This is a genomic window from Magnetovibrio sp. (assembly GCF_036568125.1).
Classification (GTDB): Bacteria; Pseudomonadota; Alphaproteobacteria; order Rhodospirillales; family Magnetovibrionaceae; genus Magnetovibrio.
Genome location: NZ_DATCTF010000007.1, coordinates 1 through 109,520 on the forward strand (window position 1 = coordinate 1; position 109,520 = coordinate 109,520).

Genomic DNA, 109,520 nt, shown 5'->3' on the forward strand with positions numbered 1-109,520 from the left:
AAATGGTGATGCCGGGCGACAACATCTCGATGGAAGTCGAGCTGATCGCACCGATCGCCATGGACGAAGGTCTGCGCTTCGCTATCCGTGAAGGCGGCCGCACCGTTGGTGCCGGCGTCGTCTCCAAGGTGATTGCTTAATTACGGATCAATCCCCGCCCGGTGAACGGGCGGGGACATCCAACTGGACAGGTTCGAAAAATGGAACACCAGAACATTCGCATCCGGCTCAAGGCCTTCGATCATCGCGTGCTGGATCAGTCCGCAGGCGAGATCGTGAACACCGCCAAGCGCACCGGCGCTGAAGTGCGTGGCCCGATTCCGCTGCCGACCCGGATCGAAAAATTCACCGTTCTGCGCGGCCCGCACATTGATAAAAAGTCGCGTGAGCAGTTTGAAATCCGTACCCACAAGCGGGTGCTGGACATCGTTGACCCCACCCCGCAGACCGTTGACGCGCTGATGAAGCTCGACCTCGCTGCTGGTGTGGACGTTGAAATTAAACTCTAACCGTAAGCCCCAGAGAAAAGGCTTAGGAAGGGACCAATGCGTACCGGATTAATTGCCCAAAAGGTTGGTATGTCCCGCGTCTTTAAAGACGATGGCACTCACGTTCCCGTGACCGTGCTGAAAGTGGACAATTGCCAAGTCGTGGCGCACAAGACCGAAGAAAAGGATGGCTACACGGCCCTCCAACTCGGTGTCGGCGCTGCCAAAGCCAAACGCCAGACGAAGGCCCAGCGTGGTCATTTCGCCAAAGCGAAGGTTGAACCGAAAAAGAAACTCGTCGAGTTTCGCGTTCCCGCGGATGCGATGGTTGAAGTTGGCGCCGAAATCGCCGCCAGCCACTTCATCGGCGGTCAGTTCGTCGACGTGACGGGCTCGTCCATCGGTAAAGGTTTTGCCGGTGCGATGAAGCGTCACAACTTCGGCGGCCTGCGCGCCTCGCACGGTGTGTCGATTTCGCACCGTTCGCACGGCTCCACCGGCCAATGTCAGGACCCCGGCAAGGTGTTCAAGGGCAAGAAAATGGCCGGCCACTTGGGTGCCGAACGCGTCACCACGTTGAACCTCGAAGTCGTCTCCACCGACGACGAACGCGGTCTGATCTTGGTCAAGGGCTCGGTGCCCGGTTCCAAGGGCGGCTGGGTTTTGGTTCGCGACGCTGTGAAGAAAAACATGCCCGAAGGTCTTCCGTTCCCCGCTCAAGTGAAGAGCGCCGGCAACGATGCGCCTGTCGCAGAGGAAGCTCCCGCCGAGGAAGCCGCCGCTGTTGAGGCGCCCGAGGCTGAGAAGGAATAACGATCATGAAACTCGATATGATTAGCCTCGAAAACAAGAAGGCCGGCAGCGTGGACCTCGATGAGTCGATTTTCGGCCTCGACGTTCGTTCCGACCTCCTGGCGCGTGTGGTCAATTGGCAGCTCGCCAAGCGCCGCGCCGGTACGCATGCAACCAAGGGCCGTTCCGACGTCTCTGGTGGTGGCAAGAAGCCCTTCAAGCAGAAGGGCACCGGTTCCGCACGTCAAGGTACTTCGCGTTCGCCGAAGCACCGTGGTGGTGGCATCGTCTTCGGTCCGCAGCCGCGCTCTTACGAGCACAAGCTGCCGAAGAAGGTTCGTAAATTGGCGCTGAAGACCGCGCTGTCCGCCAAACAGGCTGCTGGTAAGCTTGTCATCGTGGACAACGCCGAACTGAAAGCGCCGAAGACCGCCGATCTGAGCAAGAAGCTGGCGACCCTCGGTTGGGGTTCCGCTCTGGTCATCGACGGTGCTGAGGTCAACAAGAACTTTGCGCTCGCCGCTGGCAACATCATCGGTCTCGATGTGCTGCCGACCCAGGGCGCTAACGTCTACGACATCCTGCGTCACGACACGCTCGTGCTGACCCAGGACGCCGTGGCCAAGTTGCAGGAGCGTCTGAAATGAGCGTCAGCAAAGAACGGATGTTCGAAGTTGTCCGCCGTCCTCTCATCACCGAGAAGGCGACGCTGATGAGCGAACATAACCAAGTGGCGTTCGAAGTTTCGATGGACGCCTCCAAGCCGGAGATCCGCGCCGCGGTTGAAGAACTCTTCAAAGTCAAGGTGACGGGTGTCAACACCCTGATCCAGAAGGGTAAAGCAAAACGCTTCCGTGGACGCCTGGGCAAGCGCGACGATATGAAAAAAGCCATCGTTACGCTCGCTGACGGCGACTCCATTGATGTGACCACTGGCGTCTGAGGATTTAAGTCATGGCACTGAAACAATACAAACCGTCGACGCCGAGCCAGCGTAATCTGGTCACGGTCGATCGCTCCGAGCTTTACAAGGGCAAGCCCGAGAAGAGCTTGACCGAAGGTCTGCGCAAAAACGGCGGCCGCAACAACACCGGACGCATCACCGCGCGTCGTATCGGTGGCGGTCACAAGCGTCGTTATCGCGTTATCGACTTTAAGCGCAACAAGTTCGACGTTGTCGGCACGGTCGAGCGTTTGGAATACGATCCGAACCGCACCGCCTTCATCGCACTGGTTTCGTACGAAGACGGCGAAAAGGCGTACATCATTGCGCCCCAACGTCTCGCCGAAGGCGACAAGATCGTTTCCGGCAAGGGTGCGGACATTAAGCCGGGCAACGCCCTGCCGCTGGCCAACATCCCGGTCGGTACGATCATTCACAACGTCGAGATGAAGCCCGGCAAGGGTGCTCAGATCGCGCGCAGCGCCGGTACTTACGTCCAGTTGGTCGGTAAGGATCAGGGTTACGCTCAGTTGCGTTTGATGTCCGGCGAACTGCGTTTGGTTCGTGGTGAATGCCTGGCCGTTATCGGCGCGGTGTCGAACCCCGACCAAAAGAACATCAAGATCGGCAAAGCCGGTCGTAAGCGTTGGCTTGGCAAGCGTCCGAGCGTGCGTGGTGTTGCAATGAACCCGGTCGATCACCCTCATGGTGGTGGCGAAGGCCGCACTTCCGGTGGCCGTCATCCGGTCACCCCGTGGGGCAAGCCGACTAAGGGCAAGCGCACTCGTAAGAACAAAAAGACGGACGGCATGATCATGCGCCGCCGTCATGGCAAGTAAGTAGGAGAGGCACCGTGCCGCGTTCCGTTTGGAAAGGTCCGTTCGTCGACGGTTATCTGCTCAAGAAAGCAGAAGCCGCTCGTGAAGCCACCCGCAATCAGGTCGTCAAGACCTGGTCGCGTCGTTCCACCATTTTGCCGCAATTTGTCGGCCTCACCTTTGGTGTCTACAACGGCAAGAAGTTCGTGCCGGTTTTGGTCACCGAAGAAATGATCGGTCACAAATTCGGTGAGTTCTCGCCGACCCGCACCTATCTGGGTCATGCGGCGGACAAGAAGGGTAAGAGGGGCTAATCATGGGTAAGAAAAGCGCTGAGCGCCCTTTGAACGACAATGAAGCGATGGCTTTCGCGAAGATGATTCGCGTCAGCCCCCAGAAACTGAACCTGGTGTGTGGTTCGATCCGCGGCAAAAGCTGTGAATCGGCCCTCGGCCAGCTCACCTTCTCCAAGCGCCGCATCGCGGTCGACGTGAAGAAGCTTCTGGAATCGGCCATCGCCAATGCAGAAAACAACCACCAGCTCGACGTTGACCGTCTGTATGTCGCTGAAGCCACCGTTGGCCGCGCGATGGTCATGAAACGGTGGAAAGCGCGTGCACGTGGTCGTGTAGGCAAAATCCAAAAACCGTTCAGCAATCTTCGCTTGATTGTGCGTGAGCGCGAGGAGACCGCATAATGGGACATAAGATCAACCCGATCGGCTTCCGCCTTGGCATCAACCGTACGTGGGACTCCCGCTGGTATGCCGAAGACAACTATGCCGAAATGCTCCATGAGGACATCAAGATTCGCGAATTCCTGACTGAAAAGCTCAAGCAGGCCAGCGTTTCCAAGATCATCATCGAGCGTCCGGCTAAGAAAGCTCGCGTGACGATCTACTCCGCCCGTCCGGGTGTGGTGATCGGCAAGAAGGGCGCCGATATCGAAAAACTCCGCCAAGAGGTCGCCAAGATCACGAAAGCGGACGTCAGCCTCAACATCGTTGAAATCCGCAAGCCGGAAATCGACGCTCAGTTGGTCTCTGACAACATCGCGCAGCAGCTGGAACGTCGCGTTTCCACCCGCCGCGCCTTGAAACGCGCCGTTCAATCGGCTATGCGTCTGGGCGCCGAGGGTATCCGCATCAACTGTGCCGGCCGTTTGGGCGGCGCAGAAATCGCCCGCACCGTGTGGTATCGCGAAGGCCGCGTGCCTTTGCACACCCTGCGCGCCGAAGTGGATTACGCAACTTCTTCCGCTCACACCACTTATGGGGTTTGCGGAATCAAAGTTTGGATCTATAAGGGCGACATTCTTGCCCATGATCCGATGGCCACTGAAAAGAAAGCTCAAGCGCAGCAACCGCAGCGCTGAGCCAACATTAACGATTAAGGTAGGGAACCCAGCCCATGCTGAGCCCCAAACGTACTAAGTTCCGCAAAGCCCATAAGGGCCGCATCCATGGCAAAGCCAAGGGTGGATTTACGCTCAATTTCGGTAGCTACGGCCTCAAAGCCATGGCCCCGGATCGCGTGACCGCGCGTCAAATCGAAGCCGCGCGCCGCGCACTGACCCGTCACATGAAACGTGCCGGTCGCGTGTGGATCCGCATCTTCCCGGATGTGCCTGTTTCCCAGAAACCTGCCGAAGTTCGTCAGGGTAAGGGTAAGGGCTCGCCGGAATACTGGGCGTGCCGCGTCAAACCCGGCCGTATCCTGTTTGAAGTCGAAGGTGTTCCTCGTGACGTCGCCGAGCGCGCGTTCGAGCTGGCCGCTGCAAAGCTGCCGATCAGCACCAAGTTCGTGACCCGCTTCGGCGAGGAGGACTAATCCATGAAAGCAACCGACATCCGCACCAAGAGCGACGATGAGCTCAAAGCGCAGCTGCTGGACTTGCGTAAAGAGTCCTTCAACCTGCGTTTTCAGGCCGCCAGCGGGCAGATCGAAAACACCGCGCGTAAGAACTTGATCCGTAAGGACATCGCGCGTATCAAGACGATCCTCGGCGAGCGCACCAGCGCTGCCGCGTCGTAAGGAGAACGAGAATGCCTAAACGTGTTCTTCAGGGCGTCGTGGTGAGCGACAAGCAGGACAAAACCGTTACCGTCCTGGTCGAGCGCCGCGTTATGCACCCGATTTACAAAAAATACGTGCGCAAATCTAAAAAGTATGCCGCGCACGACGAAACCAACGTTGTGAAAGAAGGCGAAATCGTTCGCATCCGCGAATGCCGTCCGCTTTCAAAGCGTAAGTGTTGGGAAGTTGTCACTGAGTCTGCCTGAGCATACCGCTCATCAGCAGAGACCGTGACACAAAATAAAGGATAGACCCATGATTCAAGTCGAATCAAATCTGGAGGTTGCCGACAATTCGGGCGCTCGCCGGGTGCAATGCATCAAGGTGCTAGGCGGTTCGAAGCGTAAGTATGCTTCCGTTGGCGACGTGATCGTCGTTTCCGTTAAGGAAGCGATCCCGCGTGGCCGCGTCAAAAAGGGCGATGTGCACCGCGCTGTTGTGGTGCGCACGGCTAAGGACATTCAACGTCCCGATGGCCAGACCATTCGCTTTGACTCCAACGCCGCCGTACTTTTGAACAACGCAGGCGAGCCCATCGGCACCCGTATCTTCGGCCCGGTGACGCGCGAACTGCGTAGCAAGAAGTACATGAAGATCATTTCTTTGGCGCCCGAGGTGTTGTGATGGCGAGCAAAATCAAAAAAGGCGACAAGGTCGTCGTGCTCACCGGTCGTTCCAAAGGTAAAACCGGTGAAGTGCTGAGTGTCAGCCCCAGCGACAACCGTGCAATCGTGCAGGGCGTGAACGTTGTCAAACGTCACACCCGTCCCACCCAGATGTCCGAAGGCGGCATTGTTGAGAAAGAAGCGTCTATCGACCTTTCCAACATTGCGCATATCGATCCGAAGGACGGTAAGCCGACCCGCGTCGGTTTCAAGGACGTCGATGGCCGCAAGGTGCGTTATGCAAAGCGCTCCGGCGAAGCCCTGGACTAAGGAAGGGACGAAACAATGGCACGCTTGAAACAAGTGTACAACGAGCAGGTCGTTCCGAAGCTGAAGGAGGAGTTCAACTACTCGAACCCCATGCAAGTCCCGAAGCTGGAAAAGATCGTTCTCAACATGGGCGTTGGCGACGCATCCCAAGATAAGAAAAAAATCGATGGGCCCGTTTCCGACTTGACCTTGATCACCGGCCAAAAGCCCGTGACCACCAAAGCCAAAAAGTCGATCGCTGCGTTCAAGCTGCGCGACGGCATGGTCATCGGCACCAAGGTGACGTTGCGCAAAGAGCGGATGTATGAATTCTACGACCGCTTGGTAAACATCGCGCTGCCGCGCGTGCGTGACTTCCGTGGCGTGAAAGCCACGGGTTTCGACGGCAATGGCAACTTCGCCATGGGTCTGAAGGAACAGATCGTGTTCCCCGAAATCGACTACGACAAGGTCGACAAGGTGCGTGGTATGGACATCGTGATCTGCACCACCGCAAAGACCGATGAAGAAGCAAAAGCGCTGCTGCGCCACCTCAATATGCCGTTTGCCGGCGAGACTGGAGGCAACCAGTAATGGCTAAGAAAAGCTCTATCGAACGCAACCAGAAGCGCGAGCGCTTGGTGAAGAAATTCGCCGCAAAGCGCGCCCGTCTGAAAGCCATGACCAAGGACGAAAGCTTGTCCTTGGAAGAACGCTTCCAGGCACAGCTGAAGCTCGCCGAGCTTCCGCGCAACTCTGCTGAGAACCGTATTCGTCTGCGTTGTGGCCTGACCGGCCGTCCGCGCGGTAACTATCGTAAATTCAAGCTCTCGCGCATCGCACTGCGTGATCTGGCATCGACGGGTCAGATCCCCGGCGTTGTCAAATCGAGCTGGTAAGGGGAGACAGACACATGTCCATGTCAGATCCTTTGGGTGATATGCTGACCCGTATCCGCAACGGTCAGATGGCTAAGAAGTCGTCTGTTGTTGCGCCGGCGTCCAAGCTGCGCGCCAACGTTCTTGATGTTCTCAAGCGCGAAGGCTTTATCCGTCACTTCGAAGAGTACGAAAACCGTCCCGGTATTCGTGAGCTTAAGATCGAACTCAAATACCACGAAGGCGAACCCGCCATTCAGGAAATCGCTCGCGTTTCCAAGCCGGGCCGCCGCGTGTATTCGAAAATCAAAGACCTCAACAAGGTCTATAACGGTCTTGGTATTTCCATCATCTCCACCCCCCGTGGCGTCATGTCCGACGCCGAGGCCCGTCAGGCCAACGTGGGCGGTGAAGTTCTTTGCCAAGTCTTCTAAGGGGGGATACAGAACATGTCTCGTATCGGTAAACACCCCGTCCAGATTCCCGATGGCGTTAGCGTCGCGATGTCTGGTTTGACCGTGACCGCCAAAGGTAAGCTCGGTGAACTGAGCGCGAATTTGACCGACGACGTCGTTATCACGTTGAGCGATAGCGAAGTGAAGGTCGAACCGCGTGAAGGTGCACCGCGCGCACGCCAGATGTGGGGATTGTCGCGCAGCGTCATCAACAATCTGGTCGAAGGCGTGTCTCAGGGCTTCACCAAGAAGCTTCTCATCACCGGCGTCGGTTATCGCGCCGCGATGAAGGGCAACGATCTCGTGCTGCAGCTCGGCTTCAGCCACGAAGTTGTCTATTCGCTTCCGGAAGGCATCTCCATCAACTGCCCCGATCAGACGACCATCGAAATTTCCGGTGCCGACAAACAGAAAGTCGGCCAGGTGGCATCTGAAATTCGCGGATATCGTCCCCCCGAGCCTTACAAAGGCAAGGGCGTTAGGTATGCGGACGAGTTCATCCTGCGTAAGGAAGGCAAGAAGAAGTAAGGTTTGACCCATGGCTAACGCGAAACAACTCTTTGAGCGCCGCAAGCAACGTGCTCGCGCTCAAATCGCCAAGAAAGCCGCAGGGCGTCCGCGTCTTTCGGTTTTCCGCTCCGGTAAATACATCTACGCCCAGATCATCGATGATCTGAACGGCCACACTGTGGCTGCGGCGTCGAGCCTCGAGAAGGACCTCAAGTCCAAGCTCAAATCCGGCTCCGACAGCGCAGCTGCGGTCGAGGTGGGCAAGCTCGTCGCTGAGCGCGCCGTCAAAGCCGGTATCAAGGACGTGGTCTTCGACCGCGGTGGTTACAGGTATCATGGTCGAGTGAAAGCTCTGGCCGACGCAGCCCGCGAAGCCGGTCTGGCGTTCTAAGGAGAGTATGATGAATCAGCCCGCTCAAAAGCGTGATCGTCAGCGTGGTGGCCGCGACCGCCGCGAACGCGAAGAGGTAGCATCCGATCTGATCGACCGTCTGGTTGGCATTAATCGTGTCTCCAAGGTCGTCAAAGGTGGCCGTAACTTCTCGTTCGCAGCTCTGGTTGTGGTCGGTGACGGCAAAGGCCGCGTCGGTTTCGGTACCGGTAAAGCCCGCGAAGTCCCGGAAGCCATCCGCAAGGCGACCGACACCGCGAAAAAGAACATGGTTCGCATTGCGCTCCGCGAAGGCCGCACTCTGCACCACGACGTGAAAGGCCACTATGGCGCCGGTCACGTGGTTCTGCGCAGTGCGCCTGCAGGTACCGGCGTGATCGCCGGTGGCCCGATGCGCGCCGTTTTCGAAACCATGGGCGTTCAGGATGTCGTTTGTAAATCGACCGGCAGCCAGAACCCGCACAACATGATCAAGGCGACCTTCGCCGCGTTGAACAACTGCGCATCTCCGCGTAGCGTCGCTGCGCGCCGTGGTCTCAAGGTGAGCGATATCATCGCACGCCGTGGCGACACCGCCGAAGGTAAGGAGTAACTTAGATGGCCGCGACGAAAAAAACCGTCAAAGTGACCCAGACCGGCAGCCCCATCGGCCGCCCGAAGGATCAGCGCGCGACCCTCAAGGGGCTCGGCTTGAACAAAATGAACCGCACTCGTGAACTGGAAGATACACCGGCCGTCCGCGGCATGATCAACAAGGTGCATCACCTGGTACGGGTCGAGGAAGCCGGCTAACGCCGCTTTTCAGATAGGGATAAAGATTATGAACCTCAATCAGATCAGCGACAACGCGGGCGCGACCAAAAACCGCAAGCGCATTGGCCGTGGTATCGGCTCCGGCACCGGCAAAACCGGCGGCCGCGGCGTGAAGGGCCAGAAGTCTCGCTCTGGCGTTTCGCTGCTGGGCTTCGAAGGCGGTCAGATGCCCCTGTATCGGCGCTTGCCGAAACGTGGCTTCACCAACATCTTTGCCAAGACCTTTGCCGTGTTCAACATCGGCGACCTGCAAAAGGCCGTCGACAACAAAAAGTTGGACACCAAGAAGGTCGTCAACGAAGCGGCTCTGCGTGAAGCGGGCATGCTGAAAGGCAATTACGACGGCGTGCGCATCCTGGCGCGCGGCGAAATCTCCGCCAAACTCAACATCGAAGCTGCCGGCGCCTCCAAAGCCGCCGTTGCCGCCGTTGAAAAGGCCGGTGGTTCGCTTTCCATCGTCGTAGCAACGCCTGCACCGATTGGCAAAGCCGCCGCCAAAGCTAAAGCCGACGCATAATCGGTTTAAATAAACAGTGTAGCCCCGGAGACACTCGAACATGGCTTCTGCTGCCGAACAAATGGCTCGCAACATGAATTTCAGTGCTTTTCAAAAAAGCACGGATCTTCAAAAGCGTATCTGGTTCACCCTGGGTGCGTTGATCGTGTACCGGCTGGGGACATATATCCCCTTGCCGGGCATCGATCCGGTTGCGTTGGAAGACATCTTCCGCCAGAACGCAGGCGGCCTGTTGGGCATGTTCGATATGTTTACCGGTGGTGCGCTGTCGCGCATGACCATTTTTGCGCTGAACATTATGCCGTACATCTCTGCTTCGATCATCATGCAGCTGATGACGGCGATCTCCCCCTCGCTGGAACAGTTGAAGAAAGAAGGCGAGAGTGGGCGTAAGAAGATCAACCAATACACCCGTTACCTGACCGTGCTGATCACGATCATGCAGGCCTACGGCATCTCCGTCGGCTTGGAAAGCATGTCCAGCGGCGCGGCGGTGATGGAAGAGGGTTGGTTCTTCCGCTTCACCACGGTGGTGACGCTGACCGGCGGCACCATGTTCTTGATGTGGTTGGGCGAACAGATTACCCAACGCGGCGTCGGCAACGGCATCTCGTTGATCATTTTCGCAGGTATTGTCGCTAACCTCCCCAGCGCCATTGCCGGTACGTTGGAACTGGGCCGCACCGGCGCCCTTTCGACGATTTTCATCCTTGGCTTGATGATTATGGCCGTCGGCGTGATCTTCCTGATCGTTTTCATGGAGCGCGCGCAACGTCGGATCATCGTGCAATACCCCAAACGTCAGCAGGGCAACCGCATGACCGGCGGGGAAAGCAGCCATCTGCCGTTGAAATTGAACACCGCAGGCGTGATTCCGCCGATCTTCGCGGGTTCTATTCTCGGTCTTCCGGTTACCATTTTGGGCTTCAGCGCTGCAGGTGCTGGGCCGGAGTGGGTGACCACGTTGACGGCCCTGATGGGCCGCGGCCAGCCGGCGTATTTGATCATCTATGTGGCATTGATCGTGTTTTTCGCGTTCTTCTACACAGCCGTGGTCTTCAATCCGCATGACACAGCCGAGAACCTGAAAAAGTACGGCGGCTTCGTGCCCGGCATTCGTCCCGGCAAGAATACCGCGGAATACTTGGACAAAGTGCTGACGCGTCTGACCGTCCTTGGGGCGGCCTATCTGGCGGCGATTTGCTTGTTGCCGGAAATCCTGATGTCGCAGTACGCCGTCCCGTTTTATTTTGGTGGCACGTCGCTGCTGATCGTCGTGACCGTGACGTTGGATACGGTCGCTCAGGTGCAGTCCCACATGATGGCACATCAGTACGAGGGACTGATCAAGAAAGCAAAACTTCGGGGGAGGAGTTAGCATGAATTTGATTTTATTGGGCCCGCCGGGTGCGGGTAAGGGAACCCAGTCCAAGCGTTTGGAAGACAAGTTTGGCATCACGCAGTTGTCCACCGGTGACATGCTGCGCGCCGAAGTCGCTTCCGGCAGCGATCTGGGTAAGCAGGCGAAGGACATCATGCAGGCTGGCGGCCTCGTCTCCGACGAGATCATCATCGGTATGATTTCCAATCGCGTCGACCACGATGATTGCAAAAACGGATTCATCCTCGACGGCTTCCCGCGCACCGTGCCCCAGGCCGAGGCCCTGGACAAGATGTTGGCTGAGAAATCCCTGAAACTGGATCACGTGATCGAGTTGACGGTTGACGACGAAGCCATGGTGGAACGAATTTGCGGCCGCTATACGTGCTCCAAATGCGGTGCCGGATATCACGATTCGTTCCAGAAACCTGCCACGGAAGGCGTTTGCGACAAGTGCGGTTCTACTGATTTCACCCGCCGCGCTGACGACAATGCCGAAACCGTGCGCAACAGGCTTAATGCCTATCATGAACAAACCGCACCGATCGCCACATACTACGGCGAACGCGGTATTTTGAAACAAGTTGACGGGATGGCGGCGATCGACGACGTCACCTCAACTTTAGAGAACCTGATCGGTTAATAAGGTTAGTGTTCACAAATGTTGACAGATAGGCGCGATTTCTTATAATCGCGCCTCTTCACCTCATTTGAGAACACGAATCCTTTGAAATCCAAAGGTTAAGGAGTATCGGCTTTGGCTCGAATCGCTGGCGTTAACATTCCGACCGCTAAAAGGGTCGTGATTGCGCTTACCTACATCCATGGCATTGGCAACACCAAGGCCCAGCAAATCTGCGCAAAGGTCGGTATTCCGGCCGAGCGTCGCGTCAACGAACTCACGGATGACGAAGTTATCCAGATTCGTGAAACCATCGACAACGACTACAAGGTCGAAGGCGATCTGCGTCGTGAAGTCGCGATGAACATCAAACGTCTGATGGATCTGGGCTGCTATCGCGGTCTGCGCCATCGTCGTGGTCTTCCGGTCCGCGGTCAGCGCACCAGCACCAATGCACGTACGCGCAAGGGCCCCGCTAAGCCCATTGCCGGCAAAAAGAAATAAGAGGCTGAGTTATGGCTAAAGCAGCAACCGCGCGTCCCCGTCGCCGCGAACGCAAGAACATTGCTTCCGGCGTCGCGCACGTGAACTCGACGTTCAACAACACCATGATCACCATTACTGACGCCCAGGGCAACACCATTTCCTGGTCTTCCGCGGGTGCTCAGGGTTTCAAAGGGTCGCGCAAGTCGACCCCGTACGCCGCGCAGATGGCGGCCGAAGATGCCGGTAAAAAGGCTCAGGACCACGGCATGCAGACCCTTGAGGTCGAAGTCAAAGGTCCGGGTTCCGGTCGTGAGTCCGCTCTGCGTGCACTGCAGACCGTTGGGTTCACCATCACGTCCATCCGCGACGTGACGCCGATCCCGCACAATGGGTGCCGCCCGCGTAAACGCCGTCGCGTTTAATCGGGCAGGTCCGGTATCGGACCGATTTATTACCGGTCCCGAGTTCCACTCGGGACCGTGACATTGGGTTAGGGCTCATCCGGGCCCATTAATGCATTAACGTGCCAGGCGCGAGGTCACAGCCGTGATTCAAAAAAATTGGCAGGAATTGATCAAACCGACGAAGCTTGACGTGGTTCCGGGGCATGATGCCTCGCGCGCCGCTGTCATTATCGCCGAACCGCTGGAACGCGGCTTCGGCTTGACATTGGGCAATGCGCTTCGCCGTATTTTGCTTTCGTCTCTTCGTGGCGGCGCCGTTACGGCGATCCACGTTGACGGCGTTCTGCATGAGTTTTCGTCCATTCCGGGCGTACGCGAAGACGTCACCGACATCATTTTGAACATCAAATCCTTGGGGCTGCGCGTGCATTCCGAAGGTAAGCGCAAAATGACGCTGTCGGTGGAAAAGCCGGGCGAAATTACCGCCGGGATGATCGAAACCGGTTCTGAAATCGAAGTCATGGACCCCGATCTGGTTCTCTTCCACTTGGACGAGGGCAAGAAGGTCAACATGGAGTTCACGGTCGAAACCGGAAAAGGCTATGTCGCCGCTTCCGAAAATCGTCCCGAAGATCCGCCCATCGGTTTGATTCCCATCGATGCGGTGTTCTCGCCGGTTCGCCGTGTCAGCTACAAGATCGAAAACACCCGCGTCGGTCAGCAGACCGACTTGGACAAGCTGGCGCTTGAGGTTCACACCAACGGTTCCGTTACGCCGGAAGACGCCGTGGCCTTGGCCGCGCGCATCCTGCAAGACCAGCTGCGTTTGTTCGTCAACTTCGAAGAGCCGGAAGTGGCCAGCGCCGAAGAAGACATTCGCGACGAGCTGCCGTTCAACAAGAACCTGCTGCGCAAAGTCGACGAATTGGAGCTGTCGGTCCGTTCGGCCAACTGCCTCAAGAACGACAACATCATCTACATAGGCGATCTGGTTCAAAAGACCGAAGCCGACATGCTGCGCACCCCCAACTTCGGCCGCAAATCCTTGAACGAAATCAAGGAAGTGTTGGCGCAGATGGGTCTGCACCTGGGCATGGACATCCCCAACTGGCCGCCTGAGAACATCGAAGACCTGGCCAAGAAGTTGGAAGAGCCTTACTAAGCGTTCTTTGAACGTTCGGACCACAGTGGTCCACACCTGTCGTACCCGCCCCCTGAGGTCCATTTCGGATTTCAGAGGCGAGGCGGCGGGATTTGCAATCGGTCACACCTTTGACACCAAACGGGTGGGGCCAAGACTTTAGGAGAACCGTCATGCGTCACGGTAAACGTTTACGTAAACTCAATCGCACCGCCAGCCACCGTAAAGCGATGTTTTCGAACATGGCGGTTGCTATCCTCACCCACGAGCAGATCAAAACCACGCTGCCCAAAGCCAAGGAAATGCGTTCCATCGCCGATAAGATGATCACGCTGGCCAAGCGCGGCGATCTGCACGCCCGTCGTCAGGCGTTCGCATACCTGCGCGACGACGCAGCCGTGAAGAAACTGTTCGACGTGTTGGCCGAACGCTACAAAGAGCGTCCGGGCGGTTACACCCGCGTGCTCAAAGCCGGTTTCCGTTACGGCGACGCCGCCCCGATGGCGTATCTGGAACTGGTCGATCGCGACCCCGAAGCCAAGGGCGCGGACGACAAGTTGCGCGTTGCGGCCGAATTGGCGGCCAGCGAAGACTAAGCGCTACACGGATCGTGTTCGAAGAATTGAGAGGCAGCCTTATGGGCTGCCTCTTTTCTTTTCGCGGCCCAGCGCCATACAGGCTATGATGGCGCCCGATAAACGAGCACATATATGCAGGGTTGAAATGAGCGCATCTGCCGATACGGGACAGTTGAACGATACGCTGAACGCTCGACTTGCGACCATTCATGCTGAAATCAAAGCGTGGTTTCCCTTCATCAACCGCATTTCGGTGGCGTTGTACGATACCGATACGGATGTGTTGAAAACGTTCATCAATTCCTCCGATGACGGCAGCCCGCTGGATCATTACGAAGCCAAGCTCGGCGCTGTGCCGTCGCTTGAGGTCTTGGCGGCACAACGCGCGCCGCGCACCATCAACGACTTGGCGGTGCTGTCCGCAGGCGATAGCGTGCACACCAGCCGAATTCTTGAACAGGGCTATTTATCCAGCCACACGGTACCCATCGTTCACAATGAACAGTTTCACGGGTTCGTCTTTTTCAATGCGTCCGAGCGCGGTTATTTCACCGATACCGTGGTCTATAAGCTCGGCGTGTATGCACAATTGGTGGGGTTGCTGTGCATTACCGAATTCAACGCAATCCATACCTTGCAAGCGGCGGTCAAGACGGCGCGCGAAATCAGTCAATATCGTGATGAGGAAACCGGTTCCCATTTGATACGGATGTCCAATATTTCGCGGATCATTGCCTTGGAAATGGCTCAAAGTCATGATTTAACCGATGAGTTCATCGAGTTTCTGTTTCATTTCGCGCCGTTGCACGACATCGGCAAGATCGCCATTCCCGACAGCATCTTGCTCAAAGAAGGCGCGTTCAGCGACACCGAGCGCGCCATTATGGAAACTCACGTACCCAAGGGCGTGGAAATCGTCGAAAAATTGATCCACGGCTTTAAGATGGAAAGCATGCCCAAGATCGAAATGCTCAAAAACATTGTTCTCGCTCATCATGAGGCCTTGGACGGCAGCGGGTATCCGCAAGGCTTGAAGGGCGCCGAAATCCCGTTGGAAGCGCGCATCGTCGCCGTGGCGGACGTGTTCGACGCGCTGACCAGCGCGCGGCCCTACAAGAAAGCCTGGAGCAACGATGAAGCCTTCGCCTTTCTCAATGCCAAGACCTCCACTATATTCGACCCCGAGTGCGTCGCGGCCTTGGCCCGTAGGCGCGATCAGGTCGAAGCCATTCAAAAGAGATTCCAAGAAGATGTATTCGGTTAATGCCTTTCGCACGCTGGCCTTTTGCGCAGCGTTGATTTTCTCGACCCTGAGCGCCGTCCCCGGTTTTGCGCAAAATAAGGTGGTACCGCAAAACCAAGGCCAGCTGAAATACAGCTACGCGCCGGTGGTCAAGCAGACGGCGCCCGCCGTGGTCAACATCTTCACCGCCAAGACGGTACGCACCAGCCGCTACGTGCCGTTGTTCGACGATCCGTTCTTTCGCCAGTTCTTCGGCGACAACGTCCAACGCGCGGTGCCGGGGCCGGAGAAAAAGGTCCAGAATTCTTTGGGTTCAGGGGTGATCATCGATGCCGATGGCTTGGTGGTGACCAACAACCACGTGCTTGAAGGCGCCGACGAGATCAAAGTAGTGCTGCATGATCGGCGCGAATTCGGCGCCAAGGTCTTGGGCAAGGACGAACGCACCGACATCGCGGTTCTGAAACTGGACTTGAAGGGCGAAAAACTACCGTTTTTGCGCTTGAGCGATTCCGATCAGCTTGAGGTCGGCGATTTGGTGTTGGCCATTGGCAACCCGTTCGGCGTCGGCCAAACGGTGACCAGCGGCATCGTATCGGCGTTGGCGCGCACCGCGGCAGGGGTTTCGGACCTCAATTCCTTCATCCAAACCGACGCGGCCATCAATCCCGGCAATTCCGGCGGAGCGTTGGTCGATGTCAGCGGCCAATTGGTAGGGGTCAACACCGCGATCTTCACTAAAACCGGTGCGTCGCACGGCATTGGCTTTGCGATCCCGGCCAATATGGTCAACCGCGTCGTGACCTCGCTGGTCACCAGCGGCAATGTAGTGCGCCCGTGGTTGGGGGCGAAGGGCCAGGGCGTAACGGCGGAAATCGCCGACAGCCTGGGCATGCCGCGTCCCTACGGGGTGATGATCACCAGCGTCTACGACGGTGGACCGGCGGCGCGCGGCGGCCTCAAGGTCGGTGACGTGCTGCTGAGCATCGACGGCAAGGAAGTGCGTGACGCCCAGGATTTGCGCTTCCGCATCGCCACGCTGCCGGTCGGCGGCGCGACCCGGGTGGGGGTGATGCGTCAACGCGGCGAGGTGAGCCTGGATATCGCCCTGGAAGCCCCGCCCGAGATCCCCAAACGCAGCGAAACCTTGTTGCGCGGGCGTCATCCGTTCGAAGGTGCGGTGGTCGGCAACTTGTCGCCGAAACTCGCCGATGAACTGGGGCTGGAACATGAAAAGACCGGCGTCATCGTGTTGGCGTTGGACCGCAAGGGCAGTGCGGCGCGCCTCGGCTTCGAGCGCGGCGACATTGTGCTCAAGGTCAACGGCGTCGCGGTCAACAGCGTCCACGAGTTGTTGGTGATGTTGCGCGAAACCGCCTCGACCTGGATCATTCGCATCGAGCGCGGCGGGCGCGAAAGCAACATCGTGATCAGGTAAGAGTGTGAATTGACGTCTTTGTTTGAAGATCAAGCCCCGCGGCCGCTTGCGGACCGTTTGCGTCCCGCCACCTTGGACGAGGTGGTGGGCCAAGGGCATTTGTTGGCCGATGATGGGCCGCTGGGACGCATGGTGCGCGCCGAGCGGCTGTCGAGCTTGATTCTGTGGGGTCCGCCGGGCACCGGCAAGACCACCATTGCGCGGCTGTTGGCACAGCACACCCACTTGTATTTCGAGCCGCTGTCGGCGGTGTTTTCCGGCGTCGCGGATCTGAAAAAGATCTTCGCCCGGGCCAAGGAACGTCGTGAAGCAGGCCAAGGCACGCTGCTGTTTATCGACGAAATCCATCGCTTCAACCGCGCCCAGCAAGACGGGTTTTTGCCCTATGTCGAAAACGGCACGGTGATTTTGGTCGGCGCGACCACCGAAAACCCATCGTTCGAACTCAACGCGGCGCTTTTGTCGCGCTGTCAGGTGTTGGTGCTCAATCGTTTGGACGACCGCGCCTTGGAAGAACTGCTCACCCGCGCCGAGGACGATACCGGCAAGGCTTTGCCGGTGGACCTGGACGCCCGCGCCGCGTTGCGCGCCATGGCGGACGGTGACGGGCGCTATCTACTTAACCTCGCGGAAGAGCTGCTGGCGATGCCTGAGGGGCAAGAGCCGCTTAAAACCGAAGATTTGGCCCGTGTGGTGCAAAAGCGCCTGCCGCTCTACGACAAATCCCAAGAGGGCCACTACAACCTCATTTCGGCGCTGCACAAGTCGCTCAGGGGCTCGGATACCGACGCGGCGCTCTATTGGTTCGCGCGCATGCTCGACGGCGGCGAGGATCCGCACTTCATTGCCCGTCGCTTGACCCGTTTTGCGGTGGAAGACATCGGTCTGGCCGATCCGAACGCGCTGACCCAGGCCATCGCCGCGTGGCAGGCCTATGAACGCCTCGGCTCTCCGGAAGGAGAACTGGCGTTGGTGCAGTTGGTGATCTATCTGGGCACCGCGCCAAAGTCCAATGCGGCCTATAAGGCGGAAAAATCCGCCAAACGCGCGGCGCAGAGCACCGGCTCGTTGATGCCGCCGATGCACATCCTCAACGCGCCGACCAAGATGATGAAGGAACTGGGCTACGGCGCGGGCTACAATTACGATCACGACGCAGCGGACGGCTTTTCCGGGCAAAACTACTTTCCCGACGAGATGAACCGCCAGCGGTTCTATGCGCCCAAAGAGGTGGGCTTCGAGCGCGATATATCCAAACGGCTGGCCTATTGGGATAAACTGCGCGTCAAACGGGCACATGACGGGGAGGAGGGGGCATGAACCCGCAGATGGTGATGTACGTGGCGCTGGGTGGCGCGATCGGCGCGGTGGGGCGTTTTGCGGTGATGAGCGCGATCGGTCATGTCGCGCACGGCGAAGGGCTGTTCGGCGGTTTTCCGTGGAGCACCCTGACTGTCAATGTGCTGGGGGCCTTTGTTCTGGGTGCGGTGATCGAGATTTCCGCCTTGGCGTGGTCGCCGTCACCGGAAATCCGCGCCATGATCGTGGTCGGGATGCTGGGCGCGTTCACCACATTTTCGACCTTTTCGATGGATCTCTACTATTTGCTGGATCGCGGCGCGTTGATCAGCGCGGCGGTATACGCTGTCGGGTCCGTTTTGCTGTGCTTGGCGGCGTTCGCGCTCGGACTGTCCGTATTTCGCCTGATTTTATCCTAAAGTGGTAAATACCCCGTCCTAAGGCAATCCAAAATGCTTAGGTCGCAGATCAAAGCGATGCGCGTTGACCCCCCTGAGAGGCGAGCATAAGGTTTTGTGGCGTCAGACGTGATTCGGCCCCCCTAAGCGAAAACGTCACCATGAAAACCATCAAATGGAACCGTGATCTGGCCGTTGGTATCGAAAAAATCGACCAAGATCACCAAAAGCTCATCAAGCAACTGAACGACCTGCTGGCGGCGTGTTTCGCCGGTCAAGGCCCCGTGATGCTGGGCAAAACCTTGTGCGAGATGCAGAAATACACGCGTGAACACTTCGCCAACGAAGAAGACATCATGCGTAAAAATGGTTTTCCCGGGCTGGAAGAGCACCGCCAGCTTCACGCCGAACTGATCAGTGAACTCGATGATTTGATCGAAGAATTCGAAGTCAACGCCGATCACGACTTGAGCAACAAGACCATGCAATTCCTCGAAGATTGGCTGTTGCACCACATTCTCATCGAAGACAAGAAGATCGGCCGTCACACCGGCGCGATCGACTGAGCAGGACCATTGACGGGTTCAACTGGGGGCCATATGTTGGCGCCGTCTCAACCCTGTCGATAGGTAAAAATCATGAGCGGCGTCCAAACCGTAGAGGTCTCGCGCGAAGATGACGGTTTGCGCCTCGACAAGTGGTTCAAGAAGCACTATCCGGGGCTAACCTTCGGGCGGTTGCAAAAGCTGCTGCGCACCGGCCAAATCCGCGTTGACGGCAGTAAAGCCAAAGAGCCAAGCTTGCGCCTGGAAGCGGGGCAAAGTGTGCGCGTACCGCCGTTGGAACGCGAAAAAGACGCCAAACCGATCCAGACCGCCAATCAGCGCCTGACCCGCGACGAGGCCGAGGCGATCCGTTCGTGGGTGTTGCACCAAGACGATCACGTCATAATTTTGAACAAGCCCGCCGGGTTGGCCGTCCAAGGCGGCAGCGGCACCAAACAGCATGTCGACCGCTTGCTCGGGGCGTTGAAGGGCGATTATCCTGACAAGCCGCGCTTGGTCCATCGCCTCGACAAAGATACGTCGGGCATATTGGTGTTGGCGCGTACGCAGCGCGCCGCACAGGCGCTGACCGCTGCGTTTCGCACCAAAGATGTGCGCAAGGCCTATTGGGCGGTGGTGGTCGGCGTACCCGAGATGTCCCAGGGGCGCATCGACTTGGCGTTGAGCAAGCGCCACTCCAAAAGCGGTGAGCGGATGGTGGTGGACGAGTTCGAAGGCAAACGCGCGGTGACCGCGTTCAAAACCATCGATCAAGCCGGGCGGCGTGCTGTGTGGCTGGAAATGGAGCCCATTACCGGGCGCACCCATCAATTGCGCGTGCACATGCAGGCCATCGGCACGCCCATTCTCGGCGATGGAAAATACGGCGGTGGGGAAGCCTTCCTGCCCGGGGCAGAGGTGGCCAAGCAATTGCATCTGCATGCCCGCGCGATCCGTTTTCCCCATCCCGCAGGCGGCATGTTCGAGATCATCGCGCCGTTGCCCGCGCACATGAAAGAGACCTGGGCCTATCTGGGCTTTGACGAAGCCTCGGCGCCGCCGCCGTTCGAAGAAGATCTCCCCTAAGAGCTTGTGTGTGTTTTGTTCGCAAATTGCAAATGCTTCGCATTGCGCGTTAAGGCGTGGACGAAATAGCATCTCAGACCTTTCCTGAAGTGATGCTTTAGGTTAAGTTTTGGCAATAACTATCTGATTGTAATAATAACATATTTGTGATCGGTGTGCCTGAATCGGTGGCATACGGCTTGCTCCTGAAGGGGAAACCCCTCGAAGGAGAAAACATATGGACCGCACAGCCCTCCGAAATCAGCTCATTTTCACACGCCAACACCGCACGCCGTCATCGCGTGTTCGAGTCGCTGTCGACCATGGTGAAAATCGCAATCGACTGTTGGCGGTTGCGTTTTGGGCCTCGCTGGCGATTTTGATGTTCGGCGCGCTCGACGCTCATGCCAACAGCGGCGAGACGCCTGAACTGGCCGCTGTGCCCAAACCGGTTGCTCCGGTGGTTATGGCTGCGTCAATCAAACAGCCTTTTGAGATGCGGGGCGCTTGCCGCGACGGGATCGCCGTTTTTACGGTGAAGAACACCACTAAACCGTGGTCGGGACGGGGCCATTTGCGCATTTATGACGGACAGAGCGGTTACATGTTGCGTGAACGTTGGCTGCGCTTTGGCGAAGGTCAGAGCGCCTCTTTTCACATCGATCCGAAACTTGCGCCTTCCGCGCGCTATAAAATCAGTGTAACCCTTCCGGATCGGTCCATGACTTACAAGAAAAGCTTTCGTGGCCAGTGCGCGGTGCCCGTCGTCGAAGCACGCAATGCAAGACGTTGAAATTCCCACAAAACTGGTTCACAGTGGCGCTGCCAGACGTGAAAAATGCCGGAACCCGGCTGGGGTCACATGCGTATCCTGCTCGTCGAAGATAATCTACGCCTTTCCACATATGTGCGGCGCGGTCTTGAAAAAGAAGATTTCACCGTGGATGGAGTCGGTTCCATTGCGGACGCTGAAGCAGCGCTCGACACGGCGCCTTACGATTTGATGATCTTGGATCTCGGTCTGCCGGACGGGGATGGCTTGGACCTGCTCAAGCGGTTTCGTGCTAACGACCGCCATTTGCCGGTGCTTGTGCTGACCGCGCGCGATGGCGTGGACGATCGCGTCAAAGGCCTAAATGCCGGTGCCGATGACTATCTGCTCAAGCCGTTTGCCGTCGAAGAGTTGACGGCGCGCCTGCGCGCCTTGCTGCGCCGTCCCGATGGGGTGTTGGGGCTGAGCCTCAAGGCGGGCAACTTGACCTTCGACACCACCGCGCGCGAAGTGCGGGTGGAGAGCAGTTTGCTCAAAGTCTCCCGCAAGGAGATGAACGTCCTGGAACAGCTAATGCGTCGCGCGGGCAAGGTGGTGCCCAAAGACGTTCTGGAAAGCAAGCTGTACGGCTTTGACGAAGACGTGTCCGCAAATTCATTGGAAGCGCACATTTCGCGGCTGCGTAAGCGCTTGAACCAGGCGGGGGCTTCGGTGAGCATTCACACCTTGCGCGGAGTCGGGTACTTGCTGTCGGATGGTGGGGACAGCTAAGGCCGTGGTGACATCTTTCAATCGCGTTTTTAAACTGGCCTCCATCAGTCTTCTGGCGACTTTCGTGCTGGCGGTCATTTGGGAATTTGCGTTCGAATACCCGCTGTTCATCGGTTTCGGCTGGGTCGATGAGGCCGAGAGCATCGCTTCGCGTTGGGGGCATGTGGCCGTTATCATGATTTTCGCCACAATTGCGGTGGTGTTTCTGGCCTTGTTGTCGATCCGCTTGGTGCGGGAATTGAAGGCCAAGGACGAAACCATGCGTCTCAAGGACGAAGAGCGCATGAACTTTGCCGCCGATGTCGCCCATGAACTGCGTACCCCTTTGGCGGTTCTGCGCGCACATTTGGACAGCCTGGACGACGCCGACACCAATTTCCAATTGATTCAAGACGTCGACCGAATCACCCGCATCGTCGAGCAGGTTTTGACCAAATCGCGCATTGAAGCGATTGAGCTCGGCCCCAATGACAAGGCCGATTTGGCCGAGGTTGCGTCGTCCATGGCGGCGTATCTGGCGCCCTTGGTGATCAAGGAAGGCCGATCCATCGAGGTTGTCGGCGCGGAAAGCCCGATCATCATCAAAGGAAATACGTTCGCGTTGGAGCAGGCTTTGCGCAATTTGGTCGAAAACGCCATCAAGTACTCGGCTCGGGGCTCCACCATCACCATTGAAGTGAGCCAGACGCCGTCCATCCGCGTCATCGATCGCGGCCGTGGCGTTCCCTATGAACAACGCGAAATGATTTTCGAGCGATTCCACCGGGCTGACCGGCGCAGCGGTGGCTCGGGGCTGGGATTGTCCATCGTGCGCCGAGTCGCCGAAGCCCATGGCGGATCCGTCGCCATCGAAGACGCACCCGGAGGTGGTTCTGTGTTCGTTTTAAGTTTTCCTAGACTCTGAAGTAACATGCTTAACTGATTGAATTAAATTGAAACTCATAATTATTTTGGGGGTATTTTTTTTGCTGTCAGGTAATTGTCAGCTTGGCTGTGCATAGTCCTGTTTAAGAGCTGATGAGCTAACAATTGGGCCACCCCCCTCATTTAAAAATAACTCACGGCGAACAAAAACATTAAGTGCACTTCAGGGAAGGGAACGGGACGCCAGGGAGATCTCTACGCGGCTCTTTAAACTCTCGGAAGAATGAATAGGACTTTTCTCGATGATGCTCTCCAAAACATTAATGGGGTTTTGTGCAGCAGCAATGATGACCATGTCGAACGTGAGCGCCAGTTTGGCGCAGGAGGCTTCTCAGGCTGAAGTCGCGGTGACACCGCCGACATTTTTGCAGCTCGAAATTACAAGCGCATGCACCGAAGAAGGTGCGGTGTTCAAGATTGTCAATCGCGGCGCAAAGTGGCCGCGCACGGGTTACCTCAGGCTCTATCACGCCGACAGCAAATCTCTGCTTGGGGAACGTCGTTTGCGTTTGGCGCCCGGCCAGAAGGTTTCCTTCGTGGTGAAGAAAAAAGTGATGAACGGTCATCCGGTCGCCGTTTGGGTCGAGCCGGAATGGTACAAGCGAGAAATGGAATACGACGCGAGCATCAAGTGTAACTGAGTGCTCCACAGACAATTCAGTTTCCACGGCCTCTCTCATTGTCTGGCGCCCCATAGGGGTCGTGGATTCCGTCACCGGGCTTCTAGCGTGGGCCGCCAGGGGCCCGGTGACACCTCATCACGAAAAAGCCGAGGACGCGTGCCGTCCTCGGCTTTTTTATCGCCAGCCAAGAACCGACTTTAAGGCGCGAACAAGATCGGCGCCAACATCCACACCAACCCCGTGATCACGGCGATGGCCGCCAAATTGACCATAAAACCGGCGCGCGCCATGTCGGGAATGGTCAAGTGACCGCCACCGAAGACGATGGCGTTGGGTGGCGTCGCCACCGGCATCATGAAGGCCATCGACGCGCCCAAGGCGGCAGGCACCAACAACATCATCGGTTCCGTCCCCATGGCGGCGGCCAACGCCGCAATCACTGGCAGGAACGTCGCGGTGGTGGCGGTGTTCGACGTCAACTCGGTCAAAAACACGATCACGGTGGTGACCAGAACGATGGTGAGCAACAGCGGCAGCGCGGAAAACACCGTCATGGCCTCGCCGATCCAGGCCGCCAAGCCACTGCCTGCTACTTGCGACGCCAAGCTCAAGCCGCCGCCGAACAGGATCAAAACGCCCCACGGCAAACGCTTGGCCCAATCCCAATTGAGCAAGAATTCCCGGTCTTTGAGGCTGACGGGGATGGCGAACAGCACCACGCCGGCCGTAATGGCGATGCCGGCATCGGACAAGCCGCTCAGCCAAGGCATGGCTTTTTGCAGCAACGGGCGGGTCATCCACAGCGTTGCGGTCAATCCAAACACCACCGAGACCATTTTTTCTGCTCGTGAAAAGCTTGGCAGGGAGGCGGCTTCTTGGGCGATGGCTTGGGATGCGCCGGGAAGGTCTTCTGCACTCAGGCGAAACACCGCGCGGGTGACGATCAGCCAGCCCAACACCAACATCAAAACCATGGTCGGCACACCGATCACCATCCATTGGGCGAAACCGATCTGTACCCCCAGGTTTGCGGACACGAACCCCGCTAACAGGGCGTTCGGCGGGGTCCCCACCAAGGTCGCGACGCCGCCCATGCTGGCGCCGTAGGCGGTGGCGATCAGCAAGGCTTTGGCGAACGGCGAGCCGTCGAAGCCGTCTTTCGCGCCGTTTCCATTGGCGTAGGCGACGATGCCGATGACCGACAGCGCAATCGGCAGCATCATCACCGTCGAGGCGGTGTTGCTGATCCACATGCTCAACCCCGCCGCGGTGATCATGAACGCGCCGACCAGTTGGCGCGGCCGGGTACCTGCGCGCGACAGCACGAACAGCGCCATGCGTTTGTGCAACCCCCACCGTTCCACCGCCAACGCGATCAAAAAGCCGCCCAGAAACAGAAAGATCAATGGGTTGGCGTAGGGCGTGGCGACATCCTTGATCGATCCTTGACCCAGCAGCGGGAACAGCGCCAGCGGCACCAGCGCGGTGGCGGCCACGGGGATCGCCTCGGTCAGCCACCAAGTCGCCATCAAGATCGCCACCGCCGCGACCGCCCAGGCGTTGGCCGACATGTCGCCGGGTGGCGGCAGCAGCCGCATGGCGACGAACAGGGCGATGCCCAAGACGATCCCGAACCACGCCGGCAAACGCTGGCTGTGGGTGTGGTGGGCGTGACTGGCGGGGATGGTTTCCGGGGAAACGGGGGCATTGGCCGCGCGATTGGGGGGCGGAGGGTTGCGTTTGTCTGTCATGTAACCGATCTTATCAATGAGAGTTCAACACGCGTGCCTCACGTGTAAAGGTGACCGATATGAATGACAACCCCCAGTCCTTGCCTCACCCCTCGCCCTTGCGCCTTGCGGTGTTTGACTGCGACGGTACGCTGGTGGACAGTCAGTATTCCATTATCGCGTCGATGCACGCGGCGTTCGAACATCACGGTTTCGACATCCCCGAGCCCGAAGCCGTGCGCCGAGTGGTGGGCTTGCCGTTGGAGGTTGCGATCCGTCATCTGGCGCCGCACATCGACGAGGCCTTTTCCGTCGAGGTCAGCGAGACCTATAAATCGGCGTTTTTCCAATTGCGTCAGGCGGGCGGGGTGCAAGAGCCCATGTTCGCCGGAATATCCGGGGTTTTGGATCAATTGGACGCCGCGGGGTGGTTGATGGCGGTGGCGACGGGAAAATCTCACCGGGGGCTTATGGCGACGCTCAATCATCACAATATCTATGACAGGTTCGTTACCCATCAGACGGCGGACCGCGCCCACGGCAAACCGCATCCCGATATGATGCACAAAGCCATGAACGCGACCGGGGCCAACCGTGAGGATACGATCATGATCGGCGATACCACGTTCGACATCGAAATGGCGAAAAACGCCGGTGTACGTTCAATCGGCGTCTCCTGGGGCTATCACAAACCCCAAGAGTTGCATGATGCCGGGGCCGCGTGCGTGGTCAGTTCGGCCGATGAATTGGCCGCCGCGTTGTTCGCATTGGCGGAGCAAGATGGATGAAAACGACCCTCAAGATTGTCGGCGCCCTGATGGTCTTGATGATCGCCACGGTCGTGGCGTTGGTGTCGGTTTTGTTGTCGTTGGACTATGGGCGCTATAAGGCCGACCTGGACAAGATGGTGCAAGACGCCACGGGGCGGGAGTTCACCATCGCCGGCGATCTTGACCTGGCGCTGTCGTTGACGCCCAAACTGACCGTCACCGACGTGACCCTGGCCAACGCCGGGTGGGGGCGTGACGTGCCGATGATGACGTTCAAGCGCCTCGATGCCCAAGTGGCGCTGCGGCCGCTGCTGTCGGGACGCCTGGAAATCGACTTCATCGAATTGGATGGGGTGAATTTGGTGCTGCAGACCGATGGCGCGGGCAAGGCCAACTGGGAATTTCCCACCTTAAGCCAGCAACCCGCCGGCGCTGAGGTTCAAGGCGTGGGGCAAGAATTGAAGCTGACCCCCAGCGTGAGCGCGGTGCGTCTGCGCAACGTGCACGTCACCTACATCGACGGCGCAACCGGCGTGGAACTCGAAACAGATCTCAAACGTGCCGATTTCACCGCTGAAAGCGTCGACAGTCCGCTGAAGGGCGATATCGAAGCCGTGTTCAATGGCGTCGCGGTCGAAGGGCGGGCGGAGCTGGGCTCGCTCGGCTTGTTGATCGCCACCGAAGGCGCGGCTTTTCCGGTCAATTTGAAGCTATCAGCGGAAGATTTGAGTGCCGACATCGTCGGCACCGTCGATCAACCCAGCGCCGGAATGGCGATCAATGCGCGGGTCCATGCCCAGGCGCCGAACAGCGCCACCCTGTCCAAACTGGCCGGGGTGGAATTGCCCGATGTGGGGGCGATCGACGTCCGCGCCAATGTCAGCGGCGCGGGTACGGCCTTCACCTTTAAAGGGCTCGAGGCGACGCTGGGCAATTCCGATGTGAAGGGTGATGCGGAGGTGAAGTTGTCCGGTGCGCGCCCCAGCGTGACGGCGAAACTGTCGTCGGATTTTCTCGACGTCAATCAATTGGCGGGGCTGAGCGTCGAGCGTAAAGACGACGACGCGCCGCTGAGCCGGGTGTTTACCACCGAACCGTTGCCTTTCGAGGTGTTGAAAACCACGGATGCCGACGTGCGTTACAGCGCCAAGCGGTTACGGGTCGACGCGGTGAGCCTGACGTCTTTGAACGCGGTGGCGAAGCTCAACGGCGGCACGTTGCGTGTGGCCCCGTTGCAGTTCACCTTCGACGAGGGCCGCGTGAGCGCGCGCATGTCGGTGGATAGTGGCCGCGAGACGCCGGAGGTGACGGTGCGCGCTTCTTTACGCAGCCTGGATGCGGGTACGTTTCTGGCAATGGCGGGGCAAGGGCGCATCGTGAGCTTGAAGCTCGACGGCGAGGTGAATTTACAAAGCGCGGGCGCCACGACCCAAACACTCGCCGCGGCTTTGAACGGTTCGGTGAATTTGATCGGGCGCAACGGTCAGATCCATGACGATAAGTTCGCGGACTTGACCGAAGGCATCGGCAGCATCATGCCGTGGGCGTCGAACAAGGATGCCAATAAAATTTCCTGCTTTTTGGCCAAATGGCCCATCACCAACGGCGATGCGGTGGCGGAAACCGTGGTGCTCGACACCAGCGGCGTGTCGGCGCGGGTGACCGGCAATGTCGATCTGCCGGGCGAATTGCTGCATCTGACGGTCAACACCAGTGCCAAGAAAACCAGCCTCGCCAGTTTCGCTGTGCCGGTGCGCATCAAAGGATCGCTGTTGGAACCGCGCATCGACGTCGATCCGGGCGAAGCGGTGGTCGGCACGGTCGGCAACATCGTCAAGGCCCCGGCCAAGCTGATCGCCGGGCTGCTCAGCGACACCATCGGTTTGGTCGCCAGTGAAGAGGCGCTCAAAGAGGCTGCGGACAAGAATGATCCTTGCCTTCAAGCGCTCAGCGGGGGTAAGACCACCCAAACGCCAGCAAACCATACGCCGTCCGCCGAGAAGAAGCCGGACCCGAAACCGACCACGCCCGCCGACAACACCAAGTCCACGGGCGATCCGCTCAAGGATGTCGAAAAGGTCGGCGAGGCGCTGAAAAAACTCTTTTAGGATCACGCTTAGGACCACCATGACCAAACGGTTTTACAAAAACGCCGCCGTGCTTGGGGTGGACGGCGTTTTCGCCGTCACCTTGGACGATCGCCCCATCAAAACCCCGGCGGGCAATCCCATGCATATGCCGACCCGCGCGCTGGCCGAGGCCGTGGCCGGGGAATGGAATGCGCAAGGCGACGAGGTCGATCCCAAATCCATGCCTTTGATGCAATTGTGCGGCACCGCCATCGACCGCGTGCCCGACGTGCGCGATGGTTTGATCGAAGGCATTTTGCGCTACGCCGACACCGATTTGCTGTGCCATCGCGCCGCCAGCCCCGCCGATTTGGCTGCCCGCCAAGAGGAAGTCTGGCAGCCGTTGCTCGATTGGGCCAAGGACGCTTACGGGGCGAACCTCAAATCCGTCGAGGGAGTGATTCCGATCGCCCAGGACCCGCACGCGGGCGACGGTTTCGCCGCCGCGATGGCGGATATGGACAACTGGCAGCTGACCGCGGTGGCGGAAATGGTCGGCATCAGCGGCTCCATCGTCATCGGCTTCGCGCTCTATGCGGGCCGCTTGGATGCCGAGACGGCGTTCAACGCCTGCCAAGTGGACGAAGATCACCAGATCGCGCTGTGGGGCGAAGATTTTGAGGCCACCCAACGCCGCGCCAACGTGCGCGCCGAACTGCTCAACGCCGCGCGTTTCCTAGAGCTTTTGGGCGACTAAGCGCCGCGATACAGCAAGCGGCGGAACGGCGCGTCGGGCAGGGCGAGGATCATGCGGCTGAGCGCCACCATGACCACAACCGCGAATACGAACCGTCCGATCAGCACGCCGGTGACGTCGCCGCCCAACGCCATCATGAACAGCGGATCTTCGATGAGGCTGTGACATAGCGCCATGAAGCTCAGCGACAACACGATGTCGCGCGGCGACAAGTTGCCCGCGCGGGCTTCCTTGATGATCAACCCGCCGCCGAACGACAGCCCCAACAAGGTGCCGACCATGGTGATCGAGGTCGCTGCGGGGCTGATGCCCATCATGCCCAGCAACGGCGACAGCAATCTGGCCAGCAGGTCGGTGATCTTGAGGATCTCGAAGACTTTCAGCAGCGTGACCAGGGCGAGGATGATCCAAAACAACCAAAACAGGGACACCGCGCTGTTGAGCGCCCATGTGTCCCAAGTGGGGAGCTGTCCGCCGTCCTGCGGCAGCCACGCGATGGTCGCGGGATGTTGCAGCCATTCGCCCCACGTATAGATCGCGTTCAAGATCGCGCCGTAGACCAACGCGCCGCCGAAACGCAGCGTGCTGGAAAACACGAAACTGATCCCGGCTTTGCGCGATATGGCTTGTTCCAAGGGCAGGGCGTGGGCGATCAGGACCATCGACAGCAGCACGGTGAGTTGCGCGACGGTGAGTTCCGTGGTCGGTAAAATGCCCATCAGGGCTGCGGCGGCGCCGTAATTGTTGACCAAAATACCGGTGGCCCACACCAGCCCGGTGGAAGCAGGCAGGCCGACCAGGCTCATCAACGGTTCGAACACCTGCGCCAGCTGATCGATCAAGCCGAACGTGACGCCGATCTGCACCACGATCATCACCGGGACCATGGTCTTGAGCAGATCCCAATAGAGCGACAGCGCGCTTTTCGCCAAATCGGCGAGTGCGGATTTGAGCCGGACCCAGCGGAGCGTCATGATGGTCTAGGTTTCGATTTCGGCCGGCTTGTCTTCGATCTGATGGCGAAAGATCAGAGGCAACTGGGTGAGGCTGAACACGATGGTCAGCGGCATGATGGCGAAGACCTTGAAGTTGACCCACATGTCGGTGGTCTGGGTGCGCCACACCACTTCGTTGAGCACGGCGAGAGCCAAGAAAAACCACGCCCAACGCCAGGTCAGTTTGCGCCAGCCCTCGTCGTCGAGCGACAAGGCGGTGTCCAAAACCGATTTCAGGTAGCTCTTTTTGAACATCAAGCCACCGAACAGCACCAACCCGAACAGGGTGTTGACGATGGTCGGCTTGATCTTGATGAACATTTCATCTTCCAGATACAGCGTCAAACCGCCGAACACCAACACCACCACGCCGGTCACCAGGGGCAGGGTGGGGATGTGTTTGAGCTTGAGGTACGAGTAGCCCAAGCTGACCACGATCGCCACCATGAACACCGCCGTTGCGGCGAAAATGCCCATTTTTGCGTTGACCACGAAGAACAGAAGTAGAGGGCCGACTTCCAAAGCCATTTTGAGTGCTTGATTCATTTGGCGTTTATATCAAGCCCCAGATGGGGGGGGAAGCACACATTTTTTTGCCTTGCGTATTTGTCTTCGCAGGTGCAAAAAAACCGTAACCATGGTAACACTAAAACCTGACAAGGGGACGTTGCCGCAATTGATCAGAGACGTCGGGGAAAATCAGTGCACGATATCATTGAAGAACTTGAAAAGCGCCGTGAGCAAGCTCGTCTCGGAGGCGGCCAGCGCCGCATCGACACGCAGCATGCCAAGGGCAAACTGACCGCGCGCGAGCGTATCGAGTTGCTGCTTGATCCCGGCAGCTTCGAAGAATGGGATATGTTCGTCGAACACAACTGCACCGATTTTGGGATGGAGAAGCAATCCATCCCCGGCGACGGCGTGGTGATCGGTTACGGCACCATCAACGGCCGTTTGATCTTTGTGTTCAGCCAAGATTTCACGGTGTTCGGCGGATCGCTCAGCCAGACCCATGCGAACAAGATCTGCAAAGTCATGGATCAGGCCCTGAAAGTCGGCGCGCCGGTGATCGGGCTCAACGATTCCGGCGGTGCGCGCATTCAAGAAGGCATCGACAGCCTGGCCGGGTATGCCGATGTGTTTCAGCGCAATGTTACGGCATCGGGCGTGATCCCGCAGATTTCCGTAATCATGGGCCCGTGCGCGGGCGGTGCGGTGTATTCGCCCGCGATGACCGACTTCATCTTCATGGTCGAAGACACGTCCTACATGTTCGTCACCGGACCCGAGGTGGTCAAGACCGTGACCCACGAAGAAGTCACCCAGGAACAACTGGGCGGCGCATCGACGCACACGGCCAAATCCGGCGTGGCGCACAACGCGTTCCCCAACGACGCCGAAGCGCTGCTCTATCTGCGCCGTTTCATCGATTTCCTGCCCGCCAACAATCGTGAAAAACCGCCGGTACGCTCTACAGCGGACAGTGCGGACCGGGTTGAAATGTCGCTGGACACCTTGATCCCCGACAACCCCAACAAGCCCTACGATATGAAGGAGCTGATCGAAAAGGTCGTCGATGAAGGCGATTTCTTCGAACTGATGCCCAACTATGCGGGCAACATTCTGATCGGCTTTGCGCGTATGGAAGGTTCCACCGTGGGCATCGTCGCCAACCAGCCGATGGTTCTGGCGGGTTGTTTGGATATCGATAGCTCCATCAAGGCCGCGCGTTTCGTGCGCTATTGCGACGCCTTCAACATCCCCATCGTGACCTTCGTCGACGTGCCCGGGTTCTTGCCCGGCACCTCGCAAGAACACGGCGGCATCATCACCCACGGCGCCAAGCTGCTGTACGCATTCGCCGAAGCGACGGTGCCGAAAGTCACGGTCATCACCCGCAAGGCTTATGGCGGCGCGTATGACGTGATGAGCTCCAAGCACTTGGGCGGCGACGTCAATTTTGCATGGCCGTCGGCGGAAATCGCGGTGATGGGGCCCAAGGGCGCGGTGGAAATCATCTTCCGCGCGGACGCAGGCGACCAAGACAAGATCGCCGCGCGCACCGAAGAATACCGCAAAGCCTTCGCCAACCCGTTCGTCGCGGGCAAGCGCGGTTTCATCGACGATGTGATCATGCCGCACAACACCCGTGTGCGCATCACGCGTTCGTTGCGCATGCTGAAAGACAAAAAAGTCGATCGCCCGTGGAAAAAGCACGGTAACATTCCGCTCTAAGCGGAAGGCGAAAATCCGGGGAGGCGTGCATATGACGACCGACGATCAAAGACACAAAGAGAACCTCAAGGAACTGGGCCGTTTTGGTGGCATGGTGGCGCTGTTTTTCGTCGCCGTGTATTTGGCGATTTACGTCAACATCACCTACAATCCCGAAGTTCCCTGGTTTATCGCGGTGATCATCGTCGGTGGTTATTTCATCGTCCCCAAAGCGAAAAACGTGATGTCGATGTTCAACGACAAAACATGAAGATGAACGTTCGCGCCCCCCGTTGCGGCGCGGTCTGAAGAGATGAGAAGGGACCTCCCGCATGTCTGCCCCTAAAGCTGCAAAAAAGCCCGCCGCAAAAAAAGCCGCTGCCGCAAAAGCAACGACCGTGAGACCCGTGGCCAAAAAGCCCGCGCCCAAAAAGATCGTGGCGAAAAAAACTGTGGTCAAAAAAGCCGCGCCCAAACGCGCCAAGATGTTTAAGAAAATTCTCATCGCCAACCGTGGCGAGATCGCATGCCGGGTGATCAAGACCGCGAAGAAAATGGGCATCAAAACGGTGGCGGTCTATTCCGAAGCCGACCGCGACGCCTTGCACGTTCTGCAAGCGGACGAGGCCTATTGCATCGGACCGGCGGCATCGAGCGAGAGCTACCTGCGCGCCGACAAGATCATCGAGGTGATCAAGCAAAGCAAGGCCGAGGCGGTGCATCCGGGCTACGGCTTCTTGTCCGAAAACGCCGCCTTTTGCCGCCAATTGAAACGCGCCGGGATCGCCTTCATCGGCCCCAACGAGCTGGCGATCAAGGCCATGGGCGACAAGATCGAATCCAAAAAGCTGGCTGAAAAAGCGGGCGTCACAACGGTTCCCGGCTACACCGAAGCGCTGAAGGATTACAAGGAAGCCCACAAGGTCGCCAACGACATCGGCTATCCGGTGATGCTCAAGGCCTCTGCCGGTGGCGGCGGCAAGGGCATGCGGGTGTGCGAAAACGACGCGGATCTGAAAGAAGCATTCGTCTCGGCGGTGCGCGAAGCCAAGTCGAGCTTCGGCGACGACCGCGTGTTCATCGAAAAGTTCATCGTCAATCCGCGCCACATCGAAATTCAGGTGATGGCCGACAGCTTCGGCAACACCCTCTATCTGGGCGAGCGCGAATGCTCCATCCAGCGTCGCCATCAAAAGGTCATCGAGGAAGCGCCGAGCCCGTTCATCGACGCCGAGACCCGCAAAGCCATGGGTGAAGAAGCGGTGGCGTTGGCCAAGGCGGTCAAGTACGTGTCGGCCGGTACGGTCGAATTCATCGTCGATCAGGACAAGAACTTCTACTTCCTGGAGATGAACACCCGCTTGCAGGTCGAACACCCGGTCACCGAACTGGTCACCGGCCTGGATCTGGTCGAGTTGATGATTCGTGTCGCTGCGGGTGAAAAGCTGCCTCTCGGTCAAGACGACGTCAAGCTGGACGGTTGGGCGATCGAATCACGTGTCTATGCCGAAGATCCGTTCCGCAACTTTTTGCCGTCCATCGGCCGTTTGACCCGCTACCGCGCCCCCGTAGGCGAAGGTGTGCGCGTGGACACCGGCGTCTATGAAGGCGGCGAAATTTCCATGCACTACGATCCGATGATCGCCAAGTTGATCACCTATGGCGCGGACCGCGATCTCGCCATCAAGGCCATGCGTCAGGCCTTGGACGGGTATTACATTCGCGGCGTGCAGCACAACATCGCGTTCCTGTCGGCATTGATGAACCGCCCGCGTTTCGTCGAAGGACGCTTGTCGACGGGCTTCATCGCCGAAGAATATCCCGACGGCTTCCATGCCTCGGACGTGGTCCATGACGACCCGTCGATCCTAGTCGCGGTGGCTGCCGCGATGCATTACGCCTATCAGGTCCGCGCTGCGGGCATTTCCGGTCAGCACAGCGGTCATGAACGCGACGTGACCAACGAATGGTCGGTTATGCTGGGCAAGAAAATCGTGCCGGTGTCGGTGGTTCAGGTCGATGGCGGTCACGACGTCGATATTCGCGCGCGCGGCTTCACCAAAGCCACGGTCGAGGTGCGTTCGAGCTGGACGCTCGGCGAGACCGTGTTCGAAGGTACGGTCAACGGTCAGGATGTGATCATCCAGGCCGAGCGCATGGCGGTCGGCTATCGCTTGTTGCATGCCGGTTCGCAAGCGGACATCCGGGTGCTGTCGGCGCAAGGCGCTGAGCTCTATCTGCTGATGCCCGAAAAACAAGCGCCGGATACGTCGAAGCTGTTGATGTCGCCGATGCCAGGGCTGTTGCTGTCGGTCTCGGTCGAAGCCGGTCAGGAGGTCAAGGCTGGCGAAGAACTGGCGGTGGTCGAAGCGATGAAAATGGAAAACGTGCTTCGCGCGACGCAAGACGGTACAATCAAGGACATCGCGGCCAAACCGGGCGACAGCCTGGCCGTGGATCAGGTGATCCTCTCGTTTGACTAGACGCACGCACAAAAGGGATTAAATGGCGGACGATACCAAGAACGATAACGTTGTGCCTTTTCGCAAACCGCAGCCCCCGCGGCCGCGGCGCGGCCGGGTCCGCCACCACCAAGGCCCCAAAGTGCAATTCCAGCATCACGACAAAGTGGTGCGTTTGCATGTGCGCGGTCTGGTGCAAAACGACGCCTTCGTGCGCTGGCTGGTCGAACATGCGACGGCACTTCATCTCGACGGGTGGGCGCGTTCCGCACCCGACAATTCCATGGATATCTTGATCGCCGGCGAAGTGGGCGACGTGCGCCAAATGCTCGAATTGATCAACGAAGGTCCACGTCCGGTCGATATGCTGCTGGCCGAAGAGGTGGTGCTCAAGGGCGACGAGCCCATGTGGCAAGGCTTTCACCACTTGTCCCCGCACGGCACATGAACGCCACGACCGTCACCGTTCACGCCATCGTTTCGGGCCGCGTGCAAGGCGTGTGGTACCGAGCGTGGACGCAAAAGACCGCTCAAGGGCTGGGGCTGTCGGGCTGGGTGCGCAATTGTTCCGACGGCACGGTCGAAGCGTTGTTTAGCGGCCCCGGGGATCGGGTTGGCGAAATGCTGCGGTTGTGCCGCAAGGGACCGATGCTTGCGCGGGTCGACGATGTGCGTCAAACGCCAGCAGAAGCGCCCGAGGCGACGGGCTTTCTGGTGCTGGAAAACCGCTAAGATCGCGCCGCTCAACGTCCGGTGAAAATGAACGATTCACCGCTGCCCGAACTGCCGTCTTGGCGATAGCGGTTGACGGCGAGCCTCGGCGGAAAGATCAGCCGCGCGACGGTGCCTTGACCGGGTGTTGAGGTGATTTCCAAATCGCCGCCGTGCAATTCCATCATTGATTTCACCAACGGTAGGCCCAGTCCTGTGCCCGGTTCATGCTGCACGTCGGGGCCGTGGCGAATTTGTCCAAACGGCTGCATGGCGATCTTGAGATCGTCCGCGCTCATGCCTTTGCCCTGATCGTGAATGGCGATGGACAGTCCGCCGCCGGAAGTCGGTGCGGCAGTCAGCAAAACCTTGCTGCCGTCGGGCGAAAACTTGATGGCGTTGGACAGCAGGTTGACGACGCACTGAACCACGCGCCGCCGGTCGACGCGAATTTCGGGTAGATTGTCGGCGATGTCGGTGACGACGTGGACGCTGTAGGTTTCCAGCAGACCGGCGACCAGACGTTCGGACTGTTCGATGATGGCTGTGATGTCGTGAACGTCGGCGTCCAGTTCGATCTTGTTCGCTTCCGCCTTTGATAGATCGAGGATGTCGTTGATCAGGTCCAAAAGGTGCTTGCCGCTTTTTTCGATGTCGCCCGCGTATTCTTTGTATTTTGGCGGCAGCGGGCCCATGGTTTCTTGTTCCATCATGCCCGAAAAACCGATGATGCCGGTCAGCGGCGTGCGCAATTCGTGGCTCATGTTGGCAAGAAATGAGGATTTCGCCCGGCTGGCCTCTTCGGCGCGCTGTTCGGCGCTCCGCGCGTGGGCGAGCAATTTACGGATTTGCAAACTTTCGATCACCAGCAACCCGACCATCAATAGCGCGCCGAGTAAGATGACGACGACGGAAATTTCCAATTTACGCGTGCGCTCGTCAACGTCTTGGTTGTAAGCCTTCTCGAATTCGCTGGTGTTGGTGACGATCAGCGACGACAGCCTGTTCAAGCGCGACGAGAACGGCAGCAAAGCATCCTGAATGACGTTCATGGCTTCCCGATCGGTCCTATTGAGGTTTTCGACAATCGGGTCGAGACGCAGCAGGGTGTGCTTCAAATCGGTAACGGTGTCGTTGATTTCTGTGAAGGAGCGCAGATGCGCGGTGTCGCGGGCGGTCAGGATTGGGGGGACGCGGCTCCACAACAGGTCGTAACGCAGCATCATTTCCTTGTGTGGCAAAGTGCTGCCGGGTTGCGCGAACATATGCACGGCGTGCAGGGTGCGCTCCAGTTCCAGGGTCAGTTGCGACATCACCCAAACGTCGGATTGGGCGCGATTGACCTCGAAATTGTGGCGCTGGGTCAAAGAGGTGAAACTGGTGACCGTAAAGATGGCGATGCCGGAAAAAACCGCGAGAGCCAGGGCGGCGATGAGGAACAGCTTGCGGTCCATAAACGTTTTTCCAGTTCCTGACAGGGCGCTCTTTATTTCACGATGATCGTGCGCAGTTGCCAAACCATGCGATCACGATAGAGATCGGATTGCGCTGGTTTGATCGTATCCAAGGGGTAAATCACCCACAGCGGCCCTTTGTCGCGAACACTCATCGGTTTGCCGTTCATCCGGTAAGCGATGATCGCGTTCATCTGGGAAAAGTTCTCAAGCGGTATCCGCACGGTGTAATCGTTGAGGGCGACGAATTCGCCTTCATGGCCCGTCGGTGCGACGCGGTCGAGCACGTCCTTGACCGCAACGCCCTCGAATCGCACAACGCCCTCGGTCCAGGGGGTCGAGGTTTCGATGGTTAGAGGTGGCATCGCCATCAACATCGCCAGATCGAAATCTGCGCGTGGTTCGGTGTTGGCGTTGGTGTTGCTGATTTTACCCTCGATGCTCAAAACCACGTCGTGCGACGGTGCGCGAAGCGTCATGGATTCGTTGGCCACGCTTGCGTTAGCCCCAATGCCGAAAGCCATTATGGCTGCGGTCATGGCAATCGCAGCGCACTGTTTGGCCGTAGAAAGTAAAGGGAAGGTCATAAACATATTCCCGTGCCGCAAGTTGCGGCGAATCATACGCATGTTTGATGGCCCCGTCCACGCGCGATAACGCGATAAAGGGGGATCATTCGACATCCTGTGTCTGGCGTTGGAATACCGCTTCGAAAGTTTGTCGCAACACCCGGTCGACTTCATCCAGACTGGTTTCGACGCCTAAGTCTTGCAGCGATGTGACGCCGTGTTCGGCGATGCCGCACGGCACGATGCCGGAAAAATGGCTCAGGTCGGGCGCGACGTTCAGCGCCAGACCGTGAAAGCTGACCCATTTGCGCACGCGCACGCCGATGGCGCCGATTTTATCTTCTTTGCCGCCGCCGCGTTGGACCCAGATGCCGACCCGGCCCTCGCGCCGTTCGCCGGTGACGCCGAACGCGGCAAGGGCGCGGATCATCACCTCTTCGAGCATATGCACATAGGCGCGCACATCGCTGCCGTGACGTTTGAGGTCGAGCATCACGTAAGCCACCCGCTGACCGGGGCCGTGGTAGGTGTATTGCCCGCCGCGACCGGCCTCGAACACGGGAAACCGTTCGCCATCCAACAGGTCGCCGGGGTTGGCGCTGGTGCCCGCCGTGTACAACGGCGGGTGCTGCAAAAGCCACACGATTTCGCTTGCCGTTTCGGCGCGGATCTCGCCAACGCGCGTTTCCATGAAGGTCCGGGCGTCCTCATAAGCAACCAGGGCGTCGGAAACGCGCCATTCGACCGCCGGTAAGTCTTTGTTTTCGGGCATTTTAAATTTGTTCTCGCGCTTATGCGTGTCTTTGCTTGCTTGGGCTGACAGTATTTGCTATTCCCCCCTCAGGCAACGCCTTCGATGGATGGCGTTGTCGTCACGTAAATACCTTATGCGGTCGTGGCGGAATTGGTAGACGCGCAGCGTTGAGGTCGCTGTGGGAGATAATCCCGTGGAAGTTCGAGTCTTCTCGACCGCACCAAGTTTTAAAAAGCTCGCCCTTCGGGGCGGGCTTTTTTGTTTAAAACTGCGGTGGATCGCTTAATCGGAATCAGACGCGGCTTCAATGCGCGCGTTCACGGCTTTGCCGATCGCTCGCCACAGGTTGGCCGCGTCGATCTCTTTGGACTTGTCGTGATAGAGCACGCGATCCTCGCAGTAGTCCTGAGCGCCCTCTGCGCCGTGGTGCTCAATGAGGGCTTTGGCGGTCTTGTCGATTTTCTCGGAGGAGGTCATTGCAGTCCTTTAAGTCTCTTCGCTCAATTGCAGCCTTGGCGCCGATAGGCAGGCGTTCAGGCTTGGTTTGTTGTGTCATATCATACCTCACCCACGATCATCTTCAATCATCAGAGTAGGTTAGGGACATCCGCTTGAGCCCTGGATGTTGCAAACCCGGAAACATGCCGTCGTTGAACGAGGGGGCTTCCTGGTCGGTCGGGTTATCGGTATGATCCGCGGATCATTTCTAGGAGCACAAGATGCCGAGTATCGAAGTCAGAGACGCAGATGGTAAGGTCCTTCATACTTATCAGGTCTACGCTGATATGTTTGACAATATCATCACGGAAGAGGCCATGTTCGACATGGTCAGGCAGAACGCTATCGATGATGATCTCGTCAGCGAAGAAAAGGCCGACACGCTGACCTACAAGATCGTAACGTAGGGGACGTTCTGCGTTTCATTCCCCGTCCACCGGGCGGGATTGTGTCTGAAGCGTTATCGCTCCAAGGCTCACAAGTCTACGGCTTCTGCGGCTTAGAGGCTAATTGATTGGAAACCCTTCGGTTTCTTCTCGACCGCAGCACAATCAAAAACCACCCTGGGCGAGCGGGGCGGTTTTTTTCTTGGGCCAACTTGTTGCGGGCGGCTGTTGCGGTGGGGGTGGGAATTGTCTAGGTTGGTGCCAAATCGACGCGCGCTTCGAGCGTACACGCGTCGAGAGCACTTTTTTCACCCAGCCTTGCGGGGCCAAGTCGCTGGCGGAGGTCGTGATGAGCGATCAAAATCAAGAAAATCAACGCCCAGCCGAATCCGCCAAGCCAACCGAGCTTGAGGATATGCTGGCGCATGCGGCCCCGGACAGCGCCTCCGATCCCAGTGAAATCTACGACGGTCTGCATGTCGGCGACGTCGATGAAATCGTCGAGGCATTGGAAAACGGCGAGATCCACCGGGTGCGCGAACTGGTCGCGCATATGCACTTCGCCGATGCCGCCGATTTGGTCGAACGCCTCAGCCCCGATCTGCGCCGCGCCCTTATGCTTGCGGCCTACGATGTGCTGGACGCGGATTTCTACACCGAGTTGGACGAAACCGTCCGCGAAGAGGTGGTTGAAATCATCGGTCTCGATGCGATGGCCGAAGTCGTTGCCGACCTCGACACCGATGACGCGATCGGCATCATCGACGAACTGGACGCGCACGAGCAGCTCCAGGTGCTCGACGCCATTCCGGCCGCTGACCGCACCTTGATCGAAGAAGGCCTGGCCTACCGCGAATATTCCGCCGGTCGATTGATGCAGCGCGCGGTGATGACCGTGCCGCAGTTTTGGAATGTCGGTGAAACCATCGATTTTATGCGTCAAATCGCCGATGAGGACGAATGGGAAACGCCCAACGTGTTTTATGACATCGTTGTGGTCGACCCACGCCATAAGCCGGTCGGCACCATCCCGTTGAGCACCTTGCTGCAAAGCAAGCGCCCGGTGCCGGTGACCGAAATCATGCACGAACGCATGAAGCTGATACCGGTCGACATGGACCAGGAAGAAGTCGCGTTTCTGTTTCGTCAACGCGATCTGGTCTCGGCCCCGGTGGTCGGCGACGAAGGCCGCTTGGTCGGCATCATCACCATCGACGACGTCGTCGACGTTATCGATGAAGAAGCCGAGGACGATATCCTGGCTCTGGGTGGTGTGCGAGAGGACGACTTGTATTCCGCCACGTTGGATACCACCCGGCAGCGCTTTTCGTGGCTGTTCGTCAACTTGCTCACTGCCATTATGGCGTCGGTGGTGATCGGCTTTTTCCAAGGTTCCATCGAACAGGTGGTGGCGTTGGCGGTGCTGATGCCGATTGTCGCGTCGATGGGTGGCAACGCGGGCACCCAGACGCTGACCGTTGCTGTGCGTGCGCTGGCCACCAAAGAGCTGACCTCGACCAACGCCATGCGCCAAATCGGCAAGGAAATTCTGGTCGGCTGCATCAATGGCATCATTTTCGCGGTGTTGATGGGTGTCGTCGCGTGGGGCTGGTTCGGCACCCCGGGGTTGGGGGTGGTGATCGGTCTGGCGATGATCGTCAATATGATCGTGGCGGGCTTGTTCGGCGCAATCATTCCCATCGCCTTGGACCGTCACGGTATCGACCCGGCGGTGGCGTCGAGCGTCTTTCTCACCACGGTCACAGATGTGGTTGGCTTCATGGTGTTCTTAGGTCTTGGGGCATGGCTGCTGATGTAGCTTGGTTTGATGGCGGGGGACCGATTTGCCCCCTTGATTTCGCCCGGCGGATGCTGAACTCTAATAGAAATGAAAAAACAAGATCCGAGGAAGGGATAGGAGCCACGCACCATGCCCCCCAAAAGCATGAGCCTAGCTGAAAATCGCATCTCCGCGATGCGCGTGCTGGTCGCGGATCCGTATTCTCAATTGCGCGAGATCATCCGCGATATCTTGTTGCGCGGAATTGGCGTCGCCGAGGTTTTGGAAGCGCGCAACGGTCGGGAAGCGCTGGATACGTTGCACGATTTGCCCTGTGACGTGGTGATCGCCGACACCGCTATGGACCCCGTCGGGGCGTTGGAACTGACGCAAAAAATTCGCGGCGGTCACGACGGCATCGACCCCTTCACCCCGATCATCGTGATGTCGGGCAATGCCAATCTGGGCGAAATTATCGCCGTGCGCGACGCCGGGGCCAACGATTACGTGGCCAAACCGCTGTCGGCGAAAATTCTCGATTTGCGTCTGCACGCGGTGGTTTCGCAACCCCGGCCGTTCATTCGTTCCGACGATTTCTTCGGTCCCGACCGCCGTCGCCATATGAACGCGATTTTCCGTGGCGCGGATCGGCGCAATACGGAATCCGAAACCATCGACCCAGGCGCGCCGTTGTGACAGTCCACCTGATTAAATTGGCGGTCGGCGTTGAAGATTTCGAACATCTGGCACAACTGCAAAAGCAGCGCATGGCTCAGTTTCAGGCCCAAGGGCTGTCGGCGAACCCGCGTCATTTCACCCGCATGAAGCCTAAGCGCGAGGCGGAACTGCTCGACGGCGGTTCGATCTATTGGGTCATCAAAGGGGCCATCCGCGCCCGCCAGAAACTGGTGGCGTTCGACAGCTACGTCGACGATGAAGGGGGGCGGCGTTGCGCGATCGTTTTGGACCCGCAATTGGTGGCGACGCAAAATCGTCCCCATCGCGCCTTTCAAGGGTGGCGATATCTCGCCCCTGCCAAGGCACCTAAGGATTCCAGCGGCGATGAGGCCGCCGACTTGCCGCCTGAATTGGCCCGGGACCTCGAAGCCTTGGGGTTGTTGTAGGGATATGCACTACACTGTGTGCGGTTATTTTTCCTTTCGGCGCGTGGTGGAACTCGATATGCTGTAGCTCGCCGTTATAGGCGGGGGCGCCGATGTGGGGGGATATGGTTTCCGTAGATATCACGCAGTTCAATATTTTAATTGTTGAAGATAACGTGCATTTCCGCACACTGATCCGATCGATCCTTCAGGCTTTGGGCATTACGAAGCTGGAAGAAGCGCGCGATGGAATCGAGGCGCTTGAAATTCTTGACGCTCCCGATAAATCGAAGCGCGTCGATCTGGTCGTCCTTGATTGGAAGATGGAGGGGATGGACGGTGTCGAATGCGTGCGTCAAATTCGCCAACTCGAAAGCGAAAGCCGCTCGGTGCCGATCATCATGGTCACCGGGTATACGGAAACCAGCTTGCGTGAAGAAGCCCGCGACGCGGGGGTGAACGATTTTCTCGGCAAACCCATTTCCGCACAGTCATTGTTGGGGCGCATCGTCAGCGTCATGGAAAACCCCCGTCCCATGGTCGAGGGCGGCGGATACTTCGGTCCCGACCGGCGCATCAAGGCCGAACCGTTCAAAGGCTCCAATCAGCGTAAATCATGATGCACGCCAGCGCCCGCCGGTGCGGTGGAGCGTGGCACGGACGGCTAAAAATCCTGGCGATGGGGCTGGCTTTGCGTGTAGAGTCCGCTGCGACGATTCCAAGCGATTTCCAGAGCGATTTTCTAAGACAGTGGGGGCTTCATGGCAGGCAGTGTGAACAAAGTGATTTTGGTCGGCAATCTCGGGCGTGACCCGGAGGTGCGCCACACCCAAGACGGCAAGAAGATCGCGAACCTGTCCGTCGCGACGTCCGAGAGCTGGAAAGACCGCAACACCGGCGAGCGCAAAGAGCGCACCGAATGGCACCGCGTGGTGATCTTTTCCGAAGGCCTTGCCAACATTGCCGAGCAGTATCTGCGCAAGGGCTCCAAGGTTTATATCGAAGGCCAACTGCAAACCCGCAAATGGACCGATCAAAGCGGTGTTGAAAAATACACCACCGAAGTGGTGCTGCAGGGCTTCAACTGCACCCTGACGATGCTCGACGGTCGCGAAGGCGGCGGTGGCGGTGGCGGTTATGGCGGTGGCCAAGGTGGCGGCTTTGACAGCGGCTCCAGCGGCGGCGGCGACAGCTTCGGCGGCGGTGGCGGCGGTCCCGCTCCGGGTTCCGATCTGGACGATGAAATCCCGTTCTAGGGCTATGAATTTCGGGGGAGGGGACCTTCGTTTCGAAGGTCAACTCGAAAAAGCCGACAGGTCAATCCTGTCGGCTTTTTTCGTGTCGTTTGCAGGCCCGATCCGAAGGGGAATGAATGATCGTTACAAAGCCGTCATAAGGTTGTTTTCCCCCCCCCGAAATGCTAGATTTTCCGGGTCGGAAGGCGGTCTGAAGAGGCCGCTTTTGACTTATGTTAATGTATTGATTTTGCAAGGATAATTCTTTGACGTCCGAATCGCCCACGCCGCCGCCTTCGCCAGCCGAAGGATTCGAAACCATCGCCATCGAAGAGGAGATGAAAAGCTCCTACCTCGATTATGCGATGAGCGTGATCGTGAGCCGCGCTCTGCCCGACGTGCGCGACGGTTTGAAGCCGGTCCACCGGCGCATCGTGCATGCGATGAACGAGAACGGTTACGACGCCAACAAGCCGTACCGCAAGTCGGCGCGCATCGTTGGTGACGTCATGGGTAAATACCACCCCCACGGCGACAGCGCGATCTACGACGCGATGGTGCGTATGGCGCAGGATTTCTCGTTGCGGCTGCCGCTGATCGACGGTCAGGGTAATTTCGGCTCGATGGACGGCGACCGCGCTGCCGCGATGCGATACACCGAAGCGCGCATGGCCAAATCGGCTCACGCGCTGATTGACGACATCGACAAGGACACCGTCGACTTCCAACCCAACTACGACGACACCCAGCGCGAACCGAAGGTTCTGCCGGCACGGTTCCCCAACCTGTTGGTCAACGGCGCAGGCGGCATCGCGGTGGGTATGGCGACCAACATCCCGCCGCATAATCTGGGTGAGGTGTTGGATGGTTGCATGGCGGTGATCGACGACCCGTACATCACCATCGAAGGCCTAATGCAGTACGTCAAAGCCCCCGATTTCCCGACCGGCGGCCTGATCATGGGCAAGCAGGGCATTCATTCGGCGTTCCACACCGGACGCGGTTCCGTGATCATGCGCGGACGTACCGAGATTGAGGAACGCGCCAAGGGCCGCGAAGCGATCGTCATCACCGAAGTGCCCTATCAGGTTAACAAGGCGCGCATGGTCGCGACCATGGCCGAGTGCGTGCGCGACAAACGGATCGAAGGCATTTCCGACATTCGCGATGAATCCGATCGTCACGGCGTGCGGGTGGTGGTCGAAATCAAACGCGACGCGATGGCCGAGGTGGTGCTGAACCAACTGTTCAAGCATACCCCGTTGCAGACCTCGTTCGGCGTCAACATGCTGGCGCTCAATGGTGGCCGCCCGCAGTTGATGAACTTGAAAGAGATCCTTCAGGCGTTCGTCAATTTCCGCGAAGAGGTCATCCGCCGCCGCACCATTTTCTTGCTTGGCAAGGCGCGAGACAAGGCGCACGTGTTGGTCGGTCTGGCCATCGCAGTCGCCAACATCGACGAAGTGATCGCCTTGATCCGCAGGGCCCCCAATCCGCAAGTGGCGCGCGAAGAATTGATGGCGCGGGACTGGCCGGCGGGTGAAGTGGTGCCGTTGATCGAACTGATCGACGAGCCCGGCCGTTTGGTCGACGCCAATGGCAATTACAAACTGTCCGAAACGCAAGCGCGCGCCATCTTGGAACTGCGCCTGCACCGCTTGACCGGTCTGGAACGCGACAAGATCGCGGATGATCTGCGCGCCCTCGGCGATGAAATCAAGGAATTGCTGGCGATTTTGGGTTCGCGCGAACGGCTTTACGAAGTGCTGCGTGCTGAGCTTGAAGAAATGCGCGAGCAGTTCGCCACCCCGCGCCGCACGTCTTTGGAAGAGGCCGAATTCGAACACGACATCGAAGACCTGATCCAGCGCGAAGATATGGTCGTGACGGTGACCAACACCGGCTACATCAAACGCGTGCCGCTGTCGACTTATCGCGCTCAGCGCCGCGGCGGCAAGGGCCGTTCGGGCATGTCGATGCGCGACGAGGATTTCGTCAGCCAGGTGTTCGTGGTCAACACCCACACCCCGGTGTTGTTCTTCTCAAGCACCGGCATCGTCTACAAGATGAAGGTCTACAAACTGCCGTTGGGCGGGCCGACCGCGCGCGGTCAGGCGATGGTCAACATTTTACCGCTGGAACAAGGCGAAACCATTTCGACCATGATGCCGTTGCCCGAAGACGAAAGCACCTGGAACGAAATGTTCGTGATGTTCTCCACCGCCTCTGGCGGAGTGCGCCGCAACTCGCTGTCGGATTTCACCAACGTCATGGCCAACGGCAAGATCGCCATGAAGCTGGACGAGGGCGACCGTCTGGTCGGCGTGCAGGTGTGTACGGAAGACGACGACGTTCTGTTGGCGGCCAAGAACGGCAAGTGCATCCGCTTCCCGGTTTCCAAGAAAGACGAGGCCGGAAACGAAAAAGGCGTGCGCGTGTTCGCCAGCCGCGCCTCTACGGGCGTGCGCGGCATGCGCTTGGCCAAGGGCGACGAAGTCATTTCCATGTCGATCCTGCGCCATGTCGATTTTTCGACTGAGGAACGCGACGCGTACCTTAAGGTCCAATCTGCGCGGCGTCGCGCCGAAGGTGCCAGTGAAGGCGAGGTTGGCGAAGACCTGATCACCGACCCCACCCAACTGGGCTTGTCCGAGGAGCGCTTCGCCGAGATGGAGGCGATGGAGGACTTCATCCTCACCATCACCGAAAACGGCTATGGCAAACGTACCTCGGCCTACGAATACCGCATCGCCGGTCGCGGTGGGCAAGGCATCACCAACATCGAAACCAACAAGCGCAACGGTGGCGTGGTCGCTTCGTTCCCGGTGGAAAGCGAAGACCAGTTGGTGATGGTGTCCGACGGCGGTCAGTTGATCCGCACCACGGTGGTCGATATCCGTATCGCCGGGCGCAACACCCAGGGCGTGACGCTGTTTAAGACCGCCGAAGGTGAACATGTGGTGTCCGTCACCCGGTTGAGCGATGTCGAGGACGACGAGGACATGGATACTGCGGAGGGTAACGAGGGCGACAGCGGCGAAAACACGGCCGCAAGCGGACCTCATGACGCTTCTGAAACCCCCGCCGAGGATCGCGTTGAAGATCCCGGCGACGCACAAGACGAATAACGGAGCCTCCCCTCATGTCCTCAGCCAAGCAACGCACCGGCGTGTATCCAGGTACTTTCGATCCGCCGACCAACGGTCATATGGACATCATCACCCGTGCCACCCGGGTGGTCGACCACTTGATCGTCGCGGTGGCCGTCAATGCGGGCAAGGAGCCCCTGTTTACGTTGGATGAGCGCGTCGCCATGGTCGAGGCCGAATTGGCCAGTTCCAAGCTGCAAGCGGGCGTGACCGTCGAGGTTCGTCCGTTCGACAATTTGTTGGTCGAATTCGTCGCCGATGTCGGCGCCAGCGTCATCTTGCGCGGTTTGCGCGCGGTATCTGATTTCGAATACGAGTTCCAGATGGCGGGCATGAATTCGCGCTTAAGCCCCGAATTGGAGACCGTGTTCTTGATGGCGTCTGACAAAAACCAGTTTATTTCCAGTCGCTTCGTCAAGGAAATCGGGCGTCTGGGTGGGGATGTGCGCCATTTCGTTTCGGCCCAAGTGGCGGCGCGGTTGGACCAGCGTTTCGACGACGAATAAGGCCGCATAGAAGTTTATGCAAAATTAGTTTCTTTTTGTCGCGACAGGGGCTTGACCCGGACGCCCCCGGGCCTTAAGTTCCGCCCCGCACCCCGCCAGCGTGTCTGGATTCCGTGCCTTGGGGGCTCTTAGCTCAGCTGGTAGAGCATTCGACTTTTAATCGAACGGTCGTGAGTTCGAATCTCACAGAGCCCACCAATCAAAAACCCCGGTTCCAAATCTGGAGCCGGGGTTTTTTTATGGTCGACAAGGGGATTAGGACAGCAACTCGATGATTTGCTGGGCCTGTTGGCGCAAGCGGTTGGTGAACGATTGCATCAACAAACTGATCACGGGATCTGACTTGCTCAACCGCTTTTGAAATTCCTCCTTGGAAACCACCAAAACCTCGGTCGGTGCCAACACGATGGCGGATGCGGCGCGCGGCTTGTCGTCGATCAGCGCCATTTCGCCGATGATGTTGCCGGTTTTGACCGTGGCGATGGTGCGGGGCGTTTCATCCTTGGCGATTTTGGTGATTTTCACTTCGCCGGATTTGATCAGGTAGGCTTCCTCGCCTGCATCGCCTTCGGTGAAGATCATATCCCCAATGCGGTAAGTTCGACTTTCCATGGAACATTGCTTTCGGTCGAAAAAATGCCTACTCATTTTGAAATGATTTAGCGCTGTAATCAAAGCAAAATGACTGGATAGACATGGAACACATTTGGCAAACCATTCAGGTCGGCTTTCCCGTTCTGCTGGTGCATTTGGGGCTGACTCTCGGCTTGTTCATTTTCGGCGTGTTCGTTTACGTCAAGGTCACGCCCCACCACGAATTCAAGCTGGTGCGCGAAAACAACGCAGCCGCAGGGTTGTCGTTGGCAGGCGTGGTGATCGGCATGGCGATGCCGTTGGCGTTTTCGCTAGCGGCCAGCGTCAACGAATTGGACATTTTGCTGTGGGGCCTGATCGTCGTGGTTCTACAACTGGTGGCGTTTGCCGCCGCGCATGTGGTGTTGCGCGACCTTTCGACGCGCATCGAAAACGGTGAAATGGGCGCGGCCTGGGTGCTGCTCAGCTTCAACATGGCGCTGGCGATGTTCCTATCTGCGGCGATCTCTGGATAAGGTCTGAGCATGCGCAAGATCGACCGGATATTGCTGACGGTATTGTTTGTCGCGTTGTTCGCCCGGTTGGGCGAGCAGATGCTGTTCAATTCCGAAGGCGCGACGCTGCGCAATCCCTTGGTCGTACAGGCGGCCTTGGACGTGCAGCCGCAAGCGATTCCGATCAGCTTGAACGACAGCTTCATCGAACCGTCTCCGCCCAAAGCCAACAGCCGCTACACCGGCAGCGCATTCGCCTTGTCGCGCGACGGCCATTGGGCCACGGCGACCCACGTCACCGACGGATGCAAGCGGCTGGACCTCTTGCAAGAAACGTCCAATGGCAAATTCCGCCGCGTACCGGTCAGTGGCTGGCGGGCGTTGAAGGACAAGGACGTGTCGATCATGGACAGCGCCCAAGGCGAGCCGGGACTGGTTCTGGCATCTAACTTGGCGCAGGTGAACGACGTGGGCTATTTCTTCGGTTATCCCAAAGGCAAGGCCAGTGCGGGCTATGCGGTGAATTTGGGGCGTTCGCGGATGGTCCGTCAAAACGGCCGAGCCCGGATCAAGGAAATCAGCGACGAATGGGCCATCTATGAGATGCTGCCAGGCAAGAAGATCGCCCTGGGCGGCAACAGCGGCGGGCCGATGCTCAATGCCCAAGGCGAAGTGGTCGGCGTGGTCTCGGCAGGTTCTGATCGACGCGGACGGGTCAATACCTCGATCGTGCCCAGCCTCGAGCCGTTACGGCGTTTTTCCAAGCCTGAGCAACAACTTAACCAGCCCCTGACACGGAAAAATTACGTCGCCTACGGCCAAGCCTTGCGCCGTGCAGGCTTGGTCAGCAAGGTCGATTGTCGTACCTAAGTTCAGCCAACGGACAACGGATTTGCCCGTTGGCAAGCATGTTAATTTTTAGCCGTAATCAGGTTGGCGCAGAATTCCTTGCTCATGCCGCGTTTCTGAATTTCGGAAACGTATGGCGCAGCCGTGGTGTCGAGATACCAATCGCGATGCTTGGGGTCGTAGCCTGTTTTGCACAATGCCAATGCGCCCAAGGTCGCGACATCCATATTGATACGGTCCTGAGGAAGGTGGGCTTTCAACTCATCCAATGTATAGGCTTCGCCATTGTCTTTCTGCCACACGATGCGGCGGCTGATGGCCAGAAGTCGGCACGGCGCATTGCTGCGTTTTTCACAGTTGTCGAGTACGTTTTGATAGGTCGAGACCGTGTCGCGACATTTGCTGCTTTGACAGTAAAAATAAGAATACCCACGGCCATTGGTCGAAGCGGCGAAAATCGTCGGATACATTTTGTCCATGTAGCTCTGCAGGCCTTGCTTGGTGCTGGCACTGAGGGTCAGGTCGCCCTTGCCAGCCCGCGAATTGGTTTGGCAAGCGCTGAGCACGGTCATGGTCAACAGACCAAGCACGGCGGTCTTGAAAAAATATGATAATTTCGATTGAGCAGTCATGACGGGTTCTCTTTATGGTAGCCTGTGTTGATCCACCATAAAGAGAAATGGGGGTAAGAAAAGTATATTTATTCGTTGTGCTGCATTTATGAGGCCACCACGTATTTTTGATAGTTTTCGACCCATTCATCGGCCGTGCCGGCACCGCCGGCGGTGTTGTAATGTTGTTTCCAGTACTGCCCCAATGCGTTGAGATTGTTCGGATCCGTTGGCATCGGCGCGGATTGACGCCAAAAAACCAGCCGTGCGATGGCGATGGAATAGCCCATGTTCCAGGGCAGTTGGTCGGCGGACCGGCTGTTGCCCGCCGACAGCTCTAGGACAATCTGCGCGAGATCGTTGCGGTAGGCGAGGTAGTTGGTCCACACATCGTCGTGGGTGGCCGGTTCGATTTGCATGACGCCCAAGGCCGGCCCACCGCTCAATTGCGCCAGATAGGTGAGGTGGCTTTCCTGTACGGCGGTTCCCACCAGCAGATTTTCCGCCGCTGGTGAATTCATCGCCGCATTCCACCCCGCCAAGGTTTCGAGCACCGGCTGCACGGCTTTGTTGCGAAATTGGTTCACGTCGATCACGGTCTGCGTTTCCCTAAATTTGGTTGTCGGCTATAGGGATTGACGTTCGGTATCCGGTGCTGTGAAAGGGCGGTGCGGAAAGTGTTTCCAAAGAGCAACACTTCGAATACTTAATGATCAGCAAGTTGGCGAAACGCTTTGACTTGTTGAAAAGCTTTGTTAACGATTTATGACCACAATTGTGGTGCGTGTTTTTCCGGTGTGAGCGGAAACCACGGAAATGCGGTTAGCCATGCGGGCTAACACTACGGGCAACGTTTCGTGATGTCGCTGAGCAGAGCGCATCTAGGGCGGTTAGAGCGTGAAGAAGGGGACAGGGGATGTTGAATCCCAGTTTGAGCCAGGTTTTTCTGGTGAAGTTCTATAACAAGGCCGTACGCGCCCTGGTCAAAGAAAACCGGAGCCATTCCTTTTTCGAAGATCATTGGGCAGATGTTCACACTCAAGACGTGGTCGCTTCCACCGAAGCCGAGGCCCGTTCTAAAATCGCCAAACGGTTTCCGCCGGAAGACGGATTCGTGATCGAAACGGTGCTGACCGTCACCCATTGATCCGCCGTTTCAAGCCCGAGGGCCTGGCGCATGACGCGTGAAGACTTCGACGCCTATTGCGCGTCACTCAAGTCCGTGACCCATGTGGTGCAATGGGGCGATGCGTCTGTCTGGAAAGTCGGCGGTAAAATTTTCGCCATTTGTTCGGACTGGGGGCCAAGCACGTCGGACGACGACGAACACCCCAAAATCAGCTTCAAATGCAGCGATCTCAGCTATGACATCTTGCGCCGTCAAGACGGCATCGTACCCGCGCCGTATCTGGCGCGCGCCAAATGGGTTCAGGTGCAAAACCCGGACGCGATGAGCGACGATGACCTGCGCGGTTACATCGATGACGCCCACGCCCTGATTTCAGCCAAATTGACCAAAGCGAAACGAGCCGAATTGGAGCTTTGATAGGGGTTTATTGCTCTTCGCCGCCGCTTTCGTAGTAGCGCCAGCCGTCGACCCCTTTGAGCACCACGCCGTCGAATCCAAGGTCGAAAATCCCATATAAATACGACGCCGTGCCGCCGACCAGCACGCTTTGCCATGCGGGGTCCCAATAGTGGGTGCGGTGACGGTCGGGGTCTTCACGAACCGCCAAGTCGATAAAGGCGGGCGAGCCCTTGGTCCAGTCCGGTTGCCAGAAATAGTCGTAGGTGGCCGCGGTCGAGATATCGAGTTCCGCCAACACCAACCGGCGCGCGCCGAGTTTTTTGTACTTCAGGCGCTCCACATCCAATTTGCTCAGCGGCGCGCGGCCGTGAAACACACCGGTGATGACGATGTCGTGGTTGGTGCCGCTCAGCGCCTGGACGAAATCGCGGGTGACGCCGAAGCCCTGGGAATGGGCGATGTAGAGGAAATTCTTCGCCTGGGTCGGGTCGCTCAACGATGTCGGGTTGGCGTTGTAGGCCGCGCGCGGATGGGCGGGAATGCGCCCCAGCACCGGGCTGGCGGCGACAAACGGGGTGAAGCCTTGTTGGGCGCTGGCGGCGTAGAGCTTGTCGATTTCGTCAGGTTTCGTGGAGAATTCGAGGTTGAGGATATCGACGCCCATGGCTTTCGCGGTCGCGGCGTTGGCGATCAGCCGGTTGCGCGCTGTGGTGACGGCGGGGTCTTCCTTAGGGTCGGCACTCTGCAAGGTCCTGGTCAGATTGGGTTGCAGCACGCCGTCGATGGCGCGGATGTACGCTTGGGCCGGGAACAGCAGGGTGTCGTCTTGGGGATCTGGCTTGCTGACCAGATCGAGGCCATTTTCGGCAATGACGATGAAATTGGGGTTGAGGCTGCGGCCATAGGCGCTGATGGCCTGCACCCATTGGCGCATGCTTTCGCGAAAATCAATCGTCACATCGCCGGGGCCGAGCGGCCCCTGCGCCAGACTTTGAACCGGCATCACCAGGGCGGACAGGGCAAACGCCGCGGCCGCCAATCCCGCCTTTATTTTCGTGTTCAAGCCTTAAGCCCCTTTATCCTTTTATCCCTTTTATCCGATTCTCACGTTTGATGGTACGGCTTCCTTTGCACAGGGTTGGGCGATGAGGGGGAAAGCGCAGGTATTCCAACGCCAATTCGGAAGCTCTTCCCAACGTCGAGGCCCGGCCCTAAAGTGCGCCGCATGAAGACACATGTGATCGTGATCGGAAATGAAAAAGGCGGCAGTGGCAAGTCCACCACCGTGATGCATTTGGCCGTCGGTTTGCTGCGGTTGGGCAAACGCGTCACGGTCATCGACTTGGATGCGCGCCAGGGCACCATCAGCCGCTATTTCGAAAATCGCCAGCACCATATCGACAAGACCGGGCTCAATCTGCCGATGCCGGAACTGTTGACCTTGCGTCCCCAAGACGGTGGTGGTGATGAAGAAGGCATCGAGGCGCTATTGGCGGGCGTGTTCGAAGATGCCGGCGACACCGCCGACGTGGTCATCGTCGACACCCCGGGGTCCGATACCGCCATGTCGCGCCTGGCCCATTCGTTCGCCGACACCTTGATCACGCCGATCAACGACAGTTTCATCGATTTGGACGTGTTGGCGAAAATCGATCCCGCCACCATGACCATCAAAAGCCCCAGCCACTATGCCGAGCTGGTGTGGCAGCAGCGGCTGGTGCGCGCCAAGCGTGGGCAAAAAGCCGCCGATTGGATCGTCATGCGCAACCGCATGGGCCACACCGACAGCAAAAACAAACGCGAAATCGAGCGTCTGGTGACGGAATTGGCCAAACGCGTCAGTTTTCGCACCGTGCCGGGCTTTTCCGAACGGGTGATCTTTCGCGAACTGTTCCACCAGGGCCTGACGCTGATGGACGTGGCCGAGGTGCAGGGCGAAAGCGCGCTGAGCATGTCCCACGTTGCAGCGCGCCAGGAAGTGCGCGCCTTGGTCGAGGCGATCAAGCTTTCCTAACGCCAAAACCGAGACTATCTTTAGCTTGTTGTTTTAAACCCGAACGAGCTGAGGAGTTTATCATGTCCATCGAAAGCGCCCTTGCGCTGGTCGTCGCGATTTTCGTGCTGGGCATCACCCCGGGACCGGGTGTGTTTGCCATCGTCGCGCGCGCCTTGGCGCTGGGCTTTCGCCCCACGTTGGTGTTTATCGTCGGCGTGATCGTTGGCGATCTGGTGTATTTGGTGTTGGCGGCGTTGGGCCTCAGCGTGATCGCCACACAATACAGCGCGGCGTTCGGGTTGCTGAAAATCGCCGGTGGGCTGTATCTGATTTATTTGGGCATTCAGACGTGGCGTTCGGCCAAGCACGTCGACACCGGTTTGACGCCGACCCCGGAACGCGGCGGCGGACGCAGCTTTTTATCCGGCCTCAGCCTAACCCTGGGCAATCCCAAAGTGGTGGTGTTCTACGTCGCCTTTTTGCCCGCGTTCATGGATCTCGGCGCGCTCAGCACCGGCGGCCTGATCAGCGCCGCGGTGGTGGTCAGCGTGACCTTGTTCGCGGTGATGGCGGGCTATGCGTGGATGGCGTCCAGAGCCCGTGCGCTGTTTCGGTCCAACCGCGCGGTGAAGAACCTGCACCGCGGTGCGGGCGGCTTGATGATCGGCGCTGGCGGGGCCGTCGCGGTCAGCTGACGAGATGACGAACGACGACAACCATCTGCCGACATCGGCGTCAAAAGGCGCAGCGATCGATGCGTTTCTCGACGACCTGAACAAGACCCCGGTGCCGTTCGCGGGCGGCCGGGGCGGTCGCTTGCTGTTCGCCATGGATGCCACCGCGTCGCGCGAACCCACCTGGGACATGGCCGCACAGATCCAAGGCGAGATGTTCGAAGCCACCCGCGACATCGGCGGTTTGGCGGTGCAGTTGGCGTTTTTTCGCGGTTTCGGCGAATTCAAGGTCACCGGTTGGCTGTCCAGCGCCCAAGACATCCATCGCTTGATGAGCAAGGTGTTCTGCCTGGCGGGGGAAACCCAGGTGGAAAAGGTGCTCAAGCACGCACGCAACGAAGCCACCCGTTCGGCTGTGCGCGCCGTGGTCTACGTCGGCGATTGTTTCGAAGAAAATATCGACCATGTCGGCCAGGTGGCGGGGGAACTGGGCTTGCTGGGCGTGCCGGTGTTCGTCTTTCACGAAGGCTTCGATGCCCATGCTGAGCGCGCCTTTCGCCACATCGCCAAGCTCAGCGGCGGCGCTTATGCGCGCTTTGACGCCGGCAGCGCCGAAATGCTGAAAAAGCTGCTCGGCGCCGTGGCGGTGTTCGCTGCGGGCGGTCGCGGCGCCTTGGATGCATACGCCAAGGTGCAAGGCGGCGACATCTTGCGCATCACCGAACAAATGCGCGGAGGTGGCCAATGATTTCCTATTTCATCCTCGGCATCGCGCTGTTGATCGCGATGATTTTGCTGTCGCGCTGGTACGTATCGACGTCGCCGAAAACGCTGCTGAAGGGATTGAAGTGGATCGGTTTCACGGTCGTGGTGGTGGTGGTCGCGTGGCTGGCGCTGACGGGCCGGTTGTGGGCGGCGGTGGCGGCGTTGCCGGCGATCTTGATGTGGTTCTTGCGCATGTTCACAGGCCTGCGATATGCGCAGATGTTCGCGCGCTTGTTCGGCTTGGGTGGTGGACTTGGTGGGGGGCTGGGCGGTGGCGGTTGGCAAACCCCGGGTGGTGGCGGCAATCCCGGCGCGGGACAGGGATCCGACGTGCATACGCGATTTGTTTCGATGCACCTCGATCATGCCTCGGGTCATGTTTCGGGCCAGGTTTTGGATGGGCGCTTTATGGGCCGGGCACTGGAAAGCCTGAACCGCGAGGAATTGTTCGACCTCTACCGCGAGGCTCAAGCCGACCCCGATAGCGCGCGGGTGGTCGAAGGTTATCTCGATCGCCGCGAACCGGGATGGCGCAACCAAGATCAAGGCGGCGAGGGCCACACGTCCGCCCACGCCGACCCGGGCGCCATGGGGCGGGAAGAGGCTTACAAGGTCCTCGGCCTGAAGCCGGGCGCCAGCGAAACCGACATCAAAGCCGCGCATCGCCGCTTGATGTCCAACCTGCATCCCGATAAGGGCGGTTCGGATTATCTGGCCCAGCAGATCAACCGCGCCAAGGACGTGTTGTTGGGCCACTGAGGTGAAGAAGTGACAACGCCTGAGAGCTGTGGCACAAAACGCCTATGACGTTTTCAGCATTCCTATCCCATCTTGGCTTCGGCACGGCGTTGTGTGCGTTGTCGGCGTTCTTGACGTGGCTTTTGATGAAGCGCGTGCGCATCATCGACGTGCCCAATGAACGCTCCTCGCACACCCGGCCCACCCCACGGTCCGGCGGCATCGCCATCGTCGCGACCTTTTTCGTTGGGTTGCTCGGGCTGTGGGTGTTCGGCGACGATCCGGTGCTCACGCAGAGCTATTTCTGGGCCTTTTGCGCGACCGCGTTGCTGATTGCGGTGGTGTCGATCGTCGACGATCTTTCGGGGTTGAGCTTTCGCGCCAAGCTGTTGCTGCAAATCGCATGTGCCATTGCGGTGATGGCCTTGGGCGTGGTGGTCGATCAGATCAGTTTGCCGGTGGTGGGCGTTTGGCATTTGGGCTGGCTGGCCTACCCGCTGACACTGGTGTGGATTGTCGGGCTGACCAACGCGTTCAACTTCATGGACGGCATCGACGGCATTTCCGGCGGCACGGCGGTGGTTGCGGCGGGCTTTTTCGCCGCCATCACCTTTTCGCAAGGCAGCACCTTTATCTATCTGGTCAGCGTCATCATCGTTTGGGCGTCGCTGGGGTTCTTGTTGTGGAACTGGCAACCGGCAAAAATTTTCATGGGCGACAGCGGTAGCCAGTTTCTGGGCTTCGTGTTGGCCGTGTTGGCGGTGATGGCGGGGCGTTTTGATGCCTCGCACGTTTCATATTTTGTCATGCCGCTGCTGTTTTTTCACTACATCTGGGACACCGTGTACACCTTTATACGCCGGTTGCGGGCGGGCGAGCGGGTTACCGAGGCGCACCGCAGTCATCTCTATCAGTTGATGAACCGCCTGGGCCTCAGCCATGCGCGGGTGACGTCGATCTATCTGATCATCGGAACATTGCAGGGACTGGGGTCACTGCTGTTGGTGCACTTGGACGGGGCATTGCGCATTTTGGTTTTTGTGCCGTTCATCGTCTTGCAGATGTTCTTGACCGTCGGCGTGGCCCAGCGCGCCCGGGCCGCGGGGCTTATTGCGTAAGGCTCATGTCTATGGCACAAAGGCCCCATTCAATATGGAAGACACATGACGACAGCGATCACAAAAGTGGTGTTTCCGGTTGCCGGGCTGGGTACACGGTTTCTGCCTGCGACCAAGGCAATCCCAAAGGAAATGCTGCCGGTCGCGGACCAGCCGCTGATTCAATACGCCGTGCAGGAAGCGCAGCAAGCGGGCATCACCGAGTTCATCTTCGTCACCAACCCGACCAATCGCGCGATTCTCGAATCTCATTTCGGCGCCAACGACGCGTTGGAAAGCATGCTGTTGGAACGCGGCAAGACGGCGGAATTGAAAATCGTCGCGGAAACCACCTTGCCAGAGGGGCAGGTCAAGTTTTGCTATCAAGATGAGCCCTTAGGCCTTGGTCACGCAGTGTGGTGCGCGCGCGAATTCGTTTCCGATGGCTCGTTCGCGGTGGTTTTGCCTGACGATCTGATTATGGCCAAAACCGGCTGCCTGAAACAAATGGTCGATGTTTACGCCCGTTTTGGCGGCAACGTCGTCGCGGTGGAAGAGGTGCCGCGCGACCTGACCAGCCGTTATGGGATCTTGGATGTGGATCAAGACGACGGGGAGATCGTTTCGGCCAAGGGCTTGGTTGAAAAACCCGCCCCCGAAGACGCGCCCTCGACGCTTTCCATTATTGGGCGCTATATCCTCGATGGCCGGGTTTTCGGGCATTTGGACAAAAAAGTGACCGGTGCGGGCGGTGAAATCCAGTTGACCGACGCCATTTCTGCGACCATCGGCGAAGTGCCGTTTCACGGCTTGCGGTTTGACGGCACGCGCTTCGATTGCGGTTCCATGAACGGCTTCGTCGAGGCCAACGTGGCGTTCGGCCTCGAACGCTCCCACCACGAGAGCGATCTGCGCAGTTATCTCAAGAGCCACCTTTAGGCTGTTTTCCTTGCAAGCCGTGAGGCCATCGCCTAAAAAGCCTCAAGCCTATGCGGCGTGCGGGATTCGTCCCTGCGGCTCACTACCAGAAATAGGATTTGAACGATGCATGTAGCAATGATCGGCACCGGATATGTCGGCTTGGTTTCAGGGGCGTGTTTCTCTGAATTCGGCGTTGATGTGGCATGCGTCGACAAAGATGAAAAAAAGATCGAGATGCTCAAAAACGGCGTGATGCCGATTTACGAGCCGGGTCTCGACAATCTGGTCGAAACCAACGTCAACGCTGGACGCCTCACCTTCACCACCGAATTGGCCGATGCGGTGAAAAACGCCGATGCGGTGTTCATCGCGGTGGGCACCCCGACGCGGCGCGGCGATGGCCACGCGGATTTGAGCTATGTCTACGCCGCCGCCAAGGAAATCGCCGAAAACATGAACGGCTACACCGTGGTGGTGACCAAATCGACGGTGCCGGTCGGAACCGGCGACGAGGTTGAGCGGATCATCCGCGAAACCCGTCCCGATGCGGACTTCGATGTGGTTTCCAACCCCGAATTCCTGCGCGAAGGTTCCGCCATCGCCGATTTCACGCATCCCGACCGGGTGGTCATCGGCACCGACAGCGAACGTGCCCGCGAGGTCATGCGTCTGTTGTACCGTCCGCTGTCGCTGATCGAAGCGCCGATCCTGTTCACCTCGCGGACCTCTTCGGAACTGATCAAATACGCCGCCAACACGTTCCTGGCGACCAAGATCACCTTCATCAACGAAGTCGCCGATCTGTGCGAAAAGGTCGGCGCGGATGTGCACGACGTCGCCAAGGGCATCGGTCTTGATGGTCGCATCGGCAAGAAGTTTCTGCACGCTGGCCCCGGTTACGGCGGTTCGTGCTTCCCCAAAGACACCTTGGCGTTGGTGCACACGGCGCAAGATGTCGGTTCGCCCTTGCGCATCGTCGAAGCGGTGGTGGACATCAACGACAAACGCAAAAAAGCCATGGCCGCGCGCGTCATCGACGCTTGTGGCGGTTCGGTAGACGGCAAGACCGTGGCGGTTTTGGGCGTGACCTTTAAACCCAACACCGACGACATGCGCGATGCGCCGAGCCTCGACATCATTCCCGCGCTGCTCAAAGCGGGCGCCCGTGTGCGCGCATTCGACCCAGAAGGCATGGAAGAGGCCAAGCACATGTTGCCCGGCGTCGAGTGGTGCGAAGACACCTACGCGACCTTGGATGGTGCGGACGTCTTGACCATTATCACCGAATGGAATGCGTTCCGTGGACTGGATTTGGACCGCGTGAAAGCGTTGCTCAAAGCCCCGGTCATGGTCGACTTGCGCAACATTTACGAGCCTGCCGAAATGGCCGAAGCCGGGTTCGATTACCACTGCATCGGTCGCAATGTAAAAGGCTGATTGAGTTCATGAGCCACTCGGACGCACGCACCCTCGACCCTGAAATATTGCGCGAGTACGACATTCGCGGCATCACCACGGGTAATTTCACGGCCAAGGATGTGTTCGTCATCGGTCGGGCGTTCGCTGCCATGTTGGCGGGCAAGGGCGGTCGCAGTTGTGTGGTGGGATATGACGGACGGCTCAGTTCGCCCGAACTGGAAGCGGCTCTGGTCGACGGCTTGATCAATAGCGGCATCGATGTGGTGCGCGTCGGGCGTGGTCCGACGCCGATGCTGTATTACGCCGGCGCGACCCAGGGCGTCGATGCGGCCTTGATGATCACCGGCAGCCACAATCCGTCTGAATACAACGGCATCAAGATGACCGTCGGCGGCAAATCGTTTTACGGCGAAGACATTCAGAAACTGGGCCAAGTCGCGGCCTCGGGCGCGTTCGTCGACGGCAATGGCGCGGCCCGCGAACTCAGCGTGTTCGGAGATTATGTCGCGCGGGTGTTCCAAGATTACCGCGGCGACAAAGAACTCACCGTGGCGTGGGATCCCGGCAACGGCGCGGCAGGTGAGGTCATTTCGGATCTGGTCAAGCGCTTGCCCGGCACCCACCATGTGATCAACGCTGAAATCGACGGCACCTTTCCCGCCCACCACCCGGACCCGACGGTGGAAAAGAATCTCGACCAGTTGAAGGCCTTGGTGGCGGAGCACAATTGCGATCTCGGCTTCGGTTTCGACGGCGACGGCGATCGGATCGGCGTGATCGACGGCCACGGCCGGGTGCTGTGGGGCGACCAGATCATGGTCATCGCCGCGCGCGAAGTGCTGGCGGACGAACCCGGCGCGACCATCATCGCCGACGTCAAAGCCAGCCAGGTGTTCATCGACGAGATCGAGCGCCTGGGCGGTAAGCCAATGATCTGGAAAACCGGGCACAGCCACATCAAGGCGAAGATGCAGGAAACCGGTGCGCCGCTGGCGGGCGAAATGAGCGCGCACATCTTCTTCAAGCACCGCTATTACGGTTTTGACGATGCGGTTTATACGGCGGTTCGGTTGCTCAGCGTTGTGGCCGGGAGCGCCGAAAGCCTGGCCGACATGTACGACGCCATGCCGCGTATGATCAACACCCCGGAAATTCGCATCGACTGTTCCGAAGCGCGCAAGTTTCAGATCATCGAAGAAGTACGGGTGCGGTTGAAAACGCAAACCGGCATTTCCGTCAACGAGATCGATGGCGTGCGCGTCAGCACCGAAGACGGTTGGTGGCTGTTGCGGGCGTCCAACACCCAGGCGGTGCTGGTGGCGCGTTGCGAAAGCGAGACCGAGCAGGGGCTCGAGCGTCTGAAAGACCTCTTGCGTGCTCAACTCGTCGCCAGCGACGTGAGCGCGCCCGATCTCGGCTAAATCAAAGCTTACAATTAAATTTGCAGACTAATTCAACGACGCGACTTCCAAGTGCTCGGTCGTTTTCAGCGGCATGCAGCCGTACTTTTTCTGCTTCAGGAATTTGCACGCCCGGTAAGCCTGGGTTTTGCTGATGCCCATGACCCGACCGCGATAAAGCACGCGGCCGTTTTTCTTTTCCAAGGGCGCCACCGTGATGTCGCCATCGGCCAAGTAGCTGGGCGCCAAGCTCACGGCTTTCACGGCGATTTCATAGGCCGGGTCGTATGCCTTGTAGGCGCCGATCTGCACGCCCCAGACGGCCTTGGCGCTGCTGTCGGTCGTGGTGGTGGAGGGGCGGTTCGGCGATTTGGCTGGCGTATTGGCGGCGGTTTTCAATTCGGTTTTGCCTTGCGCTTGGGCGACGGCCATCTGCGGATCGACCTTGGACCAGCCCTTGTCCAGCAGCTTGACCATGTGGTTGTTGCGCGTGGTGGAGTTTTTCGCCCCGAACACCACCCCGATCAGACGTTTTTCGCCGCGTTTCACCGATGCCACCAGATTGAAGCCCGAGGCGCGGATGTAGCCGGTTTTGATGCCGTCGGTACCTTCGTAGTTGGTCAGCAACTGGTTGTGGGTCTTGTAGGTCTTGCCCGAATACTCGAACGCGGATTCCGAAAAATAATGATAGCGATGGGGGAAGTGCATCAGCAAGGCGCGCGCCAGCTTCGACATGTCGCGCGCGGTGGACATCTGGGCGCGGTGGGGCAGGCCTGATGCGTTGCGGAAAGTGGTGCTGGTCATGCCCAAGGTGCGCGCCTTGGCGGTCATCAACAGGGCGAATTGGCGTTCGGTGCCGGCCAAGTGTTCGGACACGGCGGCGGCGACGTCGTTGGCGGATTTGATCGCCAGAGCGCGGATGGCGTCTTCGACGCTGAGCGTCTGGCCAGGCTTGAGGCCCAGCTTGGACGGCGGTTGATTGGCGGCGCGGCGCGACATCATGATACGGTCGTCCATGCGCAGGCGGCCGTCTTCCAGGGCCTCGAAGACCATGTAAAGGGTCATCATCTTGGTCAGGGATGCGGGGTAATTGCGCGTATCGGCATTGATTTCGTGTAAAACCTCGCCGGTTTTGGCGTCGATCACCAGCGAAGCGTATTTGGCGTGGGCGAGGGTGGGGCTGAACAGGGTCGCCAACAACAGCACGAGTGCCGCCAGCGCAAACGCAGCGCTCGATCGCGGCATCTTGAAAGGCATCCCCCAGGTGTGGCCCGTTGCAAGCCCGGTGGCGGGTCCGGCGGTGGGCGCGTCGGCGTCCGTATGGCTCCTCAAAGCGCGCTCTTCCCTTTATCTGCAGTTCTGACCGGGGCTTCGTTTGGTGTGGGGCGACGTTCGACCGCGCCTCCTTAAAGCCCTGTTTTAAACCGGGAACCCACTATTTGTGCGGGAAACCGGGCGCGACCGCAAGTGGAAAGCATGCCCCCAACTGCGTTCATGTCCGATTCTCTCCCGCTTCGGTCTAAAAATTGGTTAAGACTCAACGCAATGGATCATCATTTTGTGCGCGCTCACGTCGGGCGAGCGAAACATGACGGGCATGTGGACCTTTTATGAAGAAATTGTGCACTGCAAAATAATCATTGACTAATGTTGCGGTGCAGCATAAATTAAACCTGTAAATCGGACTCGTGTGGCACATCGGGTCCTGATATCGCCAAGTGTAGCTTTGGGTAGAAGTTCCGGCGATCAAGAGCCCGTATCCCGTTTAGGAGTGATGAGTGATGAGCACCGCAAAGAAAAAAGCCGATCCCGCAATCAGCGCCATCGACGCTGTTGCCGAAAATTTTGAAGCCACCGCCGACATGATCAAAGACGGCCTCGACGCCGCCATCAAAGCCGGTACCGAGCAGAACCAAGCCGCGAAAGCTTTCGAAGGCATGGATTTCCCCGGCCGTGAAAACTTCGACGCCGCTGTGAAAGCTGGCGAAGCCTATGTCGCCGGCTTCCAGGAACTCAACGGTCTGTTCTTCCAGGCTGCCAAGGCCGCGGTTCGCTTCAACAGCGAAGCCGCCAAGACCCTGAGCGCTTGCAAAACCCCCGAAGAGTTGACCTCGGCACAATCCAAGCTGGTTAAGGCCGGCTTCGAAACCGCCGTCGAAACCAGCACCACCATCGGCCAGACCGCGCTGAAGGTTGCTGGCGACGTGAGCGCACCGCTCAGCGGTCAGTTCGGCGCCGTCTACAACGATTTCGTTGCCAAGACCGCAGCTTAAAGCTCCCAAGGCTCCCAATCCTCCCTGTTTGGGCAGCAACTCGAAAGGCCCGGTGGTTTTCCGCCGGGCCTTTTTTGCGTCTTGAAACATTCGGTTACGCAATTGTGATTGCTTTCAAAAATTCCCAAGGCCACGATGTACAAATCTTGTTTCGGTTCTGCGATAGGGTTCTGACGTCATGCGTGCTTTGCCTCAAAAATTTTGGATTGTCCCGCCGGTACTGATCGGCATTGCGGCGTTGTTCGCGGCCACGATGATCAAATCGGGGCCGCAACCAGCGACCAGAGAAGAGCGCGCTGCCAAGGTGCGCGTCATCAAGGTGTCCAAATTGGATGTCGTGCCGCATGTTTCCGGTTATGGCGCTGCCCAACCCGGGCGGGTGTGGAGCGCAGTGGCCGAAGTCGCGGGGCCGATCGTGTGGGTTTCGCCCAATCTGGAAAATGGCAAACAAATCGCGGCGGGCGAGGAGGTTCTGCGCATCGACGAGGCCAGCTACCGCCTGAACCGCGCGCAGATCGACGCGCAGATGCGCGCGTCCGAGATCAAGGACAAGACCACCGCAGCCTCCCTGGCCATCGCCGAGCGGGATCTGAAGCTGTTGCGCGACGATTATGCGCGCAAAAAGGAACTGGCCGCCAAGGGCGCGGTGTCGAAAACCAGCCTCGAAGCCGCTGAACGCCAGATGTTGAGCGGCGAAACTCAGGTGCAGAACCTGAAAAACAATTTGGCCGTCAACGCCGCCGACCGCGAGGTCCTGGCCTCGCAATATGCATTGGCCGAGCTGGATTTGAGCCACACCCTGATCACCGCGCCGTTCGACGTGCGCATCACCCAGGTCAACGCCGATCTGGCGCAGTACGCCAGCAAGGGGCAGACGTTGTTCCAAGGCGACGGCACGGACATGGCCGAGGTCGAGGCACAGTTTCCCATCGGTTCACTGCGTCCGCTGATCGCCGGGCGACAAATTGCCCAAGGCGGCACGCCTTCGGCGCTATCGCCCATGCAAGGCGCGTTGGGCTTGGACGCGACGATTCGCCTGAATGCGGGTACCCATACGGTCGAATGGCCGGCCAAGGTGACGCGGGTGTCGGGCACCATCGACGCCGCGACGCAGTCCGTGGGCATCGTCGCCAGCGTTGCCGATCCCTACCAGCAAGCCAGCCCCGGCCAGCGCCCGCCCTTGGTGCGCGGCACCTTTGTCGAGGTCAAACTGCAGGGTGCGCCGATCGAAGGGCAACTCGCGGTGCCCGCCGAAGCGGTGCGACAAGGCAAGGTCTATGTGGTCGGCGAAGACAACAGACTGGTCATACAGCCGGTCGAGGTCGCCTTCACCCAGGCGGGTTTCAGCGTTCTGTCCAAGGGGCTCAAGCCCGGCAGTCTGCTGGTGGTCAGCGATCTGGTGCCGGCCATCGCGGGCATGTTGCTCGATCCCGTCGAGGACAAGAAAACTAAAATGAAGCTGGTCGCGGATGCGACCGGGCAACAACCCGATCCGTCCAAACGCCAGAAGCAGTAGGCCGTCGCCATGATCCGTTATTTTGCGCAGCATCCGACGGCGGCCAATCTGATGATGGCGGCGGTCCTCATTCTCGGTTTTACGGCGCTGCCGAAATTGCAGCGCGACACCTTTCCGACCATACCCGCGACCGAGGTCGAAATTCGTGTCGCATACCCCGGCGCGACCCCGGCCGAGGTCGAGGACGCGGTTTGCCAGCGCATCGAAGACGCACTCGAAAGCGTCACCGACCTGGTCGAGGTGCGGTGCGATGCGCGTGAGAACGTCGCCATCGGCGTTGCCGAAATGCGCGAAGGCGCGGACCTGGGCACCTTTTACGACGATGTGAAATCGCAGATCGAAGCGATCACCAGCTTTCCCGCCGAGGCCAAGTCGCCGTCGGTGATCAAGCTGGAGCGCACTGCCGTGGTTGCCTCCATCGCCATTACCGGCGACATGGAACCGCGCATGCTCAAGGCCTATGCCGAAAAGGTCAAAGACCGCATCAAGCGCGACGGCCGCATCGCCCAGGTGGTGGTGAAGGGCTTTTCCGATCAAAACATCGCCATCGAGCTGCCGGTAGAGGTGCTGCGCCGGTACGGGTTGTCCATTTCCGACGTCACCGCCGCGCTGGAACGCCAAAGCCTGGATCTGCCCGCCGGGGTGATGCAGGCCCAAGGCGGTGATTGGATCGTGCGCTTCACCGGCCAGCGGCGCGTGGTCGAGGATTTCAAGAACCTCGTTGTGACCTCCAGCCGCGCGGGCGGGCGGGTGTTTTTGGGCGACATCGCGCGCATTCACGTCGAATTCGACGCGCCGGAAGAAAAGGTCTTGTTCAACGGTCAACGCGCGGCGTTGCTGGAAGTGTCGAAGACTGAAAACCAAGACGCTTTGCGGGTGATGACCGCCATTCAGGAAAATCTGCAACGCGAACGCGCCGCCGCGCCGCGCGGGGTACGTTTCGATATCAGCCAGGACACCACCTCCAACATTCGCGACCGTCTGCGGTTGTTGACGGAAAACGGCGCCATGGGCTTGGTGCTGGTGTTTTTAGTGATGTGGGCGTTTTTCAGCCTGCGCTTTAGCTTTTGGGTCACCATGGGCTTGCCGGTGTCGTTCTTGGGCGCGGTGTTCGCCATGAACGCGCTGGGCTATTCCATCAACATGATCACCATGGTGGCGTTGTTGGTCGCCATCGGTTTGTTGATGGACGACGCCATCGTCATCGCCGAAAACATCGCCGCCCAGGCGCGCAAGGGCAAAAAAGCCCTGGACGCGGTGGTCGACGGCACGCGCCAAGTGCTGCCTGGGGTGTTCGCGTCGTTCGTCACCACCATTTTGGTGGTCGGGCCGCTGGGGCTGATGATGGGCAAGATGGGGGCGGTGCTCAAATTCATGCCGATCATCTTGGTGATCACCTTGGCGGTCAGCCTGATCGAGGCGTTTTTGATCCTGCCCGCGCACCTGCGCCATGCCGTCGATAGCGCCCACGGCGACGACCGCAACCGCGTGCAGCGCTGGGCGGAAGGCAAGTTTGGCGCCCTGCGCGACAATATACTCGGCCCGTGGGTGGATCGCGCCATCGCCCGGCCGTACCTGACGGTGGGCACGCTTTTGGGCGTGGTGCTGGTGTCCGTGGCGACCATTCCAGCGGGGCTGTTCAAGTACCAAGCATTCCCCGACCTGGAAAGTGACACCATTCAGGCGCGTATTCTGTTGCCCCAAGGGACGCCGCTCGCTCGCACCGAAGAGGTGGTGGCCTTGGTCGACGCGGCGCTCAAACAGGTCGACGACGAATATTCGGCACACCAAAAAGGCGGGCAACGGTTGGTGCAAAACGTCACCATTCAATACAACACCAACATCGACGCGTTCGAAAGCGGCCCGCACATCGCCACCGTCAGCGCCGACTTGCTGCGCGCGGAAAAGCGCAACGGCAAAATCGTGGATATGCTGGCGCGCTGGCGCGAACTCACCGGCGCGGTGCCCGACGTTATCGCCTTTAAGTTCACCGACAAGGAACGCGGCGTCGCGGGCAAGGCCATCGACGTGCGCCTGCACGGCAACAACCTCGATCAACTGAAAAAGGCCTCGGTCGAGCTGCAAACGTGGCTGCGCGGGTTCAAGGGCGTGTTGGATCTCAGCGACGACCTGCGTCCGGGCAAGCCGGAATACCAGATCAGTCTGAAAGACAGCGCCGGCAGTTTCGGCGTGACGTCGCGCGCCATCGCCGCCGAGGTCCGCGCCGCGGTGCAGGGCTCGACCAATTTGGAAATCGCCGCGAGGGATGAGACCTATGACGTGGTGGTGCGTGTCGCGGGCGATGACCTGAAAGGGTTGAACGACCTGCGCGAACTGACCGTCACCGCCGCCGATGGCCGTCAGGTGCCGTTGTTCGCCGTCGCCGACATCACGGAAACGCGGGGCTTTTCGCGCATCAACCGGGTCGGCGGGGCGCGCACCGTGACCATCCAGGGCAAGCTCGACACTGATGTCGCCAACGCCCGCGAGCTGATGGCGGCGATGAAAGCCAAGTTCATGCCCCAATTGAAGGAAAAGTATCCGGGCATTCGTTTCTCGTCCCAAGGCCAAGACAAGGAAACGGCGGCCACCGGCAATTCCTTGCAGACCAATCTACTGATCGGTCTGGTGGGCATCTTCTTGGTGTTGGCCTTGCAATTTAAAAGCTATCTCCAACCCGTCGCGGTGCTGATGTCGATCCCCATGGCGGTGATCGGCGTGATCTGGGGCCATTTGGCGCTGGGCCATGAGTTGACCATGCCGTCGATGGTCGGCCTGGCGACGCTGGCGGGCATCGTCGTCAACGACAACATCTTGCTGGTGGCGTTCATCAAGGAACGCTTGGCCGCAGGCGAAGACGTCGCCCATGCCGCCCGCCAGGCCGCGCGCGACCGGTTTCGCGCCATCATGCTGACGTCGTTGACCACCATTGCCGGATTGCTGCCGTTGCTGATGGAAACCAGTACCCAGGCGCAGTTTTTGATCCCGCTGGTGATCAGCCTGACGTTCGGGCTGTTCAGCGCCACGGTGCTGGCGTTGTTGATGGTGCCGTCGATGTTCATGATCTTCGATGACTTAGGCCTGCTGAAGGCCGAAACCGCCGCCGCGCCGGTTAACGAGAAGAATTGAACCTTTTTTCGCATTTGGGGGTGGTGATCGGCCCCCCCACACCCCAAATTCTTGGTGAACAATCGAGGGGGCCGAATTTACGGCCCCCTTCGTTCGCGCTATGATTTGACGGTTGAGGTGATTCCCTGGCCATGTCGGCGCAAGATCACGGACGGCGGAGATTTGAACACGTGAGCAGAAGTTTTCTGATGAGCCAGACCGGCGGCAGCGGCGGCGGTCGTGACGACGACCACGATACGGGGCTGGTCCTCAAAACCCGGCAAAAGACCAAAAAACCGTCCATGTACAAGGTTTTGATGCTGAACGACGACTACACCCCGATGGAATTCGTGGTGCATATCTTGGAGCGCATCTTCAACAAAACCCAGGAAGAAGCCACACAGATCATGCTGCACGTGCACCAAAAGGGCGTCGGTGTGTGCGGCGTGTTCACTTATGAGGTTGCCGAAACCAAGGCCGCCCAGGTGATGGACTTGGCGCGCCAAAATCAGCATCCTTTACAGTGCACAATCGAAAAAGATGCCTAAATAAAGAAGACGAAAGATACGCAACCTCATAAAAACAGCGCCCCGATCAAACGGACGCACAGCGGAGAGTGAACGACGATGTTGTCGAGAAACCTAGAGCAGTCCTTGCACCGCGCCCTCAACATCGCGGGTGAATACCACCACGAATTCGCCACGCTGGAGCACCTGTTGCTGTCGCTGATCGAAGACCCGGATGCGGTCTCGGTGCTGCGCGCATGCGATGTGGATCTCGACAAAATCCACGACGATGTCATCAATTTCCTCGAAAACGAGTTGGTCTTGCCGCCGCTCGACGGCTTGGAAGACCCCAAGCCGACATCCGGCTTTCAACGCGTGATTCAGCGCGCCATCATCCACGTCCAGTCGTCCGGCCGCGAAGAAGTCACCGGCGCGAACGTATTGGTGGCGCTGTTTTCCGAACGCGAATCCCATGCCGTCTACTTCCTGCAAGACCAGGATATGACCCGACTGGATGCGGTCAATTACATCAGTCACGGTATCGCCAAGGCGCCGGGCGCGTCCGAAGAGCGTCTGGTCACCGGCGCAGACGAGGATCTAGACGAAGAGGGCGGGGCGAAAAAGGGCGAAGATGCGCTTAAGACCTACTGCGTCAACCTCAACGACAAAGCCGCCGAGGGCAAAATCGATCCGTTGATCGGGCGCAGCGACGAGATCGAGCGCACCATTCAGGTGTTGTGCCGCCGTACCAAGAACAATCCGCTTTACGTCGGCGATCCGGGGGTTGGTAAAACCGCCATCGCCGAAGGCTTGGCGCGGCGCATCGTCGAAAAAGACGTGCCCGAAGTGCTGCTGGACGTCAAAATCTGGGCTTTGGACATGGGCGCGCTGTTGGCCGGCACGCGCTATCGCGGCGATTTCGAAGAACGCCTCAAGGCGGTCATCAAGGAAATGGAAGCCACCCACGAAAACGTCCTGTTCATCGACGAAATCCACACCGTGATCGGTGCGGGGGCGACCTCGGGCGGGTCGATGGACGCATCGAACATCTTGAAGCCGTCGTTGGCCGCGGGGGCGCTGCGCTGCATCGGATCGACAACCTATAAGGAATACCGCAACCATTTCGAAAAGGATCGCGCCCTGGTGCGCCGGTTCCAGAAAATCGACGTGAACGAGCCTTCGGTCGAAGACACGGTCAAGATCCTGCGCGGCCTCAAACCCTATTACGAAGAGCACCACAAGGTCCATTACACCGACGCTGCGCTGCGTTCGGCGGTGGAGCTGGCGGCGCGCTACATCAACGATCGCAAGCTGCCCGACAAAGCCATCGACGTCATCGACGAGGTCGGCGCATCGCGGATGCTGGTGGCCGAAAGCAAACGCAAAAAGAACGTTTCGGTAAAGGACGTGGAAGCCGTGGTCGCCAAGATCGCACGCATCCCACCGAAAAGTGTTTCAAGCGATGATGTCAAAGTTCTCAAGAACTTGGAACGTGATCTTAAGTCAATGGTTTATGGTCAGGATCAGGCCATCACCGCACTTTCAAGCTCTATTAAGCTGGCGCGGGCGGGTCTTCGCGAACCCAACAAGCCGATCGGCTCGTACCTGTTCTCCGGTCCCACCGGGGTCGGCAAGACCGAGGTCGCGCGTCAACTGGCCATGACCATGGGCGTGGAACTGGTGCGCTTTGACATGTCCGAATACATGGAACGCCATTCGGTCTCGCGCCTGATCGGCGCGCCGCCGGGCTATGTCGGCTTCGACCAAGGCGGTCTGCTCACCGACGCGGTGGATCAGCAGCCGCACTGCGTTTTGCTGTTGGACGAAATCGAAAAGGCCCACCCGGACCTGTTCAACATCCTGTTGCAGGTGATGGACCACGGCAAGCTGACCGACAACAACGGCAAGACCATCGATTTCCGCAACGTGGTGTTGATCATGACCACCAACGCGGGCGCGGCGGATCTGGCCAAGGCGGCCATCGGGTTCGAGCGCACGGTGCGTGAAGGCGACGACCAGGAAGCCATCGAGCGGATGTTCTCGCCGGAATTCCGCAACCGTCTGGACGCCATCATCCCGTTCGCCAACCTGTCGCCGGAAGTCATGAGCCAAGTGGTGGACAAGTTCGTCATGGAACTCGAAGTCCAGCTTGGCGAGCGCAACGTCACCATCGAACTGACCGACGAGGCACGCGTGTGGCTGGGCAAGAAGGGTTATGACCGTAACTTCGGCGCCCGGCCCTTGAGCCGCGTCATTCAAGAGCACATCAAGCGGCCCTTGTCCGAAGAATTGTTGTTCGGTGCGCTGGTCAACGGCGGCGTGGCGCGGGTCAAGGTCGAAGACGGCAAAATCGCGTTCGATTATCCCGAACCCGCTCCCAAGGCGCCGCCGAAAAAACGCGGCGGACCCAAGGGTGGAAAAGGCGGCCCCAAAGGCTCTCAAGACGGACAGGGCGGTCTGCCGGTGAAGGCCGGGCGCTCGCCGGTTCCGGCGGTGGTGAAGTGATCTGAAGCCGTCGTCGCTTTTGTGCCGCAGTTAATTTCCGACATGAACTTCACAAACATCTCTCCTTTTGCGTTAAGCAAAGGGGGAGATGTTCGGTTTCGTCTCATCAAATGTGTGAGAAGTATTTCTCAGTACATTGATTTAAAACAAAAGATGCGAGCCGCCTCTCTTCCCCCGCCTGGCACACAGCTTGATCGGAGGACATGATTATGGGCATCAACGTTTATATGGGCCGCAAATTCAACGCCAACCATCAATTGGCGATTTTGCTGACCCGTCACCTCGGTTTCGATGGGGCGCGCCAGGAAGCGCGTAAAAACGGCTGGAAAGGCGTTTTGGCCGCGTTGGACGAGCAGAACGCCATCGTTACCGTGCCGCGCTAGCGCACGACGTTATTGCCCCGTGGGGCCTGCAGAGGGGCCTGCAGCGGGCGCACCCGCTGTGGGGCAAGCGCTTTCGGTGACGATCCGCGTCAGTCCTGGGCCACGAAACGACAGCAGCTGGTGGGTGCCGCCGGGTATGTTGAAATCGCGCTGATTGGGCGTGCCGAGGTTTTGCCCCGGGCGGCTGCGTTCGACCTTGACGGTGATGCAGGTTTGGCAGGCGTTGTAGACGGTTTCGCGTCCCGCCGCGTCGCGCAAGATGCGCGCACAGCGGTTGATGGCCATGGCCTCCGCCACACTGGCGAGCGCGACAACGCCGAACATCGCCACCACGGTGATTTTGTAAAAATTCGCCATGGCCGATCTTATCAAAGCCCTTCGCCCTGGCGATAGGGACTTTCTTCGTGCAGCAATTCGCGTTCGTGGTGGATGGCGCGCCGCTCTTGGTCGAGGAACTGCGCCACCGCCCGGCGAAACCCGGGATCGGGAATGAAGTGGGCGGAATGAGTCAGAACCGGCACGTAGCCGCGCGCGATCTTGTGTTCACCCTGGGCCCCGGCCTCGACCCGCGCCAAACCCAGTTCGATGGCGGCGTCGATGGCTTGATGGTAGCAGACTTCGAAGTGCAGGTAGCGCACGTCCTCTATGCAGCCCCAGTATCGGCCATACAGCGCGTCGGTGCCGATCAGGTTGAGCGCGCCTGCGATGATGTCGCCGTCGCGCATCGCCATCACCAACATCACCCGGTCCGCCATGCGTTCGCCCAAAAGCTGGAAAAAGTCGCGATTGAGGTACGGTTGGCCCCATTTGCGATTGCTGGTGTCGAGATAAAAGCCGTACAGGGCATCCCAATGGTGGGGGCGGATCGCGTCGCCGCTGAGGCGTTCGACCCGCACCCCGCTGTCTGCGGTGGCGATGCGGCGTTCCTTTTTCAGCGCCTTGCGCTTGCGCGACGACAGCGCGCCCAGAAAATCGTCGTAACTGCCGTAATCGCGGTTGTGCCAATGGTATTGCAGGCCGACGCGCGAAAGATACCCCGCGTCGTTGAACACGGCGACATCCGCGTCGGGGATAAAATTGGCGTGCAGACTGGACAGATCGGCACCCTGGGCGGCACCGGCCATGGTTTCGGCCAACTGGCGCTTGAGCGTGGCACGGACCGTCGTACCGAGGTCACCGCGCACCAACAACCGCGGCCCGGTCACCGGGGTGAACGGCACCCCCGACATCAGTTTGGGATAATAGGTGCCGCCCGCGCGCTCGTAAGCTTCCGCCCAGCCCCAGTCGAACACGTATTCGCCCATGGAATTGCCCTTGAGATACAAAGGGCTGGCGGCCAGCAGCGCGCCGCTATGATCCTTGATCAGAACGTGACGCGGCGACCATCCGGCTTTGGCGTCGACGCACCCGGCGTCTTCCAAACTGGCCAGAAAGGCATAGCTGAGGAACGGGTTTTCCGCCCCCGCGCAGGCATCCCACTCGTCTGGCGAAACACCGCTTAAGCGCTCCGCCACCGATACATCGAACTGTTCGCTTCCGTCAGGCATGGCCTAGAGATGTGAGTCCGTTGTACGGATCGCAAGGATATTTGTCGCAACCAGGGTGGCTTATTCGATTTCGAACATGCCCTCGACCTCGACCGCGACGCCGAGCGGCAGGGTGTTGACGCCGACGGCGGCGCGGGCGTGCTTGCCGGCGTCGCCGAAGACTTCCGCCATCAGGTCGGATGCGCCGTTGATGACTTTGGGTTGGTCGGTGAATTCGGCGGTACAGTTGACGAAACCGCCCAGGCGCACCACCCGCTTGACGCGGTCCAGATCGCCGCCACACGCCGCTTTGAGCTGGGCGATGAGGTTGAGGCCGCACAGTTTGGCGGCTTCGTAGGCTTCTTCGGTGGTGAAATCCTCGCCCACCCGGCCGACGTATTTCAGCTCACCGTTTTCCAACGTGATTTGTCCCGAAATCACCACCAAGTTGCCCGTCTGCACGTAAGGTACGTAGTTCGCAGCCGGTGTGGCGGCTTGGGGCAGGGTGAGGCCGAGTTCGTCCAAGCGGGCTTGCACGCGGTTGGTGGGGGTGGCGGACATGGGAACCTCTAATCATCGGTGAACGGAATGGGCGCACTTTAGCCTTGGCACGCAGACATCACAAGCCGTCTTGGCGATGTCGAAGCTTGGTCGATAGAGATCATGTAATCCGTTTGGTTATGGCCGCATCAGCGTGTCAGACTACAACTAAAGAGTACTAAAATATGTGGGGCGGCACCCTATATACTATAGATGGTTTTGGCATTTTCCGAGGAAAGCGTATGCCGAACATCTTGATTGTCGATGACGACGACAATATCCGCCAGTGGCTTTCAACGGTATTGAAAGCCACCGGTTATAGCGTGATCGAGGCAGAATCCCCTGAACACGTGATACGCCAGTTGTTGGGCGGGGACGTCGATCTGGTGTTGATCGATTACCATATGCCGGGCCAGGATGGACTGTCTGTTTTGCGCGATATTCGTGCCATGCGCATCACCACGCCGACGATCGTCTTGACCCATGACAACTCCCAATCGGTTGCGGTGGAATGCTTTCGCAACGGCGCCGTGGATTTCGTCGCCAAGCCCATTGATCCCGATTATCTGGCCATCGTCGTCCAACGCGCCTTGGACACGCACGCGGGTACGCTGAAAAACGTGGCTTATCGGGCGTTGGGCTACGTTCAGCACAAAAAAGAATGCAGCCATTTCGTTAATTCTCAAACCTGCAGCTGCGGGCTCAAGGACGTGATCGAAAACATCCAAGATTTTTAGGTTTTTGTGCGATCTCAGCTTGCGCGAACGGGCATCACGGAGTTACATGCCGCGACCACCCAGTTCGTGTTTCCAGTTGGAGAGAAAAACGTGTTTCCCGTGAACGAATATTTCGACGGCAACGTCAAATCCATCGCCTTCGCCGGCGAACAGCTTCCCGCCACCGTCGGTGTGATGGCGCCCGGTTCTTACGAATTTTCCACCAGCAAAAAAGAAGTCATGACGGTCGTTTCCGGTGCGCTGACCGTGAAATTGCCGGGAGCGGCGGATTGGCAGACCTTTGCGTCGGGCGCATCGTTCGAAGTGGCGGCGGACCAGAGCTTTCAGCTCAAAGTCGAACACGACACGGCTTATCTCTGCACTTACGAATAAGTCTCAGAGCCAACCGATTCGCCGCGCCTCGTTCAGTTGACGACGCGCCACGTGCCGTCGGGTTGCCGGCATGCGGTGCCATAGGCTTTTTGTTCTTCACCGGCGACGATGACGACCTGTTCGTATTCGCGGCAGTACGTGCCGCTATCGTTTTGGTACGTCTTGGTCGGGGTAACCGTGCCGCTGTGGCCGCTATCGGGGTTGGACCATGTCGACGTCGCGCCTGTTTTGGTGTGTTCCAGGGACGCCTGACTGGTGCGTTCCATCATCAAGCGATCGGTGTTGTCCAGCGACCGACCTACCGACGATCCCGCGATCGCGCCGATGATTGCGCCTGCGCCGGTAGCCCACAACTGGCCTTCGCCGCCGCCGACTTTAGAACCGAGAAAACCGCCGAGAACCGCGCCGGTGATGGCGCCGAGGGTTTCTTTCTGGCCGGCTTGTTGGGTGGTGTCGCATCCACCGACAACCAACGCTGCCGAAAGGGCAAGGGGAATCCAAACGCGTTTCATTTCGACCTCCTGTTTATGGTCGTGTTGTTGTTGATTACTATCTCATGAGTATACGACTTTTTTGTGACGCGGTTAACCGTCGTGCGGCTTACGGTTTCGGTTCAAGGGCGTTGTGCGCGCCGTCGCAATAGGGCGGATTTTTCGTCTGTTTGCACATGCACAGCCAGGCTTGGCCGGATTTTTTGGCGGTGAACACCACGGGCTGGTGATCGGTGCCTTTGTGCGATCCGTCGCAATAGGGTTGGGTCTTGGACCGGCCGCATGCACACCAGGCGTACTTTTTTCCAATCTCCAAAACGACTTCGACGGGGTGGTCGGCGGCGACTTCGGGCTTGCTCATGGGCTTTATCTCCTGGGCTGCCATTGTGAAATTTCTCCATTGGGTTATATGGGGAAGGTAAGAGCCAATGAAAACCTCATAGGAAGGTCGATACCATGCGTACACGTACCACTCTGTTTGCGTTCGTTCTTTTCGGCGGGCTTTCGACGGGATTGGCCGTGACCAGCCCGGCTTTCGCTCAATCTGGCGGACAATCCGGTGTCCAATCCGTACAGGCCGGGCCACAATACGGCGGCGAAAACCCGAAGGAATTGTTCGAGGGCGCGACGCGCATGGCGATGAAGGCGCTGGAACTGCTGATCAGAACGCTGCCCCAGTACGAGCCGCCGGTGGTGTTGGAAAACGGCGACATCTTGATCCGACGCAAACCGGTCAATCCGCCCGTGAGCCCGCCGGACAGTGATGGTGGGGCCGACGCCCACCGCATTTAATCGGCCCAATTCCCATCCGTGCCTAGGGCGTGCGGGGGAATGTTGGCTGGGGTATACTGATCGCACGCGGGAATCGAGGCCATAGGACGTGAAGTCTTGAGCCAACAAGGGCAGGGAGTATCCGGGCGATGAAGGTGCAATTCAGGTTTACGGCGCTTGTGTTGGCGATGCTCGTCGGCGCGTCGAGCCTTGTGGCCGCACCTTCGGCATGGGCGCAGGTGCGTTCGGGCAGCCTCGAAGAAGACCTGTTCGACAGCGTGCGCAACAAGGATATGAACGGCGTGCGCGCCGCCTTGAATGCCGGTGCGGATGTGTTCGCCACCGACATCTTGGGCAATCGCGCCGCCGACGTCGCCGTCGATCTCGGCCAGTTCGATATCGCCCATTATCTGTTAACGGTCATGGATCGCCGCAGCGCCGCGGCGAAAGACGCGGCAAAAGTGGTGCTGACGCCGCCTCCTTCCACGGTGCAAACTGCACCCGTTACGCCCACCGTCACGCCACCCGTCGCAGCGCCCATCGTCGCGCCGCCGCCGGTTGTGGCGGCTCCGCGCGTGGTGCCGCAGCCCGCGCCAGCCGCTTCCAAACAGATCCCAAGCCAGATTCCAGGGCCCAACCCGTTTGCGGTGAACACGCCGCCGCGGTCTTTGAGTGCCGCGGCATCGCCGCCAGCCCCCACCGTCGTCAGTCTGAGCAAGCCGCAACTGCGCATGGCCGGGGCGAAACCGAGCACGCCCGCCAGCGTGCCCGCGGCGCCATTGGCGACGCCCGAGAGGGAGCCGCAATCGACCCTGCACATCCAGCCCGGTGAGGCCACACAAAAGCCAACCGATCCAACCGCGTCAGCTACACCAGCTACACCGGCAACGCCAGCCGCACCGGTTGGCGCTCCAGCTTTACCCGCGTCCGCTTTTAAGGCGGCCACGCCTACGGCGACACCCGCGCCCGAGCAGCGCCTCGCAGCAGCAGAAGAGCCGGGCTGGTTCAGCAAGATGACCAGCTTTTTCAGCAGCGACGAGGTCGATGAGCCCGCAGCCGCGCCGACACCGGCTGCGACACCCGCCGCAATACCGCCGACAGAACCGACGCGCGCGCCGCAACAGGCCGAGGTCGCGGCGTTGACCGCGCCGGTGAAAGCTGCCCCGGTTGCACCGTCTTCGCCGGGCGCGTCCAAGCGCGACAGCATCGTGCTCACGGCGGCGTTGGCGCTGGGTAAGGCGCCGCCGCCAAAACCCGCCGCGCTGCCCGCCGACAGCATGCAGCTTCAGGCCGATTGGCCATGCGTCAGCAAGGGCCACTGGGGCATCGTGTGCTTGGAACAGGCGCGCTGGCCGGACGCCATCGGCGCGCATTTCGACACGGTGCACAACACGCTCTATCGTGGCCGCAAGGCGGTGGTCGGTTATGAAAACGACCGCGCGGACTTCTTCTATGTGGTGTTCAACTCAAGCGGCTTTAAAGACATCGTGGCGGCGTTCAGTCAACGCCTCGGGCCGCCCGATTTGGTCAGCCAGCGTCAAATCAAACCGTTCCAAAAGCTGCTCGAGGTCAATCCCGTGCGCAGCTGGTTCGCCCGCGATCCGCAAACGGGACGGGAAATGGTGTTGGAAATTTCCATGTTCGAAGATCAGGCCTCGACCTTCCCGGTGATGGACGAAGGCGCGATCAAGCTGACCTACGTCGACGAAGACAGCGTGTTCCGCTATCTCAGCCCGATGGAACTGCAACGTTTCAATTGAAGTAAAGCATTTGGACAAAAGGGGAGGGCGCAGCGGTTTCCCGCTCGACGCCCTCTAAGTGATCCAGGGAGGAGTCTGGATCTGGGTGTGGAGGGCCCCTCCACGTTCCCTGGGCCCTCCACGTTCGATGTCCCCTTTTGCGATGCAATCCCTTACGGATGGCTGCCGGTGCTTACGAGCAGCCGGTGGTGCCTCCGCAGGTGTCGCACTTCAAGCAGGTGCCGTTGCGCACCAGCGTGAAGTTGCCGCATTCGGGGCAGCTGTCCCCTTCGTAACCGCGCATGCGGGCTTCGCGCACGCGCTCCATGTGGATGTCGACGGTTTCGACCAAGGTGGTCTCGACGTTCATCATGCCGCCGGCTTCGGCCATGCCGCCGGAAACCGACTGGGGCATGCCGCCGCCGGATGCCGCAACCGCCTGGGTGGCTTCCGCGACCGCCGGTTGGGGCTTGGCTTTTTTGTCCGCCGCGCCGCCTTTGATGACGGTCAGCTTTTGCGAACGCACGAAGCCTTGGCTGGTCAGTTTTTCGACCGCGTTGATGGCGTCTTCGACCATGCCCATGTCGCTTTCGTCATGGCCCGAACCCATGGCGTCGGGCATCAGGTCGGCGGGCTTGGCGTGGGCCAAGTCGTTGCGCGCCAGATAGCTGACCGCCAGTTCGCGGAAGATGTAGTCGAGGATCGAGGTCGACATCTTGATGGTTTCGTTGCCTTCGACCAAGCCTGAGGGCTCGAAACGGGTGAAGGTGAACGCTTCGACGAACTCTTCCAGCGGCACGCCGTATTGCAGGCCGATGGAAATGGCGATGGCGAAGTTGTTCATCAACGAGCGGAACGCCGCGCCTTCCTTGTGCATATCGATGAACACCTCACCGATGCGCCCGTCGTCGTATTCGCCGGTGCGCAGGTACACCTTGTGGCCGCCGACGATGGCCTTTTGGGTGTAGCCCTTGCGACGGTCGGGCAGCTTTTCACGCTCGACCATGCGCTCGATCACGCGTTCGGTGATGATTTCGGCGCGCGCCGCAGCGGCGGCGTTGTCGTTGTAGGCTTCCGCCAGGGTTTCTTCGTCATCACCGAGGTTGTCGTCGTCGAGCAAGGATGCCTGCAGCGGCTGGCTGAGCTTGGAGCCGTCGCGATACAGCGCGTTGGCCTTCAGACCCAACTGCCAAGACAGCATGTAGGCGTCTTTGCAATCGTCGACGGTGGCGTCGTTGGGCATGTTGATGGTCTTGGAGATCGCCCCGGTGATGAACGGCTGGCTGGCCGCCATCATGCGGATGTGGCTTTCGACGCTGAGCACGCGCTTGCCGATGCGGCCACACGCGTTGGCGCAATCGAACACCGACAGGTGTTCATCGGCCAAATGCGGCGCGCCTTCCAAGGTCATCGCACCGCACACGAAGGTGTTGGCGGCTTCGATGTCGTCCTTGCTGAAGCCCAGGTGCGACAACATGTCGAACGACAAATCGTCGAGCTGGCTGGCTTCGATGCCCAAGGTCTGGGTGCAGAAATCTTCGCCCAGCGACCACTTGTTGAACGCGAACTTGATGTCGAAGGCGTCTTTCAACGCGACTTCCAGCGCGGCGAGGGCTTCGGTGGTGAAGCCTTTGTCCTTCAGCGCGGCGTGATTGATCGCGCCGGTGAAGTTTTTCAACGAGCTGTGGCCCAAAGCATAGCGTTCGATGCTTTCAACTTCCGCTTCGCTGTAGCCGAGGCGTTCGAGCGCCGCCGGAACCATGCGGTTGATGATCTTGAAGTAACCACCACCGGCGAGCTTCTTGAATTTCACCAAGGCGAAGTCGGGCTCGATGCCGGTGGTGTCGCAATCCATGACCAGGCCGATGGTGCCGGTCGGCGCGATCACCGTGGTCTGGGCGTTGCGATAGCCATGCAGTTGGCCGAGTTCGAGCGCCTGGTCCCACGATTCACGAGCGGCAACGACCAGCGCGCCGTCGGGGCAGCTGTCGGCGTCGAGCGGCACCGGCAGAACCGACAGGCCTTCGTAGCCGGTGGATTCCGAGTGCGCCGCGCGGCGGTGGTTGCGGATCACCGTGAGCATGGCGTCGGCGTTCTTGGCGTAGCCTGGGAACGCGCCCATTTGACCGGCCATTTCGGCCGACGTGGCGTAGGACACACCGGTCATCAGCGCGGAAATCGCACCGCAGATGGCGCGGCCTTCGTCGCTGTCATAGGAGTGACCGGCCGCCATCAGGAAGCCGCCGATGTTGGCGAAGCCAAGGCCCAGGGTGCGGTATTCGTAGCTGAGTTGGGCGATCTCGGCGGACGGGAACTGCGCCATCAAGACCGAGATTTCCAACGTCACCGTCCACAAGCGCACGGCATGTTCGAACGCCGGTACGTCGAGCGAGGCGTCGGGCTTTTGGAAGTTATAGAGGTTCAGCGATGCCAAGTTGCACGCCGTGTCGTCGAGGAACATGTATTCCGAGCACGGGTTGGACGCGTTGATGCGACCCGATTCCGGACACGTGTGCCATTCGTTGATGGTGGTGTCGTACTGGATACCGGGGTCCGCGCACGCCCATGCGGCGTGGCCGATGTTTTCCCACAGGTCGCGGGCCTTGATGCGCTTGTGCACTTCGCCGTTGGTGCGGCGGATCAATTCCCACTCGCCGTCTTGCAGCACGCGCTCCAAGAAGTCGTTGGTGATGCGCACGGTGTTGTTGGAGTTCTGACCGGCGACGGTCATGTAGGCCTCAGAGTCCCAGTCGGTGTTGAATTCCGGGAACTTGACGTCGGTGTAGCCTTGGCGGGCGAATTGGATCACGCGCTGGACATAGTTTTCCGGGATCATCGCGCGGCGCGCGGCTAAGATGGCCTTTTTCAGCGCCGGGTTTTCTTTGGGATCGAAGCGGTTTTCGTCGTCGCCGTCACCGCCGCCGTGGCACGCCGCCATGACTGCGTTCATGTGTTTGGACACGGTCTTGGAACCGGTGACCAGGGCCGCGACCTTCTGTTCTTCGGTGACTTTCCAGTTGACGAAGTTTTCGATGTCGGGGTGGTCGACGTCGACCACGACCATCTTGGCCGCGCGGCGGGTGGTGCCGCCGGATTTGATCGCGCCCGCAGCGCGGTCGCCGATCTTCAAGAAGCTCATCAGGCCCGAGGACTTGCCGCCACCGGACAGGGGCTCGTTTTCGGCGCGCAGGTTGGAGAAGTTGGTGCCGGTGCCGGAACCGTATTTGAACAGGCGCGCTTCGCGCACCCACAAATCCATGATGCCGCCTTCGCCGACCAGATCGTCACCGATCGATTGGATGAAGCAGGCGTGGGGCTGGGGGTGTTCGTAAGCGGATTTGGATTTCACCAACTTGCCGGTGGTGAAATCGACATAGTGGTGGCCCTGGGCGGGACCGTCGATGCCGTAGGCCCAGTGCAGGCCGGTGTTGAACCATTGGGGCGAATTCGGGGCGGCCATCTGCTTGCACAACATATAGCGCATTTCGTCGAAGTAGGCGGATGCGTCCTCTTCGCTGTCGAAGTAGCCGCCTTTCCAGCCCCAGTACGCCCAGGTACCGGCGAGTCGGTCGAACACTTGCTTGGCGCTGGTTTCGCTGATCGAGCGGGCGTCGGCGTCGAGCTTTTTCAGCGCCGCCTTGTCGGGCTCGGAGCGCCACAGGAATTCCGGCACGTCTTTTTCTTCGACGGGCTTGAGCGCCGCAGGCACGCCGGCCTTGCGGAAATATTTCTGGGCGATGACGTCGCACGCCACCTGGGTCCATGCGGCGGGAGCCTCCATGTCGTCCAGGCGGAACACGATCGAGCCATCCGGATTGCGGATTTCGCTCGTCGTGGAACGGAATTCGATGTTGGCGTAAGGCGATTGGCCTTTTTTGGTGAAGTGACGCTGAATACGCATATGAGCCCAGACCCCAGGTTCTTGTGGTTGCTTACAGTGGTGCATGGATAGGAGACACGAGGCATCCCCCCAACTCCCCCCAGATTGCCCCGAAAAGGCCGTTTGCTACGGCTCTATGGCGCGACATGGTGGTTTGACACTACCAAATGTGCTGCCAGTGACGGTGCGACACAATATGTAGCCTAAGACGAGTTAACGCTCAATGAATCATCGCAGTTTCGACCACAAAAAATTGTGCATAAAACTCTACTAGCCGCTAAATGTTGTGCTCTTTCAAAACCTTGTCGAGCGTCCATTAGGAATTGCTTGAACTCGGCGTGGTTGTTCTAATCCGTTTCATCTAGGGCGTCGCTTAAGCCGAGGCTGGACCTAGGAAAACCCCCGGCAAATGGCGCGAACGGCTCGCATCTGCGGCGGGGCGGGACTGTTGCGGTGCTGAAATGACCGGGTGAGAATCGATTACTTTCGATTTTGCTTATATAAAAGAGGCGTTTGTCGCGTTTCGATACCCTAGACGGATTGGGGTGCTCATGCGATAAAAGTGCCGCCCACTCGTCTTGGTGATTCCTTTCAAGCAGGGGGTGGAGCGCAGTCATCTATATGTGGAGACGCAGAACCCATGGATATCGGCAGTATCGGCACGCACCTTTACACCATGCTCAGCGGCGAGCAGGTGGGTTCCGACGAATTCGGCAACAAGTATTATCGCAACAAGACCAAGCTCAATGGTCGCGAGCGGCGCTGGGTGATTTTCAAAGGCAAGAAAGAGGCGTCGAAAATTCCGCCCGAATGGCATGCCTGGATTCATCACACCACCGATGCGCCCTTGTCCGAAGCTGCGGCCCAGCCCGAAGACTGGCAGGCGCAGCACATTCCCAATTTAACGGGTACGCTCAACGCCTATCGTCCCCAAGGCAGCGACCAGCACGGTGGCAAGCGTGCCGCCAGCAGCGCCGATTACGAATCCTGGTCGCCGTGAACGGAAAGCTTTGAACATGCGCAACAATGACAATCGCGACGCGCTGGTGGGCGGGCTGGTGATGGTGGTCGTGGCCGCGCTGTTCGCTTTTTCCTATGGCGGCAAGGATCTCAGCGCCCAGGCCAACGTCGGTAGCTATCCGGTCACCGCGGTGTTCAATCGCGTCGACGGCTTGTTCGAAGGCGACGAAGTGCGCCTCGGCGGCATTCGCATCGGCACGGTCGGGGCGCAGCGGCTCGACGATAATTTTCGCGCCGTGGTGACGTTGAACATCGCCAACGCGGTGAAGTTGCCCACCGACAGCGCCGCAGCGATTCACACCGACGGTTTGTTCGGGTCCAAGTTCGTGGTGATGGAACCGGGCGTGGAAGAAAAAAATCTGCAAGCCGGCGATGACATCGAATACACCCAAGGCGCGGTGATCGTGGGCGAACTGTTGAACCTGATCATCGAAGAGGGCCGCGCGCGCAAAGGCCAAAACAACCCAGAGCAGGCGAACACGCCACAAGAGCAAGGAAACTGATCATGGGCCGCAATGCGATTGAAACCGTTATGGGCGCCGCCGTTTTGCTGGTGGCGGCCGTGTTCGTCTACTTCGCGTACAACACCGCTCAAATCAAGGCGGTGACGGGTTACGAAGTTTCGGCCCGGTTCTTCAAGATCGGCGGCTTGGGCAAGGGCTCGGACGTGCGCATCAGCGGCATCAAGGTCGGTACGGTGGTTTCCAACACCCTCGACCCGGTGACGTTCGACGCCATCGTGACGATGTCGATTCGCCCCGACATCAAGCTGTCTACCGACACCGTCGCGACCATCGCCTCGTCGGGTATGCTGGGTGACAAATACGTGATGCTGTTGCCGGGCGAAGCACCGGAGAAACTCGGCGTCGGCGGTATGATCAGCAAAACCAAGGATTTCCGTTCGCTCGAAGACCAGGTTGGCGAAATCATCTTCCTCGCAACCGGCGGCGACGAACCGGCCCAATAGGACTTCCCATTAAGCTTATGCTGCAATGCAAAAATGACGGTTGATATTTACAGGTGTTTTTCGTAAATAGAAAGTCTTCCCCAGGTTTAAGCAAAGAGACCGTCTCATGATCAAAGCGCAGCAAACATGGAGCCCTGAAACCTATCTTCGGCACGGGGCTTTCGTGTCGTTGTTGGGCGAGCCGGTGGTGCAGGTCCTTGCCCCCAAGGCGGGTGAGAAAATTCTCGACCTGGGCTGCGGCGAAGGCATCCTCACCGAGAAAATCATCGCCAGCGGGGCCGACGTTTTGGGCATGGACAACAGCGCCGACCAAATCGAAGGCGCGCAGCATCGCGGCTTGAAGGTCGTGTGCATGGATGCGCTGGAAATGAAATTCGACAACGAATTCGATGCGGTGTTTTCCAATGCGGCGCTGCATTGGATGAGCCCGCTGTCGAAGGTGTTCGAAAACGTTTTTCGTGCGCTCAAACCCGGCGGGCGGTTTGTCGCCGAAATGGGTGGGTCGGGCAACATTCAAACCATCCGCATGGCGCTCTACAACGCCTTGATGCATCGCGGCATCGATCCGGCGCAGTACGATCCGTGGTCGTACCTGGGTGACAGCTCGGCCAAGGCCATGCTGCAACGCGTCGGCTTCGAAACCCGTTCGGTTACGCTGATCCGTCGCCCCACCGACTTGCCGGGCGATATCGGTCCGTGGCTGGAAACGTTCGCCGGCAGCTTCTTGCAGGCCGTGCCCGAAGATCAGCATCCGGCACTGATCGACGAGGTTCGCGATACCTTACAGCCGACCTTGTTCGACCCCCATAACAAGTGGGTGGCCGATTACGTGCGTTTGCGGTTCAAAGCGGTGAAGCCTGCATGACAAAAGCAATGCGGAACGGTCTAACGGTTTTTGCTTTGACGGTGAGCGCCTTTGGCGGCGCGGCCATGGCTGAGCCTTATCAAACCGCCGTTTTGCAAGGCTTGGATAAAGTCACCGCGCGGGTCACCACCTTGCAAGCGAACCTGGGCGAGGTGGTTCGGTTCGGCACCTTGGAAATCATCGTGCGCACTTGCGAAAAACGCCCGCCCGAAGAAACGCCCGAAAGCGCGGCGTTTTTAGATATTTGGGAAGTGCGTCCGGGCGAAGCGGCGGTGGGCGCGTTTCGCGGCTGGATGTTCGCCTCGAGCCCCGGCCTCAATGCACTGGAGCACCCGGTCTACGACGTGTGGCTCAAGGATTGCGCGAACAAGCTTTCGATCTCCGACGACACTTCCGCAACGGAAGGATCGGTCGGGAACTGAGCGTCGACGGTGAAGGCGCGTTCCAGACGGTCCAGATACTCCTGACCGGCGATTTCCACCCCGCCCATGGTGAGCAGATGTTCGGTGATGAACTGGGTGTCGAGCAGCACGAATCCGCCCAACCTGAGCCGCGCCACCAGATGCACCAGCGCGACCTTTGAGGCGTTGGTGCGGGTCGAAAACATGCTTTCACCCATGAACGCACCCTTGAGGCTGATGCCGTACAGCCCGCCCACCAGTTCCTTGCCACCGGGGCCGTCCTGCCAACATTCGATCGAATGGGCCAGTCCGATGTCGTGCATTTCGACGTAGGCGCGGATGATCTCGTCGTTGATCCAGGTTCCCATCTTGCCGTCTTGGCCGGGACGCGGTCGGGCGCAGGCTTCGATGACGTCGGCGAAGGCGCGATCAGCGGTGACCTCGAACTCTTCGCGGCGCAGAACCTTGCGCAGCGATTTGGAAATGTGCAGTCCGTCAAGCGGCAACACCCCGCGCATGTCCGGGTCGACCCAAAAGATGGTCGGGTCGTCGCGCGCCTCGGACATCGGAAACACCCCCGCGGCATAGGCGCGCACAAGGATTTCTGGCGTCAGTTTATGCGGTCCGGGGATGGGGCGTGCGGCCATATGGGCAGGGGTCCGTGAACGACGATTTTCAAGGTGTCTGTCCAATATAGGCTTGGCTTGAACGTATTTCATCCACGATGTGCGGTGCGGGATCATTTGCACTGAACATGCGCTTGGTGCTAGCCTATTTGAAAGAATAAGACGTCCCAAGACAGGAGCCGCGTTATGCCTATTTTAGTGCGTTTTTTGTTGATTCACGCTGCGATCGGCTTTGGCCTCGCGTTTGTGTTCGTGAGCGTTTTGGTGGCGCTTGATACCGGCGGGCTGCGCACCTTGATGATGAGCTCGGACGTGGGGTTTGTGGCGTTTTTTCTGCTGGTGTTTTTGAACGGCCTGACCTTCGGCAGCGTGCAGATCGGCGTGGCCGTGATGTTGTTGGGTGAAGAGGATGGCGACCGCCGCGGGGGCGGGCGTTCCCAGTGGGACCGGGCTTGGAACCAAGTCCGCCAATGGTTGGCCCCGCCGCCGAAACGCGTCGCGGTCCCCATCCCTTCCAAGCGTCGTCGCTGAGCGCCCCGTAAATATCCTCAACGTTTCCGTTTCAGACGTCGACGCGCAGCGTGTGTACGCCCGCTTGCCCTTTATTGGGGGGTGGCGAGAACCATGTCGCCAACAAAGAACATCCAGCTGAGCATGACCGCGCCGATGATGACGAACAGCAAAGGCAGGTTGTCACTTCCCAGACTCCAGATAAAAGCGGCGACTTTCGACATAGGTATTTCTCCTTGTTAGGGGTTTTTTATAAGCGGGGAGGCGGGGGGAAAATTTCATATATGAGAAAAATGTCAATTAAATAAAATAAATCCAATCTAGTGCTGTAACTTGTTGATAGTATTTCTCTTTTAAGTGGTAATTCGGGTCCAGTTCGGCACAAAAAAGCCCCCGATCCGTGTGGATGCGGGGGCTTTAAAAAGGGGCGAGTGGCGCGGGTCAGTCCGAGCCTTCCTCCATGAAGTGTTCGAGCCAGTGGATGTCGTAATCGCCGTTGACGATGTCTGGCGCGGTGACCAGCCTTTGGTGCAGCGGAATGGTCGTTTTCAGGCCATCGATGACGTATTCCGACAACGCCCGGCGCAACCGCATCAGGCATTCGTTGCGATTGGTGCCGTGCACGATCAGCTTGGCGATCATGCTGTCGTAATGCGGCGGCACGTTGTAGCCGGTGTAGAGGCCGGAATCGACACGCACCCCCAAACCACCCGGGGCATGATAGATACCGACCTTGCCGGGGCACGGCATGAAGGTTTCGGGGTCTTCCGCGTTGATGCGGCATTCGATCGCGTGACCGATGAAGGGGATGTCCTCTTGGGTGTAGCCCAGCGGCGCACCGGCGGCGATGCGGATCATTTCACGAACCAGGTCGAGACGCGTGATCATTTCCGTGACCGGGTGTTCGACCTGCAAACGGGTGTTCATTTCAATGAAATAGAAATTGCCGTCTTCGTACAGGAACTCGATGGTACCGGCCGAGCGATAGCCGATTTTTTTGACCGCCTCTGCGGCGATGGCGCCGATTTCTTCGCGCTGTTCTTTGTTCAGCGCGGGCGAGGGGGCTTCTTCCAAGACCTTTTGGTGACGGCGCTGCAATGAACAGTCGCGTTCACCCAGATGCACCACGTTGCCGTAGTGATCGGCGAGAACCTGAATTTCGATGTGGCGCGGCTTGGTGAGGAACTTTTCGATATAGACCTCGCCGTTGCCGAACGCGCTTTCCGCCTCGGAGCGCGCGGAACGATAGGCCAGTTCCAGGTCGGCCGCCGTGGGGGCCATCTTCATGCCGCGGCCGCCGCCACCGGCGGTGGCTTTGATGATCACCGGATAGCCGATGTCGTTGGCGACCTTGACCGCTTCTTCATAGGTGCCGACGCCGCCGTCGGATCCGGGCACCACCGGGATGCCGGCTTTCATCACCGCTTCCTTGGCGGCGATCTTGTCGCCCATCAAGGTGATGTGTTCGGCGGTCGGGCCGATGAAGACGAAACCGTGCTCTTCGACCATCGATGCGAAGTGGGCGTTTTCCGACAAAAAGCCGTAGCCCGGGTGGATCGCGTCGGCGCCTGAAATCTGCGCCGCCGATAAAATGGCGGCGATGTTGAGGTAGCTGTCTTTGGCCGCGGGCGGGCCGATGCATACGGCTTCGTCCGCAAGGCGCACGTGCATGGCGCTTTCGTCCGCCGTGGAGTGCACGGCGACGGTGCGAATGCCCATTTCGTGGCACGCGCGCAAAATGCGGAGGGCGATTTCACCTCGGTTGGCGATGAGGACCTTGTCGAACATGGATGCGCTGCCTCGCCGCTTATTCGATGATCAGAAGAGGTTCGCCGAATTCGACTGGTGAGCCGCTTTCCACGAGGATTTTCTTCACCGTGCCGCTGCGCGGGGCCTTGATCTGGTTGAACACCTTCATGGCTTCGATCAGCAGGACCACTTGGCCTTCGGAAACCGCATCGCCGATGTTGACGAACGGGGCAGCGCCGGGTTCGGCGGCGGTGTAGGCGACGCCCACCATCGGTGACGTGACCACGCCCGGATGATCGGCGTGAGAAACCGGAGCCGCTTCCGTCGAAGCCGCCGGCGCTGGGGCTGCGGCGACCGGTGCCGCAGCGGCGGCGATCGTGCCGCCACGGGCGACGCGGACGGTGAAATTGTCTTGCCCGATCTCGATCTCGGTCAAGCCGGTGTCGTCCATCAGGCCAGCCAGTTTGCGGATCAGGTCGTCATCGACGTCGATTTTTTTGCTCATGAGCTATTTATCTCACTTCTTGGTCAGCGTGCGTGCAGCCGATTCCAACGCCATTTCGTAACCGAAGCCGCCAAAGCCGCAGATCATGCCTTGGGCGACCTTGGAGACATAGGAGTGATGGCGAAAGTCCTCGCGCTGGTGAATGTTGGAAAGGTGTACTTCGATCACCGGCAGGCTCACCGCTTTCAGCGCGTCGAGCAGCGCCACCGACGTGTGCGTGTAGGCACCGGCGTTGACGATCAGCAGGTCGTGCGTGTCGCGGGCTTGTTGAACCCAATCGACCAGCTGGCCTTCGGTGTTGGTTTGACGGAATTCGATATCCAGGCCCAGCCCCTCTGCGCGCGCGCGGCAATTGGCCTCGATGCTCGCCAGCGTTTCCGCGCCGTAAACATCGGGTTCTCGCGTTCCCAGAAGGTTGAGGTTCGGCCCGTTGAGGACCAAGACCTTGCCAGACATGTTCGAGTTCCCCTTTTGAACGTTCAGGGTCTTAAGGAGTGCGAATACCACAGTTTGGTGGTTAATCCCTAAGATTCTGTATGCGCGGTTTATAGCACGCACAATCGCTTGTGGAATAGGGACTTTGGCCTATGTTAAAACCCACATCATCGATCCATCGCCGAAACGGCGACAATAGCAGATTAAAAATGGAAGGGCATAGGGACATGCGTCTCACCATCAACGGCGAATCCCAGGATTTCGAAGCGTCACTCACGGTCAACGAGCTGCTGAGCCGAATCGGTCTCGACCCAGCCAAGGTCGCGGTCGAGCGCAATTTGGAAATCGTGCCCAAGTCCACGTATGGCGAAACCGCGCTCGACGACGGCGATAAGCTGGAAATCGTCCACTTTATCGGTGGCGGCGCTCCGGACCATCCGTGTGACGATCCCAACACCAAGGGCGATTGCTTCGAGGTTGCGGGCGAAACCTATTGGTCGCGCCTGTTGGTCGGCACCGGCAAATACAAGGATTTCGAGGAAACCAAGAAAGCCATCGAGGCTTCGGGCGCGGAAATCGTCACCGTGGCGGTGCGCCGGGTCAACGTGTCCAACCCCAAGGAACCGATGCTGACCGATTACATCGATCCCAAGACCTACACCTATCTGCCCAACACCGCAGGCTGCTTCAGCGCCGACGAAGCGGTGCGCACCTTGCGCTTGGCGCGCGAAGCGGGCGGCTGGGACTTGGTCAAATTGGAAGTGCTCGGCGATCAAAAGACCTTGTATCCGAACATGCCCGAGACCTTGAAAGCCGCGCAAACCCTGATCGACGAAGGCTTCAAGGTGATGGTTTACTGCGCCGATGACCCCATCCAGGCGAAAATTCTGGAGGAAATGGGCTGCGTCGCGATCATGCCGCTGGCCGCGCCGATCGGTTCGGGCCTGGGGGTGCAAAACCCCATTTCCATCCGCATGATCATCGAACAGGCCAATGTGCCGGTTCTGGTCGACGCGGGCGTGGGTACCGCGTCCGACGCGGCGGTGGCGATGGAACTGGGCTGCGACGGGGTGTTGATGAACACCGCGATTGCCGAAGCCAAGGACCCGATCAAGATGGCCCGCGCGATGAAAATGGCGGTCGAAGCGGGACGCCTGGCGTATCTGGCCGGACGCATGCCGAAAAAGATGTACGCCGATCCCTCGTCGCCGCTGGCGGGACTGATTTAAGGATCGCGGCCATGAGCCTGGAGCTGTGGTCGTCCTTCGTTGCCGTGACGTTGGTCACGGTGTTATCGCCGGGACCCGCAGTGTTGCTGGCGGTGACGCACAGCGCGCGGTTTGGTGTGCGCCGGGCGGTGGTTCCGATCCTCGGCAACATCACCGGATTGGCGATTTTGGTGAGCCTGACAGCATTCGGCTTGGGCACCGTGATGGAAGCTTCGTCACAGGCCTTTACGGTGTTGCGTTTGGCGGGCGGAGCGTACCTGATATACCTGGGCATCAAGCTGTTGCGCGCTAAGGCGCTTGACCTGTCGAATGCCGACGGTTTGATCGTTCAACCGTCGCGGCGCAAAAGCTATCTGCAAGGCATCGCGGTGGCGTTGAGCAACCCCAAAGCGATCGTATTCATTGGTGCGCTGTTTCCCCAATTCATCGACTTAGCCCATCCGATTTGGAGCCAGTTGGCCATCATGGGGCTGACCTTGATGGCCATGTCGTTCGGCGGTCTGATGGTTTGGGCCACGCTGTCGAGTGCGCTGGTTGTCAAAGGACGCAAATCGCTTTGCGGCAAAATCAACAAGGTCAGCGGGACTTTGTTCATCGCCTTTGGGGCAGCCTTGGCGGCGGGCAGCCGCTAGCGCCATTCTTTGCATTCGAAAAATTAATGAGGGTTTTCAGGCTGTTCGGAGGGGTGAGGCCGTCACCGTTCCCGATCAAAACAACACCAAAATATTGCTAAATGTAGTAAGCTGGGAAATAATCATTGGCAATATAGTCCATTCTACATACATAGTGATGTATCGCGGATATACTTTATCAACAATTGATAAAATGGGCTTCGTTTTGGGAACTCGATAATGCTTGTTGATCTTGCCAAAAGCGCGGCTCTGGTTTTATCGCTCAGCTTTCTGCTGAGCTTTATCGTGCGGCGCTGGCAGCAGGAGCAGATCTTCGGCCAAATTGTGTCGGGCTTATTGTTCGGCGGTATTTGCATCACCGCCATGGCCGCCCCTATTGAGTTTGCCGAAGGGGTGATTTTCGATGCCAGGTTCGTGATCCTGTCGGTCGGAAGTTTTTACGGCGGCCCGGTGGTCGGTGTGATCGCGGGTATCATTTCATCGGTCTACCGCTTGTCGATCGGCGGCCCTGGGGCTGTGGTGTCGATTGGCGCCGTTGCGACTTCGATCATCATTGGCTTGAGTTATCGTTACGGCCGCAAACATCGCGGTTGGCCCGTTGGGCCTGTGCCATTTTTGATGTTTGGTTTGGTCGTGCATTTGGGGGTGACGCTGTGGTTCTTCCTGTTGCCGCCCGATATTGCGTTGCGCGCGATTCAAAACGCAGCCGTTCCGTTCTTGGCGGTGTTCGCCCCGGCGACGGCAGTGTTTGCTTTTATTCTCGACGATATCGACCAGCGCTTGATGACAGAGCGCGCGCTGCGCGAAAGCGAGGTCAACTTTCGCTCGGTGACGGAATTGGCGCCGACCACACTGGCCATATCCCGTCAAGACGACGGTTCTATTCTGTACGCCAATGGCACGTTTTGCGACACCTTCGGTTTGTCGCCCAAAGATTTTGGCGTTGCCAAAAGCCCAGATTATTGGAAAGACCCCGAAAAACGATTGCAGGTTCTGGAACAAGTCCGCGCAACCGGGCGGGTCGACAGCACCGCCGTTACGGCGATCAAACCCGATGGAACACATATCCATTTGTTGGTGTCGATGCGTCCGATCGTCTTTCATGGACAAGAAGCGTTTCTTGCCGTTGGCCAAGATATCACCCGGCGTATCAACATGGAGAGGGACCTGGAAAAAAGCCGCGATGCGTTGCGAAAAGCGCACGACGAGTTGGAAGAGCGCGTCCGCGAGCGCACGCGGGAACTGACACGCGAAATTGCCGTTCGCGAGCATGCCGAAGAAGAGTTGCTGGCCTCTCAGCAAGAACTGATCAAGGCCAAGGATTACGCGGAACTGTGCAGTCAGGCCAAATCGGCGTTTCTCGCCAATATGAGCCACGAATTACGCACGCCGCTGAATGCGATCATCGGTTTTTCCGATACCATCAATCACCAGATTTTGGGGCCGATCGGTAATGAAACCTATCGCGAATACAGCGGCCACATCTACAATTCAGGGCGTCATCTTCTGCAGATCATCAATGACATTTTGGATATTTCCGCGATCGAAGCCGGAAAGCTCACACTCTACAAAAGCGATGTTGATCTATCTGAACTGGTACAAGCATCGGTAATGCTGGTACGCGAGCAAGCCTCGCAAAAAGGTGTCGATATCAGCATTGCGGCCCCCCCCTCTGTCCTGCAGCTCCGCGCAGACGAATTGCGTGTGCGACAGGTCATCGTCAATCTTTTGACCAATGCCGTGAAGTACACGCCCGATGGCGGTGAGATCTCGGTCTCCTACAATGGCGACAGTGGCAGGTTCGTGGAAATCGCCGTCAAGGACACAGGCATCGGGATGGACGAAGCCGGTATCGTAAAAGCCTTACGGCCCTTTGAACGCCCCGACAACCATGAACAAACCGCCGAGGGTACCGGACTGGGGTTGCCGCTCAGCAAACAACTGGTGGAGCTGCACGAAGGGGAGATGCTCATCGATAGTTCGCCGGGTGAGGGGACGTTGGTGCGCTTGCGGTTCCCCATGCCGGCGTCGTGAAGCGGAAGGATCATGGGAAAAAAATGCGAAAGGCCGGAGTTTCCTCCGGCCTTTTTTGATGTGCTGTGCTCTGACAAACCCGCGTGGCGAGAAGCCTCGGCAAGCTGAGTTACTCAGCCGCTTCCGCTTTGCATTCCTGGAATACCTGCAAAGAGCAATTTTCGCATGCGCCTTGTTTGCGGAATAGGCGACGCAGGGTTCGGATGGCGTCTTTCTTTTCATCGAAGAAGTGCCAATTTTTGATGTCGCGGATCAGGTGCGCCTTGGCCATCGACTGATAGACGCCGGGCTTGAGACCGCAGAAATACAATCCACCACCCTTTTTTTCCAAGTGCTGAGACAGATGCAACAGCATTTCCGAACCACTGAGGTCCACCAGGTTTATGCCGGCGCCCATAATCAGAATGTGCTGAACGCCCTGTTTTTCCGAAATGTCGTAGAGTTTCTTTTCGATGTGGTTGAGGGAGCCGAAATAGATCGACATATCCACACGCACGATCTTCAGGCGCGGGCACTCCGCCAAGGGCTTGGCGGTGACATCGGTGAGGATGTGGCGGCCAAAGCGAGGATCGACATCCGGGGCCAGGGTCACGATTTCGGGGAATGAGGTGCGCGCCAGGAAGATCACCAAGGACACCAGCACGCCCAGATAAATCGCGAATTCCAGTTCCAAGAACAACGTCGAGAAAAAGGTCGTCAGCAAGATCGCGGATTCTGTTTTCGATGAAACCAGAACATGCTTGATCTGCTTGATGTCGATGAGGTTCAACGCGACGACCATGATGACGCCTCCCATGGCCGCCAGCGGCAGATAAGCCGACAAAGGCGCCACCAGCAACACGATGCCCATCAGAAACACGGCGGCAAAGATGGCCGACAACGGCGTCTGCGCGCCAGCGGTGTAGTTCACGCCAGAGCGGGTGAACGAGCCGGAACCGGCATAGCTGGACAGGAAGCTGCCGACGATGTTGGACAGGCCCTGGCCGACGAATTCCTGGCTGCTGTCGATGCGTTGGTGGGATTTCGCGGCGATGGAGCGGCTGATGGATACGGCCTCGATCAAGCCCAACAAGGCGACGGCGAAGGCTTGGGGCGCCAGCATCTTGACGGTCGCAAACGAGAACGTGGGGCTGGACAGGGGAGGAAGTTGCGCGGGAATCTCACCAACCACCGTCACGCCATGGCTTTCACCGCCCAAGACGTAGGACAGGACGCTGCCAGCGATCAGGGCAAGCAATAGATTGGGAATACGGGGCTTCCAACGTTTGATGGCGAGCGCCAGGACCAAGGTCGTCATGGCCACCAAGAACACATAGCCGTTAAACGATCCCAATGTGTCCCAGATATTGACCCACGTGTGCAGGAAGCTATCGCCCCGGACCGCATTCACGCCAAGGACGTTTTTCATCTGCGAAGTCGCGATGAGGATGGCTGCGCCCGCAGTGAAACCCACGACCACCGTATGAGATACGAAGTTCACCACCATACCCAAACGCGCGAGGCCGAAGGCGAATTGATAAACACCCGCCAAAAATGTCAGCGTGAGCGCGAGAGAGATGAACTCCGGCGTGCCCGGCGTTGCATAGCCGCTGATGGTGGAAAACACCACGATGGAAATGGCCGTGGTCGGACCGGAAATCAAATGCTTGGATGAACCGAACAGCGCCGCGACAATCGGTGTCACCATGGCCGTGTACAAACCGTACTGCGGCGGCAGTCCGGCGATCATCGCGAACGCCACACCTTGGGGCAGAACAATCACCGCACCGGTGATGCCCGCGATGATATCGGCGCGCAAAGTTTCCTTGGTGACCATGGGGAACCAAGCGAGAAACGGGAAAAACATTCGTAAATTCAATAGCATAGGATGATGGCCGTATATTAGAAAAGCGCAATCTACTCCCATTGATACGAAAGTTCCAGTGTAAACCCTGGTTCGAGTGTGGGAATGATCCACGTTGATTGGTAAACGCATAAGGCCGGGATGTCTCCCGGCCTTATTTGACGTGTCTTGTTGAGCCTAGTGGGCTGCGCGTTTGACCATGCCGGAGGCGGATTGCAGCGCGCCGTCCGTCAGTTCAAGCCCCAAGAACCGCGCCGGATCGACCGGACCGGGCAGGGCCAGATTTTCGGCCAAAGCGCGGCGGAAGCCAAAACGGCGGTAGTACGGTTCGTCGCCGACCAAGATCACCGCATCCCAGCCCAACGCCTTGGCGTTGTCGAGGCTGGTGATCATCAACGTGCTGCCGATGCCTTGACCCTGATGGTCGGGGTGGATGGCGATCGGTCCCAACAGCAAGGTCTTGGGCGCGCCCGCGACATGCACCTGCCAATAGCGGATGGTGCCGAGCAGGCGAGAGCCGTCCACGGCGACCATGCCGAGGTCGGAGATCGGCGCCACGCCGTCGCGCAACCGATAGGCGGTCTTGCGCAAGCGGTCGGGTCCGAAGTCCAGGTCCACCAAGGCTTCGATGGCTTCAGCATGGTGAGGGCGTTCCGTCGTCACCGTGACGTGAAACGGGTGCAGGGCTTGAGGCTGCTGCAGGGCGTACATGGGCCCGGTCCCTCGACTTAGATGCACACGGCTTCAAGCGGCGCGAAGCCGTTGAAGTTCACCGCGGAGTAGGTGGTGGTGTACGCACCGGTGGACAGGATCAGCACTTTGTCGCCGGCTTCCAAGGCCAACGGCATTTCGTACGCAGTTTTTTCGTACAAGATGTCGGCGGAATCGCAGGTCGGGCCGGCCAGCACCACGGGGCCGGTTTCGCCGCCGTCGTGCGGGGTCAAAATGCGATACTTGATCGCTTCGTCCATGGTTTCTGCGAGGCCTGAGAATTTACCGATGTCCAGATACACCCAACGTTTGTCTTCGCTGGCGCTTTTCTTCGACGTCAGGACGACTTCGGCCTGGATGACGCCCGCGTCGCCAACCAGAGAACGCCCCGGTTCGAGGATCATTTCCGGCAAGGCGGCGCCGAAGTGGCGCACCATCGCGGACATGATTTTGTCGGCGTAATCTTCCACCGGCTGCACGTCGGCGCGATAACGCGACGGGAACCCGCCGCCCATGTCGATCATGCGCAGGTCCACACCCTGAGCTGATGCGCGTTCGAACAGCTTGGCGACTTGCGCAATGGCCGGGTCCCATTGGTTGAGGTTGGTCTGCTGCGAACCGACGTGGAACGACACGCCGATCGGGTCCAGGCCCAAATCTTGGGCTTTGAGCAACAGGTCCAACGCCATGTCCGGTTCGCAACCGAATTTGCGCGACAGCGGCCATTCGGCGCCTTCGCTTTCCACCAGAATGCGGCAATAGACTTTCGAGCCCGGCGCGCTGATGGAGATCTTTTCCAATTCGGCTTCACTGTCGAACGCGAACATGCGGATGCCTTGGGTGTAAGCATAGGCGATGTCGGCCTGTTTCTTGATGGTGTTGCCATAAGAAATGCGCGACGGCGCAACGCCGAGGTTCAGGCACAGATCGATTTCGCCAGGGCTGGCGGTGTCGAAATTCGAACCCAGTTCGGCCAAGCGAGCGACGACTTCTGCGGCCGGATTGGCTTTGACCGCGTAATAGACGTGCGCCAACGGCAAGGCATGGGTCATCTGCATGTAATTGTGTTCGACGATATCGACGTCGATCACCAGACACGGCGACGGCAATTCATGCGTGGCGATGAATTTCGCGATTCGCGGCGAAAGTCCGCCTTGTTCGTCGGGCAGTTGAATGCCTTCGGCAAGATCCGGAACCAGCGAGATTTGCGGTTTTTGAGAAATTTGACGTCGGAATCGGGCATTGCTGCCCAGATCGGTTGCAAACATCGGTACACCCCTTTTAGACCCGGCCTCGACCGGCGTTGTCAAAAAAGGACGCGTTCGTCGTTGCATAAACCACTATGGGCCAGCGGCACGTGCGTGTGCGTCTATGAGCCGTGAATTAGTCCCCTTACCCTTTGAATGCAATATAAAAAATGCACCTTGAAAATATTATTTTCGACTGTTTTCGATTTTAAACAGGGCTTCTTTGTAAAAGGCGGATTTGTTCATTTTTGACGGTGACGTTGACCTTTCATGTCAAATATAGAAAACGGCTGTTGTGCCTCGAAAAAGGTTGAAACGACCGCGCTGAGGTATGCAAGACGATTTACGATGGCCGCATGGTCCGTATTGGGGATTGAGAAAGAGTCGTAATCTTGCTACCCAGAGAGCAATAGAGACGCAACAAAAGTGCGCTCAGAGCTCAAAAGGGAAAAAACATGGGGACCGCTCAATCTTCCTCTTCGGAAGGGCGTCCTGTCGTTGTGCTGCCGGAAACGATTCTGGAGGGCATCAGCGGCATTGAACGCGCGATTTCACAGCAGACCGATTGGTTCAAGAAATGGCATGACCGGGTTGTGGTCAATCACGACACCAGTGCCTTTACGGTGGACGGTATCGGCGATATACCGCTGGGCAAATGGTACGAAGGCGATGAGTCCAAGGCGTTTCGCAACAATCCCGGCTTTATCGTTTTGGGCGAACGTTTGGGCCAACTGGTTGAGCAGGTCCAAGGTTTTTTGACCGCTAGCCCCGATGGCGAACCGCACCCGGTCGACGACTACACGCATTTTATGAACACTCTGTTGGACTTGAACGACCTGGTTCAGCATCTGCAAAACGACGCGTGGCGCGGTCTGACCAAAATGGACCCGCTGACCGGGGTGCGCAATCGCCACGACATGATGGTCGAATTGGATATCGAACGCGAACGCGCCCGGCGCACCAACACCCTGTGTTCGGTGGCGATGGTCGACCTGGATCACTTTAAGGCCATCAACGATACCTATGGCCACGTGGTGGGCGATATGGTGTTGCGGCATGTTTCCGGCATGATCGGCGACCAACTGCGGCCCTACGACATGGTTTATCGCTATGGCGGGGAAGAATTCTTGTTGTGCCTGCCCAATACCGATCTGGATACCGCGGTGATGGTCTTGGAACGATTGCGCGTCAAACTGGACCAGACCACCATGCCGTATGGGCCGGGCGGCAAGGAGTTGAACATCACCGCGTCGTTCGGCGTGGCGGAAATCGACACGGTCGAACACATCGTCAAAACCATCGAGCGTGCCGATATGGCGCTCTACGACGTCAAAAAGAACGGCCGTGACGCGGTCAAAGCCTGGAAGGGCGACTGACCGCGCTGTCGAACTCAGGAGTGAACTCAGGGGCGAACTCAGTCTTCGGATGAAGCCGGTGTTTCCGTTTTCGGTGCTGCCTTTTTGCGGGGCGCGCGCTTTTTCGGCGCGGCTTTCTTCGCGTCAGCTTTTTCTTCCGATTTGGCCGCCGGGGCGCTTGAAGGGGCGCTTGGGGGGCGCATCAAGAAGGCCGGCATGTGGCCGTCGCAAATTTCGTTGTGGATTTCACGGCGCGCGCCACGTTCACGGCCGCCACGCTCACGTCCACCCCGTTCACCACGGTCGCGTTCTCCGCGCTCGCGTCCGCCGCGCTGGCCACGATCCGAACGCTCATTTCGAGCGCCACGCTGCGGGGCGGATTCTTTCTTTTCGGCAGGCTTTTCGCTTGCCGCAGGTACCGGTTCAGGTGCCGCTGCAACAGGTTCGGCTTTAACTGGTTCTGCTGCACTCTCAGGCGCTGGTTTGGCTTCGCTGTCTCGTTTGGGGCTACGGCCGCCACGTTCTTTTGCGCGCCCGCCACGTTCACCACCCCGTTCGCCACCACGGCCACCGCGTCCACCACGACCGCCACGACCGTCGTCTTCGCTCAACTCCGCACTTGCGAAGCCATCCATGTTCAAACGCGGAATTTCCTTGCCGACGAGTTTTTCGATGGCGGTGACGAACTTGCCGTCTTCGGGCAGGGCGATGGAATAGGCGTGGCCTTCCTTGCCTGCGCGCCCGGTGCGCCCGATGCGGTGCACGTAATCTTCGGCATTGATGGGAATGTCGTAGTTGAACACGTGGCTCAGGTTCGGCACGTCCAGGCCGCGCGCGGCGACGTCGGAACAGACCAACAGGTTGAACTCTTTGTTCTTGAATCCGGCAAGCATTTCGGTACGTGCCGGTTGGCTCATGTCGCCATGCAACTGGCCGACTTTGTAGCCGCGCTTGTGCAGCGATTTATAGACCGCCGCGACGTCCGTCTTGCGATTGCAGAAAATGATCGCGTCGTTGACGGCTTCGTGGTCGATCATGGCGCGCAGCACGTCGCGCTTGAGCTTCTTTTTGCCGTCCATGCCGCGGTGCTCGCTGGTCGGGCGTACGATGGCCAGGCCCTGGGTCACCGTGGTCGCAGCCGAGGCTGGGGCGGATACCGAAATTTCCTTGGGGTTCATCAAGAACTTGTCGGCCAAGCGTTTGATTTCCGGCGCCATGGTGGCAGAGAAAAACAGCGTCTGACGCAGCGGCGGCAACATCGCGACGATCTTTTCGATGTCGGGGATGAAACCCATGTCGAGCATGCGGTCGGCTTCGTCGATGACGAGGATTTTCACGTCGCGCATGATCAGGTGGCCGCGTTCGAACATGTCGAGCAGACGGCCGGGGGTCGCGATCAACACATCCGCGCCGGCGTCCAAAATCTTGATCTGCGCCTTCATGTCGGTGCCACCGATGAGCAGCGCCTTGTTGAGTTTGCTGTACTTGCCGTACTTGTCGAAGTTCTCGGCGACCTGGGTGGCCAGTTCGCGGGTCGGCTCCAAGATCAGCGAACGCGGCATGCGCATCTTCGCCCGGCCATGAGACAGGATGTCGATCATCGGCAGGGTGAACGACGCCGTCTTACCCGTGCCCGTCTGGGCGCAGCCGAGAATGTCGCGCCCCATCAACACGGTCGGAATGGCTTTTTCCTGAATGGGGGTGGGGGTGTCGTAACCTGAATCGGTTACGGCCTTCAGTACGTGTTCGCTCAGTCCGGTCTCGGCAAAACTCATGGGGCTCAGGTGTGCTTTCTCAAAAATGCATGATACCAGCCCAGAAGTGTCGCAGATGACGCTTGGGGGCTCAATTCCTCTCCGCTCGGGAGGCGCGATAAACAACACGTTCTTACGCGTATGTCAACGGAAACCAAGGGATAGAAGCACGGAGCGCCGCTGTGCGAACGGTGTGGATGTTGCGTTGCACACGGCTCGCGGGGGAGGTAACGTGAGGACCTGACGACAACATTTCTTGCAAGGACATAACCCCGTGCTGATAGACGCTGCGACCTCCTGCCTTTTGGTGATCGACATTCAAGCCAAGCTCAACCCGGTGATGTTCGACCCGGCGCGCGCCCCGGTCGGGGCGGCGAAGTTGATGCTGGGGGCGGATATCTTGTCTATCCCCACCGTGGTGACGGAGCAGTATTCAAAAGGCGTCGGCCCCACCGTGGACGATTTGCAAGATTTCATGCCCGAAGGCAGCCCATTGGAAAAGAACACCTTTTCGTGCGTGGCCGACGACGCGTTTGTGGCACGCTTTCGCGCGATGGGCAAAAAACAAGCCGTGATCGCGGGCATCGAAGCACACATTTGCGTGTTGCAGACAGCCTTGCAACTGCTGGCCGAAGGGGTCGAGGTGTTCGTGGTCGAAGACGCCACCGCGTCGCGCACACGTGAAAATCACCGCGCCGGGTTGGAGCGCATCCGCCACGAAGGCGGACGCATCGTGACGGTGGAAATGGTGCTGTTCGAATGGCTCAAGCGCTCCGGCACGCCCGAGTTCAAGCAAATCAGCCAATTGATCAAATGAGGAATATCACATGAGCACCAGAGAGACCCTGATCCTCATTCCCGGACTGTTGTGCGACGCGGCGTTGTGGGCGCACCAAGTGATCGGGTTGTCCGACTTGGTCGACGTGCACGTCGCCGACATCGCCGACGACAACACCATGGAGACGATGGCCGCCGCGATCTTGGATTACGCGCCGGACAACTTCGCGCTGGCGGGGCTCAGCATGGGCGGTTACGTGGCCCAGGAAATCATGCGCCAGGAACCGGGCCGGGTGACCCACCTGGGATTGTTGGACACCAACGCACGCGCCGATTTGCCGGAACAAAGCGAAACCCGAAAAGCGCTGATGGCGGAAGCCGATGCCGGACACTTCGACGCCATCGCACCCAAGCTGCTGCCCAAGTTGGTCAACGCCGCGCACGCGCAAGACCCGGCCATCGCCAAGGTCGTCTTGCAAATGGCCGAACGGGTCGGGGTGGATGGGTTCATCAACCAGCAAAACGCGATCTTAAACCGCGTCGACGGGCGTCCCGACCTCGCCAAGATCGATTGTCCGACGTTGGTGCTGTGCGGCGCGGACGACGCCATGACGCCACCTTCCGTGCACCAGGAAATGGTCGACGGTATCGGCGCCAACGCCACTTTGACGGTGATTCCCGATTGCGGTCATCTCAGCCCGCTGGAACAACCCGACGCCGTTACGGCGGCGATGCGCGCGTGGCTGGGCCGGTCTTGAGCCAGCGCATTTGATCAGCGCGCTTGATCCCGCGCGGATATTTCCTCACGCGCGTTCGGGAAACACCAGCCGCGACTTGAAGCTTGCGCTGCCTTGGGTCGGGGCTTTGACGTTGAGCACCCCGTAATTGCGCACGGCCACCAAGTTTTCGTGTTTGCAGGTGAACTTGCCGGCAATTTTGGCGCTTTTTTTGAGGTTGCTTTTGATCACCCCATACAGCGGCGCGATGTTCGGCAGGTTGGTGATCGGGCTGGCGACGGTTTGACGGAAAATTTCCTTGCCGTTTCTCATCACCGACGTGTTGCTGGCCAAGTGTACGTCGCCGCCGATGACCTGGAGAATGCGACGTGAATCGGCGGCCTTCCATTTGGCGAGGCATTTGAGCATGCGCAATTGTTCGGCGGCATGGGGCGGCCAGCTCCAATGATCTTCGACGTTGTCGGAATACTTGCGCAACTTTTTGATTTGCGTGGTGTTGTAATAGACAAGCGGCACGGGCGTTGCGACCACCAGGGCGGTGGTGTTGGCGAACAGACCGCCGGGGCTCAGGGCTTGTTCGATGCGCCGCCATTGCGCCGCGCCCAGATAGGGGCTGCTGTCATCAAGCTGGCGGCCGCCGCGCTGGTCCGTCATCAGCACGCCGATGGTGCCGAAAACATGCATGTGATCTTCGTAAGTCGAACTGGGAACCGTGGGGTCGTCGTCGGCCCACAATTGTCGTTGGTATTCGCGATAGACTTGGCGGGCCAGGGTGCCGATGTGAAAGGCGGGGTGGTTGGGGTCGTGATCTTGGGGCTTGCCACCCCAGCCGTCACGGACTTCATGGTCGTCCCATATCATCAGGTTGGAAACATTGGCGAGCACCTGGCGGGTTCCCGGCTCGGTCCAGTTGTCCCGGTATTCATCGCGATACATGCTCAAAATCATGTTGCTTTCGGTGGCGTTCGGCGGTGTATCGCGCCGCGCAGCAGGACGGTTCGCGAGATACCGCATCGCTTTTTTGAAGGTACGGTCTGCGTACACCTGATCGCCCAAGTGCAACAGAATATCGATTTTTCGGGTGTTGACGTGGCTGTCGAACAGGTATGCCCATTGATCCGTCGGATCGTCGTTCAGAGACCAGGGTTTGTTGCAGCTGAGAAAACCAAAATTCAACCGTTCGGGATTTTGCGGCAGGGTTTTGAAGGAGCCCTGCACCGGACAATTCGCGCCGTCGATTTCGAGCGTGTAAAGCGTGTCCGGCCGCAAGCCCGTCAGTGTATAGGGTTGAACGGTTTTGGCTTTCAGGGTGTGGCTGAGCGGTTCGCCGCTGTGGTCGGCACCGACGGCCTTAAGCGTCACGGTGGCTTTTGAAGCCGTTTCGATCAGAATGCGTGCGCTGTCGTGGGTCACTTTACCGATGATCGGGCCGAGGGTGATGGTGGCCATGTCCTACTCCCCTTTTTCGATGAGCACATCCGAATGAGGGATCATTTTATCGGCTCTCCACCTTTTGCGCGAGTCTGCAACGCGGTGTTTTTCCCCGCGCGTGCGCGTGCTAGAACTTTGGGACAGCCCGATGACGTCCTCGCAGCATTCAAGGTTCCGGTCATGCCACTTATTTTGCCTTATCACGGCGTATCGCCACACATCGACGACAGTGCCTTCGTCGCGCGCACGGCGGTGGTCAGCGGCGATGTGACGATCGGTGCGGACAGCGGCATCTGGTACGGCTGCGTGGTGCGCGGCGATGTCAATTCCATCCGCATCGGCGTGGGCGTGAACATTCAAGACGGCACCGTGGTGCACGTCTCGCGCCCGTGCCCGACCGTGATCGGGGATCGGGTGTCGATCGGCCACATGGCGCTGATCCACGCCTGCACCTTGGAAGATGACAGTTTTGTCGGTATGAAGGCCTGCGTGATGGACGGCGCGGTGGTGGAACGCGGCGCGTTGGTCGCCGCCGGGTCGCTGGTGACGCCGGGCAAGCGCATTCCCGCAGGGCAGATGTGGGCCGGATCGCCGGCGCGCTATGTGCGCGATGTGAACGACAAAGACCGAGAGATGATGAATTACGTGCAGCCCAATTACGTCACCTTGGCGCACGAATACAAAAAGACCGAAAGCGAGACTTGATGGCTGACGATACCCACGCTTCGACGCACACGCTGGTGGCGGATGTTTTGGCGGGCAAGACCCGCGCGATCGCACGCGCCATGTCCATCGCCGAAGGCCGCAGTGCAGACGCCGAAGCCCTGATGGCGGACATCCATCGCCACGCCGGACGCGCCCATGTGGTCGGACTGACCGGCGTTCCCGGCAGCGGCAAATCGACCTTGGTCGCGGCGTTGACGCGCGAATTTCGCAAAGCGGGCAAGACCGTCGGCATCGTCGCCATCGACCCGTCGAGTCCGTTTTCCGGCGGCGCGATCTTGGGCGACCGGGTGCGCATGACCGGGTTCGCCGATGACGATGGCGTGTTCATTCGTTCCATGGCGACGCGCGGCGCGCTGGGCGGTCTGGCGCGCGCGTCGCTCGACACCGTCGACGTGTTGGACGCGGCGGGTTTCGACGTGGTGTTGATCGAAACCGTCGGCGTGGGCCAGGACGAGGTCGACATCGTTCAGGCCGCGCACACCGTGATCGTGGTGTCCGCGCCGGGGCTTGGCGACGAAATCCAAGCCATCAAGGCGGGGGTATTGGAAATCGCCGATATTCATGTGGTCAGCAAAAGCGACAAACCCGATGCACCGCGCACCATTCAGGATTTGACCGGGATGCTGCATTTGGGCCGTCCCGGAAAGGGTGACAAGACGTGGGCGATCCCGGTGGTGCCCACCAGCGCGGAAACGGGCGAGGGCATCCATGAGCTTGCGAACAAGATCGCGGCCCATTACGAGCACCTCGACAGCAGTGGCGAGATGGACGTGCGCAAGCGCCAGATTTTGCAAATGCGCATCATCAAAACGGCCGAGGACATGCTGCGCGAACGCTTGCTGCGCGAACGCGAAGGCGCGTTGCAAGAGCTGCTGGATAGCGCCTATAAACGCGACATCGACGTGCGCGCCGCGGCGCGCGAGTTGCTCGATGCGACAACGAAAAAAGGATAGAGCGGATCATGAGTGACGAACTGGAACGCCGCGTCCAGGCGCTGGAAGAAATGCTCGCCCATCGCGACGGCGAGGTGCAGGATCTGTCCGACATGGTCAGCCAGCAGTGGAAGCGCATCGAGAAATTGGAACGCGAGATCGAGCGCACCAAAGACCGCATCATCACCTTGGAAGACGAGGTCGGCGACGGCCCCGAAGCCAGTCAAAAACCACCGCATTGGTAAGGATCTGAAATGAAAGCCAAGACATTGTGCACCATCGCCGCCATCGTATGCGCCATCGGGACGATCGGCATCACCGGTGCAAGTTTGGCGGAAGGGTTTCAGACCCCGTATCACAACATCGCCAACGAAAAGGCCCGTTGGTGGGATGATGCCTGGTGGGACGACGGACAACTGCCCGAGGTGCAAAACCACAAAGTTGTCGAACGCGTCGTTAGCTATAAGAACGGCGACGTCGAGGTGCCTGCCGTGGTGCTGCGCCCCGACGACGATAAGCAATACCCAGCAGTTCTGTTTCAGCATGGCCGCGCCGGTTGGATGGATTTGATCCACCGCCATGCACGGCGTTTGGCGGCGCGTGGCTTTGTGGTGTTGGCGCCCGACGTTTACGCGGCGCGTTTTCTCGATCCGCGCCCCATCGAACACGATTATGCGACCGAAGGCGACGTCAACGCCGGCGTCGATTATCTGTTGTCGCTGCCGGATGTTTCGACCAAAAGGGCGTGCCTTTATAGCCACACCCGCGGCGGTTACTACACGCTCAAGGTCGCGGTGACGTACAAGCGCCAAGACGATGCGGTCGGCTGTTACGTATCTTATTATCCGCACATGCAAGATCCCAACGCGCCGGAACCCGAACAAGTTTATCGCTATGCCTCCGAGGCCGATGCGCTGACCATTCCGGCGATGATCTTCATCGGCGAGCACGAGCAATATCAACGCAAGCGTTCCATCGAAACGGCAGTGAAGTCGATGCTGGACCGCAAACACGACGTCACTCTGATTACCTATCCGGGAGTCGGGCGCGGCTTCGATTTTCGCCCCGACAACGTGCGTACTTTTGCCGATGACTTGGCGTCCAAGGATGCCGTGGCCCGCGCCGCCCAATTCATGCGCAAACGCTTGAAGTTATATGCAAAATAGCGATAAATGTTCTGGCTTCGCGGCTGTTGGCGTTGACGCGGATAGCGTGGGGCAGGATACTCGGTCGGTAGTGAGGCCGGATCGAGTCTCCGTGGGCAAAAGATATTTTGATGTGAGGGGAAACTAACGCCGGTGTCGCCGAAGATACCCGTGCGTAAAAGCATAGGCGTCAGGGTCTTTATGTTGATCTTGGCCGTGGTCGTTCCGCTGGCCGGATTCAATTTCTATAACAGTTCCAAAGAAACAGAGCGCTGGATTGCGGAGATCACCCAAGATCTCAATGTGTCGACCCGTGAATCCGCGAACAAGATCGAGGATTTGATCAACGCGTCCGAAGACCTCCTGGCGGTCTTGATCGCGACCGAAGCCGTGACCGACGGAAATTTGTTCGCCTGTACGCGGGTGTTGCACAACATCCAGGCACAGTTTCCCAAATACACAAATTTTTCGGTTGTCAACGCAGACAAGTACATCGTTTGCAGTTCCGGTACGTTGCGTGCGCCCAAGCATGTCGGCACGTCTCCCAATATCATCGAAGCGTTCAACACCAAGTCCTTCGCCATCAGTCCTTTTAAGTTCGGGGTGCTGACGGGCAAACCGGTGCTGGTCTTTTCCAAGCCCATTATTGGCGCCGACGGTCAGGTTCGAGGCACCGTCAACAATGGCCTCAGCTTGACGTGGTTAAGCGAATTCCTGTCGGGGCTTTCTCATCTTGATGGGCAGCGCATGGTGGTGTTCGACGGCCAGGGCAGGGTGATGGCCGGTCACCCTCACGACCAATTTCTGATCGGATCGTCGCTGTTCGACACGGCGCTCGGTCGCGCGGTGATCGGGAAAAAGGATGGCGCGGTGCAGTTCATCGATGAAAACGGCGATGACATCCGCGCCTACATTTCCTCGATCGACAGAATTCCGGGAGGTGCGTACATCGTGGCTTTCGCGCCGCTCAGCCCATTGTTGACCGACACCCGGCAGGGCTTATTCCTTCATCTCGCACTATTGGTGGCGTTGGCCTCAACATCATTACTGATGGGCTGGATGGGGGTGCGGGTTTTGGTGCTCGACCCGATCGACAAGTTGACGGTGTTGGCGAGAAAAGTCGAACAGGGCGATCTGACGGCGCGTTCCGAAATGGCCTACCATACCGGCGATCTGGGAACTTTGGCGTTGGCTTACGATCGCATGATCGAAGCCCTGGATACGCGCACAAGCGCGCTGCGCGAAAGCGAAGCGCATTACCGTGAATTGGTGGAAAGCGAAGAACAGTTGATCCATCGCTTCCTGCCCGACACCACCGAGGTGTTCGTCAACCAAGCCTTGGCCGATTTTTTCGGCGGTACACCCGAACAGTGGGTGGGACATAAATGGATTGACCACGTCCGCGAGCCTGATCGCACGGCCATTTTAGCTGTGCTGGAAAAATGCACACCGGCCCGGCCTGCCAATGTATTCGAAGCGATGGCCAAGAACGCTGCGGGCGAAGACCGCTGGTTGCGTTGGAACAATCGGGCCTTTTTCGACGACCAGGGGCGCGTGACGCATTTTCAAGCTGTGGCGATAGATCTCACCGACCGCAAGAAGGTCGAGCACAATCTCGAACTGGCGATGATGGATGCGCGCGCAGCCAACCGGGCGAAATCGAACTTTCTGGCCAACATGAGCCACGAACTTCGCACGCCGCTGAATTCGATCATCGGCTTTTCCGAAATGATGTCGTCGGGGGTGATGGGCAAGCTGCCGGAAAAATACGAAGAGTATTCGCATTTCATCAGTTCCAGCGGCCATCACCTGTTGAACATCATCAACGACATTCTCGATCTGTCGAAGATCGAAGCGGGTATGTTGGCGTTGGAAGAAGAGGAGGTTCGTCTCGACCGCGAAGTGATGGAAGTCCTGGCGATGATCCAAGATCAGGCTTTGAAAAACGGCAATGCCCTGCACAACAAGCTCGAACGCAACGATGCCTACGTTCTGCGCGCGGACCGCATGCGGGTCAAACAGGTGCTGCTCAACATCGTCAGCAACGCCGCCAAGTTTACCCACGACGGTAGGGTCGAAGTCAGCGCCCGCAAGGTCGACGGCGCGATTGCGCTGACGATCAGTGACACGGGCATCGGCATGGCCCAGCAAGACATCGACATTGCGTTGCGCCCCTTCGGTCAAGTCGATGGGCGACACCTCAACAAGCGCTACGAAGGCACCGGCTTGGGATTGCCCCTGGCGCAGCAATTGATGGAGATGCACGGCGGCGAGATGGTCATCGACAGCACGCCGGGCAAGGGAACGTCGGTGACGTTGATGTTTCCCGCCGAACGGACCGTGACGAACTGAACGCGATTGCCGCTAATCCCGAAGATTGTCTTGAAAGGGAATGCTCTTGAGATAGTCGTGCAAACGCTTACCCGGTTCATCGCGGAAGTGTTCACTCAGCACCGTCAATGCGCGCAAACGGTCGAGACGGAAATTGCGAAACCCCGCGCGCAGTTCACACCATCCCAGCATCAACCAAACGGACCCGAAAAATGCGAGGGCCAACGGGCGAACGGTACGCACCGAATGCGCGCCGCTTTCATCTACGTATTCGATTTGAACGGTTTGGCGGACGCGGATGGCGCGGCGTATGGCGCTGAAGTCGACACGCCAAGGAATTTTTTGCGCACTGTGCGGGGCGAACAGGGCTACGCCTTGAAGGGCCTCGCGTTGACGTGTCCCCAACAGGGCCTTGATCTTGCCCATGGTTTGACGTGCGGTGGCGGCGGTGGTTTCGTCGGTCCAACTGCACGCCATCGACAATCCCAAAACTAGGCACTCCAACTCTTCGGCGTCGAACTGCACCGGCGGCAAGGTGAAGGAACGATCCAAGACATAGCCAACGCCCGCTTCGCCGCTGATCGGTACGCCCGAGAGCATCAAGTCTTGGATGTCGCGGTAAATGGTGCGGGGGGTGACGCCGAATTCGACGGCGATGCGCGCAGCCGTGACCGCGCGCCTGCGTCCTTGCAGGAAATTGACGATGCGAAAAAGTCGGTCCGAACGGCGGCTCATGAAATCACTCAACCACACCCTTGCTGACACCACGTTGTCAGTAGAGTGTCAGTATAACGGTTTTGTCGATAGACAATGCAACCATTGGAGAATGACCATGAACACAGTCACCAAAACCGTTCACCTGGACGCCGACCGCGATCGGGTGTTCGCGTTCGTGTCGAACATCGAAAACCTGCCCAAGTGGGCGCACAATTTTTGTCGCGACGTGAAACGCGAAGGCGACGATTACAAGGTCGTCGGATCGGAAGGCGAAATCTATTTCACCATTGACGCCGATGCACGCACCGGCGTCGTCGACATGAGCGGCGGGCCCAGCAAAGATCAAATGGGCTGTTGGCCGGCACGGGTCGTGGGCTTGCCCGATGGCACCAGCCTGTTCGCATTCACTTGCGTTCAGTTTCCAGGTGTGACGGATGAGAGTTTCGCAGCAGACGAGGACAACGTGGAAGCAGAATTGGAATCGTTGCGAACGTTGTTCGTTTAAACGAAAACGGAGGGGCTTGCCCCTCCGCTTTTCATTTACTTCTTTTCCAATCCCAGCGTTTCCACCATGGATTTGATCTCGTAGACCTGGGCCGCCATGGTCAGGCGGGTGGCTTTGTTTTGCTTGACCGCAGAGAGTGTTTCTTCGGCGTAGCTTTGAATGCGGGTCATGTTGCTTTTGAGGTTTTGCAGCATCATCAAGGCGACGTCTTTTTCCTGCGTGGTCGACAGCAGCACTTCTTCCAGCTTCCACAGCTGTTCGGACATCTGCACCATCTGCTCGGTCTCGACCGCTTGCGCCTCGATCATGTTGTTGAGATCGGCTTTGAGCGCATCGTTCTCTTGCTGCAAGCTCACGATTTGCTTTTCAGCGGCTTTGAGCAGGTCTTTGTGGTTCTTGCCCACAGGGGTGTTCGTCATAACCTTATGACCCTCGTTTCAAAACGTAATCGCCAGGGGCGTCGCACAAGGCTTTCAAGCCGCCTTTGCCGGGCGTGCGCGGTTTTTGGTCTTTTTTACCGGCATAGCGGTTGACCCATTTGTTCCAGTCGTTCCACCACGAACCCGGGTGCTGGGAAGCGCCTTCCAGCCACGCGCCGGGAGTGTCTGGTTTATTGCCATTGGTCCAGTGGCAGTACTTTTTGCGTGACGGTGGGTTGATCACCCCGGCCACATGTCCAGAGCCCGCCAACACGTATTTGGTCGGGCCCTTGAGCAGGCGGGCGCTTTCGTAAACCGTCTTCCACGGCGCGATGTGATCGTCCTTGGTGGCGAGGAAGTAGCTGGGCGTCTTGACTTTCGACAGGTCGATGGGCGTGCCCATGATCTCGATCCCGCCCTTGGTGCGCAGCCGGTTTTCCAGATACATGTGGCGCAGGTAATAGGCGTGCATCGCGGCGGGCATGTTGGTGCTGTCGGCGTTCCAGTGCAGGATGTCGAACGGTCGCGGATCTTTGCCCAAAAGATAGCTGTTGATGGCGAACGACCAGATCAAATCGTTGGCGCGCAGCAACGAGAACGTCGAGGCCATTTCGCGTCCGGACAGGATGCCGTTGTCCTTCATGTGTTCTTCAAGACGCGACACCATGCCCTCGTCGATGAACACCGACAATTCGCCGACATCGGAAAAATCCAACAAGGTGGTGAAGAAGGTCGCCGATTTGATGCGCTTGGATTGATCGTGCGCGGCCAGATACGCCAGCGTGGTCGCCAACAGCGTGCCGCCGATGCAGTAGCCGATGGCGTTGACTTCGCGTTCCCCGGTGGCTTGTTCGATCGCATCCAGCGCCGCCAGCGGGCCTTCGGCCAAGTAGTCCTCGAACGCCTTGGCCTTGAGGCTTTCGTCAGGATTGACCCAGGAAATGGCGAACACCGTGTGGCCTTGTTCGACCGCCCAACGGACGAAGGATTTTTCCGCGCCGAGATCGAGGATATAGAATTTGTTGATCCACGGCGGCACGATCAGCAGGGGCGTTTTGCGCACCTTGTCGGTGCTCGGCGCGTATTGAATCAATTCCATCAAGTCGTTGCGAAACACCACCTTGCCGGGCGTGTTGGCGAGATCCTTGCCGATGGTGAACGCGCCGTCCTTGGTGGTGCGCACAGCCAGTTTTCCGTGGCCTTTTTCCATGTCCTCGATGGCCATTTCCAGCCCGCGGATGAGGTTTTCACCCCGCGTTTCGATGGTTTCGTGTAGCGCTTCGGGATTGGTCAGCAAAAAATTCGTCGGCGCCATGGCGTCGGTCAGGCGGCGGGTGAAGAACTGCGCCTTTTGCCGTTCGTGCGGATCGAGACCATCGGCGCCATCGACGATGTCCTCAACCCAATTGGAGAACAAAAGGTACTGTTGCTTAAGAAAGTCGAAGTAGGGGTCTTCGCTCCAATCGGGGTCGAGAAAGCGTTTGTCGCCGCGATCGGGCTTGGCCACCGGATCTGGATGTTTACCCGCCAGACGGGCGTTGAAATAGCCCAGCAGCTTGAGGCCGTTTTCCCAAAATTTCATTTGCGCCTGAGCCAGATGCTCCGGCTCGGCGATCATGCGCCGGGTCAATTCGGCGAAGGTCTCGGGCAGTCCGACGATTTCCGTCAAATTCAGCTCGGATCGGGCGGTGTCTTGCCATTCGGCGTCAACCGCGTGGCGTTCGTTGAACGCCCGGATCATATCCTGGGATCGCGCCGCCACGTCGGCGAGAATCACGGGCAGTTCTTCCAGTTTGGTCAGCGAGGTGTCAGAGGGTTTGGGGATGGGCCCTTCTGAGCGTTGATCTGGCATGTAGCGGCCCTTTGGTCATTTGGTCTCGTATCATTCTAATATGTCATATCAGTTTACGCATTAGAAACGAAGCTTGCGTTAAATTCTTAACAAATTCCGTTCAGTGTGCCATTAATGATCGGAAATTCAGGTATTCGGGGGCTTCCTATAATGGATGCGGTTACAAAGCATAAACGGACAGAAGTCCGACACAGCGGTCTACGGGC

Annotated in this window: 123 protein-coding genes, 2 tRNA genes and 2 pseudogenes; 96 read left to right on the top strand and 31 right to left on the bottom strand. The window is 58.8% G+C overall.

Annotated features, from left to right (window positions below):
* The 38 genes and pseudogenes from tuf to VIN96_RS03305 form a co-directional block, all read left to right on the top strand.
* Window positions 1–140, top strand: a pseudogene (gene tuf / locus VIN96_RS03120) (elongation factor Tu); the annotation flags it as partial.
* Between the two features lie 60 nt (window positions 141–200).
* A complete protein-coding gene (gene rpsJ, locus VIN96_RS03125; RefSeq protein WP_331893975.1) occupies window positions 201–509 on the top strand; it encodes a 30S ribosomal protein S10 in 309 nt (102 codons plus the stop codon).
* 36 nt (window positions 510–545) lie between these two features.
* The gene (rplC, locus tag VIN96_RS03130) at window positions 546–1,301 is read left to right on the top strand and encodes a 50S ribosomal protein L3 (RefSeq protein ID WP_331893976.1); all 756 of its coding nucleotides are present in this window, start codon (window positions 546–548) and stop codon (window positions 1,299–1,301) included.
* Between the two features lie 5 nt (window positions 1,302–1,306).
* On the top strand, window positions 1,307–1,927 hold the full coding sequence (gene rplD, locus VIN96_RS03135) for a 50S ribosomal protein L4 (RefSeq protein WP_331893977.1): 621 nt from the start codon (window positions 1,307–1,309) through the stop codon (window positions 1,925–1,927).
* The gene (locus VIN96_RS03140; protein ID WP_331893978.1) at window positions 1,924–2,223 is read left to right on the top strand and encodes a 50S ribosomal protein L23; all 300 of its coding nucleotides are present in this window, start codon (window positions 1,924–1,926) and stop codon (window positions 2,221–2,223) included. Before rplD ends, VIN96_RS03140 begins: the two co-directional genes overlap by 4 nt.
* 11 nt (window positions 2,224–2,234) lie before the next feature.
* Window positions 2,235–3,062, top strand: a complete 828-nt coding sequence (gene rplB / locus VIN96_RS03145) for a 50S ribosomal protein L2 (RefSeq protein WP_331893979.1) — start codon at window positions 2,235–2,237, stop codon at window positions 3,060–3,062.
* A 14-nt stretch (window positions 3,063–3,076) separates the two neighbouring features.
* Window positions 3,077–3,355 (top strand): 30S ribosomal protein S19, encoded by a 279-nt coding sequence (rpsS, locus tag VIN96_RS03150; protein ID WP_331893980.1) that lies wholly within the window; start codon window positions 3,077–3,079, stop codon window positions 3,353–3,355.
* 2 nt (window positions 3,356–3,357) lie between these two features.
* Window positions 3,358–3,738, top strand: a complete 381-nt coding sequence (gene rplV, locus VIN96_RS03155) for a 50S ribosomal protein L22 (RefSeq protein WP_331893981.1) — start codon at window positions 3,358–3,360, stop codon at window positions 3,736–3,738.
* Window positions 3,738–4,415, top strand: a complete 678-nt coding sequence (rpsC, locus tag VIN96_RS03160) for a 30S ribosomal protein S3 (protein ID WP_331893982.1) — start codon at window positions 3,738–3,740, stop codon at window positions 4,413–4,415. The genes rplV and rpsC overlap by 1 nt, the downstream gene beginning before the upstream one ends.
* 35 nt (window positions 4,416–4,450) lie before the next feature.
* A complete protein-coding gene (gene rplP / locus VIN96_RS03165; RefSeq protein ID WP_331893983.1) occupies window positions 4,451–4,870 on the top strand; it encodes a 50S ribosomal protein L16 in 420 nt (139 codons plus the stop codon).
* A gap of 3 nt (window positions 4,871–4,873) precedes the next feature.
* Window positions 4,874–5,074 (top strand): 50S ribosomal protein L29, encoded by a 201-nt coding sequence (rpmC, locus tag VIN96_RS03170; RefSeq protein ID WP_331893984.1) that lies wholly within the window; start codon window positions 4,874–4,876, stop codon window positions 5,072–5,074.
* An 11-nt stretch (window positions 5,075–5,085) separates the two neighbouring features.
* Window positions 5,086–5,322 (top strand): 30S ribosomal protein S17, encoded by a 237-nt coding sequence (gene rpsQ / locus VIN96_RS03175; RefSeq protein WP_331893985.1) that lies wholly within the window; start codon window positions 5,086–5,088, stop codon window positions 5,320–5,322.
* Window positions 5,323–5,371: 49 nt separating this feature from the next.
* A complete protein-coding gene (gene rplN / locus VIN96_RS03180) occupies window positions 5,372–5,740 on the top strand; it encodes a 50S ribosomal protein L14 (protein WP_331893986.1) in 369 nt (122 codons plus the stop codon).
* Window positions 5,737–6,051, top strand: coding sequence for a 50S ribosomal protein L24 (gene rplX / locus VIN96_RS03185; RefSeq protein ID WP_331893987.1), 315 nt, complete (start codon window positions 5,737–5,739; stop codon window positions 6,049–6,051). The genes rplN and rplX overlap by 4 nt, the downstream gene beginning before the upstream one ends.
* A 15-nt stretch (window positions 6,052–6,066) precedes the next feature.
* The gene (rplE, locus tag VIN96_RS03190) at window positions 6,067–6,624 is read left to right on the top strand and encodes a 50S ribosomal protein L5 (protein WP_331893988.1); all 558 of its coding nucleotides are present in this window, start codon (window positions 6,067–6,069) and stop codon (window positions 6,622–6,624) included.
* Window positions 6,624–6,929: a 30S ribosomal protein S14 gene (gene rpsN, locus VIN96_RS03195; protein ID WP_331893989.1), complete on the top strand. Its 306-nt coding sequence runs from the start codon at window positions 6,624–6,626 to the stop codon at window positions 6,927–6,929. The genes rplE and rpsN overlap by 1 nt, the downstream gene beginning before the upstream one ends.
* Window positions 6,930–6,943: 14 nt before the next feature.
* Window positions 6,944–7,342, top strand: coding sequence for a 30S ribosomal protein S8 (gene rpsH, locus VIN96_RS03200; protein WP_331893990.1), 399 nt, complete (start codon window positions 6,944–6,946; stop codon window positions 7,340–7,342).
* A 15-nt stretch (window positions 7,343–7,357) separates the two neighbouring features.
* Window positions 7,358–7,891, top strand: coding sequence for a 50S ribosomal protein L6 (rplF, locus tag VIN96_RS03205; protein ID WP_331893991.1), 534 nt, complete (start codon window positions 7,358–7,360; stop codon window positions 7,889–7,891).
* A gap of 10 nt (window positions 7,892–7,901) precedes the next feature.
* Complete coding sequence (gene rplR / locus VIN96_RS03210; RefSeq protein ID WP_331893992.1) at window positions 7,902–8,264, top strand: 50S ribosomal protein L18; 363 nt, start codon at window positions 7,902–7,904, stop codon at window positions 8,262–8,264.
* Window positions 8,265–8,274: 10 nt separating this feature from the next.
* Window positions 8,275–8,856: a 30S ribosomal protein S5 gene (gene rpsE, locus VIN96_RS03215; RefSeq protein WP_414675589.1), complete on the top strand. Its 582-nt coding sequence runs from the start codon at window positions 8,275–8,277 to the stop codon at window positions 8,854–8,856.
* A gap of 5 nt (window positions 8,857–8,861) precedes the next feature.
* Window positions 8,862–9,056: a 50S ribosomal protein L30 gene (rpmD, locus tag VIN96_RS03220; protein WP_331893994.1), complete on the top strand. Its 195-nt coding sequence runs from the start codon at window positions 8,862–8,864 to the stop codon at window positions 9,054–9,056.
* 28 nt (window positions 9,057–9,084) lie between these two features.
* A complete protein-coding gene (rplO, locus tag VIN96_RS03225) occupies window positions 9,085–9,594 on the top strand; it encodes a 50S ribosomal protein L15 (protein ID WP_331893995.1) in 510 nt (169 codons plus the stop codon).
* 40 nt (window positions 9,595–9,634) lie between these two features.
* Complete coding sequence (gene secY / locus VIN96_RS03230; protein WP_331893996.1) at window positions 9,635–10,972, top strand: preprotein translocase subunit SecY; 1,338 nt, start codon at window positions 9,635–9,637, stop codon at window positions 10,970–10,972.
* 1 nt (window position 10,973) lies between these two features.
* Entirely contained in the window at window positions 10,974–11,618 is a 645-nt protein-coding gene (locus VIN96_RS03235; RefSeq protein ID WP_331893997.1) for an adenylate kinase, read from the top strand.
* 114 nt (window positions 11,619–11,732) lie between these two features.
* Window positions 11,733–12,101: a 30S ribosomal protein S13 gene (gene rpsM / locus VIN96_RS03240; RefSeq protein WP_331893998.1), complete on the top strand. Its 369-nt coding sequence runs from the start codon at window positions 11,733–11,735 to the stop codon at window positions 12,099–12,101.
* An 11-nt stretch (window positions 12,102–12,112) separates the two neighbouring features.
* Window positions 12,113–12,505, top strand: coding sequence for a 30S ribosomal protein S11 (gene rpsK / locus VIN96_RS03245; protein ID WP_331893999.1), 393 nt, complete (start codon window positions 12,113–12,115; stop codon window positions 12,503–12,505).
* Between the two features lie 124 nt (window positions 12,506–12,629).
* Window positions 12,630–13,649: a DNA-directed RNA polymerase subunit alpha gene (locus VIN96_RS03250; RefSeq protein WP_331894000.1), complete on the top strand. Its 1,020-nt coding sequence runs from the start codon at window positions 12,630–12,632 to the stop codon at window positions 13,647–13,649.
* 152 nt (window positions 13,650–13,801) lie between these two features.
* Window positions 13,802–14,224 (top strand): 50S ribosomal protein L17, encoded by a 423-nt coding sequence (gene rplQ, locus VIN96_RS03255; RefSeq protein WP_331894001.1) that lies wholly within the window; start codon window positions 13,802–13,804, stop codon window positions 14,222–14,224.
* Window positions 14,225–14,351: 127 nt separating this feature from the next.
* A complete protein-coding gene (locus VIN96_RS03260; protein ID WP_331894002.1) occupies window positions 14,352–15,470 on the top strand; it encodes an HD-GYP domain-containing protein in 1,119 nt (372 codons plus the stop codon).
* Complete coding sequence (locus tag VIN96_RS03265) at window positions 15,457–16,887, top strand: DegQ family serine endoprotease (RefSeq protein WP_331894003.1); 1,431 nt, start codon at window positions 15,457–15,459, stop codon at window positions 16,885–16,887. The genes VIN96_RS03260 and VIN96_RS03265 overlap by 14 nt, the downstream gene beginning before the upstream one ends.
* Before the next feature lie 9 nt (window positions 16,888–16,896).
* Window positions 16,897–18,207, top strand: coding sequence for a replication-associated recombination protein A (locus tag VIN96_RS03270; RefSeq protein WP_331894004.1), 1,311 nt, complete (start codon window positions 16,897–16,899; stop codon window positions 18,205–18,207).
* Window positions 18,204–18,605 carry a fluoride efflux transporter CrcB gene (gene crcB / locus VIN96_RS03275; protein WP_331894005.1) on the top strand — a complete coding sequence of 134 codons (402 nt, stop codon included), beginning with the start codon at window positions 18,204–18,206 and terminating at the stop codon, window positions 18,603–18,605. The genes VIN96_RS03270 and crcB overlap by 4 nt, the downstream gene beginning before the upstream one ends.
* A gap of 140 nt (window positions 18,606–18,745) precedes the next feature.
* Entirely contained in the window at window positions 18,746–19,150 is a 405-nt protein-coding gene (locus VIN96_RS03280) for a bacteriohemerythrin (protein WP_331894006.1), read from the top strand.
* Between the two features lie 72 nt (window positions 19,151–19,222).
* Entirely contained in the window at window positions 19,223–20,215 is a 993-nt protein-coding gene (locus tag VIN96_RS03285) for an RluA family pseudouridine synthase (protein ID WP_331894007.1), read from the top strand.
* Window positions 20,216–20,432: 217 nt separating this feature from the next.
* A complete protein-coding gene (locus tag VIN96_RS03290; RefSeq protein ID WP_331894008.1) occupies window positions 20,433–20,987 on the top strand; it encodes a hypothetical protein in 555 nt (184 codons plus the stop codon).
* Window positions 20,988–21,056: 69 nt separating this feature from the next.
* A complete protein-coding gene (locus VIN96_RS03295) occupies window positions 21,057–21,737 on the top strand; it encodes a response regulator (protein WP_331894009.1) in 681 nt (226 codons plus the stop codon).
* Window positions 21,738–21,741: 4 nt separating this feature from the next.
* Complete coding sequence (locus VIN96_RS03300; protein ID WP_331894010.1) at window positions 21,742–22,641, top strand: HAMP domain-containing sensor histidine kinase; 900 nt, start codon at window positions 21,742–21,744, stop codon at window positions 22,639–22,641.
* Window positions 22,642–22,954: 313 nt separating this feature from the next.
* Complete coding sequence (locus VIN96_RS03305; protein WP_331894011.1) at window positions 22,955–23,302, top strand: hypothetical protein; 348 nt, start codon at window positions 22,955–22,957, stop codon at window positions 23,300–23,302.
* A 179-nt stretch (window positions 23,303–23,481) separates the two neighbouring features.
* Here VIN96_RS03305 and VIN96_RS03310 read toward each other — a convergent pair whose 3' ends face one another.
* On the bottom strand, window positions 23,482–25,035 hold the full coding sequence (locus VIN96_RS03310; RefSeq protein WP_331894012.1) for a DASS family sodium-coupled anion symporter: 1,554 nt from the start codon (window positions 25,033–25,035) through the stop codon (window positions 23,482–23,484).
* Between the two features lie 59 nt (window positions 25,036–25,094).
* Here VIN96_RS03310 and VIN96_RS03315 point away from each other — a divergent pair, with 59 nt between their 5' ends.
* Genes VIN96_RS03315 through VIN96_RS03325 form a run of 3 tightly spaced genes read left to right on the top strand, consistent with a single transcriptional unit; the run spans window position 25,095 to window position 28,610 of the window.
* Window positions 25,095–25,802, top strand: a complete 708-nt coding sequence (locus VIN96_RS03315; protein WP_331894013.1) for an HAD-IA family hydrolase — start codon at window positions 25,095–25,097, stop codon at window positions 25,800–25,802.
* Window positions 25,799–27,892, top strand: coding sequence for an AsmA family protein (locus VIN96_RS03320; protein ID WP_331894014.1), 2,094 nt, complete (start codon window positions 25,799–25,801; stop codon window positions 27,890–27,892). The genes VIN96_RS03315 and VIN96_RS03320 overlap by 4 nt, the downstream gene beginning before the upstream one ends.
* A gap of 19 nt (window positions 27,893–27,911) precedes the next feature.
* Window positions 27,912–28,610, top strand: a complete 699-nt coding sequence (locus VIN96_RS03325) for an ATP12 family chaperone protein (RefSeq protein WP_331894015.1) — start codon at window positions 27,912–27,914, stop codon at window positions 28,608–28,610.
* Here the strand turns inward: VIN96_RS03325 and VIN96_RS03330 are convergent.
* Both VIN96_RS03330 and VIN96_RS03335 read right to left on the bottom strand, forming a co-directional pair.
* Complete coding sequence (locus VIN96_RS03330) at window positions 28,607–29,584, bottom strand: nucleoside recognition domain-containing protein (RefSeq protein WP_331894016.1); 978 nt, start codon at window positions 29,582–29,584, stop codon at window positions 28,607–28,609. The genes VIN96_RS03325 and VIN96_RS03330 overlap by 4 nt on opposite strands.
* A gap of 6 nt (window positions 29,585–29,590) precedes the next feature.
* Window positions 29,591–30,151 carry a septation protein A gene (locus VIN96_RS03335; protein WP_331894017.1) on the bottom strand — a complete coding sequence of 187 codons (561 nt, stop codon included), beginning with the start codon at window positions 30,149–30,151 and terminating at the stop codon, window positions 29,591–29,593.
* A gap of 156 nt (window positions 30,152–30,307) precedes the next feature.
* On the opposite strand from VIN96_RS03335, the gene VIN96_RS03340 reads away from it, so the two are divergent.
* The 5 genes from VIN96_RS03340 (at window position 30,308) to VIN96_RS03360 (ending at window position 35,013) form a co-directional block, all read left to right on the top strand.
* Window positions 30,308–31,840 (top strand): acyl-CoA carboxylase subunit beta, encoded by a 1,533-nt coding sequence (locus VIN96_RS03340; RefSeq protein WP_331894018.1) that lies wholly within the window; start codon window positions 30,308–30,310, stop codon window positions 31,838–31,840.
* Window positions 31,841–31,871: 31 nt separating this feature from the next.
* Window positions 31,872–32,090, top strand: a complete 219-nt coding sequence (locus tag VIN96_RS03345; RefSeq protein ID WP_331894019.1) for a hypothetical protein — start codon at window positions 31,872–31,874, stop codon at window positions 32,088–32,090.
* Between the two features lie 214 nt (window positions 32,091–32,304).
* Window positions 32,305–34,302, top strand: coding sequence for an acetyl/propionyl/methylcrotonyl-CoA carboxylase subunit alpha (locus VIN96_RS03350; protein ID WP_331894158.1), 1,998 nt, complete (start codon window positions 32,305–32,307; stop codon window positions 34,300–34,302).
* A 22-nt stretch (window positions 34,303–34,324) separates the two neighbouring features.
* Complete coding sequence (locus VIN96_RS03355; protein WP_331894020.1) at window positions 34,325–34,729, top strand: acylphosphatase; 405 nt, start codon at window positions 34,325–34,327, stop codon at window positions 34,727–34,729.
* Window positions 34,726–35,013 (top strand): acylphosphatase, encoded by a 288-nt coding sequence (locus VIN96_RS03360; RefSeq protein WP_331894021.1) that lies wholly within the window; start codon window positions 34,726–34,728, stop codon window positions 35,011–35,013. The genes VIN96_RS03355 and VIN96_RS03360 overlap by 4 nt, the downstream gene beginning before the upstream one ends.
* Window positions 35,014–35,024: 11 nt before the next feature.
* Here VIN96_RS03360 and VIN96_RS03365 read toward each other — a convergent pair whose 3' ends face one another.
* From VIN96_RS03365 to lipB, 3 genes are all read right to left on the bottom strand, one after another.
* On the bottom strand, window positions 35,025–36,446 hold the full coding sequence (locus tag VIN96_RS03365) for a HAMP domain-containing sensor histidine kinase (RefSeq protein ID WP_331894022.1): 1,422 nt from the start codon (window positions 36,444–36,446) through the stop codon (window positions 35,025–35,027).
* Window positions 36,447–36,478: 32 nt separating this feature from the next.
* A complete protein-coding gene (locus VIN96_RS03370; protein WP_331894023.1) occupies window positions 36,479–36,940 on the bottom strand; it encodes a molybdopterin-dependent oxidoreductase in 462 nt (153 codons plus the stop codon).
* Between the two features lie 178 nt (window positions 36,941–37,118).
* Window positions 37,119–37,787, bottom strand: a complete 669-nt coding sequence (lipB, locus tag VIN96_RS03375; protein WP_331894024.1) for a lipoyl(octanoyl) transferase LipB — start codon at window positions 37,785–37,787, stop codon at window positions 37,119–37,121.
* A gap of 117 nt (window positions 37,788–37,904) precedes the next feature.
* Between lipB and VIN96_RS03380 the strand changes: the two genes are divergently transcribed.
* Window positions 37,905–37,992 (top strand) — tRNA-Leu (locus tag VIN96_RS03380).
* Window positions 37,993–38,051: 59 nt separating this feature from the next.
* Here the strand turns inward: VIN96_RS03380 and VIN96_RS03385 are convergent.
* Window positions 38,052–38,246 (bottom strand): hypothetical protein, encoded by a 195-nt coding sequence (locus VIN96_RS03385; protein WP_331894025.1) that lies wholly within the window; start codon window positions 38,244–38,246, stop codon window positions 38,052–38,054.
* A 756-nt stretch (window positions 38,247–39,002) separates the two neighbouring features.
* Here VIN96_RS03385 and mgtE point away from each other — a divergent pair.
* The 8 genes from mgtE to VIN96_RS03425 all read left to right on the top strand — a co-directional run bounded on the left by mgtE (window position 39,003) and on the right by VIN96_RS03425 (window position 46,624).
* Window positions 39,003–40,472: a magnesium transporter gene (gene mgtE / locus VIN96_RS03390; RefSeq protein WP_331894026.1), complete on the top strand. Its 1,470-nt coding sequence runs from the start codon at window positions 39,003–39,005 to the stop codon at window positions 40,470–40,472.
* A gap of 111 nt (window positions 40,473–40,583) precedes the next feature.
* Window positions 40,584–41,129 carry a response regulator gene (locus VIN96_RS03395; RefSeq protein ID WP_331894027.1) on the top strand — a complete coding sequence of 182 codons (546 nt, stop codon included), beginning with the start codon at window positions 40,584–40,586 and terminating at the stop codon, window positions 41,127–41,129.
* The gene (locus tag VIN96_RS03400; RefSeq protein ID WP_331894028.1) at window positions 41,126–41,557 is read left to right on the top strand and encodes a DUF1489 domain-containing protein; all 432 of its coding nucleotides are present in this window, start codon (window positions 41,126–41,128) and stop codon (window positions 41,555–41,557) included. The genes VIN96_RS03395 and VIN96_RS03400 overlap by 4 nt, the downstream gene beginning before the upstream one ends.
* Window positions 41,558–41,661: 104 nt before the next feature.
* Complete coding sequence (locus VIN96_RS03405) at window positions 41,662–42,156, top strand: response regulator (RefSeq protein ID WP_331894029.1); 495 nt, start codon at window positions 41,662–41,664, stop codon at window positions 42,154–42,156.
* A 141-nt stretch (window positions 42,157–42,297) separates the two neighbouring features.
* On the top strand, window positions 42,298–42,792 hold the full coding sequence (locus VIN96_RS03410; RefSeq protein ID WP_331894030.1) for a single-stranded DNA-binding protein: 495 nt from the start codon (window positions 42,298–42,300) through the stop codon (window positions 42,790–42,792).
* A gap of 245 nt (window positions 42,793–43,037) precedes the next feature.
* Window positions 43,038–45,899 carry a DNA gyrase subunit A gene (gene gyrA / locus VIN96_RS03415; protein WP_331894031.1) on the top strand — a complete coding sequence of 954 codons (2,862 nt, stop codon included), beginning with the start codon at window positions 43,038–43,040 and terminating at the stop codon, window positions 45,897–45,899.
* 14 nt (window positions 45,900–45,913) lie between these two features.
* On the top strand, window positions 45,914–46,426 hold the full coding sequence (coaD, locus tag VIN96_RS03420) for a pantetheine-phosphate adenylyltransferase (RefSeq protein WP_331894032.1): 513 nt from the start codon (window positions 45,914–45,916) through the stop codon (window positions 46,424–46,426).
* A 122-nt stretch (window positions 46,427–46,548) separates the two neighbouring features.
* A tRNA-Lys gene (locus tag VIN96_RS03425) sits at window positions 46,549–46,624 on the top strand.
* Window positions 46,625–46,681: 57 nt separating this feature from the next.
* On the opposite strand, the gene VIN96_RS03430 is transcribed toward VIN96_RS03425, so the two are convergent.
* Complete coding sequence (locus VIN96_RS03430; RefSeq protein WP_331894033.1) at window positions 46,682–47,038, bottom strand: cyclic nucleotide-binding domain-containing protein; 357 nt, start codon at window positions 47,036–47,038, stop codon at window positions 46,682–46,684.
* Window positions 47,039–47,121: 83 nt separating this feature from the next.
* Between VIN96_RS03430 and VIN96_RS03435 the strand changes: the two genes are divergently transcribed.
* Both VIN96_RS03435 and VIN96_RS03440 read left to right on the top strand, forming a co-directional pair.
* Window positions 47,122–47,535 (top strand): DUF350 domain-containing protein, encoded by a 414-nt coding sequence (locus tag VIN96_RS03435; protein ID WP_331894034.1) that lies wholly within the window; start codon window positions 47,122–47,124, stop codon window positions 47,533–47,535.
* A gap of 9 nt (window positions 47,536–47,544) precedes the next feature.
* On the top strand, window positions 47,545–48,384 hold the full coding sequence (locus VIN96_RS03440) for a serine protease (protein ID WP_331894035.1): 840 nt from the start codon (window positions 47,545–47,547) through the stop codon (window positions 48,382–48,384).
* 41 nt (window positions 48,385–48,425) lie between these two features.
* On the opposite strand, the gene VIN96_RS03445 is transcribed toward VIN96_RS03440, so the two are convergent.
* Window positions 48,426–48,995 (bottom strand): hypothetical protein, encoded by a 570-nt coding sequence (locus VIN96_RS03445; protein ID WP_331894036.1) that lies wholly within the window; start codon window positions 48,993–48,995, stop codon window positions 48,426–48,428.
* Window positions 48,996–49,081: 86 nt separating this feature from the next.
* Window positions 49,082–49,570: a hypothetical protein gene (locus VIN96_RS03450; RefSeq protein ID WP_331894037.1), complete on the bottom strand. Its 489-nt coding sequence runs from the start codon at window positions 49,568–49,570 to the stop codon at window positions 49,082–49,084.
* 320 nt (window positions 49,571–49,890) lie between these two features.
* On the opposite strand from VIN96_RS03450, the gene VIN96_RS03455 reads away from it, so the two are divergent.
* Together VIN96_RS03455 and VIN96_RS03460 are read left to right on the top strand one after the other, a co-directional pair.
* Window positions 49,891–50,121, top strand: a complete 231-nt coding sequence (locus VIN96_RS03455) for a hypothetical protein (RefSeq protein ID WP_331894038.1) — start codon at window positions 49,891–49,893, stop codon at window positions 50,119–50,121.
* Window positions 50,122–50,151: 30 nt separating this feature from the next.
* Window positions 50,152–50,520, top strand: a complete 369-nt coding sequence (locus VIN96_RS03460; RefSeq protein ID WP_331894039.1) for an MmcQ/YjbR family DNA-binding protein — start codon at window positions 50,152–50,154, stop codon at window positions 50,518–50,520.
* Window positions 50,521–50,527: 7 nt separating this feature from the next.
* On the opposite strand, the gene VIN96_RS03465 is transcribed toward VIN96_RS03460, so the two are convergent.
* Complete coding sequence (locus tag VIN96_RS03465; RefSeq protein WP_331894040.1) at window positions 50,528–51,565, bottom strand: hypothetical protein; 1,038 nt, start codon at window positions 51,563–51,565, stop codon at window positions 50,528–50,530.
* Window positions 51,566–51,727: 162 nt separating this feature from the next.
* On the opposite strand from VIN96_RS03465, the gene VIN96_RS03470 reads away from it, so the two are divergent.
* The 8 genes from VIN96_RS03470 to pgmG all read left to right on the top strand — a co-directional run bounded on the left by VIN96_RS03470 (window position 51,728) and on the right by pgmG (window position 59,533).
* Window positions 51,728–52,516, top strand: coding sequence for a division plane positioning ATPase MipZ (locus tag VIN96_RS03470; RefSeq protein ID WP_331894041.1), 789 nt, complete (start codon window positions 51,728–51,730; stop codon window positions 52,514–52,516).
* A gap of 62 nt (window positions 52,517–52,578) precedes the next feature.
* Window positions 52,579–53,193 (top strand): LysE family translocator, encoded by a 615-nt coding sequence (locus tag VIN96_RS03475; protein ID WP_331894042.1) that lies wholly within the window; start codon window positions 52,579–52,581, stop codon window positions 53,191–53,193.
* A gap of 4 nt (window positions 53,194–53,197) precedes the next feature.
* A complete protein-coding gene (locus VIN96_RS03480; RefSeq protein ID WP_331894043.1) occupies window positions 53,198–53,920 on the top strand; it encodes a VWA domain-containing protein in 723 nt (240 codons plus the stop codon).
* The gene (locus VIN96_RS03485) at window positions 53,917–54,696 is read left to right on the top strand and encodes a DnaJ domain-containing protein (RefSeq protein ID WP_331894044.1); all 780 of its coding nucleotides are present in this window, start codon (window positions 53,917–53,919) and stop codon (window positions 54,694–54,696) included. Before VIN96_RS03480 ends, VIN96_RS03485 begins: the two co-directional genes overlap by 4 nt.
* A gap of 44 nt (window positions 54,697–54,740) precedes the next feature.
* A complete protein-coding gene (locus VIN96_RS03490; protein ID WP_331894045.1) occupies window positions 54,741–55,793 on the top strand; it encodes a glycosyltransferase family 4 protein in 1,053 nt (350 codons plus the stop codon).
* A 45-nt stretch (window positions 55,794–55,838) separates the two neighbouring features.
* Window positions 55,839–56,711: a UTP--glucose-1-phosphate uridylyltransferase gene (locus VIN96_RS03495; RefSeq protein WP_331894046.1), complete on the top strand. Its 873-nt coding sequence runs from the start codon at window positions 55,839–55,841 to the stop codon at window positions 56,709–56,711.
* Between the two features lie 105 nt (window positions 56,712–56,816).
* Window positions 56,817–58,130, top strand: a complete 1,314-nt coding sequence (locus VIN96_RS03500) for a UDP-glucose/GDP-mannose dehydrogenase family protein (RefSeq protein WP_331894047.1) — start codon at window positions 56,817–56,819, stop codon at window positions 58,128–58,130.
* 8 nt (window positions 58,131–58,138) lie between these two features.
* The gene (pgmG, locus tag VIN96_RS03505) at window positions 58,139–59,533 is read left to right on the top strand and encodes a phosphoglucomutase/phosphomannomutase PgmG (protein WP_331894048.1); all 1,395 of its coding nucleotides are present in this window, start codon (window positions 58,139–58,141) and stop codon (window positions 59,531–59,533) included.
* A gap of 27 nt (window positions 59,534–59,560) precedes the next feature.
* On the opposite strand, the gene VIN96_RS03510 is transcribed toward pgmG, so the two are convergent.
* Window positions 59,561–60,757 carry a D-alanyl-D-alanine carboxypeptidase family protein gene (locus VIN96_RS03510; protein ID WP_331894049.1) on the bottom strand — a complete coding sequence of 399 codons (1,197 nt, stop codon included), beginning with the start codon at window positions 60,755–60,757 and terminating at the stop codon, window positions 59,561–59,563.
* Between the two features lie 536 nt (window positions 60,758–61,293).
* Between VIN96_RS03510 and VIN96_RS03515 the strand changes: the two genes are divergently transcribed.
* From VIN96_RS03515 to VIN96_RS03540, 6 genes are all read left to right on the top strand, one after another.
* A complete protein-coding gene (locus tag VIN96_RS03515) occupies window positions 61,294–61,785 on the top strand; it encodes a phasin family protein (RefSeq protein ID WP_331894050.1) in 492 nt (163 codons plus the stop codon).
* A gap of 178 nt (window positions 61,786–61,963) precedes the next feature.
* A complete protein-coding gene (locus VIN96_RS03520; protein ID WP_331894051.1) occupies window positions 61,964–63,301 on the top strand; it encodes an HlyD family efflux transporter periplasmic adaptor subunit in 1,338 nt (445 codons plus the stop codon).
* A 9-nt stretch (window positions 63,302–63,310) separates the two neighbouring features.
* Window positions 63,311–66,430, top strand: coding sequence for an efflux RND transporter permease subunit (locus VIN96_RS03525; protein WP_331894052.1), 3,120 nt, complete (start codon window positions 63,311–63,313; stop codon window positions 66,428–66,430).
* 188 nt (window positions 66,431–66,618) lie between these two features.
* Complete coding sequence (gene clpS / locus VIN96_RS03530) at window positions 66,619–66,957, top strand: ATP-dependent Clp protease adapter ClpS (RefSeq protein ID WP_331894159.1); 339 nt, start codon at window positions 66,619–66,621, stop codon at window positions 66,955–66,957.
* 78 nt (window positions 66,958–67,035) lie between these two features.
* Complete coding sequence (clpA, locus tag VIN96_RS03535; protein ID WP_331894053.1) at window positions 67,036–69,420, top strand: ATP-dependent Clp protease ATP-binding subunit ClpA; 2,385 nt, start codon at window positions 67,036–67,038, stop codon at window positions 69,418–69,420.
* A gap of 209 nt (window positions 69,421–69,629) precedes the next feature.
* Entirely contained in the window at window positions 69,630–69,803 is a 174-nt protein-coding gene (locus VIN96_RS03540) for a hypothetical protein (protein ID WP_331894054.1), read from the top strand.
* A gap of 9 nt (window positions 69,804–69,812) precedes the next feature.
* On the opposite strand, the gene VIN96_RS03545 is transcribed toward VIN96_RS03540, so the two are convergent.
* The 3 genes from VIN96_RS03545 to VIN96_RS03555 are packed head-to-tail and all read right to left on the bottom strand — an operon-like array spanning window position 69,813 to window position 71,890.
* Window positions 69,813–70,160 carry a hypothetical protein gene (locus VIN96_RS03545; protein ID WP_331894055.1) on the bottom strand — a complete coding sequence of 116 codons (348 nt, stop codon included), beginning with the start codon at window positions 70,158–70,160 and terminating at the stop codon, window positions 69,813–69,815.
* Between the two features lie 11 nt (window positions 70,161–70,171).
* On the bottom strand, window positions 70,172–71,350 hold the full coding sequence (locus VIN96_RS03550) for a GNAT family N-acetyltransferase (RefSeq protein ID WP_331894056.1): 1,179 nt from the start codon (window positions 71,348–71,350) through the stop codon (window positions 70,172–70,174).
* Between the two features lie 60 nt (window positions 71,351–71,410).
* Window positions 71,411–71,890 (bottom strand): RidA family protein, encoded by a 480-nt coding sequence (locus tag VIN96_RS03555; protein ID WP_331894057.1) that lies wholly within the window; start codon window positions 71,888–71,890, stop codon window positions 71,411–71,413.
* A gap of 221 nt (window positions 71,891–72,111) precedes the next feature.
* Between VIN96_RS03555 and VIN96_RS03560 the strand changes: the two genes are divergently transcribed.
* Together VIN96_RS03560 and VIN96_RS03565 are read left to right on the top strand one after the other, a co-directional pair.
* Entirely contained in the window at window positions 72,112–72,606 is a 495-nt protein-coding gene (locus VIN96_RS03560; RefSeq protein WP_331894058.1) for a response regulator, read from the top strand.
* A gap of 90 nt (window positions 72,607–72,696) precedes the next feature.
* Window positions 72,697–72,978: a pyrimidine/purine nucleoside phosphorylase gene (locus VIN96_RS03565; protein WP_331894059.1), complete on the top strand. Its 282-nt coding sequence runs from the start codon at window positions 72,697–72,699 to the stop codon at window positions 72,976–72,978.
* Window positions 72,979–73,010: 32 nt separating this feature from the next.
* Here the strand turns inward: VIN96_RS03565 and VIN96_RS03570 are convergent, their stop codons facing one another.
* Both VIN96_RS03570 and VIN96_RS03575 read right to left on the bottom strand, forming a co-directional pair.
* Window positions 73,011–73,490: an RT0821/Lpp0805 family surface protein gene (locus VIN96_RS03570; RefSeq protein WP_331894060.1), complete on the bottom strand. Its 480-nt coding sequence runs from the start codon at window positions 73,488–73,490 to the stop codon at window positions 73,011–73,013.
* Window positions 73,491–73,578: 88 nt separating this feature from the next.
* Window positions 73,579–73,830 carry a CDGSH iron-sulfur domain-containing protein gene (locus tag VIN96_RS03575; protein ID WP_331894061.1) on the bottom strand — a complete coding sequence of 84 codons (252 nt, stop codon included), beginning with the start codon at window positions 73,828–73,830 and terminating at the stop codon, window positions 73,579–73,581.
* Between the two features lie 95 nt (window positions 73,831–73,925).
* On the opposite strand from VIN96_RS03575, the gene VIN96_RS03580 reads away from it, so the two are divergent.
* The gene (locus VIN96_RS03580) at window positions 73,926–74,261 is read left to right on the top strand and encodes a hypothetical protein (protein ID WP_331894062.1); all 336 of its coding nucleotides are present in this window, start codon (window positions 73,926–73,928) and stop codon (window positions 74,259–74,261) included.
* A gap of 128 nt (window positions 74,262–74,389) precedes the next feature.
* Window positions 74,390–76,000, top strand: a complete 1,611-nt coding sequence (locus VIN96_RS03585) for a hypothetical protein (protein WP_331894063.1) — start codon at window positions 74,390–74,392, stop codon at window positions 75,998–76,000.
* 172 nt (window positions 76,001–76,172) lie between these two features.
* Here VIN96_RS03585 and VIN96_RS03590 read toward each other — a convergent pair whose 3' ends face one another.
* Entirely contained in the window at window positions 76,173–79,880 is a 3,708-nt protein-coding gene (locus tag VIN96_RS03590) for a vitamin B12-dependent ribonucleotide reductase (RefSeq protein WP_331894064.1), read from the bottom strand.
* A 619-nt stretch (window positions 79,881–80,499) separates the two neighbouring features.
* Between VIN96_RS03590 and VIN96_RS03595 the strand changes: the two genes are divergently transcribed.
* The 5 genes from VIN96_RS03595 to VIN96_RS03615 all read left to right on the top strand — a co-directional run bounded on the left by VIN96_RS03595 (window position 80,500) and on the right by VIN96_RS03615 (window position 83,133).
* On the top strand, window positions 80,500–80,859 hold the full coding sequence (locus VIN96_RS03595; protein WP_331894065.1) for an NADH:ubiquinone oxidoreductase subunit NDUFA12: 360 nt from the start codon (window positions 80,500–80,502) through the stop codon (window positions 80,857–80,859).
* A gap of 16 nt (window positions 80,860–80,875) precedes the next feature.
* Window positions 80,876–81,382, top strand: a complete 507-nt coding sequence (locus VIN96_RS03600) for an MlaD family protein (RefSeq protein ID WP_331894066.1) — start codon at window positions 80,876–80,878, stop codon at window positions 81,380–81,382.
* Window positions 81,383–81,384: 2 nt separating this feature from the next.
* The gene (locus VIN96_RS03605; protein WP_331894067.1) at window positions 81,385–81,846 is read left to right on the top strand and encodes an outer membrane lipid asymmetry maintenance protein MlaD; all 462 of its coding nucleotides are present in this window, start codon (window positions 81,385–81,387) and stop codon (window positions 81,844–81,846) included.
* 106 nt (window positions 81,847–81,952) lie between these two features.
* On the top strand, window positions 81,953–82,711 hold the full coding sequence (locus VIN96_RS03610) for a methyltransferase domain-containing protein (protein ID WP_331894068.1): 759 nt from the start codon (window positions 81,953–81,955) through the stop codon (window positions 82,709–82,711).
* Window positions 82,708–83,133, top strand: a complete 426-nt coding sequence (locus VIN96_RS03615; RefSeq protein ID WP_331894069.1) for a DUF2155 domain-containing protein — start codon at window positions 82,708–82,710, stop codon at window positions 83,131–83,133. The genes VIN96_RS03610 and VIN96_RS03615 overlap by 4 nt, the downstream gene beginning before the upstream one ends.
* On the opposite strand, the gene aat is transcribed toward VIN96_RS03615, so the two are convergent.
* On the bottom strand, window positions 83,049–83,759 hold the full coding sequence (gene aat, locus VIN96_RS03620; protein ID WP_331894070.1) for a leucyl/phenylalanyl-tRNA--protein transferase: 711 nt from the start codon (window positions 83,757–83,759) through the stop codon (window positions 83,049–83,051). The genes VIN96_RS03615 and aat overlap by 85 nt on opposite strands.
* Before the next feature lie 165 nt (window positions 83,760–83,924).
* Here aat and VIN96_RS03625 point away from each other — a divergent pair, with 165 nt between their 5' ends.
* Window positions 83,925–84,269 carry a hypothetical protein gene (locus VIN96_RS03625; protein WP_331894071.1) on the top strand — a complete coding sequence of 115 codons (345 nt, stop codon included), beginning with the start codon at window positions 83,925–83,927 and terminating at the stop codon, window positions 84,267–84,269.
* A gap of 71 nt (window positions 84,270–84,340) precedes the next feature.
* Here the strand turns inward: VIN96_RS03625 and VIN96_RS03630 are convergent, their stop codons facing one another.
* From VIN96_RS03630 to aroQ, 4 genes are all read right to left on the bottom strand, one after another.
* Window positions 84,341–84,472 carry a hypothetical protein gene (locus tag VIN96_RS03630; protein WP_331894072.1) on the bottom strand — a complete coding sequence of 44 codons (132 nt, stop codon included), beginning with the start codon at window positions 84,470–84,472 and terminating at the stop codon, window positions 84,341–84,343.
* 217 nt (window positions 84,473–84,689) lie between these two features.
* Window positions 84,690–86,036: an acetyl-CoA carboxylase biotin carboxylase subunit gene (gene accC, locus VIN96_RS03635; RefSeq protein WP_331894073.1), complete on the bottom strand. Its 1,347-nt coding sequence runs from the start codon at window positions 86,034–86,036 to the stop codon at window positions 84,690–84,692.
* A 19-nt stretch (window positions 86,037–86,055) separates the two neighbouring features.
* The gene (gene accB, locus VIN96_RS03640) at window positions 86,056–86,502 is read right to left on the bottom strand and encodes an acetyl-CoA carboxylase biotin carboxyl carrier protein (protein WP_331894074.1); all 447 of its coding nucleotides are present in this window, start codon (window positions 86,500–86,502) and stop codon (window positions 86,056–86,058) included.
* Between the two features lie 12 nt (window positions 86,503–86,514).
* Window positions 86,515–86,958 carry a type II 3-dehydroquinate dehydratase gene (gene aroQ, locus VIN96_RS03645; protein ID WP_331894075.1) on the bottom strand — a complete coding sequence of 148 codons (444 nt, stop codon included), beginning with the start codon at window positions 86,956–86,958 and terminating at the stop codon, window positions 86,515–86,517.
* 206 nt (window positions 86,959–87,164) lie between these two features.
* Here aroQ and thiS point away from each other — a divergent pair.
* From thiS to VIN96_RS03660, 4 genes and pseudogenes are all read left to right on the top strand, one after another.
* Window positions 87,165–87,350: pseudogene (thiS, locus tag VIN96_RS16680) on the top strand (sulfur carrier protein ThiS); the annotation flags it as partial.
* A complete protein-coding gene (locus tag VIN96_RS03650; protein WP_414675590.1) occupies window positions 87,351–88,166 on the top strand; it encodes a bifunctional sulfur carrier protein/thiazole synthase protein in 816 nt (271 codons plus the stop codon). It abuts the pseudogene before it with no gap.
* 11 nt (window positions 88,167–88,177) lie between these two features.
* Entirely contained in the window at window positions 88,178–88,798 is a 621-nt protein-coding gene (locus VIN96_RS03655; protein WP_331894077.1) for a LysE family translocator, read from the top strand.
* A 219-nt stretch (window positions 88,799–89,017) separates the two neighbouring features.
* Entirely contained in the window at window positions 89,018–90,832 is a 1,815-nt protein-coding gene (locus VIN96_RS03660) for a LytS/YhcK type 5TM receptor domain-containing protein (RefSeq protein WP_331894078.1), read from the top strand.
* Between the two features lie 109 nt (window positions 90,833–90,941).
* Here the strand turns inward: VIN96_RS03660 and VIN96_RS03665 are convergent, their stop codons facing one another.
* The 3 genes from VIN96_RS03665 to VIN96_RS03675 all read right to left on the bottom strand — a co-directional run bounded on the left by VIN96_RS03665 (window position 90,942) and on the right by VIN96_RS03675 (window position 94,654).
* Entirely contained in the window at window positions 90,942–92,678 is a 1,737-nt protein-coding gene (locus VIN96_RS03665; protein ID WP_331894079.1) for a SulP family inorganic anion transporter, read from the bottom strand.
* Window positions 92,679–92,852: 174 nt separating this feature from the next.
* Window positions 92,853–93,386, bottom strand: a complete 534-nt coding sequence (locus VIN96_RS03670) for an N-acetyltransferase (protein WP_331894080.1) — start codon at window positions 93,384–93,386, stop codon at window positions 92,853–92,855.
* A gap of 17 nt (window positions 93,387–93,403) precedes the next feature.
* Window positions 93,404–94,654 carry a type III PLP-dependent enzyme gene (locus VIN96_RS03675; protein ID WP_331894081.1) on the bottom strand — a complete coding sequence of 417 codons (1,251 nt, stop codon included), beginning with the start codon at window positions 94,652–94,654 and terminating at the stop codon, window positions 93,404–93,406.
* A 434-nt stretch (window positions 94,655–95,088) separates the two neighbouring features.
* Between VIN96_RS03675 and VIN96_RS03680 the strand changes: the two genes are divergently transcribed.
* Window positions 95,089–96,009 (top strand): diguanylate cyclase, encoded by a 921-nt coding sequence (locus tag VIN96_RS03680; protein WP_331894082.1) that lies wholly within the window; start codon window positions 95,089–95,091, stop codon window positions 96,007–96,009.
* A 38-nt stretch (window positions 96,010–96,047) separates the two neighbouring features.
* Here the strand turns inward: VIN96_RS03680 and VIN96_RS03685 are convergent, their stop codons facing one another.
* The gene (locus VIN96_RS03685) at window positions 96,048–97,763 is read right to left on the bottom strand and encodes a DEAD/DEAH box helicase (protein WP_331894083.1); all 1,716 of its coding nucleotides are present in this window, start codon (window positions 97,761–97,763) and stop codon (window positions 96,048–96,050) included.
* A gap of 253 nt (window positions 97,764–98,016) precedes the next feature.
* Here VIN96_RS03685 and VIN96_RS03690 point away from each other — a divergent pair, with 253 nt between their 5' ends.
* Entirely contained in the window at window positions 98,017–98,559 is a 543-nt protein-coding gene (locus VIN96_RS03690; RefSeq protein ID WP_331894084.1) for a hydrolase, read from the top strand.
* A 10-nt stretch (window positions 98,560–98,569) separates the two neighbouring features.
* On the top strand, window positions 98,570–99,277 hold the full coding sequence (locus tag VIN96_RS03695) for an alpha/beta fold hydrolase (RefSeq protein ID WP_331894085.1): 708 nt from the start codon (window positions 98,570–98,572) through the stop codon (window positions 99,275–99,277).
* A gap of 45 nt (window positions 99,278–99,322) precedes the next feature.
* Here VIN96_RS03695 and VIN96_RS03700 read toward each other — a convergent pair whose 3' ends face one another.
* On the bottom strand, window positions 99,323–100,705 hold the full coding sequence (locus tag VIN96_RS03700; RefSeq protein WP_331894086.1) for an alkaline phosphatase D family protein: 1,383 nt from the start codon (window positions 100,703–100,705) through the stop codon (window positions 99,323–99,325).
* Between the two features lie 162 nt (window positions 100,706–100,867).
* On the opposite strand from VIN96_RS03700, the gene VIN96_RS03705 reads away from it, so the two are divergent.
* The 5 genes from VIN96_RS03705 to VIN96_RS03725 all read left to right on the top strand — a co-directional run bounded on the left by VIN96_RS03705 (window position 100,868) and on the right by VIN96_RS03725 (window position 105,842).
* Complete coding sequence (locus VIN96_RS03705) at window positions 100,868–101,392, top strand: gamma carbonic anhydrase family protein (RefSeq protein WP_331894087.1); 525 nt, start codon at window positions 100,868–100,870, stop codon at window positions 101,390–101,392.
* The gene (meaB, locus tag VIN96_RS03710; protein WP_331894088.1) at window positions 101,392–102,366 is read left to right on the top strand and encodes a methylmalonyl Co-A mutase-associated GTPase MeaB; all 975 of its coding nucleotides are present in this window, start codon (window positions 101,392–101,394) and stop codon (window positions 102,364–102,366) included. Before VIN96_RS03705 ends, meaB begins: the two co-directional genes overlap by 1 nt.
* Before the next feature lie 8 nt (window positions 102,367–102,374).
* Window positions 102,375–102,590 carry a SlyX family protein gene (locus tag VIN96_RS03715; RefSeq protein ID WP_331894089.1) on the top strand — a complete coding sequence of 72 codons (216 nt, stop codon included), beginning with the start codon at window positions 102,375–102,377 and terminating at the stop codon, window positions 102,588–102,590.
* Window positions 102,591–102,599: 9 nt separating this feature from the next.
* Window positions 102,600–103,511 carry a dienelactone hydrolase family protein gene (locus VIN96_RS03720; RefSeq protein ID WP_331894090.1) on the top strand — a complete coding sequence of 304 codons (912 nt, stop codon included), beginning with the start codon at window positions 102,600–102,602 and terminating at the stop codon, window positions 103,509–103,511.
* Window positions 103,512–103,691: 180 nt separating this feature from the next.
* Entirely contained in the window at window positions 103,692–105,842 is a 2,151-nt protein-coding gene (locus VIN96_RS03725; RefSeq protein ID WP_331894091.1) for an ATP-binding protein, read from the top strand.
* A 12-nt stretch (window positions 105,843–105,854) separates the two neighbouring features.
* Here VIN96_RS03725 and VIN96_RS03730 read toward each other — a convergent pair whose 3' ends face one another.
* Window positions 105,855–106,556, bottom strand: coding sequence for a YafY family protein (locus VIN96_RS03730; protein ID WP_331894092.1), 702 nt, complete (start codon window positions 106,554–106,556; stop codon window positions 105,855–105,857).
* A gap of 97 nt (window positions 106,557–106,653) precedes the next feature.
* On the opposite strand from VIN96_RS03730, the gene VIN96_RS03735 reads away from it, so the two are divergent.
* Window positions 106,654–107,043: a hypothetical protein gene (locus tag VIN96_RS03735; RefSeq protein WP_331894093.1), complete on the top strand. Its 390-nt coding sequence runs from the start codon at window positions 106,654–106,656 to the stop codon at window positions 107,041–107,043.
* Window positions 107,044–107,078: 35 nt separating this feature from the next.
* On the opposite strand, the gene VIN96_RS03740 is transcribed toward VIN96_RS03735, so the two are convergent.
* Both VIN96_RS03740 and phaC read right to left on the bottom strand, forming a co-directional pair.
* A complete protein-coding gene (locus tag VIN96_RS03740; protein ID WP_331894094.1) occupies window positions 107,079–107,462 on the bottom strand; it encodes a hypothetical protein in 384 nt (127 codons plus the stop codon).
* A gap of 4 nt (window positions 107,463–107,466) precedes the next feature.
* Window positions 107,467–109,314: a class I poly(R)-hydroxyalkanoic acid synthase gene (phaC, locus tag VIN96_RS03745; protein ID WP_331894095.1), complete on the bottom strand. Its 1,848-nt coding sequence runs from the start codon at window positions 109,312–109,314 to the stop codon at window positions 107,467–107,469.
* Window positions 109,315–109,520: the final 206 nt, after the last annotated feature.

What these genes read in the sequence shown, in the direction of transcription:
- rpsJ (WP_331893975.1), top strand. Translation starts at nt 201, where the DNA reads ATGGAACACCAGAACATTCGCATCCGGCTCAAGGCCTTCGATCATCGC.
- rplC (WP_331893976.1), top strand. Translation starts at nt 546, where the DNA reads ATGCGTACCGGATTAATTGCCCAAAAGGTTGGTATGTCCCGCGTCTTT.
- rplD (WP_331893977.1), top strand. Translation starts at nt 1,307, where the DNA reads ATGAAACTCGATATGATTAGCCTCGAAAACAAGAAGGCCGGCAGCGTG.
- VIN96_RS03140 (WP_331893978.1), top strand. Translation starts at nt 1,924, where the DNA reads ATGAGCGTCAGCAAAGAACGGATGTTCGAAGTTGTCCGCCGTCCTCTC.
- rplB (WP_331893979.1), top strand. Translation starts at nt 2,235, where the DNA reads ATGGCACTGAAACAATACAAACCGTCGACGCCGAGCCAGCGTAATCTG.
- rplV (WP_331893981.1), top strand. Translation starts at nt 3,358, where the DNA reads ATGGGTAAGAAAAGCGCTGAGCGCCCTTTGAACGACAATGAAGCGATG.
- rpsC (WP_331893982.1), top strand. Translation starts at nt 3,738, where the DNA reads ATGGGACATAAGATCAACCCGATCGGCTTCCGCCTTGGCATCAACCGT.
- rplP (WP_331893983.1), top strand. Translation starts at nt 4,451, where the DNA reads ATGCTGAGCCCCAAACGTACTAAGTTCCGCAAAGCCCATAAGGGCCGC.
- rpmC (WP_331893984.1), top strand. Translation starts at nt 4,874, where the DNA reads ATGAAAGCAACCGACATCCGCACCAAGAGCGACGATGAGCTCAAAGCG.
- rpsQ (WP_331893985.1), top strand. Translation starts at nt 5,086, where the DNA reads ATGCCTAAACGTGTTCTTCAGGGCGTCGTGGTGAGCGACAAGCAGGAC.
- rplN (WP_331893986.1), top strand. Translation starts at nt 5,372, where the DNA reads ATGATTCAAGTCGAATCAAATCTGGAGGTTGCCGACAATTCGGGCGCT.
- rplE (WP_331893988.1), top strand. Translation starts at nt 6,067, where the DNA reads ATGGCACGCTTGAAACAAGTGTACAACGAGCAGGTCGTTCCGAAGCTG.
- rpsN (WP_331893989.1), top strand. Translation starts at nt 6,624, where the DNA reads ATGGCTAAGAAAAGCTCTATCGAACGCAACCAGAAGCGCGAGCGCTTG.
- rpsH (WP_331893990.1), top strand. Translation starts at nt 6,944, where the DNA reads ATGTCCATGTCAGATCCTTTGGGTGATATGCTGACCCGTATCCGCAAC.
- rplF (WP_331893991.1), top strand. Translation starts at nt 7,358, where the DNA reads ATGTCTCGTATCGGTAAACACCCCGTCCAGATTCCCGATGGCGTTAGC.
- rplR (WP_331893992.1), top strand. Translation starts at nt 7,902, where the DNA reads ATGGCTAACGCGAAACAACTCTTTGAGCGCCGCAAGCAACGTGCTCGC.
- rpsE (WP_414675589.1), top strand. Translation starts at nt 8,275, where the DNA reads ATGAATCAGCCCGCTCAAAAGCGTGATCGTCAGCGTGGTGGCCGCGAC.
- rpmD (WP_331893994.1), top strand. Translation starts at nt 8,862, where the DNA reads ATGGCCGCGACGAAAAAAACCGTCAAAGTGACCCAGACCGGCAGCCCC.
- rplO (WP_331893995.1), top strand. Translation starts at nt 9,085, where the DNA reads ATGAACCTCAATCAGATCAGCGACAACGCGGGCGCGACCAAAAACCGC.
- secY (WP_331893996.1), top strand. Translation starts at nt 9,635, where the DNA reads ATGGCTTCTGCTGCCGAACAAATGGCTCGCAACATGAATTTCAGTGCT.
- VIN96_RS03235 (WP_331893997.1), top strand. Translation starts at nt 10,974, where the DNA reads ATGAATTTGATTTTATTGGGCCCGCCGGGTGCGGGTAAGGGAACCCAG.
- rpsK (WP_331893999.1), top strand. Translation starts at nt 12,113, where the DNA reads ATGGCTAAAGCAGCAACCGCGCGTCCCCGTCGCCGCGAACGCAAGAAC.
- rplQ (WP_331894001.1), top strand. Translation starts at nt 13,802, where the DNA reads ATGCGTCACGGTAAACGTTTACGTAAACTCAATCGCACCGCCAGCCAC.
- VIN96_RS03260 (WP_331894002.1), top strand. Translation starts at nt 14,352, where the DNA reads ATGAGCGCATCTGCCGATACGGGACAGTTGAACGATACGCTGAACGCT.
- VIN96_RS03265 (WP_331894003.1), top strand. Translation starts at nt 15,457, where the DNA reads ATGTATTCGGTTAATGCCTTTCGCACGCTGGCCTTTTGCGCAGCGTTG.
- crcB (WP_331894005.1), top strand. Translation starts at nt 18,204, where the DNA reads ATGAACCCGCAGATGGTGATGTACGTGGCGCTGGGTGGCGCGATCGGC.
- VIN96_RS03280 (WP_331894006.1), top strand. Translation starts at nt 18,746, where the DNA reads ATGAAAACCATCAAATGGAACCGTGATCTGGCCGTTGGTATCGAAAAA.
- VIN96_RS03285 (WP_331894007.1), top strand. Translation starts at nt 19,223, where the DNA reads ATGAGCGGCGTCCAAACCGTAGAGGTCTCGCGCGAAGATGACGGTTTG.
- VIN96_RS03290 (WP_331894008.1), top strand. Translation starts at nt 20,433, where the DNA reads ATGGACCGCACAGCCCTCCGAAATCAGCTCATTTTCACACGCCAACAC.
- VIN96_RS03295 (WP_331894009.1), top strand. Translation starts at nt 21,057, where the DNA reads ATGCGTATCCTGCTCGTCGAAGATAATCTACGCCTTTCCACATATGTG.
- VIN96_RS03305 (WP_331894011.1), top strand. Translation starts at nt 22,955, where the DNA reads ATGTCGAACGTGAGCGCCAGTTTGGCGCAGGAGGCTTCTCAGGCTGAA.
- VIN96_RS03310 (WP_331894012.1), bottom strand. Translation starts at nt 25,035, where the DNA reads ATGACAGACAAACGCAACCCTCCGCCCCCCAATCGCGCGGCCAATGCC.
- VIN96_RS03315 (WP_331894013.1), top strand. Translation starts at nt 25,095, where the DNA reads ATGAATGACAACCCCCAGTCCTTGCCTCACCCCTCGCCCTTGCGCCTT.
- VIN96_RS03320 (WP_331894014.1), top strand. Translation starts at nt 25,799, where the DNA reads ATGAAAACGACCCTCAAGATTGTCGGCGCCCTGATGGTCTTGATGATC.
- VIN96_RS03325 (WP_331894015.1), top strand. Translation starts at nt 27,912, where the DNA reads ATGACCAAACGGTTTTACAAAAACGCCGCCGTGCTTGGGGTGGACGGC.
- VIN96_RS03330 (WP_331894016.1), bottom strand. Translation starts at nt 29,584, where the DNA reads ATGACGCTCCGCTGGGTCCGGCTCAAATCCGCACTCGCCGATTTGGCG.
- VIN96_RS03335 (WP_331894017.1), bottom strand. Translation starts at nt 30,151, where the DNA reads ATGAATCAAGCACTCAAAATGGCTTTGGAAGTCGGCCCTCTACTTCTG.
- VIN96_RS03345 (WP_331894019.1), top strand. Translation starts at nt 31,872, where the DNA reads ATGACGACCGACGATCAAAGACACAAAGAGAACCTCAAGGAACTGGGC.
- VIN96_RS03350 (WP_331894158.1), top strand. Translation starts at nt 32,305, where the DNA reads ATGTTTAAGAAAATTCTCATCGCCAACCGTGGCGAGATCGCATGCCGG.
- VIN96_RS03355 (WP_331894020.1), top strand. Translation starts at nt 34,325, where the DNA reads ATGGCGGACGATACCAAGAACGATAACGTTGTGCCTTTTCGCAAACCG.
- VIN96_RS03360 (WP_331894021.1), top strand. Translation starts at nt 34,726, where the DNA reads ATGAACGCCACGACCGTCACCGTTCACGCCATCGTTTCGGGCCGCGTG.
- VIN96_RS03365 (WP_331894022.1), bottom strand. Translation starts at nt 36,446, where the DNA reads ATGGACCGCAAGCTGTTCCTCATCGCCGCCCTGGCTCTCGCGGTTTTT.
- lipB (WP_331894024.1), bottom strand. Translation starts at nt 37,787, where the DNA reads ATGCCCGAAAACAAAGACTTACCGGCGGTCGAATGGCGCGTTTCCGAC.
- VIN96_RS03385 (WP_331894025.1), bottom strand. Translation starts at nt 38,246, where the DNA reads ATGACCTCCTCCGAGAAAATCGACAAGACCGCCAAAGCCCTCATTGAG.
- mgtE (WP_331894026.1), top strand. Translation starts at nt 39,003, where the DNA reads ATGAGCGATCAAAATCAAGAAAATCAACGCCCAGCCGAATCCGCCAAG.
- VIN96_RS03395 (WP_331894027.1), top strand. Translation starts at nt 40,584, where the DNA reads ATGCCCCCCAAAAGCATGAGCCTAGCTGAAAATCGCATCTCCGCGATG.
- VIN96_RS03405 (WP_331894029.1), top strand. Translation starts at nt 41,662, where the DNA reads ATGGTTTCCGTAGATATCACGCAGTTCAATATTTTAATTGTTGAAGAT.
- VIN96_RS03410 (WP_331894030.1), top strand. Translation starts at nt 42,298, where the DNA reads ATGGCAGGCAGTGTGAACAAAGTGATTTTGGTCGGCAATCTCGGGCGT.
- coaD (WP_331894032.1), top strand. Translation starts at nt 45,914, where the DNA reads ATGTCCTCAGCCAAGCAACGCACCGGCGTGTATCCAGGTACTTTCGAT.
- VIN96_RS03430 (WP_331894033.1), bottom strand. Translation starts at nt 47,038, where the DNA reads ATGGAAAGTCGAACTTACCGCATTGGGGATATGATCTTCACCGAAGGC.
- VIN96_RS03435 (WP_331894034.1), top strand. Translation starts at nt 47,122, where the DNA reads ATGGAACACATTTGGCAAACCATTCAGGTCGGCTTTCCCGTTCTGCTG.
- VIN96_RS03440 (WP_331894035.1), top strand. Translation starts at nt 47,545, where the DNA reads ATGCGCAAGATCGACCGGATATTGCTGACGGTATTGTTTGTCGCGTTG.
- VIN96_RS03445 (WP_331894036.1), bottom strand. Translation starts at nt 48,995, where the DNA reads ATGACTGCTCAATCGAAATTATCATATTTTTTCAAGACCGCCGTGCTT.
- VIN96_RS03455 (WP_331894038.1), top strand. Translation starts at nt 49,891, where the DNA reads ATGTTGAATCCCAGTTTGAGCCAGGTTTTTCTGGTGAAGTTCTATAAC.
- VIN96_RS03460 (WP_331894039.1), top strand. Translation starts at nt 50,152, where the DNA reads ATGACGCGTGAAGACTTCGACGCCTATTGCGCGTCACTCAAGTCCGTG.
- VIN96_RS03470 (WP_331894041.1), top strand. Translation starts at nt 51,728, where the DNA reads ATGAAGACACATGTGATCGTGATCGGAAATGAAAAAGGCGGCAGTGGC.
- VIN96_RS03475 (WP_331894042.1), top strand. Translation starts at nt 52,579, where the DNA reads ATGTCCATCGAAAGCGCCCTTGCGCTGGTCGTCGCGATTTTCGTGCTG.
- VIN96_RS03480 (WP_331894043.1), top strand. Translation starts at nt 53,198, where the DNA reads ATGACGAACGACGACAACCATCTGCCGACATCGGCGTCAAAAGGCGCA.
- VIN96_RS03485 (WP_331894044.1), top strand. Translation starts at nt 53,917, where the DNA reads ATGATTTCCTATTTCATCCTCGGCATCGCGCTGTTGATCGCGATGATT.
- VIN96_RS03490 (WP_331894045.1), top strand. Translation starts at nt 54,741, where the DNA reads ATGACGTTTTCAGCATTCCTATCCCATCTTGGCTTCGGCACGGCGTTG.
- VIN96_RS03495 (WP_331894046.1), top strand. Translation starts at nt 55,839, where the DNA reads ATGACGACAGCGATCACAAAAGTGGTGTTTCCGGTTGCCGGGCTGGGT.
- VIN96_RS03500 (WP_331894047.1), top strand. Translation starts at nt 56,817, where the DNA reads ATGCATGTAGCAATGATCGGCACCGGATATGTCGGCTTGGTTTCAGGG.
- pgmG (WP_331894048.1), top strand. Translation starts at nt 58,139, where the DNA reads ATGAGCCACTCGGACGCACGCACCCTCGACCCTGAAATATTGCGCGAG.
- VIN96_RS03510 (WP_331894049.1), bottom strand. Translation starts at nt 60,757, where the DNA reads ATGCCGCGATCGAGCGCTGCGTTTGCGCTGGCGGCACTCGTGCTGTTG.
- VIN96_RS03515 (WP_331894050.1), top strand. Translation starts at nt 61,294, where the DNA reads ATGAGCACCGCAAAGAAAAAAGCCGATCCCGCAATCAGCGCCATCGAC.
- VIN96_RS03520 (WP_331894051.1), top strand. Translation starts at nt 61,964, where the DNA reads ATGCGTGCTTTGCCTCAAAAATTTTGGATTGTCCCGCCGGTACTGATC.
- VIN96_RS03525 (WP_331894052.1), top strand. Translation starts at nt 63,311, where the DNA reads ATGATCCGTTATTTTGCGCAGCATCCGACGGCGGCCAATCTGATGATG.
- clpS (WP_331894159.1), top strand. Translation starts at nt 66,619, where the DNA reads ATGAGCCAGACCGGCGGCAGCGGCGGCGGTCGTGACGACGACCACGAT.
- clpA (WP_331894053.1), top strand. Translation starts at nt 67,036, where the DNA reads ATGTTGTCGAGAAACCTAGAGCAGTCCTTGCACCGCGCCCTCAACATC.
- VIN96_RS03540 (WP_331894054.1), top strand. Translation starts at nt 69,630, where the DNA reads ATGGGCATCAACGTTTATATGGGCCGCAAATTCAACGCCAACCATCAA.
- VIN96_RS03545 (WP_331894055.1), bottom strand. Translation starts at nt 70,160, where the DNA reads ATGGCGAATTTTTACAAAATCACCGTGGTGGCGATGTTCGGCGTTGTC.
- VIN96_RS03550 (WP_331894056.1), bottom strand. Translation starts at nt 71,350, where the DNA reads ATGCCTGACGGAAGCGAACAGTTCGATGTATCGGTGGCGGAGCGCTTA.
- VIN96_RS03555 (WP_331894057.1), bottom strand. Translation starts at nt 71,890, where the DNA reads ATGTCCGCCACCCCCACCAACCGCGTGCAAGCCCGCTTGGACGAACTC.
- VIN96_RS03560 (WP_331894058.1), top strand. Translation starts at nt 72,112, where the DNA reads ATGCCGAACATCTTGATTGTCGATGACGACGACAATATCCGCCAGTGG.
- VIN96_RS03570 (WP_331894060.1), bottom strand. Translation starts at nt 73,490, where the DNA reads ATGAAACGCGTTTGGATTCCCCTTGCCCTTTCGGCAGCGTTGGTTGTC.
- VIN96_RS03575 (WP_331894061.1), bottom strand. Translation starts at nt 73,830, where the DNA reads ATGAGCAAGCCCGAAGTCGCCGCCGACCACCCCGTCGAAGTCGTTTTG.
- VIN96_RS03580 (WP_331894062.1), top strand. Translation starts at nt 73,926, where the DNA reads ATGCGTACACGTACCACTCTGTTTGCGTTCGTTCTTTTCGGCGGGCTT.
- VIN96_RS03585 (WP_331894063.1), top strand. Translation starts at nt 74,390, where the DNA reads ATGAAGGTGCAATTCAGGTTTACGGCGCTTGTGTTGGCGATGCTCGTC.
- VIN96_RS03590 (WP_331894064.1), bottom strand. Translation starts at nt 79,880, where the DNA reads ATGCGTATTCAGCGTCACTTCACCAAAAAAGGCCAATCGCCTTACGCC.
- VIN96_RS03595 (WP_331894065.1), top strand. Translation starts at nt 80,500, where the DNA reads ATGGATATCGGCAGTATCGGCACGCACCTTTACACCATGCTCAGCGGC.
- VIN96_RS03600 (WP_331894066.1), top strand. Translation starts at nt 80,876, where the DNA reads ATGCGCAACAATGACAATCGCGACGCGCTGGTGGGCGGGCTGGTGATG.
- VIN96_RS03605 (WP_331894067.1), top strand. Translation starts at nt 81,385, where the DNA reads ATGGGCCGCAATGCGATTGAAACCGTTATGGGCGCCGCCGTTTTGCTG.
- VIN96_RS03610 (WP_331894068.1), top strand. Translation starts at nt 81,953, where the DNA reads ATGATCAAAGCGCAGCAAACATGGAGCCCTGAAACCTATCTTCGGCAC.
- VIN96_RS03615 (WP_331894069.1), top strand. Translation starts at nt 82,708, where the DNA reads ATGACAAAAGCAATGCGGAACGGTCTAACGGTTTTTGCTTTGACGGTG.
- aat (WP_331894070.1), bottom strand. Translation starts at nt 83,759, where the DNA reads ATGGCCGCACGCCCCATCCCCGGACCGCATAAACTGACGCCAGAAATC.
- VIN96_RS03625 (WP_331894071.1), top strand. Translation starts at nt 83,925, where the DNA reads ATGCCTATTTTAGTGCGTTTTTTGTTGATTCACGCTGCGATCGGCTTT.
- VIN96_RS03630 (WP_331894072.1), bottom strand. Translation starts at nt 84,472, where the DNA reads ATGTCGAAAGTCGCCGCTTTTATCTGGAGTCTGGGAAGTGACAACCTG.
- accC (WP_331894073.1), bottom strand. Translation starts at nt 86,036, where the DNA reads ATGTTCGACAAGGTCCTCATCGCCAACCGAGGTGAAATCGCCCTCCGC.
- accB (WP_331894074.1), bottom strand. Translation starts at nt 86,502, where the DNA reads ATGAGCAAAAAAATCGACGTCGATGACGACCTGATCCGCAAACTGGCT.
- aroQ (WP_331894075.1), bottom strand. Translation starts at nt 86,958, where the DNA reads ATGTCTGGCAAGGTCTTGGTCCTCAACGGGCCGAACCTCAACCTTCTG.
- VIN96_RS03655 (WP_331894077.1), top strand. Translation starts at nt 88,178, where the DNA reads ATGAGCCTGGAGCTGTGGTCGTCCTTCGTTGCCGTGACGTTGGTCACG.
- VIN96_RS03660 (WP_331894078.1), top strand. Translation starts at nt 89,018, where the DNA reads ATGCTTGTTGATCTTGCCAAAAGCGCGGCTCTGGTTTTATCGCTCAGC.
- VIN96_RS03665 (WP_331894079.1), bottom strand. Translation starts at nt 92,678, where the DNA reads ATGTTTTTCCCGTTTCTCGCTTGGTTCCCCATGGTCACCAAGGAAACT.
- VIN96_RS03670 (WP_331894080.1), bottom strand. Translation starts at nt 93,386, where the DNA reads ATGTACGCCCTGCAGCAGCCTCAAGCCCTGCACCCGTTTCACGTCACG.
- VIN96_RS03675 (WP_331894081.1), bottom strand. Translation starts at nt 94,654, where the DNA reads ATGTTTGCAACCGATCTGGGCAGCAATGCCCGATTCCGACGTCAAATT.
- VIN96_RS03680 (WP_331894082.1), top strand. Translation starts at nt 95,089, where the DNA reads ATGGGGACCGCTCAATCTTCCTCTTCGGAAGGGCGTCCTGTCGTTGTG.
- VIN96_RS03685 (WP_331894083.1), bottom strand. Translation starts at nt 97,763, where the DNA reads ATGAGTTTTGCCGAGACCGGACTGAGCGAACACGTACTGAAGGCCGTA.
- VIN96_RS03695 (WP_331894085.1), top strand. Translation starts at nt 98,570, where the DNA reads ATGAGCACCAGAGAGACCCTGATCCTCATTCCCGGACTGTTGTGCGAC.
- VIN96_RS03700 (WP_331894086.1), bottom strand. Translation starts at nt 100,705, where the DNA reads ATGGCCACCATCACCCTCGGCCCGATCATCGGTAAAGTGACCCACGAC.
- VIN96_RS03705 (WP_331894087.1), top strand. Translation starts at nt 100,868, where the DNA reads ATGCCACTTATTTTGCCTTATCACGGCGTATCGCCACACATCGACGAC.
- meaB (WP_331894088.1), top strand. Translation starts at nt 101,392, where the DNA reads ATGGCTGACGATACCCACGCTTCGACGCACACGCTGGTGGCGGATGTT.
- VIN96_RS03715 (WP_331894089.1), top strand. Translation starts at nt 102,375, where the DNA reads ATGAGTGACGAACTGGAACGCCGCGTCCAGGCGCTGGAAGAAATGCTC.
- VIN96_RS03720 (WP_331894090.1), top strand. Translation starts at nt 102,600, where the DNA reads ATGAAAGCCAAGACATTGTGCACCATCGCCGCCATCGTATGCGCCATC.
- VIN96_RS03725 (WP_331894091.1), top strand. Translation starts at nt 103,692, where the DNA reads ATGTTGATCTTGGCCGTGGTCGTTCCGCTGGCCGGATTCAATTTCTAT.
- VIN96_RS03730 (WP_331894092.1), bottom strand. Translation starts at nt 106,556, where the DNA reads ATGAGCCGCCGTTCGGACCGACTTTTTCGCATCGTCAATTTCCTGCAA.
- VIN96_RS03735 (WP_331894093.1), top strand. Translation starts at nt 106,654, where the DNA reads ATGAACACAGTCACCAAAACCGTTCACCTGGACGCCGACCGCGATCGG.
- VIN96_RS03740 (WP_331894094.1), bottom strand. Translation starts at nt 107,462, where the DNA reads ATGACGAACACCCCTGTGGGCAAGAACCACAAAGACCTGCTCAAAGCC.
- phaC (WP_331894095.1), bottom strand. Translation starts at nt 109,314, where the DNA reads ATGCCAGATCAACGCTCAGAAGGGCCCATCCCCAAACCCTCTGACACC.